This is a genomic window from Enterococcus malodoratus ATCC 43197 (assembly GCF_000407185.1).
GTDB lineage: Bacteria > Bacillota > Bacilli > Lactobacillales > Enterococcaceae > Enterococcus_A > Enterococcus_A malodoratus.
In genome coordinates this window covers 1,739,507-1,854,849 of sequence record NZ_KE136481.1, presented here as the reverse complement: position 1 = coordinate 1,854,849, position 115,343 = coordinate 1,739,507, and the positions used below count along the sequence as shown (strand labels likewise).

General features: G+C 41.4%; 123 protein-coding genes, 1 tRNA gene, 1 pseudogene, 1 riboswitch and 1 other annotated feature (2 of these 127 running past the window's edge). Of the genes and pseudogenes, 105 read left to right on the top strand and 20 right to left on the bottom strand.

Going from position 1 to position 115,343, the window contains the following annotated elements; translation table 11 throughout:
• Window positions 1–146, top strand: the final stretch of a protein-coding gene (locus tag I585_RS09075; RefSeq protein ID WP_010742671.1) for an MmcQ/YjbR family DNA-binding protein. 238 nt of this gene lie to the left of the window's left edge; only the last 146 of its 384 coding nucleotides appear in the window; its start codon lies off the left edge, out of view; its stop codon occupies window positions 144–146.
• A gap of 16 nt (window positions 147–162) precedes the next feature.
• Here the strand turns inward: I585_RS09075 and I585_RS09070 are convergent, their stop codons facing one another.
• On the bottom strand, window positions 163–456 hold the full coding sequence (locus I585_RS09070; protein ID WP_010742672.1) for a hypothetical protein: 294 nt from the start codon (window positions 454–456) through the stop codon (window positions 163–165).
• Between the two features lie 192 nt (window positions 457–648).
• Between I585_RS09070 and I585_RS09065 the strand changes: the two genes are divergently transcribed.
• Together I585_RS09065 and I585_RS09060 are read left to right on the top strand one after the other, a co-directional pair.
• Entirely contained in the window at window positions 649–1,488 is an 840-nt protein-coding gene (locus I585_RS09065) for an aldo/keto reductase (protein WP_010742673.1), read from the top strand.
• Between the two features lie 145 nt (window positions 1,489–1,633).
• Complete coding sequence (locus I585_RS09060) at window positions 1,634–1,951, top strand: hypothetical protein (protein WP_010742674.1); 318 nt, start codon at window positions 1,634–1,636, stop codon at window positions 1,949–1,951.
• A 43-nt stretch (window positions 1,952–1,994) separates the two neighbouring features.
• Here the strand turns inward: I585_RS09060 and I585_RS09055 are convergent, their stop codons facing one another.
• From I585_RS09055 to I585_RS09045, 3 genes are read right to left on the bottom strand one after another with little or no spacing between them, the layout of a single operon-like run.
• Entirely contained in the window at window positions 1,995–2,639 is a 645-nt protein-coding gene (locus tag I585_RS09055) for an ABC-2 transporter permease (RefSeq protein ID WP_010742675.1), read from the bottom strand.
• Window positions 2,629–3,375: an ABC transporter ATP-binding protein gene (locus I585_RS09050; RefSeq protein ID WP_010742676.1), complete on the bottom strand. Its 747-nt coding sequence runs from the start codon at window positions 3,373–3,375 to the stop codon at window positions 2,629–2,631. Before I585_RS09050 ends, I585_RS09055 begins: the two co-directional genes overlap by 11 nt.
• Complete coding sequence (locus I585_RS09045) at window positions 3,372–3,839, bottom strand: helix-turn-helix domain-containing protein (protein ID WP_010742677.1); 468 nt, start codon at window positions 3,837–3,839, stop codon at window positions 3,372–3,374. The genes I585_RS09050 and I585_RS09045 overlap by 4 nt, the downstream gene beginning before the upstream one ends.
• Before the next feature lie 185 nt (window positions 3,840–4,024).
• On the opposite strand from I585_RS09045, the gene I585_RS09040 reads away from it, so the two are divergent.
• The 3 genes from I585_RS09040 to I585_RS09030 all read left to right on the top strand — a co-directional run bounded on the left by I585_RS09040 (window position 4,025) and on the right by I585_RS09030 (window position 7,339).
• Window positions 4,025–4,537 (top strand): hypothetical protein, encoded by a 513-nt coding sequence (locus I585_RS09040; protein WP_010742678.1) that lies wholly within the window; start codon window positions 4,025–4,027, stop codon window positions 4,535–4,537.
• Window positions 4,527–5,831, top strand: coding sequence for a glycosyltransferase family 2 protein (locus tag I585_RS09035; protein WP_010742679.1), 1,305 nt, complete (start codon window positions 4,527–4,529; stop codon window positions 5,829–5,831). The genes I585_RS09040 and I585_RS09035 overlap by 11 nt, the downstream gene beginning before the upstream one ends.
• Window positions 5,832–6,010: 179 nt before the next feature.
• Window positions 6,011–7,339, top strand: coding sequence for a C39 family peptidase (locus tag I585_RS09030; protein ID WP_010742680.1), 1,329 nt, complete (start codon window positions 6,011–6,013; stop codon window positions 7,337–7,339).
• A 42-nt stretch (window positions 7,340–7,381) separates the two neighbouring features.
• Here I585_RS09030 and I585_RS09025 read toward each other — a convergent pair whose 3' ends face one another.
• A complete protein-coding gene (locus I585_RS09025; protein WP_010742681.1) occupies window positions 7,382–7,597 on the bottom strand; it encodes a zinc ribbon domain-containing protein in 216 nt (71 codons plus the stop codon).
• Window positions 7,598–7,747: 150 nt separating this feature from the next.
• Between I585_RS09025 and I585_RS09020 the strand changes: the two genes are divergently transcribed.
• Both I585_RS09020 and I585_RS09015 read left to right on the top strand, forming a co-directional pair.
• Entirely contained in the window at window positions 7,748–9,043 is a 1,296-nt protein-coding gene (locus I585_RS09020; RefSeq protein ID WP_010742682.1) for a putative DNA modification/repair radical SAM protein, read from the top strand.
• A 5-nt stretch (window positions 9,044–9,048) separates the two neighbouring features.
• Complete coding sequence (locus tag I585_RS09015) at window positions 9,049–9,795, top strand: TIGR03915 family putative DNA repair protein (protein ID WP_034708729.1); 747 nt, start codon at window positions 9,049–9,051, stop codon at window positions 9,793–9,795.
• On the opposite strand, the gene I585_RS09010 is transcribed toward I585_RS09015, so the two are convergent.
• Window positions 9,785–10,156, bottom strand: coding sequence for a TIGR02328 family protein (locus tag I585_RS09010; RefSeq protein ID WP_010742684.1), 372 nt, complete (start codon window positions 10,154–10,156; stop codon window positions 9,785–9,787). The genes I585_RS09015 and I585_RS09010 overlap by 11 nt on opposite strands.
• Before the next feature lie 139 nt (window positions 10,157–10,295).
• Here I585_RS09010 and I585_RS09005 point away from each other — a divergent pair, with 139 nt between their 5' ends.
• From I585_RS09005 to I585_RS08945, 13 genes are all read left to right on the top strand, one after another.
• Window positions 10,296–11,252 carry a cation diffusion facilitator family transporter gene (locus tag I585_RS09005; RefSeq protein ID WP_010742685.1) on the top strand — a complete coding sequence of 319 codons (957 nt, stop codon included), beginning with the start codon at window positions 10,296–10,298 and terminating at the stop codon, window positions 11,250–11,252.
• A 292-nt stretch (window positions 11,253–11,544) separates the two neighbouring features.
• A complete protein-coding gene (locus I585_RS09000) occupies window positions 11,545–13,344 on the top strand; it encodes a glycerophosphoryl diester phosphodiesterase membrane domain-containing protein (protein ID WP_010742686.1) in 1,800 nt (599 codons plus the stop codon).
• 176 nt (window positions 13,345–13,520) lie between these two features.
• Window positions 13,521–14,027 carry a dCTP deaminase/dUTPase family protein gene (locus I585_RS08995; protein ID WP_010742687.1) on the top strand — a complete coding sequence of 169 codons (507 nt, stop codon included), beginning with the start codon at window positions 13,521–13,523 and terminating at the stop codon, window positions 14,025–14,027.
• Between the two features lie 30 nt (window positions 14,028–14,057).
• Window positions 14,058–15,431 (top strand): DNA repair protein RadA, encoded by a 1,374-nt coding sequence (gene radA / locus I585_RS08990; protein ID WP_010742688.1) that lies wholly within the window; start codon window positions 14,058–14,060, stop codon window positions 15,429–15,431.
• Window positions 15,432–15,516: 85 nt separating this feature from the next.
• Window positions 15,517–16,671 carry a PIN/TRAM domain-containing protein gene (locus tag I585_RS08985; protein ID WP_010742689.1) on the top strand — a complete coding sequence of 385 codons (1,155 nt, stop codon included), beginning with the start codon at window positions 15,517–15,519 and terminating at the stop codon, window positions 16,669–16,671.
• Between the two features lie 96 nt (window positions 16,672–16,767).
• A complete protein-coding gene (gene gltX / locus I585_RS08980; RefSeq protein WP_010742690.1) occupies window positions 16,768–18,225 on the top strand; it encodes a glutamate--tRNA ligase in 1,458 nt (485 codons plus the stop codon).
• Window positions 18,222–18,419: a binding site (T-box leader), on the top strand. Its footprint overlaps the gene before it by 4 nt.
• A 604-nt stretch (window positions 18,420–19,023) precedes the next feature.
• A complete protein-coding gene (gene epsC, locus I585_RS08975; RefSeq protein WP_010742691.1) occupies window positions 19,024–19,557 on the top strand; it encodes a serine O-acetyltransferase EpsC in 534 nt (177 codons plus the stop codon).
• Entirely contained in the window at window positions 19,550–20,959 is a 1,410-nt protein-coding gene (gene cysS, locus I585_RS08970) for a cysteine--tRNA ligase (protein ID WP_010742692.1), read from the top strand. Before epsC ends, cysS begins: the two co-directional genes overlap by 8 nt.
• Window positions 20,959–21,357, top strand: coding sequence for a Mini-ribonuclease 3 (locus tag I585_RS08965; RefSeq protein WP_010742693.1), 399 nt, complete (start codon window positions 20,959–20,961; stop codon window positions 21,355–21,357). The genes cysS and I585_RS08965 overlap by 1 nt, the downstream gene beginning before the upstream one ends.
• Complete coding sequence (gene rlmB, locus I585_RS08960) at window positions 21,347–22,180, top strand: 23S rRNA (guanosine(2251)-2'-O)-methyltransferase RlmB (protein ID WP_010742694.1); 834 nt, start codon at window positions 21,347–21,349, stop codon at window positions 22,178–22,180. The genes I585_RS08965 and rlmB overlap by 11 nt, the downstream gene beginning before the upstream one ends.
• On the top strand, window positions 22,180–22,707 hold the full coding sequence (locus I585_RS08955) for an NYN domain-containing protein (protein WP_010742695.1): 528 nt from the start codon (window positions 22,180–22,182) through the stop codon (window positions 22,705–22,707). The genes rlmB and I585_RS08955 overlap by 1 nt, the downstream gene beginning before the upstream one ends.
• A 70-nt stretch (window positions 22,708–22,777) precedes the next feature.
• Window positions 22,778–23,335, top strand: coding sequence for a sigma-70 family RNA polymerase sigma factor (locus I585_RS08950; RefSeq protein ID WP_010742696.1), 558 nt, complete (start codon window positions 22,778–22,780; stop codon window positions 23,333–23,335).
• Window positions 23,336–23,448: 113 nt separating this feature from the next.
• Window positions 23,449–23,694: a Veg family protein gene (locus I585_RS08945; protein ID WP_010742697.1), complete on the top strand. Its 246-nt coding sequence runs from the start codon at window positions 23,449–23,451 to the stop codon at window positions 23,692–23,694.
• 28 nt (window positions 23,695–23,722) lie between these two features.
• On the opposite strand, the gene mscL is transcribed toward I585_RS08945, so the two are convergent.
• Entirely contained in the window at window positions 23,723–24,163 is a 441-nt protein-coding gene (gene mscL / locus I585_RS08940; RefSeq protein WP_010742698.1) for a large conductance mechanosensitive channel protein MscL, read from the bottom strand.
• A 337-nt stretch (window positions 24,164–24,500) separates the two neighbouring features.
• On the opposite strand from mscL, the gene yfmF reads away from it, so the two are divergent.
• The 10 genes from yfmF (at window position 24,501) to I585_RS08890 (ending at window position 37,696) form a co-directional block, all read left to right on the top strand.
• A complete protein-coding gene (yfmF, locus tag I585_RS08935; protein WP_010742699.1) occupies window positions 24,501–25,763 on the top strand; it encodes an EF-P 5-aminopentanol modification-associated protein YfmF in 1,263 nt (420 codons plus the stop codon).
• A complete protein-coding gene (gene yfmH, locus I585_RS08930; RefSeq protein WP_010742700.1) occupies window positions 25,756–27,066 on the top strand; it encodes an EF-P 5-aminopentanol modification-associated protein YfmH in 1,311 nt (436 codons plus the stop codon). Before yfmF ends, yfmH begins: the two co-directional genes overlap by 8 nt.
• Window positions 27,067–27,110: 44 nt before the next feature.
• The gene (gene ymfI, locus I585_RS08925) at window positions 27,111–27,836 is read left to right on the top strand and encodes an elongation factor P 5-aminopentanone reductase (protein ID WP_010742701.1); all 726 of its coding nucleotides are present in this window, start codon (window positions 27,111–27,113) and stop codon (window positions 27,834–27,836) included.
• Between the two features lie 153 nt (window positions 27,837–27,989).
• Window positions 27,990–28,928, top strand: coding sequence for a RodZ domain-containing protein (locus tag I585_RS08920; RefSeq protein WP_010742702.1), 939 nt, complete (start codon window positions 27,990–27,992; stop codon window positions 28,926–28,928).
• A gap of 33 nt (window positions 28,929–28,961) precedes the next feature.
• On the top strand, window positions 28,962–29,543 hold the full coding sequence (pgsA, locus tag I585_RS08915) for a CDP-diacylglycerol--glycerol-3-phosphate 3-phosphatidyltransferase (protein WP_010742703.1): 582 nt from the start codon (window positions 28,962–28,964) through the stop codon (window positions 29,541–29,543).
• 94 nt (window positions 29,544–29,637) lie between these two features.
• A complete protein-coding gene (locus I585_RS08910) occupies window positions 29,638–30,885 on the top strand; it encodes a competence/damage-inducible protein A (RefSeq protein WP_010742704.1) in 1,248 nt (415 codons plus the stop codon).
• 122 nt (window positions 30,886–31,007) lie between these two features.
• Window positions 31,008–32,057, top strand: a complete 1,050-nt coding sequence (gene recA / locus I585_RS08905) for a recombinase RecA (RefSeq protein WP_010742705.1) — start codon at window positions 31,008–31,010, stop codon at window positions 32,055–32,057.
• A 251-nt stretch (window positions 32,058–32,308) separates the two neighbouring features.
• Window positions 32,309–33,865 (top strand): ribonuclease Y, encoded by a 1,557-nt coding sequence (gene rny / locus I585_RS08900; RefSeq protein WP_010742706.1) that lies wholly within the window; start codon window positions 32,309–32,311, stop codon window positions 33,863–33,865.
• 180 nt (window positions 33,866–34,045) lie between these two features.
• Complete coding sequence (gene mprF, locus I585_RS08895; protein WP_010742707.1) at window positions 34,046–36,607, top strand: bifunctional lysylphosphatidylglycerol flippase/synthetase MprF; 2,562 nt, start codon at window positions 34,046–34,048, stop codon at window positions 36,605–36,607.
• A 129-nt stretch (window positions 36,608–36,736) separates the two neighbouring features.
• A complete protein-coding gene (locus tag I585_RS08890; protein ID WP_002330482.1) occupies window positions 36,737–37,696 on the top strand; it encodes an IS30 family transposase in 960 nt (319 codons plus the stop codon).
• A 19-nt stretch (window positions 37,697–37,715) separates the two neighbouring features.
• On the opposite strand, the gene I585_RS08885 is transcribed toward I585_RS08890, so the two are convergent.
• A complete protein-coding gene (locus I585_RS08885; protein ID WP_010742708.1) occupies window positions 37,716–38,120 on the bottom strand; it encodes an Hsp20/alpha crystallin family protein in 405 nt (134 codons plus the stop codon).
• A gap of 252 nt (window positions 38,121–38,372) precedes the next feature.
• Here I585_RS08885 and ispE point away from each other — a divergent pair, with 252 nt between their 5' ends.
• From ispE to I585_RS08840, 9 genes are all read left to right on the top strand, one after another.
• On the top strand, window positions 38,373–39,224 hold the full coding sequence (gene ispE, locus I585_RS08880) for a 4-(cytidine 5'-diphospho)-2-C-methyl-D-erythritol kinase (protein WP_034708538.1): 852 nt from the start codon (window positions 38,373–38,375) through the stop codon (window positions 39,222–39,224).
• A gap of 265 nt (window positions 39,225–39,489) precedes the next feature.
• On the top strand, window positions 39,490–40,455 hold the full coding sequence (locus tag I585_RS08875) for a metal ABC transporter substrate-binding protein (protein WP_010742710.1): 966 nt from the start codon (window positions 39,490–39,492) through the stop codon (window positions 40,453–40,455).
• A 20-nt stretch (window positions 40,456–40,475) separates the two neighbouring features.
• Window positions 40,476–41,156 (top strand): metal ABC transporter ATP-binding protein, encoded by a 681-nt coding sequence (locus I585_RS08870; RefSeq protein ID WP_010742711.1) that lies wholly within the window; start codon window positions 40,476–40,478, stop codon window positions 41,154–41,156.
• On the top strand, window positions 41,129–41,959 hold the full coding sequence (locus tag I585_RS08865; RefSeq protein ID WP_010742712.1) for a metal ABC transporter permease: 831 nt from the start codon (window positions 41,129–41,131) through the stop codon (window positions 41,957–41,959). Before I585_RS08870 ends, I585_RS08865 begins: the two co-directional genes overlap by 28 nt.
• A gap of 342 nt (window positions 41,960–42,301) precedes the next feature.
• Complete coding sequence (gene purR, locus I585_RS08860) at window positions 42,302–43,120, top strand: pur operon repressor (RefSeq protein ID WP_010742713.1); 819 nt, start codon at window positions 42,302–42,304, stop codon at window positions 43,118–43,120.
• Window positions 43,121–43,382: 262 nt separating this feature from the next.
• The gene (gene glmU / locus I585_RS08855) at window positions 43,383–44,750 is read left to right on the top strand and encodes a bifunctional UDP-N-acetylglucosamine diphosphorylase/glucosamine-1-phosphate N-acetyltransferase GlmU (RefSeq protein WP_010742714.1); all 1,368 of its coding nucleotides are present in this window, start codon (window positions 43,383–43,385) and stop codon (window positions 44,748–44,750) included.
• 97 nt (window positions 44,751–44,847) lie between these two features.
• Window positions 44,848–45,819: a ribose-phosphate diphosphokinase gene (locus I585_RS08850; RefSeq protein WP_010742715.1), complete on the top strand. Its 972-nt coding sequence runs from the start codon at window positions 44,848–44,850 to the stop codon at window positions 45,817–45,819.
• A gap of 185 nt (window positions 45,820–46,004) precedes the next feature.
• Window positions 46,005–48,431 carry a hypothetical protein gene (locus I585_RS08845; RefSeq protein WP_010742716.1) on the top strand — a complete coding sequence of 809 codons (2,427 nt, stop codon included), beginning with the start codon at window positions 46,005–46,007 and terminating at the stop codon, window positions 48,429–48,431.
• Window positions 48,432–48,435: 4 nt separating this feature from the next.
• Window positions 48,436–49,155: an ABC transporter ATP-binding protein gene (locus I585_RS08840; RefSeq protein WP_010742717.1), complete on the top strand. Its 720-nt coding sequence runs from the start codon at window positions 48,436–48,438 to the stop codon at window positions 49,153–49,155.
• 845 nt (window positions 49,156–50,000) lie between these two features.
• On the opposite strand, the gene I585_RS08835 is transcribed toward I585_RS08840, so the two are convergent.
• Complete coding sequence (locus tag I585_RS08835) at window positions 50,001–51,503, bottom strand: helix-turn-helix domain-containing protein (protein ID WP_010742718.1); 1,503 nt, start codon at window positions 51,501–51,503, stop codon at window positions 50,001–50,003.
• 170 nt (window positions 51,504–51,673) lie between these two features.
• Here I585_RS08835 and I585_RS08830 point away from each other — a divergent pair, with 170 nt between their 5' ends.
• Window positions 51,674–52,279 carry a TMEM175 family protein gene (locus I585_RS08830; protein ID WP_010742719.1) on the top strand — a complete coding sequence of 202 codons (606 nt, stop codon included), beginning with the start codon at window positions 51,674–51,676 and terminating at the stop codon, window positions 52,277–52,279.
• 38 nt (window positions 52,280–52,317) lie between these two features.
• On the opposite strand, the gene I585_RS08825 is transcribed toward I585_RS08830, so the two are convergent.
• Together I585_RS08825 and I585_RS08820 are read right to left on the bottom strand one after the other, a co-directional pair.
• Window positions 52,318–53,061, bottom strand: coding sequence for an amino acid ABC transporter ATP-binding protein (locus I585_RS08825; protein WP_010742720.1), 744 nt, complete (start codon window positions 53,059–53,061; stop codon window positions 52,318–52,320).
• A 38-nt stretch (window positions 53,062–53,099) separates the two neighbouring features.
• Entirely contained in the window at window positions 53,100–54,698 is a 1,599-nt protein-coding gene (locus tag I585_RS08820; protein ID WP_010742721.1) for an ABC transporter permease subunit, read from the bottom strand.
• 126 nt (window positions 54,699–54,824) lie between these two features.
• Window positions 54,825–54,998: riboswitch (Lysine riboswitch) on the bottom strand.
• A gap of 369 nt (window positions 54,999–55,367) precedes the next feature.
• On the opposite strand from I585_RS08820, the gene I585_RS08815 reads away from it, so the two are divergent.
• From I585_RS08815 to I585_RS08780, 8 genes and pseudogenes are all read left to right on the top strand, one after another.
• Window positions 55,368–57,398 carry a BglG family transcription antiterminator gene (locus I585_RS08815; protein WP_010742722.1) on the top strand — a complete coding sequence of 677 codons (2,031 nt, stop codon included), beginning with the start codon at window positions 55,368–55,370 and terminating at the stop codon, window positions 57,396–57,398.
• On the top strand, window positions 57,398–57,679 hold the full coding sequence (locus I585_RS08810; protein ID WP_010742723.1) for a PTS sugar transporter subunit IIB: 282 nt from the start codon (window positions 57,398–57,400) through the stop codon (window positions 57,677–57,679). The genes I585_RS08815 and I585_RS08810 overlap by 1 nt, the downstream gene beginning before the upstream one ends.
• A gap of 90 nt (window positions 57,680–57,769) precedes the next feature.
• Window positions 57,770–59,134 (top strand): PTS ascorbate transporter subunit IIC, encoded by a 1,365-nt coding sequence (locus I585_RS08805; protein WP_010742724.1) that lies wholly within the window; start codon window positions 57,770–57,772, stop codon window positions 59,132–59,134.
• Window positions 59,135–59,149: 15 nt separating this feature from the next.
• Window positions 59,150–59,992 (top strand): annotated as a pseudogene (locus I585_RS08800) (transketolase).
• A 1-nt stretch (window position 59,993) separates the two neighbouring features.
• Window positions 59,994–60,944 (top strand): transketolase family protein, encoded by a 951-nt coding sequence (locus tag I585_RS08795; RefSeq protein ID WP_010742727.1) that lies wholly within the window; start codon window positions 59,994–59,996, stop codon window positions 60,942–60,944.
• An 84-nt stretch (window positions 60,945–61,028) separates the two neighbouring features.
• Entirely contained in the window at window positions 61,029–61,727 is a 699-nt protein-coding gene (locus I585_RS08790; RefSeq protein WP_010742728.1) for an NAD-dependent protein deacylase, read from the top strand.
• 112 nt (window positions 61,728–61,839) lie between these two features.
• Window positions 61,840–62,673, top strand: coding sequence for a chorismate mutase (locus I585_RS08785; RefSeq protein WP_010742729.1), 834 nt, complete (start codon window positions 61,840–61,842; stop codon window positions 62,671–62,673).
• Window position 62,674: 1 nt separating this feature from the next.
• Window positions 62,675–63,205: a transcription repressor NadR gene (locus I585_RS08780; protein WP_010742730.1), complete on the top strand. Its 531-nt coding sequence runs from the start codon at window positions 62,675–62,677 to the stop codon at window positions 63,203–63,205.
• 13 nt (window positions 63,206–63,218) lie between these two features.
• Here I585_RS08780 and def read toward each other — a convergent pair whose 3' ends face one another.
• On the bottom strand, window positions 63,219–63,782 hold the full coding sequence (gene def / locus I585_RS08775; RefSeq protein WP_010742731.1) for a peptide deformylase: 564 nt from the start codon (window positions 63,780–63,782) through the stop codon (window positions 63,219–63,221).
• A 266-nt stretch (window positions 63,783–64,048) separates the two neighbouring features.
• Here def and rpsO point away from each other — a divergent pair, with 266 nt between their 5' ends.
• The 4 genes from rpsO to I585_RS08755 all read left to right on the top strand — a co-directional run bounded on the left by rpsO (window position 64,049) and on the right by I585_RS08755 (window position 69,717).
• Window positions 64,049–64,318, top strand: a complete 270-nt coding sequence (rpsO, locus tag I585_RS08770) for a 30S ribosomal protein S15 (RefSeq protein WP_010742732.1) — start codon at window positions 64,049–64,051, stop codon at window positions 64,316–64,318.
• 274 nt (window positions 64,319–64,592) lie between these two features.
• On the top strand, window positions 64,593–66,722 hold the full coding sequence (gene pnp / locus I585_RS08765; protein ID WP_010742733.1) for a polyribonucleotide nucleotidyltransferase: 2,130 nt from the start codon (window positions 64,593–64,595) through the stop codon (window positions 66,720–66,722).
• Between the two features lie 290 nt (window positions 66,723–67,012).
• Complete coding sequence (locus I585_RS08760) at window positions 67,013–69,010, top strand: KUP/HAK/KT family potassium transporter (protein ID WP_010742734.1); 1,998 nt, start codon at window positions 67,013–67,015, stop codon at window positions 69,008–69,010.
• A gap of 173 nt (window positions 69,011–69,183) precedes the next feature.
• Window positions 69,184–69,717: a hypothetical protein gene (locus I585_RS08755; protein WP_010742735.1), complete on the top strand. Its 534-nt coding sequence runs from the start codon at window positions 69,184–69,186 to the stop codon at window positions 69,715–69,717.
• Between the two features lie 3 nt (window positions 69,718–69,720).
• On the opposite strand, the gene I585_RS08750 is transcribed toward I585_RS08755, so the two are convergent.
• From I585_RS08750 to I585_RS08740, 3 genes are all read right to left on the bottom strand, one after another.
• Complete coding sequence (locus tag I585_RS08750; RefSeq protein ID WP_010742736.1) at window positions 69,721–71,091, bottom strand: MATE family efflux transporter; 1,371 nt, start codon at window positions 71,089–71,091, stop codon at window positions 69,721–69,723.
• A gap of 122 nt (window positions 71,092–71,213) precedes the next feature.
• On the bottom strand, window positions 71,214–71,537 hold the full coding sequence (locus I585_RS08745; RefSeq protein WP_010742737.1) for a DUF960 domain-containing protein: 324 nt from the start codon (window positions 71,535–71,537) through the stop codon (window positions 71,214–71,216).
• Between the two features lie 211 nt (window positions 71,538–71,748).
• On the bottom strand, window positions 71,749–72,366 hold the full coding sequence (locus tag I585_RS08740; protein WP_010742738.1) for a 50S ribosomal protein L25/general stress protein Ctc: 618 nt from the start codon (window positions 72,364–72,366) through the stop codon (window positions 71,749–71,751).
• 559 nt (window positions 72,367–72,925) lie between these two features.
• Between I585_RS08740 and I585_RS08735 the strand changes: the two genes are divergently transcribed.
• From I585_RS08735 to I585_RS08720, 4 genes are all read left to right on the top strand, one after another.
• Window positions 72,926–73,642, top strand: coding sequence for a 16S rRNA pseudouridine(516) synthase (locus tag I585_RS08735; RefSeq protein ID WP_010742739.1), 717 nt, complete (start codon window positions 72,926–72,928; stop codon window positions 73,640–73,642).
• 11 nt (window positions 73,643–73,653) lie between these two features.
• On the top strand, window positions 73,654–74,340 hold the full coding sequence (locus I585_RS08730) for a YjjG family noncanonical pyrimidine nucleotidase (RefSeq protein ID WP_010742740.1): 687 nt from the start codon (window positions 73,654–73,656) through the stop codon (window positions 74,338–74,340).
• A 71-nt stretch (window positions 74,341–74,411) separates the two neighbouring features.
• Window positions 74,412–75,038, top strand: a complete 627-nt coding sequence (udk, locus tag I585_RS08725) for a uridine kinase (protein ID WP_010742741.1) — start codon at window positions 74,412–74,414, stop codon at window positions 75,036–75,038.
• Window positions 75,039–75,112: 74 nt separating this feature from the next.
• Window positions 75,113–75,196 (top strand) — tRNA-Leu (locus tag I585_RS08720).
• A gap of 85 nt (window positions 75,197–75,281) precedes the next feature.
• On the opposite strand, the gene gpmA is transcribed toward I585_RS08720, so the two are convergent.
• Both gpmA and rpiA read right to left on the bottom strand, forming a co-directional pair.
• Entirely contained in the window at window positions 75,282–75,968 is a 687-nt protein-coding gene (gpmA, locus tag I585_RS08715; protein ID WP_010742742.1) for a 2,3-diphosphoglycerate-dependent phosphoglycerate mutase, read from the bottom strand.
• 131 nt (window positions 75,969–76,099) lie between these two features.
• Window positions 76,100–76,780, bottom strand: coding sequence for a ribose-5-phosphate isomerase RpiA (rpiA, locus tag I585_RS08710; RefSeq protein WP_010742743.1), 681 nt, complete (start codon window positions 76,778–76,780; stop codon window positions 76,100–76,102).
• Between the two features lie 408 nt (window positions 76,781–77,188).
• Here rpiA and rpsL point away from each other — a divergent pair, with 408 nt between their 5' ends.
• The 39 genes from rpsL (at window position 77,189) to truA (ending at window position 101,156) form a co-directional block, all read left to right on the top strand.
• Window positions 77,189–77,602 (top strand): 30S ribosomal protein S12, encoded by a 414-nt coding sequence (rpsL, locus tag I585_RS08705; RefSeq protein WP_010742744.1) that lies wholly within the window; start codon window positions 77,189–77,191, stop codon window positions 77,600–77,602.
• 44 nt (window positions 77,603–77,646) lie between these two features.
• On the top strand, window positions 77,647–78,117 hold the full coding sequence (gene rpsG, locus I585_RS08700) for a 30S ribosomal protein S7 (protein ID WP_010742745.1): 471 nt from the start codon (window positions 77,647–77,649) through the stop codon (window positions 78,115–78,117).
• A gap of 80 nt (window positions 78,118–78,197) precedes the next feature.
• Window positions 78,198–80,282, top strand: a complete 2,085-nt coding sequence (gene fusA, locus I585_RS08695) for an elongation factor G (protein WP_010742746.1) — start codon at window positions 78,198–78,200, stop codon at window positions 80,280–80,282.
• A gap of 161 nt (window positions 80,283–80,443) precedes the next feature.
• The gene (gene tuf / locus I585_RS08690) at window positions 80,444–81,631 is read left to right on the top strand and encodes an elongation factor Tu (RefSeq protein ID WP_010742747.1); all 1,188 of its coding nucleotides are present in this window, start codon (window positions 80,444–80,446) and stop codon (window positions 81,629–81,631) included.
• A gap of 185 nt (window positions 81,632–81,816) precedes the next feature.
• Complete coding sequence (locus I585_RS08685; RefSeq protein ID WP_010742748.1) at window positions 81,817–82,569, top strand: type 1 glutamine amidotransferase domain-containing protein; 753 nt, start codon at window positions 81,817–81,819, stop codon at window positions 82,567–82,569.
• A gap of 294 nt (window positions 82,570–82,863) precedes the next feature.
• A complete protein-coding gene (gene rpsJ, locus I585_RS08680) occupies window positions 82,864–83,172 on the top strand; it encodes a 30S ribosomal protein S10 (protein WP_010742749.1) in 309 nt (102 codons plus the stop codon).
• Between the two features lie 21 nt (window positions 83,173–83,193).
• On the top strand, window positions 83,194–83,823 hold the full coding sequence (gene rplC / locus I585_RS08675; RefSeq protein WP_010742750.1) for a 50S ribosomal protein L3: 630 nt from the start codon (window positions 83,194–83,196) through the stop codon (window positions 83,821–83,823).
• 27 nt (window positions 83,824–83,850) lie between these two features.
• Window positions 83,851–84,474, top strand: a complete 624-nt coding sequence (rplD, locus tag I585_RS08670; RefSeq protein ID WP_010742751.1) for a 50S ribosomal protein L4 — start codon at window positions 83,851–83,853, stop codon at window positions 84,472–84,474.
• On the top strand, window positions 84,474–84,764 hold the full coding sequence (locus I585_RS08665; RefSeq protein WP_010742752.1) for a 50S ribosomal protein L23: 291 nt from the start codon (window positions 84,474–84,476) through the stop codon (window positions 84,762–84,764). The genes rplD and I585_RS08665 overlap by 1 nt, the downstream gene beginning before the upstream one ends.
• 44 nt (window positions 84,765–84,808) lie before the next feature.
• Window positions 84,809–85,642 (top strand): 50S ribosomal protein L2, encoded by an 834-nt coding sequence (gene rplB, locus I585_RS08660; protein ID WP_010742753.1) that lies wholly within the window; start codon window positions 84,809–84,811, stop codon window positions 85,640–85,642.
• A gap of 42 nt (window positions 85,643–85,684) precedes the next feature.
• Complete coding sequence (rpsS, locus tag I585_RS08655) at window positions 85,685–85,963, top strand: 30S ribosomal protein S19 (protein WP_010742754.1); 279 nt, start codon at window positions 85,685–85,687, stop codon at window positions 85,961–85,963.
• Window positions 85,964–85,984: 21 nt separating this feature from the next.
• Window positions 85,985–86,332, top strand: a complete 348-nt coding sequence (gene rplV, locus I585_RS08650) for a 50S ribosomal protein L22 (protein WP_010742755.1) — start codon at window positions 85,985–85,987, stop codon at window positions 86,330–86,332.
• Window positions 86,333–86,345: 13 nt separating this feature from the next.
• The gene (gene rpsC, locus I585_RS08645) at window positions 86,346–87,002 is read left to right on the top strand and encodes a 30S ribosomal protein S3 (protein ID WP_010742756.1); all 657 of its coding nucleotides are present in this window, start codon (window positions 86,346–86,348) and stop codon (window positions 87,000–87,002) included.
• Window positions 87,003–87,004: 2 nt separating this feature from the next.
• A complete protein-coding gene (gene rplP, locus I585_RS08640; protein ID WP_010742757.1) occupies window positions 87,005–87,439 on the top strand; it encodes a 50S ribosomal protein L16 in 435 nt (144 codons plus the stop codon).
• A complete protein-coding gene (rpmC, locus tag I585_RS08635; protein ID WP_010742758.1) occupies window positions 87,429–87,620 on the top strand; it encodes a 50S ribosomal protein L29 in 192 nt (63 codons plus the stop codon). The genes rplP and rpmC overlap by 11 nt, the downstream gene beginning before the upstream one ends.
• A gap of 21 nt (window positions 87,621–87,641) precedes the next feature.
• Complete coding sequence (gene rpsQ, locus I585_RS08630) at window positions 87,642–87,908, top strand: 30S ribosomal protein S17 (RefSeq protein WP_010742759.1); 267 nt, start codon at window positions 87,642–87,644, stop codon at window positions 87,906–87,908.
• A 55-nt stretch (window positions 87,909–87,963) separates the two neighbouring features.
• Window positions 87,964–88,332 (top strand): 50S ribosomal protein L14, encoded by a 369-nt coding sequence (gene rplN, locus I585_RS08625; RefSeq protein WP_010742760.1) that lies wholly within the window; start codon window positions 87,964–87,966, stop codon window positions 88,330–88,332.
• 35 nt (window positions 88,333–88,367) lie between these two features.
• A complete protein-coding gene (gene rplX, locus I585_RS08620; RefSeq protein WP_010742761.1) occupies window positions 88,368–88,679 on the top strand; it encodes a 50S ribosomal protein L24 in 312 nt (103 codons plus the stop codon).
• 26 nt (window positions 88,680–88,705) lie between these two features.
• The gene (gene rplE, locus I585_RS08615) at window positions 88,706–89,245 is read left to right on the top strand and encodes a 50S ribosomal protein L5 (RefSeq protein ID WP_010742762.1); all 540 of its coding nucleotides are present in this window, start codon (window positions 88,706–88,708) and stop codon (window positions 89,243–89,245) included.
• A 17-nt stretch (window positions 89,246–89,262) separates the two neighbouring features.
• Window positions 89,263–89,448: a type Z 30S ribosomal protein S14 gene (locus I585_RS08610; RefSeq protein WP_028020384.1), complete on the top strand. Its 186-nt coding sequence runs from the start codon at window positions 89,263–89,265 to the stop codon at window positions 89,446–89,448.
• A gap of 32 nt (window positions 89,449–89,480) precedes the next feature.
• Complete coding sequence (gene rpsH / locus I585_RS08605; RefSeq protein WP_010742763.1) at window positions 89,481–89,879, top strand: 30S ribosomal protein S8; 399 nt, start codon at window positions 89,481–89,483, stop codon at window positions 89,877–89,879.
• Between the two features lie 31 nt (window positions 89,880–89,910).
• Entirely contained in the window at window positions 89,911–90,447 is a 537-nt protein-coding gene (gene rplF, locus I585_RS08600) for a 50S ribosomal protein L6 (protein WP_010742764.1), read from the top strand.
• A gap of 52 nt (window positions 90,448–90,499) precedes the next feature.
• A complete protein-coding gene (rplR, locus tag I585_RS08595; RefSeq protein WP_010742765.1) occupies window positions 90,500–90,856 on the top strand; it encodes a 50S ribosomal protein L18 in 357 nt (118 codons plus the stop codon).
• A gap of 20 nt (window positions 90,857–90,876) precedes the next feature.
• Window positions 90,877–91,377, top strand: coding sequence for a 30S ribosomal protein S5 (gene rpsE, locus I585_RS08590; protein WP_010742766.1), 501 nt, complete (start codon window positions 90,877–90,879; stop codon window positions 91,375–91,377).
• Window positions 91,378–91,391: 14 nt separating this feature from the next.
• Window positions 91,392–91,571 (top strand): 50S ribosomal protein L30, encoded by a 180-nt coding sequence (gene rpmD / locus I585_RS08585; RefSeq protein WP_010742767.1) that lies wholly within the window; start codon window positions 91,392–91,394, stop codon window positions 91,569–91,571.
• Between the two features lie 40 nt (window positions 91,572–91,611).
• A complete protein-coding gene (gene rplO, locus I585_RS08580) occupies window positions 91,612–92,052 on the top strand; it encodes a 50S ribosomal protein L15 (protein WP_010742768.1) in 441 nt (146 codons plus the stop codon).
• A complete protein-coding gene (gene secY, locus I585_RS08575; RefSeq protein WP_010742769.1) occupies window positions 92,052–93,353 on the top strand; it encodes a preprotein translocase subunit SecY in 1,302 nt (433 codons plus the stop codon). The genes rplO and secY overlap by 1 nt, the downstream gene beginning before the upstream one ends.
• A 62-nt stretch (window positions 93,354–93,415) precedes the next feature.
• Window positions 93,416–94,063, top strand: coding sequence for an adenylate kinase (locus I585_RS08570; RefSeq protein ID WP_010742770.1), 648 nt, complete (start codon window positions 93,416–93,418; stop codon window positions 94,061–94,063).
• Between the two features lie 173 nt (window positions 94,064–94,236).
• A complete protein-coding gene (gene infA, locus I585_RS08565; protein ID WP_010742771.1) occupies window positions 94,237–94,455 on the top strand; it encodes a translation initiation factor IF-1 in 219 nt (72 codons plus the stop codon).
• Window positions 94,456–94,488: 33 nt separating this feature from the next.
• Window positions 94,489–94,605 carry a 50S ribosomal protein L36 gene (gene rpmJ / locus I585_RS08560; protein WP_010742772.1) on the top strand — a complete coding sequence of 39 codons (117 nt, stop codon included), beginning with the start codon at window positions 94,489–94,491 and terminating at the stop codon, window positions 94,603–94,605.
• 18 nt (window positions 94,606–94,623) lie between these two features.
• Window positions 94,624–94,989 carry a 30S ribosomal protein S13 gene (rpsM, locus tag I585_RS08555; protein WP_010742773.1) on the top strand — a complete coding sequence of 122 codons (366 nt, stop codon included), beginning with the start codon at window positions 94,624–94,626 and terminating at the stop codon, window positions 94,987–94,989.
• Window positions 94,990–95,013: 24 nt separating this feature from the next.
• Window positions 95,014–95,403, top strand: coding sequence for a 30S ribosomal protein S11 (gene rpsK / locus I585_RS08550; protein WP_010742774.1), 390 nt, complete (start codon window positions 95,014–95,016; stop codon window positions 95,401–95,403).
• A gap of 79 nt (window positions 95,404–95,482) precedes the next feature.
• Complete coding sequence (locus tag I585_RS08545) at window positions 95,483–96,421, top strand: DNA-directed RNA polymerase subunit alpha (protein ID WP_010742775.1); 939 nt, start codon at window positions 95,483–95,485, stop codon at window positions 96,419–96,421.
• Window positions 96,422–96,448: 27 nt separating this feature from the next.
• Complete coding sequence (gene rplQ, locus I585_RS08540) at window positions 96,449–96,829, top strand: 50S ribosomal protein L17 (protein WP_010742776.1); 381 nt, start codon at window positions 96,449–96,451, stop codon at window positions 96,827–96,829.
• 253 nt (window positions 96,830–97,082) lie between these two features.
• Window positions 97,083–97,919 carry an energy-coupling factor ABC transporter ATP-binding protein gene (locus I585_RS08535; RefSeq protein ID WP_010742777.1) on the top strand — a complete coding sequence of 279 codons (837 nt, stop codon included), beginning with the start codon at window positions 97,083–97,085 and terminating at the stop codon, window positions 97,917–97,919.
• Window positions 97,895–98,764, top strand: coding sequence for an energy-coupling factor ABC transporter ATP-binding protein (locus tag I585_RS08530; RefSeq protein WP_010742778.1), 870 nt, complete (start codon window positions 97,895–97,897; stop codon window positions 98,762–98,764). Before I585_RS08535 ends, I585_RS08530 begins: the two co-directional genes overlap by 25 nt.
• Complete coding sequence (locus I585_RS08525) at window positions 98,754–99,551, top strand: energy-coupling factor transporter transmembrane component T family protein (RefSeq protein WP_010742779.1); 798 nt, start codon at window positions 98,754–98,756, stop codon at window positions 99,549–99,551. The genes I585_RS08530 and I585_RS08525 overlap by 11 nt, the downstream gene beginning before the upstream one ends.
• 129 nt (window positions 99,552–99,680) lie before the next feature.
• Window positions 99,681–100,253: a DUF6434 domain-containing protein gene (locus I585_RS08520; protein WP_010742780.1), complete on the top strand. Its 573-nt coding sequence runs from the start codon at window positions 99,681–99,683 to the stop codon at window positions 100,251–100,253.
• Window positions 100,254–100,409: 156 nt separating this feature from the next.
• Window positions 100,410–101,156 carry a tRNA pseudouridine(38-40) synthase TruA gene (gene truA / locus I585_RS08515; RefSeq protein ID WP_010742781.1) on the top strand — a complete coding sequence of 249 codons (747 nt, stop codon included), beginning with the start codon at window positions 100,410–100,412 and terminating at the stop codon, window positions 101,154–101,156.
• 48 nt (window positions 101,157–101,204) lie between these two features.
• On the opposite strand, the gene yeiL is transcribed toward truA, so the two are convergent.
• The gene (yeiL, locus tag I585_RS08510; RefSeq protein ID WP_010742782.1) at window positions 101,205–101,876 is read right to left on the bottom strand and encodes a transcriptional regulator YeiL; all 672 of its coding nucleotides are present in this window, start codon (window positions 101,874–101,876) and stop codon (window positions 101,205–101,207) included.
• 102 nt (window positions 101,877–101,978) lie between these two features.
• Here yeiL and rihB point away from each other — a divergent pair, with 102 nt between their 5' ends.
• The 6 genes from rihB to I585_RS08480 all read left to right on the top strand — a co-directional run bounded on the left by rihB (window position 101,979) and on the right by I585_RS08480 (window position 108,776).
• Window positions 101,979–102,932 (top strand): ribosylpyrimidine nucleosidase, encoded by a 954-nt coding sequence (rihB, locus tag I585_RS08505; protein WP_010742783.1) that lies wholly within the window; start codon window positions 101,979–101,981, stop codon window positions 102,930–102,932.
• 154 nt (window positions 102,933–103,086) lie between these two features.
• Window positions 103,087–103,953 (top strand): ribokinase, encoded by an 867-nt coding sequence (gene rbsK / locus I585_RS08500; RefSeq protein ID WP_010742784.1) that lies wholly within the window; start codon window positions 103,087–103,089, stop codon window positions 103,951–103,953.
• Window positions 103,954–104,000: 47 nt separating this feature from the next.
• The gene (locus I585_RS08495; RefSeq protein WP_010742785.1) at window positions 104,001–105,080 is read left to right on the top strand and encodes a BMP family lipoprotein; all 1,080 of its coding nucleotides are present in this window, start codon (window positions 104,001–104,003) and stop codon (window positions 105,078–105,080) included.
• 90 nt (window positions 105,081–105,170) lie between these two features.
• On the top strand, window positions 105,171–106,706 hold the full coding sequence (locus I585_RS08490) for an ABC transporter ATP-binding protein (RefSeq protein WP_371198921.1): 1,536 nt from the start codon (window positions 105,171–105,173) through the stop codon (window positions 106,704–106,706).
• Entirely contained in the window at window positions 106,699–107,826 is a 1,128-nt protein-coding gene (locus I585_RS08485) for an ABC transporter permease (protein WP_010742787.1), read from the top strand. The genes I585_RS08490 and I585_RS08485 overlap by 8 nt, the downstream gene beginning before the upstream one ends.
• On the top strand, window positions 107,823–108,776 hold the full coding sequence (locus I585_RS08480; RefSeq protein WP_010742788.1) for an ABC transporter permease: 954 nt from the start codon (window positions 107,823–107,825) through the stop codon (window positions 108,774–108,776). Before I585_RS08485 ends, I585_RS08480 begins: the two co-directional genes overlap by 4 nt.
• A 47-nt stretch (window positions 108,777–108,823) precedes the next feature.
• Here I585_RS08480 and I585_RS08475 read toward each other — a convergent pair whose 3' ends face one another.
• Both I585_RS08475 and rpmB read right to left on the bottom strand, forming a co-directional pair.
• On the bottom strand, window positions 108,824–111,421 hold the full coding sequence (locus tag I585_RS08475) for a YfhO family protein (RefSeq protein WP_010742789.1): 2,598 nt from the start codon (window positions 111,419–111,421) through the stop codon (window positions 108,824–108,826).
• 317 nt (window positions 111,422–111,738) lie between these two features.
• Window positions 111,739–111,927 (bottom strand): 50S ribosomal protein L28, encoded by a 189-nt coding sequence (rpmB, locus tag I585_RS08470; protein WP_010742790.1) that lies wholly within the window; start codon window positions 111,925–111,927, stop codon window positions 111,739–111,741.
• A gap of 319 nt (window positions 111,928–112,246) precedes the next feature.
• On the opposite strand from rpmB, the gene I585_RS08465 reads away from it, so the two are divergent.
• From I585_RS08465 to recG, 3 genes are all read left to right on the top strand, one after another.
• Window positions 112,247–112,609: an Asp23/Gls24 family envelope stress response protein gene (locus I585_RS08465; protein ID WP_010742791.1), complete on the top strand. Its 363-nt coding sequence runs from the start codon at window positions 112,247–112,249 to the stop codon at window positions 112,607–112,609.
• Window positions 112,610–112,638: 29 nt separating this feature from the next.
• On the top strand, window positions 112,639–114,321 hold the full coding sequence (locus I585_RS08460) for a DAK2 domain-containing protein (RefSeq protein ID WP_010742792.1): 1,683 nt from the start codon (window positions 112,639–112,641) through the stop codon (window positions 114,319–114,321).
• A gap of 178 nt (window positions 114,322–114,499) precedes the next feature.
• Window positions 114,500–115,343, top strand: the beginning of a protein-coding gene (gene recG / locus I585_RS08455) for an ATP-dependent DNA helicase RecG (RefSeq protein WP_010742793.1). It continues 1,190 nt past the right edge of the window; 844 of the gene's 2,034 nt are visible here — the first part of the coding sequence; it begins with the start codon at window positions 114,500–114,502; the stop codon falls past the right edge of the window.

The window sequence follows — 115,343 nt, the reverse complement described above, 5'->3', positions numbered from 1 at the left end:
ACTATACGAATAAAAATCATTGGAATTCGATCAAGCTGGCCAGTGAGGAACTGTCGGATGAGGCCATCAAGCAATTGATCGAAACCTCCTACCAATTGGTGTATCAGAAGTTAACAAAGAAACTAAAAGCTGCAATTGAAGAATAAAAAAATGACGCTGCGATTATGCAGCGTCATTTTCATTTTTTTTCTCCGACCAATGCAGGGCGAGGTAGTAGCCAGTAATGCCCATACCAATTATAAAGCAGGCGGCATCGAAACTATTAATGTCTGGTTTGAAGAGCGCGTAAATGATCACAACGATCAGCCAATTCGCTATCCCCCATAAAACATTCGTGGAGGCGGAAGCCGGCTTTTTCCAAGGAACATCCCATCTTTCGGCGGTGATTCCCTTAACAAAATGGGGGACCCCATTCGCAAATAGCATGCCCAGAACTATACAAATAATCGAATCCATTGTAATCTTCTCCTTCTCACGTGTTCAATCTGTAGTATACCTCTTTCCTTGTCTTTTTTCTGCCTATTCTCAAATTTTTTTCTGTTGAACTGAGCAGAGGATTTAACAGCCGAGAGTTTTTGATGTTAAGCTGAAAAGTAATAGCTGTTCTTGCGACTTAGCGAGAGGCTCAAAATAAGGAGGAATTTGAAGATGAAAGCACCATTGATTACATTGAATGACGGTCATCATTTGCCGGCAGTAGGCCTAGGTACGTATCAGATTCGCGGAGGAGAAGGACTTGATCAGGTTTTGACGGCGATCCAAGATGGCTACCGTCTGTTAGATACCTCTACCAATTATGATAGTGAAGGGATCGTCGGTGAAGCGATTCGCCGTTCAGGAATTCCTCGTTCGGAATTTTTTGTGACGACGAAGCTACCGGGCAAATACCATCATTATGAGGATGCGTTGATGATGATTCAGGAATCGTTATTCCGCATGGGCTTGGAGTACTTTGATTTGTATTTGATTCATTGGCCGCTGCCGAAACGTAAACTATACGTTGAAGCATGGCAAGCGCTAGTCACAGCTAAAAAATTAGGATTGATCCGTTCCATCGGTGTTTCTAACTTTGAACCGGAACATTTAGATAAAATCATTGAAGCGACTGGAGTGACACCAGCCGTCAATCAAATTGAACTGCATCCTTATTGGGTTCAAGAGCGGATGGTCAAAGCCAATCAAGAACGCGGAATCATTTCTGAGGCGTGGAGTCCTTTAGGGCGTGGCAGCGATGCACTGAAGGAATCAGTGATTACTGAATTAGCCGAAAAATACGGCAAAAATCCTGCTCAAATCATTTTGCGCTGGCATGTACAGCGTGGAGTTGTGCCGATTCCTAAGTCACGCAATTTGCAGCATCAGCGGGAAAACTTAGCGATCTTTGATTTTGAATTGTCCCAAACAGAAATTGAACGAATTAATCTGCTGGAAAAAGCGGATGGCCGGATTGAGGGGCAAGATCCAAACGAGTATGAAGAATTCGATTAAGACTACTATCAACTTTGTCCTTATCATTAACTAGAAAATAACCGAAATGCATACAATTATTTTATAAACCATTAAGTTTTTCATTCAAAAACGTTTTCAACTGTGGCATACTGAAAAGTAAGAGGATGTTTCAGGGGAGGATGCAATGAAAAAAGTAGTGGCACTGGTGGCGGTATTGGGAGCGGCGTTTCTATTTTTTTGGTTCAATCAAAAAGATGACGTGGCAGTCGAGGATAAGGCGACACCTGATTTTTCACAAACAGAGCAGGTCGAACATCGTGAAGATTTTTTTACGAATCGCGATCTGAACGAGCTAGAGCAGGTGACATATTCGCGCCACAAAGAACTGACAGATGATCTGACTGGTGAGGGTAAATTGGTTAGAAAATCTACTCAGAAAGAATTTGTTGGGGCAAAGGCAAATGAGGATGGTCTGACTTGGACCGGTTATTTCGAGAAGTAAAAACGTTTTGATCGCGAAGATCAAAACGTTTTTTTTGATGCAATTATAGATTGACCTGACTAAAATTACGGGCAGAGATCTTATACGTAGCCCACATTGCAATAATATAGATCAGCAGCCCCGCTCCTAAAATAGGAAGTTGCTGCATCTGCTGATCAAAGACAACACTGTCTAACCAGGCTAGTGTCGGAAAATGCACGAGGACTTCGACTAACATCGCTACAATAGTTGCCGGAACGAGCGCCTTTAAAAAAGAGCTCCCGACCTTATAAGCAGTCTGAAAATAAGTCGTTAGAAAGATAAAATTAAAGCAGGCAAAGATGATCAAGCCAAAGCCGTAAAAGGCAACGTTGGCTTCGATGCCAACGGGATTAGGTCGAGAAGAAAGGTGCAGCCGCAGAAAAGCAAAAGGAATCGAAATCAAGATCGTCATCATTTGGGAGACAAGCAAGACCAGCCATTTACTTAAAACGACTTCGGATCTTTTTAACGGCAGCAGGGTCGAATAATAAATGTCGTTCGTTTCCCGGGTGTACATCAGATTAATAAAGTTTCCGATCAGTCCAAAGATAAAGACCATCGTATAAGGGTAGCCGGGAATCAAAACTAGTGGCCCCATCAAAGTAAAAACAAACAGATTGGGATGTGCGGCTAAGCGAAGCTCTTTGTAAAGTAAATTAGAAATCATACTGTTTCCCCTCCATTCGGACCATGATGTCTTCTAAACTAAGTGATCCCGTTTCATCCGGTCGTTTCAATCTTTGAAAATCTTCAATAAAAACGTCCTTGGGAGCATCTTTGATCAGTTCCCCCTCTTTGATATAAATGATCGAATCTGCACACTTTTCTAAATCAGAGGTAATGTGCGTCGAGAATAAAATACTTTTGTCGCCATTTTTAACGATCTGCAAGAAAATCTCGATCAGTTCATCGCGGGAAACCGGATCAAGCCCGCTGGTTGGTTCATCAAAAATGAATAATTTGGCCTGATGGGAAAGTGCTAAAGCAATCAAATATTTCACTCGCATCCCAGCCGAAAGTTCCTTGATTTTTTTATTAGGGTCTAGCGAGAACAGCTTCAAAAAATTTTGATAAGCTGCTTCATCCCAATCCGCATAGAATTGTTTGGTGACCTTGGTGATATCTTTGACTATCTTTTCTTTATAGAAATCGATCCCGCCTAAAACGACACCCGTCTTTTGTTTGCAAGACAGTTCATTTTCCAAAAATATTTTTTCAAACATAAGCACACTGCCCTGATCAATCGGAATTAAGTTTAACAGCGCTTTCAATATAGTAGTCTTACCGGCGCCGTTAACGCCGATCAAACCGATAATTTTCCCTTCAGGTACTTGAAAGCTGACATTTTTCAAAGTAAATGTCGGGTAGTTTTTTGAGAGTTCTTTTACCTCCAGCAGATTCATTCGGATTCCTCCTTTGGTTCAAAAATTTGATCCATCATATGTCCGGTGATCCGCATGAAATTTTCACTATCCACCAAAGCCAGACCGGCTGTGGCTGGATTCGTATCGCCTAAGACGACCAATGTATCTCCAGGTTGGATATTGAGCGTATCCCGGGCTTTTTTTGGTAAAACAATTTGCCCGCGGGCTCCGACTGGAACGGTCCCAAAGATATGTTTGCCGGCCGGTCCAATGGGCAGGCCGTTGTCTTCTTGATTGTGATGGATCAAATCGGTCAAAGTAACATCGTAGAGACTAGCTAAAGCGTCACATTTTAAGACATCCGGCAGAGAATCCCCATTCTCCCATTTAGCGACTGCTTGACGTGATACCTCCAACCGTTCTGCCACATACTCTAGCGACCAATTATTTCGATTTCTTAATGACCGCAAATTGTTCGCGATCGGATTATTCTGATTATTCATACTTTTCATCCTCCTTGATTACACTTTAGCGTACTTAAATAAAAATGAGAACCAACTATTTGCGACGGAAATGGTTACCTTTGGTTACGCATCCGTAAAAAATAAAGGACACTTAATTTATGAAAGCAAAAATGTTGTGTTTTCAGAAAACGGAGTCATAATGGTGGAGGAAAGAAGGGGTACCTGTGAAAGACCAAGAGAATCGCCATGAAGAGGAGAAGCGTTTTGTTAGTGATCATTTTTTTGAAAAGGGTCATTGGTGGAACAAGTTTTATATTGGTTTATTGACGATCGTAGGCTGGATTGCCGTATTTATCCCGATCTATTGGACAGTTTCTTCCACGCTGTTAAAAAATGATTCAAAGTTTTACCACGTTTGGAACGATCGCACGGGCGAGGCGATCTATTATCACACCGGTTTTTTGTTTCTTGTCTCTTTGGCGGTTATTTCAGTTGGTATCCTTTTTTTGACGCTGCATAACAACTATCGGATCAATCATCACGAAAAGGTAAAGCAACTTTATGATGACGAAGAGCTGCAAGTGAGAAAAACAGCGTTGAACGAATTTTATACAGAACGTTTTGGACCAAAAGAAACGCGCCATGCCACACGCTATTACTCTGTGCCGGAAAATAAAAATTTTGATGATGCCACGATTCGCGAACTTTACAAGGAGACAGAACAACATGACGATTGATACAGGCTATCCCATTTTAAGTGCGGTAGTGAATGTTTTGCTATTTATATTGGTTAGCTACCCCATTTTGGGTGCTTTTGTTTGGTTGATTGAAGTGCTGTTTTACCGCTTCTTGTTTAATAATAAGAAGCTCAGCTTCGAGAAGATTTCCGAGGCTGAGGAGCCTTTTGTAACGATCATGGTGCCTGCTCATAATGAAGAAGTCGTGATCGAAGACACCTTAGAGTATCTGCTTAATGAATTGAACTATCATAATTACGAGGTGCTAGTTACAGACGACGGCTCAACGGATCAAACACCAGAAATTTTGACCCGCCTGCAAGAAAAATATCCGCGCTTACGTGTTTTGCGGATTGAAAAAAATAAAGGCAAGGCTCACGCGTTTAATATCGGTATTGGGTTTGCTAAAGGTGAATACATATTAAGCAACGATGCAGATACGATTCCAGAAGCAGATGCTCTTTGGAAATATATGAACTATTTTATGACCGAGGCCGATCAGAATACAGCGGCGGTCACTGGCAATATGGACGTTCAAAATCGTTCGAAAATCATTGAGAAGGCGCAAACTGTGGAGTTTTCCAGTATCGTCGGTGTGATCAAACGGGGCCAATTGGGGACGTTAGGTACGATGTACGCCTACAGCGGTGCGAATACGATGTATCGAAAAGATGCGTTGATCGATGTCGGCTTGTTCCGGCAAGACCGTGCGACTGAAGACATCAGTATCGCATGGGATCAGCAATTAAACGGCTGGATTCCGACGTTTGCACCGGACATCATGTTCTTTATGGCAGTTCCTAATACGTTAAAGATGCTGTATCTCCAACGAAAACGCTGGGCCAAAGGCGGCACTGAAGTTTGGTTGACGAACATGAAAAATGTACTGGTTCATCCAATCAAGTATTTTGAACAATTGCTGCTGTTTGCTGATCAGACCTTCAGTATTTTGTGGAGTTTGTACTATTGGGTGTTCTTAGCCTTTTTTGTGGGAACGCTGCTCCAATCGGTTTTCATTGGGGACTACCAACGCATTTTTCACATGCTGGCGCTCTCCTTCATCTTCATAAACTTTGAGATGCTGGCCGGCTTTCTGCAGGTGGCGGCGGCTTTGATCATTGACGATGACGGTCGAAAATTCAAATACCTGATTTTTGCGCCGTTTTACATGCTGATCTATTGGATGATGAATGCTCTGACGATCGCCACGACATTTGTTCCAGCAGTCAAAACGATTTTAGGCTTCGGCACAGGAACATGGGTCAGCCCGACACGGGTATCGATCAGTAAATAATTGAAGAAGCATTGCTCGTTAAGTGTTCGTGAACTTCTGCGAATACTTAACGAGTTTTTTTATAGATCGCTGAACAAGCTAAATTGAAGACTTAACTAGAGCCAGCACGTACAATATAAGAATCGGTACAATGAAAAAACGTTATCTTATTTTAAGGAAATTCAGAAAGGAATGTTTGGATGAAAAAAAGTGTCTTGTTGGTTTGTTTTGTAACTCTTTCAGCGTTTGTGGCCCCAGCGGCGGTTCAGGCGGAGGAGGAGCTGCAAAGCTCCGCTGTAACGTCGAATAGTTCTACTATGGATAGTGGTTCTTCAGAAAGTGATTCTTCAAAAACTGGTATCGCTCTAGCTGAAGCGCCGCAATCGGAGGCCGTTCCAACTGCAGAGGCGGATACCCAGCCGCAAACAGCAGTTGTAAATGGCGAGGTTGTCACATTAGAACCGCCAGTCAAGGAAGGACAGGCAGAAGCGGATGCGACTCAAGCACCGAAGGAAGAGCTGAGACAAGGAAATGCTCGCGCTTCAAGAGCGGCCGTTGCGTCAATTCCAATGTATCGTCTATACAATCCGAATAGCGGGGAGCATTTTTACACCAAGACGACTGGCGAACGGGATCATCTGCGTTCTGTCGGTTGGCGCTATGAGGGAATTGGCTGGCAGGCTCCTACTGGTGGAAGTCCTGTTTACCGTTTGTACAACCCGAATGCGGGTGACCATCACTATACATTGAATGCTGGTGAACGGGACCAGCTGAAAAAAGTTGGTTGGCGGGATGAAGGGATATCTTGGTATTCCCCAAGCTCAGGTACGCCGTTGTATCGGTTATATAATCCGAATGCTAAGGCCGGGTCGCATCACTACACGCCGATTACCGCTGAACGCGATCAGTTGAAGAAAGCCGGCTGGCGGTATGAAGGAATTGCTTGGTATGCGGTTGGCAGCGGGGAACAAAGCTATGAGGATTATCGTTTATTAGGTGTGCGCAATTATAATCAATATGCGCTTGGCGCACCAAGCGGCTGCGAAGGGGCTTCGTTGCTGCAAGCCCTGCAATACAAAGGCAAGCTGACGAATTGGAGTCTGCGCTCCTTCCTAAACACTATTCCGAAATCAACGAACGGCAATCCGAATAGCGGTTTTGTCGGTTCGCCGTTTGTGGAAAATTCTTATACTTATTCGGCCATCTATCCAGCTCCCTTGACCAGTTGGGGACAAAAATACGGCAATGTGCAAAATATTTCCGGCAGCTCAATGAACACCTTGATCAATGAAGTGAAAAACGGCAATCCAGTCGTTGCATGGGTAACGATCAATTTCCAACCGATTCGTTGGGGAAATTGGAACTTTGGTGTTGCTGCGAACAACAATCATGCGGTTACTTTAGATGGTTTCAACAAGGCTGGAAATCAAGTCCACGTCTCTGACCCGATCAGCGGTTCTTATTGGTTGAGTCGTACGACTTTTGAAAATATCTATAACGCAAGAAAATATGCGGTGGTCGTTCGATAAGCGAGCGCAAAATAAAAAAGCGGCGACTGCCGCTTTTTTTATTTATCCTCCACCCATGAGGAAGTCAAGAATATTCCAACCATCAGAGGTTTCGCTGCGATAAAGTTCTGTATACCCGCACTGCTTACAGCTGATCGTGGTAAATTTTTTGTTTTGAATGTCGAAAATCTTTGAAAAATTTCCACCCGTTGCTTGAAACTGATCGGACGTATAATGCTGCGACCCGCATTTATCACAAACATATTGTTTCCTTTCCATCTTTTTCACACTCCTTTGATGTCTTAAATTATAGCAAATCCAGCGCGGCCTTCATCCGTCTTTAGGAGTATCTATCAAATTCTTTTTTGACAAGTCTGCTTTTTTTTGGTTAAATAAGAACATACGTTCGTATAAGGAGGATGTTTTTCGATGGAACTGGAGAGAAAAATAGAGATTTTAGCTGAATCTGCGAAATATGATGTTTCCTGTTCCAGCAGCGGTGTCGAAAATAATACGCGGCCAGGAACAGTCGGCAGTACCCAGCTTTCAGGAATTTGTCATTCGTTCACACCGGATGGCCGCTGTGTATCGTTATTGAAGCTGCTGTTTACCAATGCCTGCATTTTTGATTGTCATTACTGCATCAATCGAAAATCAAATGCCATTCCACGAGCGACCTTCACGCCGCAGGAAGTGGCGGATTTAACGATGGATTTTTACATGCGTAATTACATCGAAGGTTTATTCTTGAGTTCTGCGATTATCAAAAACTCGGACTACACTTGCGAACTCTTGATTAAAACTTTGAAAATTTTACGCGAAGAAAAAGGTTTTCGCGGGTATATCCACGTCAAGGCGATTCCCGGCGCGGATGAAAAGCTGATCGAACAATTAGGCTTTCTGGCAGATCGGATGAGCGTCAATGTCGAACTGCCTTCCCGCGAAAGTTTGAAATTGCTGGCTCCGGATAAAGATCCGTTTGACTTATATAAACCCATGAAGCAGATCACGACGGTAAAAAAAGAACAGGAATTTTTACCAGCGGTTCGGCGCGGACCAAGTTTTGTGCCAGCTGGGCAGTCAACACAGATGATTATCGGGGCCAGTCCTGAGAGTGATCGCTCGATCGTGAAGATTTCGGAGAATTTGTATCAAAAATATCAGTTGAAGCGGGTGTACTATTCGGCCTATATCCCCGTCAATCAAGACAATTTATTGCCAGCGGTCACGACTGAACCGCCATTGCTGCGGGAACACCGTTTGTATCAGGCGGATTGGCTGCTGCGCTATTACAAGTTCAGTGCCGATGAAATTTTGTCTGAGGATAAGCCGAATTTCAATCTCTATCTTGATCCCAAAGCCAATTGGGCGGTGCAAAACTATCAACGCTTCCCCGTAGATGTGCAGACCGCGCCTTATGATCAATTACTGCGAGTACCGGGGATTGGCCCAAAGAGTGCACAAAATATCGTAAAAGCCCGCAAGTATTATCGACTGCATCTGACCGATCTGAAAAAATTAGGAATCGTCATCAAACGGGCGCAATATTTTATTGCGTGTAATCATGAGACACCCGCGGGTTTGATCAAAGATCCTGAATGGATCATTACGTCATTGATCTCTTCAAAGCAATATGAAGTATTGAAAAAGCACAACACGCAATCAACGAGTGAGCAATTGTCATTATTTGATGTGGAACGGTTTGAACATGCGAAGAGTAGGTGAGGATGATGCAAGAATCAGCAGAGCATTGGGAATATGATGGCAGCTTTTTAGGATTTATGACGATCGTGGATCGCAGCTTCCGCGAAAAAAAGTTTCCGGCATTGATCCTATCACCAGAAACAGCAGTGGAAAGTTTATTTTTGTCCGAATGGGTCACGACCGATCCGAGGCGGGGTGAGAAAATTTATCATCGCTTGCGCCAACGGCTGCGGCCGGAAAACTTTTTGTTCATCCAAAATGGTTTCTACGCGACCCTTGAAGGTAAAGAACGCTATTTGCTGGATGCTATCGAGATCGCTTTGCAGACAAAGGATTTGCTGGAAAATCATTTAGGGCATCCATCGATTTTAGCCCTGCGGAAAAGTATTCGAACAATGTTGGGAGAGAATCATGCATTGACGGGGTTTGTCCGCTTTGAGTATGTCGGAGATGTCTTGTTCAGCAAGATTAACCCGAAGCATTATGTAATGCCGTATCTTTGTCCACATTTTGCGGAACGTTACCCGCAGGAAAAAATCATGATTTATGACGAGACCCATGAGCTGCTGGGGATCATTGATCATGGCGACATTCATTTAATGGAAAATACCAGCTGTCCAGAGTTTGCGGAGGCGAGTGATGAACAGGAGATTCGCCAGCAATGGAAAACCTTCTTACGGGCAGTAACGATTGATGAGCGGGCGAATTATAAAGCGCAGCGGAATCATCTGCCCTTGCGTTTTCGTGGAAATATGACGGAATTCAAGGCTTAGGCAGCAGGATGCCTTTTTGCGCGAGATTAAGCAGACACGCTTCTAAGTAGGCATCGTCATGTTCCGGATATAATGGATGGGTCGCAGGCAGCGGTTTGATTGTTTCTAATAATGGCAGATTTTTTCCGCGATACAGCGGATCATGCCACAAAGGGTCGGGAACATAGCCGCGTCTTTCCATTTCTGCTAAAACCAATAAATGAAATTGAAACAGCTTATAATAAGGGTGAGTGAAGACATAGTCGACGGTTGCGTGTTTCTTTCCCCATCCCTTGCCTCTGAGCGCTGCCGCCTCACGATGTTGTCCTAATAATTGCGGACGAGGGAGCAGCGGGATCAATGCTTCGTGCCAAAGCCGCATGTTTTCTCCTCCAATCTTTCATTAAACTGATTTTTTCATAAATAGCGGAGCCTGACGAATGTTTTGCTTGGAGGGCTTTGCTTTTATGATTTTTCCTTTCTGATTTATAATAGGCATAATCAGGAAGCGAGTGAATCAAATGGAAGAGAAAAAAGCGCAAGGGTCGATGGCTGTATTAGCGGCGCTGTTTGCCAATGTGTTAGTGGCGATCAGCAAGTTTGTTGGTTACATGCTTAGCGGCAGTGCCGCGATGATGAATGAAAGTATCCATAGTGTTGTGGATTGCAGCAATCAGATATTGCTTTTATTTGGCGATCGCCGAGCGGCGCGAGGTCAAAGCGATTTGCATCAATTTGGTGAAGGACGGGCAAAATATTTTTTCAGTACAATTGTCGCAACGATGCTGTTTTTCGGTGGGGGCGCGTTGGGTATTTGGGAAGCGGTGGAAAAATTATTTCACCCCAGTCATGAAGTCTCGAATCCTTTGATCGTATTAGGGATCTTGGTTTTCGGTATTTTAGTTGAAGGCAGTTCGTTACGCGTGGCCATCAAAGAAATTCATGAGCTGAATACAGACAAATTGCCATTATTTCGATTTTTACACGAGAGCCGCCACAGTGAGATCTTGATTATTTTCACGGAGGATTTTTGTGCGGTGATCGGGTTAGTATTAGCGATCATCGGGACCTTATTGACCATGTTTACTGGAAATCCAATGTTTGATGCATTGAGCGGATTATTGATCGGGATGATGCTGTTATTCGCCTCAATCTTTTTAGCACGAGAATTTTACAGTTTGATCATCGGAGAAAGTGTCTCTAAAAATGATCTGGAAAAAATCCAAAATGCTTTCAAACGTGACGAGGTCAAAAAAGTAATCGACATCAAAACCGTTCATTTAGGTCCAACAGAAGTAATGATTGCGGCGAAAATCGATATCGCGGATTCTTATGAAGGGGTCAGTTACGATGTAGTGAATAAAATTGAGCAAATGATCCGTAAAGCCTTACCCGATAAAAAAGCCTATATTTATATTGAGACTGACGAGTTTGATCCGAATTACGATCAAAAACGTCAAATCCAATCGGACACATGATCTTTGTGCCCGATTTTTTGCCAGTTCTACTTCCTGCTTTAGCAGGTTAGTTAGAATGGTATGCGTACGTAAACAAATTCATTTTTCTGTTTTTTAGAAAAATGATTACATCAAAGCATGCAGCTAGCTGCCAGTTCTACTTCCTGCTTTAGCGGGTTAGTTAGAATGGTATGCGTACGTAAATAAACTCATTTTTCTGTTTTTTGGAAAAATGATTACAATAAGCCCTGCAGTTAGCTGCCAGTTCTAAATTTAGTAAGATTCATCATTATCCGCAGAGAGGAGTGGACAAATGTCTTCACTACGATTCTTTTTCACTTATTCAAAAGAATTTTTACGCCATTGGGGCAGTTACATTCTTTTGATCGTAGGAACGAATATTGTTTTGGAAATGCTGGTGATTCCCTGCGTCCAGTTTCTGGTCGCGTTCATTTTGAAACAAGGAAATATCCCGTATGTTTCTAATACGAATATTTTAACGATTTTAACGAAACATCCCGCTGTCTTGGGAGCCTTATTGCTGCTATTGGCACTGGTACTGACCCTGGTTTTTTTACAGTTCACTTTTCAGCTATTTGGAATCAAAAGTATTCAAACAAAAGAGGACCGTTCGTTATGGGAGCTATTTAAGCAATCCATCTATCACATGCGGCATTTACGACCGGCGACGTTCTTTTTCTTTCTATTTTATTTTGTTCTGATTTTACCTTTTGCGAATGCCATTTTTCGTACTCCTTTATTAAGCAAGGTGACGATTCCCGTATTTATTTTGGACTATTTAAGTGAGAACTTACTGTTTCTTCTATTATTGTCGATTGCTTCACTGGTCATTTCGTATATCGGGATTCGCTTGCTGTTCGTTCTGCCGCTGATGATATTTTCTGACGAAACGCCCAAACAAGCGGTGTCAAAAAGTTTGGCATTGACCCACCATCGTTTTTGGCATTATGCTTGGCGGATTTTCATTTTGACGGTTTTCTTAACGATCGTTTCTTATGTTGGGTATGGAATAAGCTATGGTTTGCAGGTTGGATTAGATTTGCTGCCGAAACCATTTCCAGCGATCGGTGCAATGCTTACCTTGACGAGTATCCAATTCTTCAGTCAATTAATGTTGGCTTGGGCAACTGTTTTGTATTTCAGTGTACTCGTACAAAAATTTCATCCGCTAGTGATCAGCGGTGAACGCCCGCTGCGTATGATTCGTCCAAGTTTGTGGACACGAATCGCCGCGATCCTGCTATGTATCTTTTTTGGCGGATCGATTCTGATCAATAATGTGCTGTACTTAACTGGCTTGGCAGATTCTACACCGTTAACAATCTCTCATCGAGGAGTCGATAATGGCAACGGGGTGCAAAATACGATCCCGGCGATGGCGGCCACGATCAAAGAAAAGCCGGATTATATTGAGATGGATATCCAAGAAACCAAGGACAATCAATTTGTCGTGTTCCATGATAAGAATTTAAAAAATCTTACCGGTGAGAACAAAACAATCCGTGAACTAACACTGGCTGAGCTGCAAGATTTACATGCAACAGAGAATGGACATGTAGCTCCGATCGCAAGTTTTGATGATTATTTGGCTTTTGCCAATGAACATGGGCAAAAATTGCTGATTGAAATCAAAACGTACTCTGGGTATTCTAAATCAATGCTGGAAAATTTCATCAAGAAATACCAGCAGAATATTTTAACTCATCATCATCGAATCCACTCCTTGGATTATGATGTGGTGATCGGACTGAAAGAGAAAGCGCCAAAGTTGTATGTGAGTTATGTCTTACCTTATAATTTAGTTTTCCCGCAAACCCCGGCGAATGCTTATACAATGGAAGAAACAACGTTAACGAGTGATTTTGTTCAACGGGCCCATCAGGAAGAAAAAGATGTTTATGCTTGGACAGTCAATGACGCCGATTCAATGGATCGGATGATTTCTCTGAATGTTAACGGCATCGTGACGGATGATCTTAAAACATTGCAAAAAGAGATCAGAATTTATGAGGAAAATCCTTCCTATGCAAAACGGATCGAGATGTACATCAACCGTCTTCCAGCGCTGGATGAACGAATTGGTGAAAATTGATCAAAAGGCGCAAAAAATTCATTAAATTTCCATAGAGTTTTCGCAAAAGATTTTCGAACAGATGCCCGCTCTATGGTAGAATAGCAATATATTTCACAAAGGATGTCAGTTTCTTACCTCCCAGTTTTTTTATTGGGAGAATGCGAATTAGGCAATCAGTTAAAAGGGAGTTTACAATGAAAAAAAGAGGTTTTGAAGTTACCGCAGCGTATCAAGATAAGGCAATCAATTTACCAAAACGAGCAACTAAAAATGCGGCGGGCTATGATTTTGAAGCGGCAGAAGATATCGTGATCCCAGCGGTTTGGAAACAAATCATTCAACATTTTACCAAAGGGACAGAGGCAGCTGAAAAAATCGTTAAACCAGTCTTAGTTCCCACAGGTATCAAGTCTTATATGGGGCAAGATGAATATTTACAACTAGCGAATCGGTCCAGCAACCCGTTGAAGCGTTTCATGACGCTGAGCAATGGTATTGGAGTGATCGATAGCGATTATTATAATAACCCTGACAACGAAGGGCATATTATGTTCCAATTTTCGAATTTCGGTTTGACGGATATTCACATCAAAAAAGGTGAACGAATCGGACAAGGGATTTTCTTACCGTTTCTTAAGGCCGACAATGATGAAGCCGCTACAGAACGAACTGGCGGATTTGGTTCATCTGACAAAAAATAAACTATTAATCAAATGAGTGAGGCGAACGTTTTGGCAAAAAAATCCAAGACACAATTTATCTGCCAAGAATGCGGTTATGTCTCGCCTAAGTATTTAGGGCGATGTCCTAACTGCGGTAGCTGGAACACGATGGTGGAAGAAATTGAACAAAACCATCCGGAAGATCGTCGCAATCGGGTCAGTATAACCGGTGAACGCGCGACACCCACTAAATTAAAAGATGTCGTCTTCAAAAAAGAAACGCGGATTCAAACGCAGTTAGCCGAGCTGAATCGGGTATTAGGCGGCGGTGTGGTGCCGGGCTCATTGGTATTGATCGGCGGGGACCCCGGTATTGGTAAATCCACCTTGCTATTGCAAGTGTCGCATCAATTAGCAGCGACGGGTGGAAATGTTTTATACGTTTCAGGAGAAGAAAGTGCTCAGCAGATTAAATTGCGGGCGGAACGATTAGGCTCCAGCGATACAGATTTTTATTTGTACGCAGAAACAGATATGGGGGAAATCAGCCGGACGATCGAAAATCTGAAACCCGATTATGTGATCATCGACTCGATTCAAACCATGACCCAGCCGGATATTACGAGTGTGGCAGGGTCTGTCAGTCAGGTTCGTGAAACCACAGCGGAGTTATTGAAGCTGGCTAAAACGAATGGGATTGCGATCTTCATCGTGGGTCACGTTACTAAAGAAGGGAATATTGCCGGTCCTCGTATGCTGGAACATATGGTGGATACCGTCTTGTATTTTGAGGGAGAAAAGCACCATAGTTTTAGAATATTGCGGGCGGTAAAAAACCGTTTTGGTTCCACCAATGAAATCGGTATTTTCGAGATGCGTGAACAAGGGTTAGTCGAAGTCGCCAATCCTTCTCAGGTTTTCTTAGAAGAACGACTGGAAGGTGCGACTGGATCGGCAATCGTTGTAGCGATGGAAGGCAGCCGGCCAATATTAGTTGAGGTGCAGGCGTTAGTAACGCCGACGGTTTTCGGGAACGCCAAGCGGACAACGACCGGACTAGATTTTAACCGAGTATCTTTGATCATGGCGGTCTTAGAAAAACGCGCCGGTCTACTGCTGCAAAATCAAGATGCCTATTTAAAGGCAGCCGGCGGTGTAAAATTAAATGAGCCGGCTATCGATTTGGCTGTTGCTGTAGCGATCGCTTCCAGCTATAAAGAAAATGGCACAGCGGCGACCGAATGTTTTATCGGTGAAATTGGTTTGACCGGCGAAATTCGCCGCGTCAGCAGCATTGAACAGCGGGTCAAAGAAGCCAGCAAATTAGGGTTCAAAAAGATTTATCTGCCCAAGAACAATATGGGCGATTGGACGCCGCCAAAAGGGATCGAGCTGGTCCCGGTAGCGACTTTAGGAGAAACATTAAGAAAAGTATTTCGTTAATAAGTGGTGGTGCCGGAAAGTATTTCTGGCACGCCCTTTATTCAAAGGTTTCGGCCTTTGAGCTATTATTTTGAGGAGGGATGGCATGCAGAAACGTGTGTTGACAGTAATTGTTCTGCTTGTTGGGATCAGTTTAGGAATCACTTTCCTACCAACAGCTTGGACAGCGATTAATTATGCAGACAACATGTGGTTGAATAATTCACTTACGAACGGCCTAATTGGTGCAATTATTTTTTATATTATTTCTTTGGCGATCGTAGACCCAATCACAGTTGGAGTAAAAAGAATTGAGAAACAATTAAATGAACTTAGCTTGACGTATATCTTATTTGGAGTAGTAGGTGCGATCCTAGGTTTGACCTTAGGATTGATTGGGACGACACCTTTGTATCAAATTCCAATCCCATTCATTAACAGCGCGTTACCAATTTTGATCATGCTGTTATTAGGGTATCTAGGCTTTCGGATGGGGACGACGCGGATTGATGAATTGAAAAAATTCTTCAGCGGTCGAAACAAAAAAGCAGAAACAAATGATGGCGAAGTCCTTGAGCGTAAAGCGGATGATCATTTCCATAAGTATAAAATCTTAGATACCAGCGTGATCATTGATGGCCGAATCTATGATATTGCGATGACCGGATTTTTAGAAGGAGTCTTGATGATTCCGAATTTCGTGTTGTATGAATTGCAATACATCGCCGATTCTGGGGACAGCTTGAAGCGTGTCCGGGGACGACGCGGGTTAGACATCTTAAACGCCTTGCAGAAAGAAGAAGGGATCGCCGTTGAAATGTACGACGGGGATTTCGAAGACATCAGCGAAGTTGACAGCAAGTTGATCAAGTTAGCTAAATTGCTAGATGGTGTAATCGTGACGAATGATTACAATTTAAATAAAGTATCCGAGTTCCAAAATGTGGCCGTATTGAACATCAACGCGTTGGCAAACGCTGTGAAACCGGTCGTAATCCCGGGAGAAAACATGAATGTTTTAGTCGTGAAGGCTGGGACAGAACGACAACAAGGGGTTGCTTATCTGGATGACGGTACGATGGTGGTCGTGGAAGACGGACAGCATTACATGAACGAACACATTGAAGTAGTCGTAACCAGTGCCCTGCAAACAGCGGCTGGCCGAATGATTTTCGCCAAACCTGCACATTCAAGCCGCAATATCAAAGATGATACACCTGATAAGAAATTAGATTATACGAATGATAAAGCAGCAAAATAACAGTGCAGCTTTACTAAACAGTGGATTGATTGTACAATTTATGTTGAGTAGTAAATGATTTTATTTACTAAATAAGCGGGAAAGAGGAACTAATATATGTCGAAAATTCGTGTGCGCTACGCACCAAGTCCTACTGGACACTTACACATCGGAAATGCCCGAACAGCGTTGTTCAATTATCTTTTTGCTCGTCACAATGACGGGGAGTTTATCATTCGGATCGAGGATACTGATTTAAAGAGAAATATTGAAGGCGGCGAAAAAAGCCAGTTAGAGAATTTAGCGTGGCTAGGAATCGATTGGGACGAATCACCAGAAAATCCTGGCGAATACGGACCTTACCGTCAATCTGAACGTCGTGAAGTTTATCAACCGCTGATTGACCAATTATTGATGAGCAATTTAGCGTATAAATGCTACTGTACCTCTGAAGAGTTGGAAGCTGAACGGGAAGAGCAGCGTGCCCGCGGTGAAATGCCTCACTACGCAGGCAAATGTGCCAACTTAACTCCAGAAGAACAAGCGGAAAAAGAAGCGGCTGGATTAGAACCCGTGATTCGTTTCCGTGTTCCTCGCAATACCAGTTTTGCTTTTGATGATATGGTCAAAGGTGAAATCAGTTTTGAATCAGATAATGTGGGCGGCGACTTTATCATCCAAAAACGCGATGGAATGCCTACCTATAACTTCGCAGTAGCAGTGGATGATCATTTGATGAAGATCACGCACGTGTTGCGCGGGGATGATCATATCGCAAACACACCGAAACAATTGATGATCTATGACGCATTTGATTGGCCGCGTCCAACATTTGGCCATATGACCTTGATCATCAATAGTGAGACAGGGAAAAAATTAAGCAAACGCGATGAAAGCATTCTGCAATTCATTGAACAATATCGTGAATTAGGCTATCTGCCAGAAGCAATGTTCAACTTTGTAGCACTGCTTGGCTGGTCACCAGTTGGCGAAGACGAAATCTTCCCGCAGGATGAACTAATCAAAATTTTCGATACTAAACGTTTGAGTAAATCTCCAGCAGCCTTCGATCAGAAGAAATTGGAATGGGTCAATAACCATTACATCAAAGCAATGGATTTAGATAAATTAACTGAATTATGCTTGCCTTATTTAATCAAGGCTGGTAAAGTCGAAGAAAATCCAGCTCCGGAGCATAAGGAATGGGTCAAACGCGTAGTCAGCTTGTACCAACCGCAAATGAGTTATGCGGCAGAGATTACGGAAATTTCTAATCTATTTTTCCAAGATCAGCTTGAGCTAGACGATGCGGCCAAAGAAGTTTTAGCAGGTGAAGATGTTTCAACCGTGTTAAATGCTTTTAAAGCCCAACTTGAAGCGATGGATACTGTCGATGCAGCGAGTGTATTAGCAGCGATCAAAGCCGTTCAAAAAGAAACCGGTGTAAAAGGGAAAAACCTTTGGATGCCGATTCGTGTAGCGGTCAGCGGCATGGTGCATGGACCAGAATTACCAGAAACAGTCGAAATATTAGGCAAAGAAAAAGCCTTAGCACATTTAAATCAAGTAATGTAAACACAAAGAAGAGAAGAAGTAGTAAGTGATGGTTATTCAGAGAGATTGCGGGTGGTGAAAGCAGTCAGATCAACACTTGCGAAATGCATCTCAGAGTGGTCTTGGCGATACGTAGCCAAGAACGGTTCACAGACGTTACCTGTTTCAAGGCATAACTGCAAACAAAAGTGGGACCACGTAAAAGCGTCTTTTGAGGAAACTCAAAAGACGCTTTTTTTGTCACTCCAACTTTAGCAGTAGTTTTAATAAAGCATTAAAGTATTGGTTTGAAGCAAATTATAGATTAAGAAGTTTAGTTGGATGATATGCGTAGTGAAAATAGGACTCATTTTTCGTGTTTTAAGAAAAATGAATTCCTTAAAACGAGATAGCTGCGATTTTTGCAGTTTTATACTGTTGAACAGTTTATACAACAAAAGCTTGCTTATTTAGCAATAAAAATGTTTAGCAAAATCGTATGCGTGACGAAAACCTTACGAATTTTTACGTTAGTAAAATTCGTACAGTACTTGTGAGTTAGCGGTCACTCCAACTTTAGCAGCTTATCTAATATAAGCATTGAAAACTAAGCTAGAGGAATCTTTTGTTTAAGAAGTTTAGTTGGATGATATGCGATTTGAGAATCAAACGAACTTTTTTGTATTTGGAAAAAGTTCATTCTTTAATACGAGATAGCTGCGAGTTTCGTTTTTCGCAGTTTCATATGACACAAGAATCAAATAATGGATAGAAGTAAAATGTTGGTTGGCAAATGGAATGGAAAATAGTTACATTTAAACGAAAAAGGAGTTGGTGTAAATGGGATGGTGGCAAGATGCAATCACAGCAGCGAAACGAAATGATCCGGCAGTCAGGTCAAACGTAGAAGTCGTACTTACATATCCAGGAATTCATGCATTGTTTTTTCATAAGTTTTCACATTTTCTTTATCGACATCGCTGGTTTTTATTGGCGCGGATTCACTCGCAATTTTGGCGCTTTTTGACAGGCATCGAGATTCATCCAGGGGCAAAAATCGCCCCCGGCGTTTTTATCGATCACGGAATGGGTGTAGTGATTGGTGAGACCGCAGAAGTTGAGCGCGATGTTGTATTATTCCACGGGGTAACCTTAGGCGGAACCGGAAAAGATACTGGTAAACGGCATCCAACGGTGCGTCAGGGAGCATTTGTTTCGGCTAATGCTCAAATATTGGGCCCAATTGAGATTGGTGAAAGAGTTAAGATCGGCGCTGGCGCCGTAGTCTTAAAAGATATACCTGCTGATACAACCGCTGTAGGAGTACCGGCTAAGGTAGTAAGAATAAAAGGGGAGAAGGTTCAACATGATTAGAATACACAATACATTGACACGAGAGAAAGAGCTTTTTAAACCAATTGAAGAGAATAAAGTTCGAATGTATGTCTGCGGACCAACTGTTTATAACTATATCCATATTGGAAATGCTCGGAGTTCGATTGCCTTTGACGTAATCCGCCGATACTTTGAATACCGCGGTTATGAAGTGAATTATGTATCGAATTTTACCGATGTAGATGACAAAATAATCAAGGCGGCGAAGGAGTTATCAATCACCGCTCCAGAAGTTGCGGATCGTTTTATTGAGGCTTTTGAGGAGGATACAGCTGCGCTGAATGTGAAGCCCGCGACGCTGCATCCACGTGTAATCAATCATATTCCAGATATATTAGCATTTATCGACGTTCTAATTGAAAAAGGCTACGCGTACGAAGCGCAAGGCGATGTGTATTACCGTACGCGTAAATTCGAGCACTACGGTGAGCTAAGTGACCAATCAATCGATGAATTAGAAATTGGTGCGAGTCAACGGACCGGTGCGGAACAGGCAATCAAAGAAGATCCGTTAGACTTTGCTTTATGGAAAAGCGCGAAGCCAGATGAAATTTCATGGGAATCTCCTTGGGGCGCAGGTCGTCCAGGCTGGCATATCGAATGCTCGGTAATGGCGACGAAGCATCTAGGGGATACAATCGATATTCATGGCGGCGGACAAGACTTGGAGTTTCCGCATCACGAAAACGAGATCGCTCAAAGTGAAGCTAAGACAGGCAAGCATTTTGCTAACTATTGGATGCATAACGGCTACGTGACGATTGGTGAAGACGATACGAAAATGAGTAAATCGTTGGGGAATTTCGTAACGGTCCATGATTTAGTTAAGGAAATTGATCCGCAAATCTTGCGTTTCTTCATGGCGACGACACAATATCGCCGTCCGATCCGTTACAGCGAAGCGACCATGAAAGATGCTCAAGCAAATCTGCAAAAATTACGGACCGCTTTTGAAAATGCGACCTTCCGTCAAGCGACAGCTGAAGCCGAATTAGCTGATGATCAGGAAAAACTGGTTGAGCTGCAGGCGTTGGAGGCTCGTTTTATCGAAGAGATGGATGATGATTTCAATGCGGCGAACGGCATCACGGTCGTTTATGAATTGGCTAAATGGATGAACAACTATAATGAACAAGAAAAAGTTTCGGCAGCAATCTTGTCTGCGGCATTGAAAATATTTACGGAGACGATGACCGTTTTTGGCATTGAGTTTCAAACGGCTGGTCTATTGGATGAAGAGATTGATCAATTGATCGAAGAGCGCAACCAAGCCCGCAAACATAAAAACTTTGCTCGCAGTGACGAGATTCGTGACCAATTAAAGGAACAAGGAATTATTTTGGAAGACACCCCGCAAGGCGTCCGTTGGAGACGAGCATAATGACAGATTATAAACAATTAAACGCGTTAGCATTGGCCTATGTCGGCGATGCGATCTATGAAACTTACGTGCGGGACTATCTCGTTCGCAAGGGGCAAACCCGCCCGAATAAACTACATCACATGGCAACCCACTATGTATCGGCTAAAGCTCAAGCAACATTGATCCAAAAGATGTTAGATGATGGTATGCTGACGGAAGAAGAGCAGGGAATCTATCGGCGAGGACGGAATGCCAAAAGTTATACCTCCGCAAAAAATACCAGTATCATGACGTATCGTATGTCTACTGGATTTGAAGCATTAATGGGGTATTTGCATTTATTGGAACAAAAAGAGCGATTGGAAGAATTAATCGGATGGTGTTTAGAGAAAGCGGGCGAAGCAAATGAAGGATAAAAAACAATGGCGAGGAAACGATCGACGCAATCAGCGAAAAAATGATCGACCGAAGGATCGCCGAAAAGAACAAGAAGAAATAGCTGAGGTAGAAGAAAATAATTTTGTCTTCGGTCATCATGCCAGCGTTGAGGCGCTGCAGGCGGGACGAGGAAATAAATTATTCATACAAGAAGATGCTCATGGCGATAAAATCGATCAGTTGAAGAGTTTAGCAAAGGAACAAGCAGTTCCAGTGAAATGGGTACCTAAACAAAAATTAGATACATTAAGTGATGGCGGTGTCCATCAAGGGATTGTTTTAGGAATCACTCCTTATGAATATCTGACATTAGATGATTTACTGACAAAGACATCTTCAGAAGAAGCACCTTTCTTGCTGATTTTAGACAGCTTGGAAGATCCACATAATTTTGGTTCGATCTTACGAACAGCGGACGCTAGCGGTGTGACAGGAGTGATTATTCCGAAACACCGTTCAGTGGGGATCACACCTGTTGTGACGAAGGCTTCGACCGGCGCGGTAGAATATGTACCGATTGCACGGGTAACGAATTTAGCCCAAAGCATCAAGCAATTAAAGGATGCTGGCTATTGGATTTTCGGAACGGATATGGAAGGAACCGATTATCGTCAATGGAAGGTTTCCGGTCCGATTGCTTTGATTATCGGAAATGAAGGCAAGGGCATGAGTGCCGGCTTGAAAAAGGAAGTTGATGAAATGTTGACGATTCCTATGACCGGACATGTTCAAAGCCTGAATGCCGGAGTTGCCGCCGGTCTATTGATGTATGAAGTCTTCCGAAAGCGAAGTGAACCGTAATGAAAAAACAATTGTTGATCGTTGACGGTTACAATATGATCGGCGCATGGCCCGAATTAACGGCGTTAAAAAACCAAGATCGTTTGGAAGAAGCCCGCGAGGCGTTACTGTTTCGACTTTCTAATTTTGCGAAGTATCAAGGGCTGGAAACAATCGTTGTGTTTGATGCTCAATTCGTTCCGGGGATCACGCAAAGCTATAAAAAATATCAATTGACAGTGGTTTTCACGAAAGAAGATGAAACTGCTGACAGCTATATTGAGCGGATCGCGGGTGAACTGAATGATCGCCTGACTCAGGTGACAGTAGCCACGAGTGATTTAGCTGAACAATGGACGATTTTTTCTCAAGGTGCTTTGCGAACATCTGCACGGGAACTATATAAAACCCTCCAACAAACGGAAGATTTAATTACTGGGGATACAGAAGATACGCATTTTAAAAATTTTCGCCGAAATTCTCCATGGAATAATGAACAATTGCAAAAATTGTCACATAAATTGGACGAATTGAGCCGAAAAAAATAAATCGACTGTCGACACGCCTCAACTCCACTCAGAAAGTGTATGCTTTTAATTGTTGAGAGGGGTGTATAAAATGGAAGATTTAATGCGTTTGGAAGAAATTGATGATGATGCTTTTGAGAAACTGTTTATGCAATACTTGCCGATTATTTACAGTATGCAGGCTCGCTACTTGATTCGTGATTTTGAGTATGATGATTGGCTGCAGGAAGGGCGGATCGCGCTGAATGATGCGTTGCATAGTTATCGCCGAGGTCGTGGGACGACGTTCGGTCTATACTATAAAATGATTTTTGAAAATCGCATTCGTTCCCTTTTACGCCGCCAGCAAGCAAAGAAGCGTTTGGCTCAACAGCAAGCTGTATCGATTGAAAAGGTGGGGGCAGAGGCCTTCAGTGAGCATTTTCAATATCATGAGTTCACGGAGGAGAATATTTACATCAGCGAGCTGCTGCTGGCGGGTGAAATTCCACTCTCGACCTTAGAAAATCGAACGTTGTATTATTACTTAAAGGGCGAGGAGCTAGTAACGATCGCCAATCGGTTAAACGAAACAGAGAAGGCGATTCATAACGCACTGAACCGTGCAAAAAATAAAATTAAGAAAAAAATATATAGTTTGAAATCATGATTTTTAAAGGAAAAACTTCACATTTATCGGATAGAAATTTGCAAATTTATTTATCTTATGATAACATTGAAAAGTTTTATATTTGTGCTATAATATAAGTTGAGGTGAACTGTATGCCAACAACTTTAGCGACTATCAAGAAAAACTTGGAAGATCGTATTGGAGCTCCGATAATGCTTGTAGCTCAGACGGGACGCAAGCGTCAGACACAACGTAAAGGGATCTTGACTGAGACTTACCCTTCAGTATTTGTGGTTGATTTGGATCCAGAAGAAAATTCTTTCGAACGTGTTTCATACAGCTATTCCGATGTATTGACTCGCACAGTAGAAATCGAATTTCTAACAGAAGCAATTTAAAAACCATGGAGCGGATGCTCCATGGTTTTTATTTTTCTTCGCCATTGTCTTGCGCAGCTTTATTTTGTTCAACTAAAAGATCGCGAATATCGGCCAAATAATCTTCGGCTGTGGGTACTTTGACTTCGGGTACGACAGCTTCTTCTTTGGTAGCAGTATCCTTTGCTTTGTTCGCTGCTTTAACGATCAAGAATAAAACAAAACCAGTAATTACGAAGGTAATCAGTGCGCTGACAACATCGCCAAAGGCAAATGTCACACCCTTAACTGGTGTCCAGTCTAAGACCGACATGGCCTCGTTCAAATCTTTTCCTTTAGTAAATAATGAAACGATTAATCCAACTAGTGGTGTAATCAATCCGTTAACGACATTCGTAACGATTGCAGTAAAGGCAGTACCAATAACAACACCAACGGCAAGATCGATGACATTGCCTCGCATTAGAAACTCTTTAAACTCTTTAAACATTATGTCACTCCTCTCTCCTTGTTCTTAATTTTAGTATAGCGAAAGAAGAAAAAAATTGAAATAAATGAGCCTGTCAGCCAGTGCTGATTCCAGTTCTTAGACCGTGCCTGTGCTATAATTGTCCTTAATGATTGACAGATATTGCCAGCTGCCAGGTCTATTTTCTGCTTTAGCAGGAAATAAATCGGAAATTGTCTAAATGGTTGCGTTAGAAGTATTTAAGCTGCTAATGTGCCAATTGATTTTTAGCATCACCATTATGGTATGCGGCAGAGTGTCAGCCTTATTTTTTCTGCGGAAAAAAATAAATACATTAGTTAGAATAAGGAGCTTTGTGATGATTGAACTTAAAAAGGGCGTGCGTTTGCACGTGATTGCGACCAAAAAATATAAAACGATTCAAATCTACGGGCGCTTTACTACCCGTTTAACCAAAGAAATTATGACTAAGCGAGCGCTTTTAGCAAATATGTTGGAGACGAATTCATTGCGTTATCCTGACCAAACCAAATTAAGCGGGCAATTGGCTGAACTTTATGGCGCTAGCTTTGGTCTCAATGTTGGCCGGAAAGGAAACCTGCATTGGCTGGATGTTGGTTTAGGAGTCGTGAATGGAAAATATGTGAATGATCCACAGCTTTTTCCGGCTGTTATGGATTTCTTGCAGGAAGTTCTATTTTATCCCAATATCCATGATGGAAAATTTGATGAACAAACTTTCCAGCTGGAAAAAGAAAATCTGCAAAGTTATATCGAGACATTGCACGAAGACAAACAAACGATGGCTTCTTTAAAAATCAAAGAGACTTATTTTACGGACGAAGCTCAAAAATTACCAAGTTTCGGTACGGTCGACGATCTGGCTGATGAAACCAGTGAAGCTTTGGCAGCATATTATCAAGAAATGATCACTCAAGATCAAGTAGATCTGTTCGTGATTGGTGATGTGGACGAAGCTGAGATGGCTGAAGTATTCAAACAACTGCCATTTGCGGATCGAGAAGAAAGTGTTCCTGCAATCTATTACTATCAAACAAATGACAATGTCATTCGTGAGCAGCAAGTTCAAGAAGCGGTCACACAAGGAAAATTAAATCTTGCATACGCGACGGATGTTTACTATGAAGATGTCGATCGGTTTGCATTGTTGGTTTTTAATGGGTTATTTGGCGGTTTTCCGCATTCGAAGCTATTCATGAACGTGCGGGAAAAAGCGAGTCTAGCCTATTATGCTTCTAGTTCCTTTGATACTTTCCGAGGCTATTTACAGGTGCAAACGGGAATCAACAGCAACAATCGTGAGAAGGTTCTACACCTAATCAATGAACAATTACTTGAACTGCAAGCCGGCAATTTTACCGAGCTGGCTTTTCAACAAACCAAGGCAATGCTGAAAAATCACTATTTGCTGGGCTTAGACAGCATGCAAAATACGATCGAGACTACTTACTTGGCACAATGGTTGCCGAAAAGTAAACTAACAGACGAAGAATGGTTGAGACGCTTGGAGGCAGTGACAACGAAAGATGTCCAAAAAGTCGCAAAAAAAATTCGTCTGCAAGCGATCTTCTTTCTAGATGGAGGACAGCAGAATGGATAAAGTAGCGTATCAAAAAATCAATGAAACTTTATATAAAGAAATTTTACCGAATGGGTTGACAGTCTATTTGCTGCCGAAAGCTGGATATCATAAAACGTATGGTTTGTTTAGCACTAACTATGGTTCGATTGATAATGAATTTATTCCGCGCGGCGGAAAAGAATACGTGAAAGTACCAGATGGTATCGCCCACTTTTTAGAACATAAAATGTTTGAAAAAGAAGACGGGGATGTTTTCCAAAAATTTGGCGAACAAGGAGCATCCGCAAATGCATTTACCAGCTTTACCCGTACGAGCTATCTATTCTCTACCACGGATCACTTGGAATTGAATTTGGCGACGTTGCTGGATTTCGTCCAAGCGCCGTATTTCACTGAAGAGTCCGTACAAAAAGAGCAGGGAATCATTGGTCAAGAAATCCAAATGTATCAAGATGATCCAAGCTGGCAGCAGTTTTTTGCTATCTTGAAGAATATGTATCCAAAACATCCTTTGCATATTGATATTGCGGGGACGATTGATTCGATCGCAGAGATTACGGCAGAAGACTTGTACACTTGCTACAACACCTTCTATCATCCTAGCAACATGACATTATTCGTAGTAGGGAATTTAGATGCAGAGGCCTTGATGGACTTCATTCGTAAAAATCAAGCTGAAAAAACGTTTGAAGCGCCAGAACCAATTCAACGCCGTTTCCCACAAGAAACGACGGACGAGATCATCAAACTTAGTGAAGAAAAAATGCCGATAACGATGCCGAAAGCAATCGTAGGGGTCAAAGGCTTGGCAGAGCTGCCGGCTGATGACAAGGAACGCTTGATCTTTAAAGTGTCGATGGATCTATTATTCCAAATGCTAGTGGGATCAACTTCACAGAACTATTTACGGATGTACAATGAAGGGTTGCTAGATGACAGTTTTGGGTATGAATTCTCATTAGACCGCAGTTTCTATTTTGCAGATTTCGGCGGCGATAGCGAAGAACCACAGAAATTAGCCGATCGTTTAACTGAGATATTGTTGCACTTTGCGACTGACCCAGAGATCAATGAAAAAAATCTGACTTTACTGAAGAAGAAAATGTTAGGCAAGTATTTCCAATCACTGAACTCGTTAGAATATGTTGCCAATCAGTTTACGCAGTCATTGTTCGGGGAATGGACGTTGTTTGATATGCCGGAAATTATCCAAGAAATCGAACTGGCGGATGTTTTGGCAGCAGGCGAACTATTTATCAACGAAGATGCATTCACACGTTTTTACATGGAAAAGGAGACCAGCTCCGCTTTTCCAAGTTAAATCTGCTGAAGAGCGTCAACAATCATTAATAAAGGAGGCATAATATGCCTTATGCGGTAGTAATGGGGGCCAGTGGCGATATTGGTCAAGCTGTTTGCGAAAAATTAGCGGGGCAAGGCTGGTCCCTCTACTGTCACTACAATCAGCAAAAAGAAAAAGTCTTAAATTTCGTTTCAGACTTACAGAAACGTTATCCTCAGCAAGATTTTTTTATGGTATCCTTAGACATGTTGAGGGAAGCGGAGATCCCTAAATTTCTAGCCCAATTGTTCCAAGTAGATGGCGTTGTTTTTGCCTCAGGCTTTACATTTTATGAGTTATTGCCAGAAACAAAAGCAGATCAAATGGATGCTCTATGGCAGGTCCATTTGAAAACACCGTTGCTCTTATTGCAGGGGTTGCAGGAAAAACTAGCTAAAAATGGAAATGGACGGGTCGTTTTTATCGGCTCAGTTTATGGTCATCGCGGCAGCAGCATGGAGACCGTTTATAGTGCTGTAAAAGGCGCGCAGGAAGCTTTTGCGAAAGCTTATGCAAAAGAGGTCGCTACTTTAGGAATTACGGTGAATGTCGTAGCTCCAGGTGCTGTACAGACGAAAATGAATGACAATTGGGACTCGCAAGAATTGTCAGATTTAAAGGCAGACATCCCTTTAGGACGCTTGGCTGACCCAAAGGAAATCGCGGCTGCCTGCCAGTATTTATTTTCAAAAGAAGCCAGCTACACGACCGGCATTGTTTTGCCTGTCGCCGGTGGTTGGATGGAATAGTTTAAGTCCCATTACATATTTTTAGCAGAATCAAAAAAGTGGGATACGTGTTGTGCATCGGAAATAATTTTTCTTCAAAAAAATTATTCCATTATTATGAAATAGGATGTCAGTTCCACTTTGTACTTTAGTGCAATTAGTGGAATGATATACGTGTTGAAAATCGGAGATAATTTTTCTTCAAAAAAATTATTCCATTATTATGAAATAGGAGTAGAGAATCAAGTGGCTAGTATTAATATTGGAGAAACGTTACGTAAAGCCCGTATCGATAAAAAAATCAGTTTAGATGAGCTGCAGCAGCGCACGAAGATCCAAAAGCGGTATTTGCTGGCGATTGAAGAAAACGATTTTCAAGAATTGCCTAGTGATTATTATTTGCGGACGTTTATTCGTCAATATGCTGATGAAGTGAAACTTGACGGCAATCATCTGATCGATGTGCTGGATGGCAAGGATCGACCATTGCCGAATTATCCAGAACTGGAGACCGTGGATGAACTGAGAAAAAACAAACATGCTGAAAATCCTACACGGGCTCGTTTCAGAGCGACATTACCGATGATTATTTTAGGGCTGGTGGCACTAGCCATTATCTCGGTAGTAGGATATATGACTTGGTTGGACCATCAAGAAACCGCAATTATTCCAGAAAATAGTTCCGTTCAAGTCGAGCGTTCAGATGTGTCATCATCGGCGGCAGAAAAGGTTTCAACATCACAACCTAAACCAACGACAGAATCATCGAAGAAACCAGAAAAACCAAAGATGGCTTTTGCGATGGAAAACAATACAACGAACGCGGCAACGATGAAGATCGAACATGCGGAGAAACCATTGAAAATTACCTTTACCGGTAAAGAGCGTGTATGGGTAGGGGTGCAGATCAACGGCGCTTTGACTTATCAGTACACATTGCAGCCAGGAGAATCACAGACTACAGAACTTCCGGCAGATGCGGCCCAAGCGATTATTACGGTTGGCATGGCAAAATATGCAGAAGTCAAAGTGAATGATCAAGCACTCGATTTTCAACCCGGTGATTCATTGCTGCAAAAGAATGTGACACTGAACATCGCTTACGCGTCATAATGTCAGGCTTAATAGAATTAGGAGGAAACACTAATGAATTTACCAAATAAATTGACCGTCATTCGAATCTTTATGATTCCCTTGTTTATGATCGTCGTTTTAGTCCCATGGGATTGGGGAACACTACAGGTTGGAAATACTAGCTTAGCCGTCACTCAGCTAGTCGGGGCAATCATTTTTGCAATCGCCAGCTACACCGATCATTTAGACGGGAAAATCGCCCGTGCTCGCGGCTTAGTTACCAATTTCGGAAAATTTGCTGATCCATTAGCAGACAAAATGCTTGTGATGACAGCATTCATTGTTTTAGTCGAGCAAGGTAAAGCTCCTTCTTGGGTAATTGCCATCATTGTATGTCGAGAGCTAGCGGTGACCGGCTTGCGTCTGTTGATCGTGGAACAAGGCGGCGGCGTTATGGCGGCAGCCATGCCAGGGAAAATCAAAACCGCAACTCAAATGGTTGGGATTGTACTGTTGTACTTAAACAATGTGCCATTCAATTTTATCGGTATTCCAATGGATCAAATTATGTTGTACGTCTGTCTATTCTTTACAATCTATTCAGGGTACGATTACTTTGCTAAAAACACAGCTATCTTTAAGGGTTCAATGTAAAAAAACGATCAGCGCGGTAGGAAATCTATCGTTCTGATCGTTTTTTCTGTTATAGTTGAGGAAAAATGGCGTATCTTAGAAAGAAGAGGAACAAATGAGAGCAGAAATTATTGCCGTGGGCACAGAACTTTTATTAGGACAAGTCGTGAATACGAACGCGACGTTTTTATCAGAAAAATTAGCAGATATGGGGATCGAAGTATATTTTCATACGGTTGTAGGAGATAATCCGCAACGCTTGGAAGAACTGCTTCAATTAGCGGATACTCGCAGCGACCTGATTATCTTAGGCGGCGGCTTAGGGCCTACCGATGATGACTTAACGAAAAATGTTTTGGCTGATCACGTAGGTGTCCCGCTGGTACAAAATCAAGCAGGATTAGAAGCATTGAATGCCTTCTTCGCACAGCGTCAAAGCGTCATGACGCCAAACAATTTAAGACAAATCGAGACACTGAAGGATGGAATCCCGTTGCCGAATCGTACAGGGTTGGCGATTGGCTGTTTATATAAAGGCGAGAAGAACAATTATATTCTATTACCAGGGCCACCGAGTGAATTAAAGCCGATGTTCTTGGAACAGGCTCGTCCGTTGCTGGAAAAGGAATTTCCAACAACGGAAAAACTTACTTCTCGCGTCTTGCGTTTCTTCGGTATCGGAGAATCAAAATTAGTGACAGATCTAGCGGAAATGATCGAACATCAATCGAATCCGACAATCGCGCCATATGCTAAACCAAACGAAGTAACATTGCGGATCACTGCGAAGACCGAAGATGAAATTTCTGCCAATGCTCTATTGGATCAAACAGAAGCGGAGATATTGGCAAAAGTCGGCGAGTTCTTCTATGGTTATGGAGAAGAGAATAGCTTGGTCGAGGTCGTAGTAGATTTATTGAAAGACAGAGGTTTGAGTATCACTGCAGCGGAAAGTTTGACGGCTGGAGAATTTCAAGCAACGTTAGGCACGATTCCAGGCGTTTCAGAGGTCTTTCCGGGAGGTTTCGTAACTTATTCCGAAACAACGAAGGCAAGCTTTCTAGGGATTGATCCAGCGTTATTAGAACACGTCGGTGTGGTCAGTGAAGAGTGTGCAAAAGAAATGGCAGAAGCAGCATTGCGTTTAGCGGATACTGATTTTGCCGTATCCTTCACGGGAGTAGCTGGTCCAGATGAGTTGGAAGGAAAACCTAAAGGGACTGTTTATATTGCATTGGCGCAAAAAGATGGCGAGACACTCGTAAGTGAAAATCATTTCTCTCGCGATCGTTCGTATGTTCGTCATAGTTCTGTAATGAAGGGCTTGGATATGGTTCGGCGGGCAATTCTAAACAAAAATTAAAAATGCGAATGTTTGTTCGTTTTTTGCTTGCTTTTTTGATTTCAAACCGATAAACTAGGGATATTGAAAAAGCAGTAATGATGTGGAAGCATATTTATTATACGAAATAGGAGGATCAGCTATTGGCTAATGATCGTAAGGCAGCTTTAGATGCTGCAATGAAGAAGATTGAAAAGAACTACGGAAAAGGTTCGATCATGAAATTAGGGGAAAAGGTCGATCAACAAATTTCAACGATCCCAAGTGGTTCTTTGGCATTGGATGTGGCGCTAGGTGTAGGCGGCTACCCTCGTGGGCGAATTATTGAAGTCTACGGTCCAGAAAGTTCTGGTAAAACGACGGTGGCATTGCATGCAATCGCAGAAGTGCAAAAACATGGCGGCACGGCAGCCTTTATCGATGCCGAGCACGCGTTAGATCCTCAATACGCACAGCGCTTAGGTGTAAACATTGATGAGCTGTTACTTTCACAACCAGATACTGGTGAACAGGGATTAGAGATCGCTGATGCTTTAGTTTCTAGTGGTGCTGTTGATATTATCGTTATCGACTCAGTGGCGGCGTTAGTACCGCGTGCCGAAATCGATGGCGAAATGGGTGACGCTCACGTTGGTTTACAAGCTCGTTTGATGTCTCAAGCGTTGCGTAAATTATCTGGTTCGATCAATAAAACGAAGACAATCGCAGTCTTTATCAACCAAATTCGGGAAAAAGTCGGCGTTATGTTCGGAAATCCTGAAGTAACACCAGGGGGACGTGCACTGAAATTCTACGCGACTGTTCGTTTAGAAGTGCGTCGTGCAGAACAATTGAAAAACGGAACAGATATCGTCGGTAACCGTACGAAGATCAAAGTCGTAAAAAACAAGGTAGCACCGCCATTTAAAGTGGCTGAAGTTGATATCATGTACGGATTCGGAATTTCGCAAGAAGGCGAATTGCTGGATATGGCTGTTGAAAAAGACATCGTTGATAAGAGCGGTGCGTGGTATGGCTATAAAGAAGATCGTATTGGTCAAGGTCGTGAGAATGCGAAGAAATACCTTGCTGATCATCCAGAAATGATGGCAGAAGTTGCCACACGTGTGCGTGCAGCTTATGGTATCGGTGAAGAAGGCGAAGCGATTGAAGCTGAGGAAGCCGGTCAAGAAGAATTGCCTTTAGATGAATAAAAAACAAATCAACACTAATGACAGCGCGCATTTGCTTAGTCATTAGTGTTTTTTTTCGTGACTTTTTAAAACAAAGCAAAGCGCTTTACTGCTTAGCCCGACAAAAGGGAAATAAAGTTGACACGCTATCATACAAACATTAGAATAAAGTTGTGTGACAAACACATATGCAAGTAGGCATATTGATAATTTGACATTCGTTTATCAAAAAACTACAGATAAGTAAATAAGATAGTACGGAGGTGGATTTAATGTTAGTTCCTATTCTCCTCGCTATCATCGGTTTAATTGTCGGTCTTGGTTTGGGTTTCGTGGTGGCAAAATCACGCCATGAAAAAGAAATTGATGGGGCACAAAACACAGCTAGAGGGATCATTACGCATGCAAATAAAGAAGCGGAGACCTTGAAGAAAGAAGCTTTGTTGGAAGCCAAGGAAGAAAACCAGCAGTATCGCGCACAAGTTGAAAGTGAGTTGAAAGAAAGCAGACAAGAACTAAAATCGCAAGAAAATCGCTTGCTTCAAAGAGAACAGACTTTAGATCGTAAAGACGACTCTCTCGAGAAGCGTGAGCACTCACTGGAAGAAAAAGAAACAAAAATCAGTGCTAGACAGCAATTAATTGACGAGCGAGAAAAAGATGTAGAACAACTAATCAATGAACAACAAACAAAATTGGAACAAGTTGCTTCTTTAACAAGAGATGAAGCGAAAGAAATAATCATGAAGACGACTGAAGAGGAATTGAACCATGAGTTAACAGTGATGGTCAAGGAATCTGAACAACGTGCCAAAGAAGAAGCGGATCGCAAAGCGAAAAATCTTCTAGCGATGGCGATTCAACGTTGTGGCGCCGATGCTGTTTCTGAAACGACTGTTTCGGTAGTAACGTTGCCAAATGATGAGATGAAAGGTCGCATCATTGGACGAGAAGGCCGGAATATTCGGACGCTTGAGACCTTGACGGGAATTGATTTAATTATCGATGACACGCCAGAAGCAGTCGTTCTATCCGGTTTTGATCCAATCAGACGGGAAATTGCCCGTATGACGTTAGAGAAATTGATTCAAGACGGTCGGATTCATCCGGCACGGATCGAAGAAATGGTTGAAAAATCTCGCAAGGAAATGGATGAACGCATTCGCGAATATGGTGAACAAGCAGCCTTTGAAGTTGGCGCTCATACCTTACATCCAGATTTGATCAAGATTTTAGGTCGTTTACATTTCCGAACCAGTTATGGTCAAAATGTGTTGAATCACTCAGTGGAAGTTGCTAAATTGACTGGTGTCTTAGCCGCAGAATTAGGTGAAGATGTTCAATTAGCGCAACGAGCTGGATTGCTTCATGATATCGGTAAGGCGTTAGACCATGAGATCGAAGGATCGCATGTGGAAATCGGCGCAGAACTTGCTGCCAAGTATCGTGAAAATTCAGTTGTTATCAACGCAATTGCTTCTCACCATGGAGATACAGAAGCAACTTCAGTTATCTCTGTTTTAGTAGCCGCTGCCGATGCAGTTTCAGCTGCTAGACCAGGTGCACGAAGCGAATCATTAGAAAACTATATCCGTCGTTTAGAAAACTTAGAAAATATTTCGAATAGTTTTGACGGAGTTGATTCAAGCTTTGCTGTTCAAGCAGGACGTGAAGTACGTGTCATGGTCAAACCAGAAGAAATTTCTGATTTAGATGCCACTCGTTTAGTTCGCGATATTCGTCGCAGAATCGAAGATGAGCTGGATTACCCAGGACACATCAAAGTAGTCGTTATTCGTGAAACACGTGCGACTGATTATGCAAAATAGTAAAAAGCCTCAATTTGAGGCTTTTTCTTTTTGTTCATTTTCGAGTACGTAGATATTCAAGCAATCACTGTAAAGAATAACAAATCAATTTTTAAGGGAATCCTAAATTTAAAAGGATAGCTTCAAAACAAGAATTCATTTAAAATAGAGTACAAGAAAAGAAAGAATGGGAGTAGTAGGATGACGACTATCAGTCGCTGGTTCAAACGGTACGCCACTTTGCTCAAAATTATCTTCTTCGGGGTCGTTTTATTTTTCGTCGCGAATCAAGTGAAAAATATCGCCCATGGTATGAGCTGGCAAACGGTTTGGCAAACGATCAAACAACAAGACCAAATTGCATTATTAAGTATGTTGGGAATCGGTCTATGCGGCGTTCTACCCATGCTTTTATATGATCATGTGGCGATTACAACGCTGGAAGAAGGCGGACGCCCACGGATGAATCGCAAAGAATGGCTGGTCTCTGCTTGGACCACTAACACGATCAATAACTTGGCCGGCTTTGGCGGAGTTGTCGGTGTAAGTCTGCGATCAAGTTTTTACGGCAAAGGAATGGAAAAGAAAAAAGTATTGGCTGTGATTTCTAAGATCGCTCTATTCATGTTGGCGGGTCTTTCGATTATGGCATTGATCACGGCTTTGGATTTATTTTTCTTCCGTACACAAAATCCATTTGTCCGATATCGAATCTGGTTATTGGCTGGCGGAGCTTTTGCGCCGATTCTTTTCGGCTTTGTCTATAGCCGGCGCCGCACGATTTTTAAAGAGTTTCGACTGAAACAAATTTTTGAATTATATTTGGCCTCAATGGGGCAGTGGTTAGGTGCTTTAACGGTCTTTTTAGTAGTCGGCTATTTGATGGGCGTGAAATTGAATATCGGTGAAGTATATCCGATGTTTGTGATCGCGACTGGTTTAGGGATGCTGACGATGGTACCGGGAGGCGCGGGTACATTTGATGTCATGATGATTTTAGGGTTAGGCCATCTTGGGTTGAATCAAAGCACCGCAGTAGTCTGGATCTTGTTTTATCGGATCTTTTATTATTTGGTTCCATTTCTGACTGGTATCGTGATCTTTTTGACCAATACCAGTGTCAAAATGAATCGCTACTTTGATAATTTACCGCGGTTGCTTTCACAAAAGGTTGCTCACGTGTTTATGGTCAGTGCCGTTTATTTTGCCGGAATTATGATGATTCTATTATCTACGCTGACGAACTTATCTAATATCAGCCGCCTGTTTCAGGTGCTGCTGCCGTTTTCTTTTGATTTCTTAGATCAGACGTTGAATCTATTGATCGGCTTTTTGCTGCTGGGCTTTGCTCGCGGCATCTCGCAAAAGGTCAAACGGGCTTTTTGGCCGACGATTTTATTGTTGATCTTTGGGATCGTCAATACAGTGGCGCGGACAGCATCCATTCGCTTGATTGTCGTTTACTTGGTGATTTTATTGTTTGTCTGGATGTCACGGAAAGAATTTTATCGCGAACGCTTTGTTTATTCTTGGGGCGCCTTGACTTTCGATGGAATTTTGTTTGGGCTATTGTTCATTTTCTATGCGGTAGCAGGCTATCATAGTGGTCAGATTTGGAGTACCGAACGATTATCAACGAAATATTTTGCTTTTCCATCTGAAGAGATTTGGTTTTCTGGACTAGTTGGCTTGATTCTCTCGATTTTATGTCTGGCGATTTTGTATCAGTATCTGACACAGAGTGAAACAAAATTGGGCGTTGCTTGGGATGAAAAACGGTTCAACTATTTGATTAACCGCTATGGCGGTACGCCGGCCAGTCATTATCTGCGCGTATCGGGTTACCAGTATTTTTATTATCAGGAAAACGGCAATGATCAAATTGTTTTCGGATTCCAAACGCGTGCTAATAAATGTTTTGTTTTGGGTGATCCTGTAGGAAATCCTGAAAAATGGCAGGCGGCGACTTTGGCGTTTATGGAGCATGCGGATCAGCTTGGCTATCAGCTGGCGTTTTATAAAATATCGGAAGACTATGTGCTGCTGTTACACGATGTTGGTTTTCATTTTGACAAGATCGGTGAAACTGGCGTGACAGATTTCACGCGGCATAAGCACGATGTTTTCTCTGATCGTTTCGAATTTAAGCGATTGACCAACGAAGGCTATCAATTTATCTATTTTGAAAAGCTGCCGGAAGAAGTTTTTGAAGAGCTGGAAGAAATCTCGGATGAATGGTTAAATGGGGAAAAAGAGAAATGTTTCTCAGTTGGCCAATTTGATCGAGCATATATTGAAACCAGCAATTTAGGGATTGCTCGCGACCCGCAAAACCGGATCGTCGGTTTTATTACCGAGCAGCCGGTCAATCGGGAAAGAGCTTCTTTTGATCTTTTGCGTTTTCGCAATGATGTTCCTAATGAGCTGCCAACTTTTCTGAAGCTGCATTTGATGGATGAATTGAAGGAACAAGGCTATGTGGAAGTCTATCAAGGGATGGCGCCACTGGCAAAAGTTGGCGAGACTTCTTTTGCTTTCTTAGGAGAGCGGATCATGAATTTGATCTATAAATACGGTCATTCAATTTATGAGTTTCAACAAGTTGCTGAAGAAAAAACCGTTTATGTTGATCAATGGCGGCCAAGATACTTTGCCTATATGAAAGACAGCAGTTTCTTGTTCTCAGCGTTGCAATTATTACTGCTGATCGGTCGTGGAAAGAATAAAGGAGCGACCATCTCGGAAGAAATGATCGAAGTATAAAAAATACGAGCCCAAGCGGCTCGTATTTTTTATTATCGCCGATTGTAAAATTAAGCTAGACAACTAAAAAAGCCATTTGTGCTACACTCAAAATAGTTCTGACCAAAGAATTATAAGGAGTGAGTACAAATGACCTATACCCATCTTACAACGGATGAACTTGTAATGATAGAGTCTTATTTCAAAATAAATCAATCTGTTGCGAAAACTGCGCATTGCTTGAATCGTTCAAGACAAACGATCCATAAAGTATACCTATTCTTCAAGCAAGGAAAATCAGCCTTAGAATACTATCAACAGTATAAGAAAAACAAATCAAACTGTGGTAGACGCCCGCTTGTTTTACCCGAGGAACAATCAGAATATATTCAAAGAAAGGTTGTTCAAGGATGGACACCCGATGTGATTGTTGGTCGTGCAGCGTTTCCTATTCGTTGTTCTGCTCGTACCATTTATCGTATGTTCAAAAAGGGGCTATTTAATCCTTCTGACTTACCGATGAAAGGCAAGCGTAAACCGAATGGACATCAAGAAAGGCGTGGAAAACAAGCTTTCCGCCGCTCTATTCATGAACGTGAAAAAGATTATAGCCAATTCTCAAATGAGTTTGGTCACCTTGAAGGTGACACTATCGTAGGTCTGAAACATAAAAGTGCTGTAATTACCTTAGTTGAACGATTATCAAAAGTTATCATCACATTGAAACCGTGTGGTAGACAAGCGATTGATATTGAAAAAAAATTAAATCATTGGTTTGAATCTGTACCGAAAAATCTATTCAAATCCATCACTTTTGATTGTGGAAAGGAATTTTCAAATTGGAAACAAATCAGTAATGCCAATGATATTGCCATTTATTTCGCTGATCCAGGAACGCCGTCTCAAAGAGGCCTAAACGAGAATTCTAACGGATTGTTACGTAGAGATGGTTTATTGAAATCTATGGATTTCAATTCAGTAGATGAATCTTTTATTCAATCTGTCACATCTAAACGAAATAATATTCCTAGAAAATCACTGGATTATCGAACACCTTTGGAAGTATTTTTGAGTTACGTAAGTATTGATGATTTGTCTAACTTAATTTGACAATTAAGATATTCAAAGGTTAATCAATCGTAATTGCTTTCCCTTTCTTTTCTTCATAATCAGCTTTTGGCAATTTCAAAGTAAGGACACCATTTTCAAAGGCGGCAGTGATTTTTTCCTCGTCGATACTTTTTACAACAAATTGACGGTGATAGGCACTGTTGGAACGCTCTCTGCGAACAAAATGCCCATCATCTTTGACTTCATTTTCGCTGGTATGTTCAGCATCGATCGAAAGGATATCATTGTTGTAGCGAACAGAAATTTCCGGTTTTTCAAATCCTGGCAGGTCCGCCTTTATTTCATAATGATCCTCTAAATCCCGGATATCGACACTCATTTTTCGATCATCCCAAAATGTATTCATCAGGCGTCCAACTAAATCTTCCCCATCCAACCACTCGTTTTTTGGTAATAGACTCATACAGCATTCCTCCTAATTCTTCATAATTTGACCTTCCATTGTCTAAAGCGGACAAATAAAAAGTCGAAATTATGCACGACAGGTGCATCCAACAACCAATCTTTGACTTCGTGACTTTCTCTTTCTTTAATGGTAAAGCCTCCGGTAGAAATATTCAACTAATTTGAGGCGCCTATGCTAGAATGAATTATCTATACATTTACTATGGGCTGTGATAGAATCGTCTAGTGAAAAATTTGAACGGGTGAGAAAATGGAAATTATGGAGAAAGCCCCAGCGAAAATCAACTTGGGCCTCGATATTTTAGGCAAACGACCAGATGGCTTACATGAATTGGCGATGGTCATGGCAAGCATCGATCTAGCAGATCGTTTGTATCTGGAAGAGATTCCTGAAGATCGCATTATCATTGAAACCAACAAGGCTTTTTTACCCACGGATAAAAAGAACCATGTTTACGAAGCATTGGACTTAGTAAAAGAGCGCTTTGATATAAAAAAAGGCCTGCGGGTCAAAATTCATAAAGAAATTCCAGTAGCGGCTGGCTTAGGCGGCGGATCGACAGACTCGGCTGCGGCCTTGCGAGCAGTCAATCGTTTATGGAATTTGGGATTATCGATCGAGGAAGTAGCTGAACTAGGAGCAGAAGTCGGCTCAGATGTTCCCTATTGTGTTTATGGACAGACTTCTCTAGTAGAAGGTTTTGGCGAAAAGGTGACACCGATCGCACCGATGCCCCAATGTTGGGTCGTTGTCGTCAAACCGCGTATGAGTGTTTCGACACGCACGATTTTTGCCAAAATTGTGATGGAGGATTTGTATCATCCGGATATTGCGTCCCTTGTTTCGGCGATCGAAGAGAATGATTATCAAAAGATGACTGAAAACTTGGGGAATTCAATGGAAGTTGTCACGATTAAAAAGCATCCGGTTATTCAGCAGTTGAAAGACCGAATGATGAAATATGGTGCGGATGCGGCAATGATGAGCGGCAGCGGACCTACCGTTTATGCACTGTGTCGTAAGTATTCACGAGCAAAGCATGTCTTTAACGCGCTAAAAGGTTTTTGCGATGAAGTCTATCTTGTACGTACGTTAAAGTAGATCCAATGAGGGTCTATTTTTTTTGAGCTCGTATATGAGGTGAAATTCTCATTCATTTTAAGTAGAGATCGTAATTAAATAACGTGAAAACAGTAATGAACCGGATACAGGTTTCGTTTTTCATATGAGCGTAACGTCATTTGTTTTACGGTTTATGGGTATTATTCTATTGTAAATCGTAAATTTTACGCTTTGAGTTGACGGATAGAAAAACATTTGTTAAATTAATTCATGTCTTAAAAGAGAAGAGAAGGTGTTTAGATAGATGAAGATGCAAAAAGGACTACTTTTATTAGGAGCTGTGCTATTATCAGTCGTGCTGACTGCCTGCGGGGGCCAAGAGAAAAAAGAAACGACATCTGAGGATAAAATCCATGTGATGACGACTTTTTATCCGATGTATGAATTTACCAAACAAGTGGTAGGTAACAAAGGAAACGTGGAATTGTTGATTCCAGCGGGAACTGAGCCTCACGATTTTGAGCCCTCGGCCAAGGATTTAGCGAAAATTTCAGATTCTGATGTGTTTGTCTACAATAGTCCGGAACTGGAAACATGGACGGATAATCTGACGGATACGATCAATACGAAGAAAACCGAAGTTATTCAAGCCTCTAAAGATATTAAATTGATGGAAGGTGCGGAACATGATCACGAAGAAGCGCATGATCATGACTCAGATGAGCATGAAGAACATGGACACGATCATGATTTGGACCCTCATGTGTGGTTAGATCCAGTCTTAGCGATCAAAGAAGTGGAAACGATTCGCGATCAGTTGAGTAAAAAATACCCAGAGGACAAAGCGGCCTTTGAAAAAAATGCAGCAAGTTATATCGACGAATTAAAAGCGGTGGATCAAGAATACCAAACGACATTCAAAGATGCGAAGAACAAAACATTTGTCACACAGCATGCGGCCTTTGGTTATTTAGCCAAACAATACGGTTTGACCCAAGAAGCGATTGCCGGAATTTCCCCCGATCAAGAGCCGTCACCAAGCCGTTTAAGCGAATTGAAGCACTATGTTGATGACAATCAAGTCAAAGTTATCTACTTTGAAGAAAATGCCTCATCGAAAGTCGCCGAAACCTTGTCTAAAGAAACCGGTGTGAAATTAAAAGTCTTAAATCCGTTAGAAAGTTTGACGGATAAACAAATCAAAGATGGTGAAAGCTATCTTTCTGTTATGCGTGAAAATTTGAGCGCGTTGAAGGAAAGTATTCAGTAATAGGAAAAAGGTGAGAAAAAATGTCGTATATCGAAGTGGAAGATCTCTCGTTCTATTATGACAATGAACCAGTCTTGGAGAATGTGTCTTATCATGTGGATCCAGGCGAGTTTGTCATTTTGACAGGAGAAAATGGTGCCGCAAAATCGACATTGATCAAAGCGACATTAGGGTTATTAAAACCCAGCAGCGGAAAAGTGACGATCGCGAAAAAAAATGCTCAGGGTCAAAAATTGAGCATTGGCTATATTCCGCAACAGGTCTCGTCATTTAACGCGGGATTTCCCAGCACAGTCTTGGAATTGGTGGAATCTGGTCGTTATCCGCAAGGAAAATGGTTCAAAAAACTATCCGAACGTGATCATGAACATGTGAAAAAAGCGTTGGAATCAGTAGATATGTGGAATATGCGCCATAAAAAAGTGGGCGAATTATCCGGTGGACAAAAACAACGGATCAGCTTGGCTCGTTTATTTGCTAAGGATCCGGATCTGTTGATTCTAGATGAACCAACAACCGGGATGGACGAAAAATCCCGCAACGATTTTTATGAGTTGTTACGACATAGTGCTCATGCCCATGGAAAAAGTATTTTAATGATTACACACGATCACGAGGATACGCAAAAATACATTGATCGCCATATTCGATTGGTGCGAAAGGAGAATTCAAAATGGCGTTGCTTTCATATGAGTTCATGAGACGGGCCTTCCTAGCTGCGATCTTTATTGCCGGAATTGCGCCGATGCTGGGTGTTTTTCTAGTCATTCGTCGGCAGTCTTTGATGGCGGACACCTTGTCTCATGTTTCGCTGGCCGGTGTAGCGTTAGGATTCTTCTTAAACTTAAATCCCACAGCCACGACACTGCTAGTAGTGGTCATTGCTGCGATCATCATGGAATACCTGCAAAACATGTACAGCTCCTATTCAGAAATATCGATCGCGATCTTAATGGCGGCAGGTTTAGCAATTGCTTTGGTATTAATGAGTTTGGCACCAGGAAGCTCAGCGGTCAGTATCCAATCCTATTTATTTGGTTCGATCGTGACGATTACGTGGCAGCAGGTTGTCTTCCTAGGCGTTCTCTTTGTACTAGTCGGTATCTTATTCTTGCTATTTAAACGTCCGATGTATGTGCTGACCTTTGATGAAGATATTGCGGCGGTAGATAATCTGCCTGTCCGTATGATGTCAATGATCTTTAATATCGTTACAGGTGTAGCGATTGCAATAATGATCCCGATCGCGGGGGCTTTGTTGATTTCAGCGATTATGGTATTGCCGGCTGCAATCGGCATGCGTGTAGGAAAAAGCTTTAACTTGGTCATCTTGATCAGTGTCCTTGTTGGATTTGTCGGGATGATCGGCGGATTAACAGGATCCTATTATTTAGACACGCCGCCAGGAGCCACGATTACTCTAGGATTCATTTTATTGTTCCTAGTAATCAACGGCATTCGTCAATTGCGGTTCTTGGTTCAGCGAAAACAGTTGCAAAAATAGAGGAAAGCGAAAGCTTTTCCTCTTTTTTTGTGGAATAATTAATAAATTCCGAACTTTTCGACTTTAAAACGAGAAAATGCTCGAATTTTATTGGCTAAACCCTTATAATGGGAAACGATAAATCAGAATAGGCTTATCATGCGCTTTTTCTTTCTGAAACAGCGGGATGATACGCGTTGAGAATCAGAATTATTTTTCTCGGAGAAAAACAGTTTGACTAAAATGAACTAGGCGGCCAGTTTTATGTTGGGCTTTGGTCCATTATCGGAAGCTCTACGGATTTGACATCAAATTTTTTTCAGCGAGGAAAAAATACATTAAATTGAAATAGGAGTGAATTACGTGAAAGTGCGTCGAAGTGAACGATTAATCGACATGACACAATACTTGTTGGATCATCCACATGATCTGATCCCATTGACTTTTTTTGCGGCTCGATACGGTTCGGCAAAATCTTCGATCAGTGAAGATTTAGCAATTGTTAAAAAGACCTTCAAAGAACGAGGAACAGGGTTCTTAGAAACAATACCAGGTGCTGCCGGAGGAGTTGTTTTTACACCGAGCATTACGGATGAAGAGGCGCAAGAATATATCGGATCTTTGGCTGAACGTTTGTCGGAAGAAGATCGTTTATTGCCAGGTGGGTATGTATACTTATCTGATATGTTGGGACAGCCTGACTTATTACGTAGAGTGGGTCGGATTATTGCGGCTCAGTATTTGGATAAAAAAGTAGATGCAGTCATGACGGTCGCAACGAAAGGCGTGCCGATTGCTCAAGCAGTTTCTTATTATTTGAATGCGCCGTTCGTTATCGTTCGCCGGGATTCAAAAATCACGGAGGGCTCTACAGTCAGCGTGAATTATGTTTCCGGTTCTTCTGAACGCATCGAAAAAATGGAGCTGTCAAAACGCAGCTTGAAGCGTGGTTCGAGAGTTTTGATCGTGGATGACTTCATGAAAGGCGGCGGAACCGTCAACGGCATGAAGAGCTTGATCGAGGAGTTCGAGGCTGAACTTGTCGGAATCACTGTCTTTGCGGAATCTAAGTTCAAAGGTGAACGCGCGATCGATGATTACAATTCATTACTATTTGTTCAAGACGTAGATACTAGTACGAAAACCATCTCGGTCGTACCAGGTAATTGCTTCGATAAATAGAAAACAAAATGCTAGACTGTTAAAACGCTCTCCTTTTTTGGAGAGCGTCTAACGAGCTAGTATTTTTTGCGTCAGGCTAGTAAAATAGTATAGTGGCAGAAATTAAAAAAACGATATCCTCACTATTGAAGGATATACACGTTGAGTATTAGTTTCATTTTTTTTAAAATTGAATACATTAGTAGAATGATATACGGAATGAAAATCAAAGATAATTTTTTAAAAAAATTATTTCATTAATATGAATGAGGAGTGACTTCTTTTGGAAAATCGTTATGCGATTATTTTAGCAGCGGGTAAGGGAACTCGCATGAAATCAAAATTATACAAAGTTCTGCATCCAGTGGCGGGAAAGCCGATGGTGGAGCACATTATCGAACGCGTGGTTGAAACGCAGCCAGCGGATATCGTAACGATTGTGGGACATGGCGCAGAAATGGTTAAGGAGCAATTAGGCGATCGCAGCCAATATGTCTTGCAGGCCGAACAATTGGGAACTGGCCACGCGGTTATGCAGGCAGCGGATTTTTTAAAGGGAAAAAAGGGAACAACACTTGTCATTAGTGGGGATACACCGTTACTTACGACCCAAACGTTGAACAATTTATTCGATTACCATCAAGGGAAAAAAGCGAGTGCGACGATTCTGACTGCTCATGCTGACGATCCAACAGGCTATGGCCGTATTTTACGTGACCACGTAGGCATTGTTGAAAAAATCGTGGAGCAAAAAGATGCGACGCTGGAAGAAGCCCGGACGCAAGAGATTAATACAGGAACCTATTGCTTCGATAATGAACAATTATTTGCGGCATTAGAAAAAATCGGTACGAACAATGCTCAGGGTGAGTATTATTTGACCGACATCGTTGAGATTTTGAAAAATGACGGACAAACAGTTGCCGCATACCAAACGGATGATTTTGAAGAATCATTGGGTGTGAATGATCGGATCGCTTTGGCTCATGCCAATGAAATCATGCGTCACCGTATCAACAAACAGCATATGGTTAACGGCGTTACCTTTATTGACCCAGCAACGACGTATATTGACGCAGGTATTGAGATCGGTTCAGACACGATCATTGAACCTGGCGTGCAGATCCAAGGCAAGACTGTGATCGGTTCTGATTGTATTATCGGAGCGCACTCAAAAATCGTTGACAGCATTGTTGAGGACAAGGTAGAAATCAAAGCGTCTGTCTTAGAGCAATGTATCGTGCGCAAAAATGCGGATGTTGGTCCGAATGCACACTTGCGTCCGCAAGCGGATATCGGTGAAAATGCGCATATCGGAAATTATGTAGAGGTCAAAAAAGCAACGATTGGTGAAAACACCAAGGTTGGTCATTTAACGTATGTTGGCGATGCGACACTTGGAAAAGACATCAACGTCGGCTGCGGCGTTGTCTTTGTCAATTATGACGGCAAGAACAAGCACCATACGAATGTTGGTGATCATGTCTTCATCGGGTCGGGTACAAATATCATTGCCCCTGTTAATATCGCTGACAATACGGTAACAGCAGCTGGTTCGACGATCACAGATGATATCGCGGAAGGTGATATGGCGATTGCTCGTGCGCGTCAAGTGAACAAAACAGGTTATGCGAATCGTTTGCCATTTTAAGGAAAATCTCTTGATTTCTTAAAAGGAAATGACTAGTATTTTATTTGAAATGGTATATAATCGGTAACGTATGTTTAAAAAGAAAGTGGAGGTCCCCATGTCGAAACATTATTTTGATCCAAGATTGAAAATTTTTGCTTTGAATTCAAATCGTCCCCTAGCTGAAAAAATCGCTGAAGAAGTCGGTGTTGAACTAGGAAAAAGTTCAGTGACCCAATTTAGTGATGGTGAAATTCAAGTAAACATTGAAGAAAGTATTCGTGGCTGTCATGTCTATGTCGTTCAGTCTACAAGTAGTCCGGTAAATGATAATCTGATGGAATTGTTGATTATGATCGATGCCTTGAAACGTGCGAGTGCAAAAACAATCAACGTCGTAATGCCTTATTATGGTTATGCTCGTCAAGACCGTAAAGCACGTGCACGGGAACCAATTACTGCTAAACTTGTTGCTAACATGATCGAAAAAGCTGGCGCAACACGTCTATTGACTTTAGATCTACATGCTTCTCAAATCCAAGGATTCTTTGATATCCCTGTGGATCATTTAATGGGTGCACCATTAATTGCTGATTACTTCCTAGAAAAAGAAATCTGCGGCGACGACGTTGTAGTTGTCTCACCTGACCATGGTGGTGTAACACGCGCCCGTAAATTAGCCGAGTTCTTGAAAGCACCAATCGCGATCATCGACAAACGTCGTCCAAAAGCGAATGTTGCCGAAGTAATGAACATCATCGGAAAAGTTGATGGAAAAACGTGTGTCATTATCGATGATATGATCGACACAGCGGGTACGATCACTTTAGCTGCGAATGCATTAAAAGAAGCTGGTGCAGAAAAAGTTTATGCTTCATGTACTCATCCTGTATTATCAGGTCCAGCGATGCAACGGATCCAAGATTCAGCGATTGAACATTTAGTCGTAACAGATTCAATCTACTTATCTGATGAACGTAAAATCGATAAGATCGACGAAATCAGTGTTGGTGAATTAATGGGTGATGCGATCAAACGTATCCACGAAAATAAACCAGTCAGCCCATTGTTCGAAACGCATAAAAAATAAACTATCTATACAACTAGGTACTCGCTGAGAGTGCCTAGTTTTTTTTCATCTATAAATAATTTTCGGATGGATGACCAATCATTTTGGAAGATATTTTAGCTTATCAAAGAATTTTGAACAAACGCTTTCACGCGGGACAGCTTCTGATATGATACTAATTAGAAGATAGTAATGGGGAGGGCGTCATGCAGAAACGAATGGATCGAATTTCCATGGTAGCCGGCTATGGAATTTTATTAATTGCTTTATTTTTAAAAATAGTTGGTGGGGAAAATCGACGCTTCAGTTTGATTGAAGTCTGGGTTCGCAGCCTGATCAGTGGAGATTTCCTGCATTTTTGGCGTACAGAATTTTCTTCTGGGATCGGTGTTTTAGTCGGAACGGGAATATTTCTGTTGTTAGTACTGATCTATGTGCTCGATGCACTGCTGATAACCCGGCATCGACAGGTGAGTTTTCTGCAATCGGCTAAGTCAGCATGGCTGTACTTCACGATGTTTTTTTACTTTATTTTTATTCAGTTTTATTCCAGCAGTATGTGGTTGGTTTTAATTCTTATCATAGGTGCTCTGGAATTTCTGTTGAATCGATATTTGGAAGACAAAATTGAGCGTGATCGAAAATATGCGGAGTCGCAAAAAATTGAAAAAACTTATAATGAAGATCGGAAAAGACGGCTGGCCTTTCCAGGGAAATACCCACCTGCGTTTCACCAGGTGATTCGTAAAAACTTTCGTTTCTATCGGAAAAATTATTTTTTATTGATTTTTGCTAATGCACTGGCATTCTTCGTTTTAAGTATTCTGATTTTTACCTATCATACGTTTAGCGGGACGCATACGCAGGATGCGATTTTTGACAAGACCGGACTTTTGCGGATTTTTATCGAATCAGGTGGCGTTCTTTTGCTACTGCTATTATTATTTCTATCATTTATGGATGGTCTATATGTCGATTTTAAAGCGAAACATATGGAGCTGTTTATTCAATTAGGTATTCGAAAAAATACGTTTCTAACGATGTTGTTGGAGGAATTTAGTTTTTGCGCGTTAGCGGGGATTCTGCTTGGAGGACTAGCGGGTCTAATAATCGTCAGAGAACCATCCAGTTTTAGTTGGGCATTGTTGTTGTACGCAGGGCTGGTCATTCTTGCGATGGCCTTTCATCAAGAAAAAATCTTGCGTTTGATCCAATTCCAGCCGCGGAAGCAAGCCAAGGCGGATCGGCCAAGACAGCGTTGGACGCCCATCTTCTTATTAGTAGGGGGACTTGCACTAGCAATCACTTTTTGGTGGTTCTATCGCCGGAAATCAGCGGAGACATTATTAGTAGTTGGGGTATTAGTCGCTGCTTTGTGGGGCTTGTTTTTAGGAGGCGGTGGTCTTTATGTGAAGCGCAACCGGGGAAAGCTTGGCATCTTACTTTCTCGCAATGACTTATTCTATCGTTTCCATAAAAGTATTAACGTATTGTTATTAGCAACACTTTTGCAGGTTTTAGTAGTGGGCTTCTTTTTACCGCGATTCGTGACTTTTCAACTGACTTCAGTCGATGATCAATTTCCTTATGGAGTCGTTGCGAAAGTGAAGCAGCCAGAAGTTTCTCAAACTGAAACGATTTTGAATAAGGAAAAGGCTTCGTGGAAAAAATACCCATTCGTCCCTGTAACGTCAGTCGATGGTGATCCTGAATGGGAAGTTTACGGAACCGCTCGACCAGTCATGTTTATTCAAGGACAGCATATCGGGATTTCTGAAACGACGTATCAACAATTACGCCAGGCGAATAAACTAGAGCCTCATCCACTGAATTTGAAAAAGGGACAATGGCATGTGGTCTATCAACAGGCAATCAGTATCCGGGGACAACCGATCGATTGGGACCCGCAAAGTTCACGACCGCGATTAAGAATCGGGACACCATTAGAGAGCTACAATACGGCGAATGTCGATATGATCTATCCAATGCGTCATATTAAGAGTCAAGAACGCTTGATATTGACCGGGATGTTTCAGCGGGGGCTGCAAGAAAATATTTTGGTCTTTACGGATCAGGAATTTGCGGAGCAGACGAAAAAAGAACATCCCAATCAATTGTTTTTGATAAACAGCGATAAAAAAATCGTCCCTTCACTGAATTTTTTGAAGCAAAAATATGCGGCGGATAAACGATGGGATTCGACGATTGAACCAGTGTATGAAAAGACGCAGCGTAAAAATAATGTCATCACCGAAAATCATCTGCAGGTCCTGCTGCTAATATTCACCTTAATTATCTGTATTTTTATGAGTGTCGGCTTATTAGTAGCGAAGTTTGAGAGCGAACAGACCAGTTTGATTGCACGCCGAAAACTACTGGATCAATTAGGCATGCGGCAAAAAGAACAGCGCGGTGTGCTGAAACAACAAGTCGGATTCTTTACCGTTTTGCCAATCGTCGCAGGTTTGATACTAAGCTGCGGGTTTATTGGAATCATGGGTGCGCTGCGCTTTTTCTCAATACAGGAATGGCTGCAATTTGGACGCGTCTTCTTGTTGGATTACAGTGTGTACTTATTAGGTTGGGGAATCATTGCCAGCTTGATATATCGTAGAATCGAAAAATGGAGGTAAACAAATGGAGCCAGTCATCAAAGCCACGGCAATTACAAAAAAATATGCGCAGCAAGAAGTCTTAAAAGGAATTGATATTGCGATTGCTCCAGGAGATTTCACTTGTATCATGGGGCGCTCTGGTTGCGGCAAAACGACGTTGCTGAAGATTCTGGGACTGATGCATCCGCCAACTGCGGGAGAGATTTTTTTCGAAGATAAACTGACCTACGAGCTTTTTCCAGATGAAATCTCGGATATTCGAAGACGAAAAATCGGATTTGTTTTTCAGGATTTTAATTTGATGGAGAGTATTACCGTGGGGGAGAATATTCTTTTGCCGGCAATTTTAGACAAGCAGGATCCCGTCGAGGCTGAGGAAAAGATGAAGCCATTTTTTCAAGTGCTGCGGATTGAACATCTTTTGGACAAGCTGCCTCATGAATTATCTGTAGGTGAAAAGCAACGTGCCGCGATTTGCCGTGCATTGATAAATGCGCCAGAGATTATTTTAGCCGATGAACCAACTGGGAATTTAGATAGCAACGCAGGTGCGGAAGTGATTAAAATTTTCCAGCGGATCAATCAAGAGCTGGGAATTACCATCGTAATGATTACCCATGACAGCAAAGTGGCCCAGGCCGCCAAAGAGGTCATCTTCTTAAAGGATGGACAAATCTATGACCGTTTAGTAAATGTCATTGGTTCTGAGGTCCAAATCGCAGAAAAAATGCTGGAAGTCTAATTGATAGATGAGAAAAAGGAACGCATCGGAAAATCGGTGCGTTCCTTTTTATAGCTAAGAGGATTGCAGTATCTGCTATGCCGAAGTTCGAACAGATAAATTTTTCCAAAAAAAGAGCTCATCGGTGGGTGGCCGATGAGCAAAGGAGTTAAAAAATGAAAAAGTGTTAGGGTTGTTTGTTGGTATGCTTATATAATAGCAAGTAGTTGTGAAAAAAGTGTGAATGAAGATTGTTCGAAAATTAAAAATTCTATAAAGAAACTGAAACTAAATTAAGTTGAGATATAAATTATTTTATTTATAAAAAAAGGAGCTCATCGGTGGGTGGCCGATGAGCAAAGGAGTTAAAAAATGAAAAAGTGTTAGGGTTGTTTGTTGGTATATATATATAATAGCAAGTAGTTGTGAAAAAAGTGTGAACGATGATTGTTCGAACATTAAAATATTTGTAAAGAAATTGGGATTTAATTATTTGGACAAATATATTATTTTTATTTTCTATAAAAAAAGAGCTCACCGGTGGGTAGCCGATGAGCAAAGGAGTTAAAAAATGAAAAAGTGTTAGGGTTGTTTGTTGGTATGTATGTATAATAGCAACGAGTTATGAATAAAATGTGATGAAAGGTTAGAGAAACCATTAATTTAAAAAAAATAAATCTCACTAACATATATTTACGAAAAGAATATTTAATTTCGTTCGAAAGAAACTGAAAAATTACATCCGTTCTTTATTAGATAGGTCAAATATGATACTCGAAAACTAAAAATGGGTTTTCTTTGTCGATTTCTATAAGGAACCGTTCAAAAATAAAAAATGACCGAAGCATTGCGCTTCGGTCATCGTTTTATTCATAAACACGATTTTTCTTGTCGTAAATATTACGTAATTCCAAGTACAGTGGAACAAGTTCGTTTTTCGTGTATGGAAAGTCCAATTGATACAAAGGAATATTTGGTTTCTCTTTTTTCAACAATGAAGAAGAACTGATGATCAAGTCATAATCATCCTTCAATGAGATGTCGTAAGGTTCCGCGTCAATGAAGCGCAGATCTTCCAAGAAACGATACAAGTCACGGACAAAGATAGCGTTGTGTTCCAACGCGATTCCGACCTTCAAATTATGCGCATATGGGAACTGGTTGAAGTAAGGCAGCAGCAACCGTTTGAACGCCCGTGTGATCATTGGGTGGACAGAGCCGACGAAGCTGTATGACGGATTGTCTTTAGCCATTTGCATAAAGTTTTGAATGTTTTGGAATAAAATATATTCGCCGCGTGTTTGTTTTTCATTTGGATCCATCACCAATTCGATGATGCTTGGAAATGGCTGACGGAAAATAAAGTAGCCAAAGGTAATGTTTAACATATTGGCAACGACTAATGGATCATCCATTATATCCGGGCGATCAGGGAACAACGCTTTTTTCGCGAAATTTCTGAACTCTGTGACAAAATCGTTGACTGGGTTTGGTCGAGCATCAAAGTCATGAATTGTTTGTTTCATACTTTGATCGTCACGAATGGTATAGAACGGTGAATAGTGAGCTAAGAAATAGATAAAGCTTGATTCACCTTTTAATTGACGTGTTGTCATTGGGACATCCACTAATTCGCGTAACGAAGTAAAATCGTAATACGGATTGTCCTTCATCAAGAAATTATAACGCGGATCGTATTTGACAAACTTTTTGTTATTAACACGAATTAAATTGATACAGGTAAATAATTTGATCTCTTGTGAACCAAAGTAGGTCCGTGACAAAGGGAAATAGTCTTTGTACGTGTCAATAAGTTGATTCAATTGATGCTGATCAACATCCAAAGGGCATTCGATTCCGCGAGTTCCCAGCCATAAAAGATCAAATAGTGCCAATCGGATCAAGCGTTCATCCCCAGACATCCCAGCTTCGGTATATGTAAAGCGGATATTGAAGCGTTTTAAATGTCTCTTCAATTTATCGATTTTACGTGAAACGGTGGAACGACTCACAAAATATTTTTCACAAAAATGCTCAATAGTTGGATTTTCTTCATTTAAGAAGTATAACATGAATTGGAAAGGTACCGCCTGCTGCAATAAGTGGTAACGATACTCATCAACAGTAGCGTTAAGATTTTCCAGATTCACCTTGCCGGCACGCATCATGAGTGTTTCGTGATTCGGTCGAATTTCTGCCAATTCTTGATCTATTTCATTTAGTTCAATGACACTTTGTTGGTAGTTTAAATCTAAATCTTCTGACAATTGGTTGATTGCTAGAACTTGTTTAGTCGATTGGTTTAAATATTTAAAAATATTAAAACGTAAGAGGAGTGACGCGTCAAACATAAGTTCCTCATATAACATCTGTATTCCTCCTTTATTAAATTAGGTCATTAATCTGAATTTTTTTAAGTATATTTCTTCTATATTGTACTTTATTTACATAAAACTGTCAGTTATTAACCAATAAAAAGTGAGTAAAATTATATAGGGAAAAGCAATTATCATGCTATTCTAAGAAAGAAGGTGAGAAAATGACAAAGTCACGTTTAGAGGCATTTACCGATGGTGTTGTTGCGATCGTTTTAACAGTTCTCATATTGGATATTCAGATACCAGACGCGCCAACACTGGCTTCATTATTAAGTATAACGAATACGCTCTTCGCGTATATCGTTAGTTTCATTTTTGTCGCGGTGATTTGGGTAAACCACCATCGAATGATGCAGATGGCAGAAAAAATAAATTATCGTGTGATTTGGGCAAATATTTTTTGGTTATTTTGGCTAACTCTATGTCCCGCTGTAACGAGTTGGGTGGGGCGGAATCCTAACCAGTTTTGGCCTGAATTTTCTTATGTACTGATTTATACAATGTGGAGTTTTTCATATGGTATTTTATCGAAGCAATTAAGCAAAGCGAATGACCCAGACAGCCATGTAGTAAAAGTTTTAGATCGGGATCAACGAAGCAGATTATCAATGGTGATCAATCTGGTCGTTCTGGCCGGTGTATTTATTTTTCCACCGATTGGAATTTTAGGCCGGTTCTTAGTTTCTGGAATCTGGGTCGTTTCCTATCGCAAAGCGGATCAATACTATCAAAAAATAATTGGCAAAAAAAACCGCGGCAGAAGCTGAAATCTTCTGCCGCGATTTTTTGTTTTTCAAGTTCTGTTTTAAGGTTCTGGATGCAGTACTCGGTGTAGAAATTCTTTGGTTCGAGCTTCTTTTGGATTTCCAAAAATATCTTCGGGTGATCCTTCTTCAGCAATGACGCCCTGATCCATGAAGATCACGCGATCGGAGACTTCTTTGGCGAAGGCCATTTCGTGAGTTACGATGACCATCGTCAAACCGCTCTCGGCTAATTTTTTCATGATCCGCAGTACGTCTCCGACCATTTCAGGATCGAGAGCAGAGGTCGGTTCATCGAACAACATGACTTCCGGGTCCATCGACAATGCGCGAGCGATTGCTACCCGTTGTTTTTGTCCACCGGAAAGCTGTGCTGGTTTCGCATCGATAAAACGATCCATGCCGACCTTTTCCAAATTTTCAATCGCGATTTTTTTCGCTTCTTCTTCTTTACGACCTAGGACGGTCACTTGTCCGCTCATACAGTTTTGCAAGACGTTCATATTATTAAATAAGTTGAAGGATTGAAACACCATTCCTAAGTGGGTGCGGTATTTTGGCAAATTATAACCTGGAGCTAAAACATTCTCTCCTTGATACATGATTTTTCCATCTGTTGGAGTCTCTAATAAATTGATGCAGCGCAGAAAAGTTGATTTCCCCGAGCCAGATGCACCGATGATGGTTACAACTTCTCCTTTGTTGACGTTCATACTGATATCTTTTAAGACGAGATTGTCGCCGAAACTTTTTTTCAAACGTTCAATTTCAATGATACTGTTCATAATAATCCTCCCTATTTCATTCGAATACTGCTAACTGACTATTTGTCTTCTCCAACCGCTACTTCTACATCGTCTAAACGAACATAGGCAGAAGGACCGTCCATTTTCTTCTCAACGACTCGCAAGATACGTGTCGCGGTAAAGGTCAAGACGAAGTAAATGACACAAATAATGAAGTACGTCTGGAAGAACATGTAGTTCGTTCCGGCTGCTGATTTCCCTTGGAAGAACAATTCAGAAACAGAGATGATACTCAATACGGAAGTATCTTTAATATTGATGACTAATTCATTCCCGGTGGCCGGCAAGATGTTACGCAAAACTTGCGGCAGGACTACTTTGCGCATCGTTTGTCCATGTGTCATCCCAATCGCATGAGCGGCTTCAAACTGTCCTTGGTCGACAGCGAAAATCCCGCCGCGGACGATTTCGGACATATAAGCACCGGTATTAATAGAAACGATGAACAAGGCAGCTGCGGTTCGGTTCAAATCGATTCCGAAGGCCATTGCGATACCGTAATAAATTACGGCAGATTGAACGATCATCGGTGTGCCGCGGAAAACTTCAATGTAGATATTCAGCAACCAACCGAAAACTTTTTGCAGCCCGCGTTTAGCACTATTGTCTGATTCAGGCAAGGTGCGGAAAACACCGACTAGTAAACCAATCAAGGTACCGACAGTCGTGCCGACAATTGCAAGCAGCAAGGTCACACCAGTCCCGCGTAGGAACATCGAACCGTTTTGTTTCAAGATACGAACAAAGACATTTTCTTTTTTACCAGAAGCGCTTTGTGTCTCATCTGTCGCCGGTTGATCCTTGATCGCTTTGTCCATGATTTTGACGCGTTCATCTTGTGAGATGCCTGCTAAAGTTTGATTGACTTGGGCCATATCAGAATCGCCTTTGCGCATCCCAACTGAGACTTGAACATCTTCAGGGTTAGTTTGAAACCCATTTGCTTTATCAAATTCGACCATTTTCAGATCAGAGTTAACACTTTCAGCTGTTACCCCTTCAGGTCGTTCGCTGACGTAACCATCGATTGTACCGGATTCCAAAGCAACTCGCATTGCCGGAAAATTATCCATGGCTTCCTGTTTATTTACGTCAGGGATCTGAGGGATAACATCATAATGGAAAGTACTCAATTGCGCGGTAATCTTCGCGCCAGCAAAATCTTTAATCGAAGTAGCTTTTGCATATTTTGTATCCTTACGAGTAACGATAACAAGTTGTGATTCATAATACGGATCAGAGAAATCGACTTCTTTGCGACGTTCGGCTGTTGGGGACATCCCCGCAATAATGGCATCGATTTTGCCAGATTGAAGAGCGGGCAATAAGCCGTCCCATTCGGTTTTGACAACCACTAATTTACGGTTCATTTTATCAGCGATTTTTTTCGCCATCTGAACATCGTAACCACCAGCATATGCTTTGTCGCCTTGAATTCGAACGGCGCCGTTACGGTCATCTTTTTGGGTCCAGTTGAAAGGGGCGTAGCCTGCTTCCATGCCGACCCGCAGTTCTCCCTCCGGTGTTTTTTCGTCTGCCCGCGTGATTAACGGGGCTCCTAAAAATGAAATAAATAATGCGATGAGTGCGATAACTGAAAATCTTCTTCTATTCATAATTTCTCCCTTTCTTGAAATGACGAGATTGGGTAAGGGGTGTTTTTGAAAAATCTGCAACAAAAAAAGCCGCCGATTTGTGTATAAGGCCGCTTGCAGATAATAAGAAGATGGTGTTCCCTCTCACAAAAACATAGCGCAACTTAGCATCACTGCTAAGACAGTCCGCAAGTTATTTGCTTGCGTCCCAACATACAAAATAAAGAGAATTCTGTACATTTCGGCGAAACTTCCTAGACCTATTTCATCGTGTCTCTGCACTCCATAGGGTTAATAAGGTTCGCGACCTCTACCTCATTGATTTGAGGCATCTCGTATTCAGTTATTATGTTTCACAGTCTAAAGCCTACAAATGAAAAAGTCAATGGAAATCATTTGGAACGAACAAAAATAATGGGTGAAATTTTTAATCTGCATAGATTTGATTGTTCAAAAAGACAAAAAAATGAAAAAAAAGCTCTTTCTTTGAGAAAAACCACTTTCTTTTCATTTTGACTAAAAGAATTCAACTGAAAAATTGAAGGCTCAATGATACGATTAAGTATTACATAAATAAACAAAAAAGTGCTTCGGTACAATCAAAAGAATTTTTCAAACGTAAATTGTACTGAAGAATGATCGATAATAAAACGGTTACACCCTATACTTTAGTCAGGAGGTGAGGAGAAAGTGAATTACAAGATGAGCTATCTCCTATCCAACAATTTTAATTGTTACGTAACATTAAAAGAAGCAATTCAACAAACGGGTTTGTCTGCCAATGAGCTCGCGACTCAATTAGCAGAGTTAGATTTGACCGTTGAGACAATTGCTGGCACAGAAGAGCAGCGCGTGTTCATCGCACCGATAGCGACTGAACAATGGACGCGAAAGCTCGTAAATGAAACACGAGATTACTTTGTTTACTCCGAGGAGCAGCGGCAAGCGTTGATTTACTTGTTGAGCTATTCCACTTTCGAAGAATTGTCACTGTTTCATTTTCAAGATTTTTTGGAAATCTCAAAAGGGACAGCGATCGCCGACGTGAAAAAACTGCGCAGCTATCTGGCTACGCAACAGATTGAACTGGTTTATTCCAGAAAGCAAGGCTTTTTCCTGAATGGAGCGGAGTTGGAGATTCGGCGCGTTGCTCAAAATTTTGTCGCACAGCTTTTACAAGACACGACTGGAAAGTTTAGTTTGTTTAATTGGTTGAATCACTATGATCTGACTTTATACGCGCGGGTTCGTGATGGCATCCAAGAACAAACCAGTGTCTTGGGACTAACAATCGTACCGAGCCGAATCGATGAGGTCAGCTTATTGATTGGTTTATCTTACAAGCGGATCAAAGAAACCCAGTTGAAAAATTTGTCTGAAATGACCGTTTTGGAATCACTGACAGCCTACCAGGCCAGCGAGCTGTTCCTTCAAGAGGTTTTCAATGAAAGGAATCCGTATGAAGTGGGTTACATGACGATCGCATTGATGACGATCGTGCAAGGCGAGATTCGGGATCTGCAATTAGATTTTCTGCTGAGCTGTTCCGCTGAAATCATTCATCGAATGGAAAATTACTCCGCGATTCAATTCTCCAATTTTCGCGAATTGCTGATGAACTTGTTTTATCATCTTGTCCCGGCCTATTTTCGAATTCGTTTTGGCTTTTACCTGCCGAATGTTTTGATCGAAAATATTCAAATGGATTATCCGGAAATTTTCGATTTCACTAAAGAAGCACTGTATCCATTGGAAAAAGTTGTCGGGCGGAAGATTCCTATCGAAGAAGTCGGCTTCTTTTCGATCCTCTTTGGCGGAGCGATCACGAATCAAAAGGCGGAAGCCGCAGATAAAGATGTACGAGCGTTGATCGTCTGTCCCAGCGGAATCAGCTCATCGTTGATTTTACAGACTGAACTGAAAAAAATGTTCTCGACGATTCGTTTTCAAGAAGCCAGTTCCGTGGATCAATTGCAAAATGTTTCGGAAGAAAATTACGATGTTGTTTTTTCGACTATCCCTTTGGAGAGTAAAAAACGAGTCTATCTCGTCAAACCGTTGATGTCGCAATTAGAAAAAAATCAATTGATCAATCAAGTCCAGGAAGAATTGCTTGTCCCCGGTTTTTCCATGCCCAGTGCCGAAGAAATTCTCAAAGCATTGAGCCCTCATATCGAGTTGAAAAGTGGAGTAACCAAGGAAAAACTATATAAAGTGTTGAACAAGAAAATGAATCGACTAATTGAGCAGAAGGAGGACAATCGTCCAATGCTAACAGAACTTATTACCCCGGAAATGATCCAAATCTGCGATGAGGTCGCTGATTGGGAAACGGCGATTCGTACGGCTGCCAAGCCACTAGTGGCCAGCCGAAAAATCGAAGATCGATATGCAGATGCTATGATCGAAAAAGTAAAACAATATGGGCCTTTTATCCATATCGGTAAAGGCATCGCTTTGCCGCATGCCCGGCCAGAAGATGGGGTAAAGGCATTAGGAATGTCGCTATTAAAAGTAGAAAACCCAGTCTTATTACTGGATGATGAAAAGCATGCGGTTCAATTATTCGTTTGCTTAGCTGCGGTTGATAACGAGGCGCATTTACGAGCGCTATCCAGCCTGACAAAATTATTATCCAATAAAGAAAATTTGGATGATCTATTAGCGGCAACAACTAAAGAAGAAATCACAACTATTTTAACTAGAGGAGAGAATAAATGATGAAATTTGCAGCAGTGTGCGGATCAGGATTAGGATCAAGTTTTATGGTAGAAATGAACATCAATAGCGTTTTACAAGAGTTGGGTGTCACTGATGTCGAAGTTGCTCATTACGATATGGGAAGCGCGACGCCAGACCTTGCAGATGTCTTTTTTGTAGGGACCGATCTAGCAGACAGTGCGCAGCATTTAGGAGAAGTTGTCGTGTTAGACAGCATCATTGATCTGGATGAATTAAAAACCAAGGTACAGGCCGTTTGCGAAGAAAAAGGCTTGCTCTAATTAAACGGAATGATACTACAGGTGATGTGACGAGCAGTCAATTTTCTTTTTTGAAAATGAGTACTTTAAAAGGAAACAGGAGGAATACAAATGAATGGGATTTTAGACATATTAATCGATATCGCAAGTACACCAGCACTATTAGTAGCACTGATTGCTATTTTAGGAAATCTTTTGCAGAAGAAGGATACCGCGTCAATCGTTAAGGGCGGAATTAAAACGTTTGTCGGTTTCTTAGTTGTGACCGCTGGGGCTGGTGTAGTCGAAGGGGCATTGGCACCCTTTGGCGAGATGTTCCAAGCAGCCTTCAATATGCAAGGTGTCGTACCGAATAACGAAGCGATCGTTGCACTAGCGTTAACGAAATATGGTACCTATACAGCACTTATTATGTTAGTCGGAATGGCTTTTAATATTTTGATCGCTCGCTTCACACGCTTTAAATATATCTATTTAACAGGACACGCAACGTTGTATATGTCTTGTATGATCGGTGTAATTTTGAGCGTAACAAAAATGGGATCCGTTCCTTTGGTCCTTTTCGGCGGATTGGCATTAGGAATCGCCAATACGATCTTCCCGGCAGTTGCTCAGCCCTTTACGAAGCAGATTACTAAAAATGATACCGTCGCTTTGGGTCATACGGGGAACTTTGGTTATGCCTTGAGTGGGCTGATCGGAAAATATGTTGGTAATAAAGAAAAATCGACCGAAGATATTAATTTCCCGAAAGGCTTGTCATTTTTACGTGACTCAACTGTAAGTATCACGATTACGATGGCGATCGTTTATGTAGTCGTTGCTCTATTTGCAGGGAATTCTTATGTTTCAACCAATTTGAGTGACGGAACAAACTATATTATTTACTCCTTGCAGCAGGCTGGATCATTTGCGGCCGGAGTATTCGTTATCCTAGCTGGGGTTCGTTTGATCTTGGCGGAAATCGTCCCAGCCTTCAAAGGGATTTCAGAGAAGCTGGTCCCGAATTCAGTTCCTGCCTTGGACTGCCCAATCGTGTTTCCATATGCGCCGAATGCGGTATTGATTGGTTTCCTTACAAGCTTTGTCGGCGGGATTGTAAGTCTGGTGATTATGGTGCTTACGGGTACGACAGTTATCATCCCTGGCGTGGTCCCTCATTTCTTCTGCGGCGCAACCGCCGGAGTTTATGGAAATGCGACTGGTGGATTACGCGGTGCGGTGGTTGGTTCCTTTGTTCATGGGGTAATTATCAGCTTTATGCCGATTCTTTTAATGCCTGTCATGGGTGATTTAGGGTTCCAAGGATCGACCTTCTCGGATACTGACTATGGGGTTGTCGGCATCTTCTTAGGAAACTTAGCGAATGCTGGCGGACAGATCGCAGTTATTTCAGGGATCGTTGCTGTGTTAGCAGTACTGGTTGGCTTGACCGTATTAGGAAAAAACAAAAAATCAAAGGCTGTCTCAGAATAAGAGGAGAAAAACAAAATGGATAGAGAGTTAATAGCAGAGTTAGAAAATCTAGCGGCAAAAATTCGTATCAACAGTATTGAAGCAATTCGCAAAGTTGGTTCGGGACATATTGGCGGCTCGCTTTCTATCGCGGATTTGCTGGCGGTGCTGTATGGCAAACAAATGATTTATGATCCAAAGAATCCGCAATGGTAAAAGCGAGATCGCTTAGTATTATCAAAAGGGCATGCAGGCCCCGCGTTATACAGCGCATTGTCAGCGGTAGGCTTCTTTGATGAAGAATGGTTGTGGACTTTGAATGAAGGCGGCACAAACTTGCCTTCACATCCGGATCGCATAAAAACGCCGGGTGTTGACGCCACCACGGGTTCTTTAGGACAAGGAACATCGTTGGCAGCCGGTATCGCAACCGGTTTGAACATGCAGGGCAGTGAGAATTACGTTTATTTGATCGTCGGCGATGGGGAATTGAATGAAGGACAGTGCTGGGAAGCTTTTCAGTATCTCGCCCACTTTAAGTTGAACCGCTGTATCGTGATTATTGACGAAAATAAAAAACAATTAGATGGAACGACACAAGATATTTTAAATCCTTTTGATATTGAAGAGAAAATGCGGGCTTTCGGGTTTGTCACACATAAAGTTAAGGGTGACGATCTTATCGCCATCGATCAAGCCATCGAAGATTGCAAAAAAATTGAAGATCAGGCTGTTTGCATTGTTTTAGATACCATCAAAGGACAGGGTGTAAAATTCTTTGAGGAGATGGACGCCAATCATTCAGTGAAGTTTGCTAGTGAAGCTGTTCAAATCGCTACAAACCAAGCCCTAGAGGAACTAAGAAAGGGGCGTGCGTAACATGTTTACCTTGGCAGATAATCATGAAATCGGAAAAGAATTACGAGCGACCGTGGTTGATGCACTGAAAGATGTGATGGCAAATGATCCAAAAGTTGTCGCTCTAGATGCAGATCTTGGCGGTGCAAGTAAATGGACAGATATTGCGGAAAATACACCAGACCGTTTTATCAATGTAGGGATTGCGGAAGCGAACATGGTTGGTGTAGCCGCTGGCCTGAGCTTGACTGGTTACACACCTTTCATTCATACTTTTGGTCCATTTGCGACACGGCGGGTGTTAGATCAGATTTATCTTTCCGGAGCTTACGGGGAGAATACCCTCAATATCTTTGGTTCTGATCCCGGTTTTGCGGCTGGGCATAACGGCGGGACGCATACTACTTGGGAAGATATCGCGTTGCTGCGTTCGATTCCAGAGGTAGTAATCTGTGATGCGGCAGACGAGATACAGATGGATTGGATTATCAAAGAATTTGCGAAATTAAAAGGGGTACACTATGTTCGCGGTAATCGAAAGGGTGTAAAAAATGTTTATGCACCGGGCTCAGCTTTTGAAATTGGTAAAGGAAATCTGCTGTGTGAAGGGCAAGATTACTTGATAGTGGCTGCCGGACAGCTTGTCTCCGAGGCATTAGAGGTTGCGGAAAAGCTAGAGGCTGAAGGCAATTCAATGGATGTGATCGATATGTTTACTATTAAACCTCTGGACAAAGAGTTGCTGCTGGAACGTTTTATTGGAAAGAAAGCCGTTATTACGATTGAAAATCATTCGATTACGGGCGGTTTAGGCAGCGCTGTAGCCGAGGTTCTAGCGGATAATGGATTGGCGATACCGTTGACACGAATCGGTGTCAACGAACGCTTCGGTCAAGTTGGGACACCTGATTTTCTACAAACGGCGTTTGGCCTAACCACCGAAAAAATTTTAGAACAGTTAAAAAGTAGATAAAAATAGTTCCCTAAGTCGTTTGACTGGGGAACTATTTTTATTTTACCGCGCATTTATACTATACTAATCCTTGAGGTGACAGAAATGGAAATCACAATCGATCAAGCGGTAAAAATGATTCAGCAAAGTAAAAAAATCACATTTTTGACGGGAGCAGGTGTCTCGACGCCTTCTGGAGTGCCGGATTATCGTTCGTTACAAGGTGTTTATCATGGGCTGGAAGCGCCCGAGTATTTGTTGAGTAATGAATGCTTGATTCACGAACCAGAGAAATTTTACCAATTTGTCAAACACTTATATCACGAGAAAGCTCGACCAAATATTATTCATCAGGCAATGGCTCAGATGGAAAAAACAAAAGATGTCTGGGTAGTTTCGCAAAATATTGATGGACTGCACGCGGCGGCTGGAAGTCAGCACTTAGTGAATTTCCATGGCTCGCTTTATGATTGCTATTGTCGCAAGTGCCATCAATCAGTGGATTGGTCGGAGTATTTACAAAGTGATCAGCATGAAGATTGCGGGGGACAAATCCGACCAAACATTGTTTTGTATGGTGAGGGATTTGAAGAGGCTGTGATTCAACAGGCGATTGCGGCTGTTAGAAACGCGGAACTTGTAGTGATCGTGGGCACAAGCTTCCAAGTTCACCCATTTTGTGATTTAATTTATGAAAAAAGCAGAGACACGAATGTATTAGTGATCAATCAAACACCGATCCAACTAACCGGGGAGTATAGTTTTGTCCAAACGAATGGAACAACGGTCTTTGAAAAAGTGTAAACTGTTCGTTGGCTGGCAGAGTTAGGTGGGAAATTGGTTATTCTAGTTTGTTGAATAGGATGCAACTCAAAAAAAGAATGAATGTTTTTAATAGATATTAGGAGGAAAATGTGTGGAATTAACGGAGAAGGAAAAAATGATCGCCGGAAAATTATATTTCTCCGGCGACCCTGAATTAGTGGCAGATCGAAAAGACGCTCGTATTAAATTGCGCGGGATTAACCAAGAGACTGATAAGAAAAAACGGGAAGAGCTTGTAAAGCAAACGTTTGGCAGGACTAAAAATCGGGTATATGTAGAGCCGACGATCTCTTTTGATTATGGCTATAATATTTTTGTAGGAGAAAATTTCTATTGTAATTTCCACAATGTCTTTTTGGACATTTGTCCAATTACCATTGGAGATAATTGTTTGTTTGGGCCGAATGTCCAACTATATACAGCAAGCCATCCATTAGAGCCAGGAAAGCGGAACAGCGGACAAGAGTTGGGCAAACCGATCACGATCGGCAACAATGTCTGGATTGGCGGGTCTTCGGTAGTGATTCCCGGTGTAACACTAGGTGATAATGTGGTCGTTGCTGCTGGTGCAGTGGTGACGAAATCTTTTCCAGCGAATGTCGTAGTAGGTGGAAATCCCGCTCAGATCATCAAAACGATTGAAGAGGAATCGGACAAAGATGCACTGACTCAAGCGCGGGAAAAAATCGATCACATCGATCGTGAAATAATTGCATTGTTAGAAAAACGAATGTCGGCGGTTAGTGAAGTCACAGCTTATAAAGCGCAAACGAAAAAAGCTGTTTTGGATACCTCTCGTGAGGAGACAGTCTTGGCAAACGTTGCCGATTTAGTGAAAGATGAGAATTATCGTGAAACGATTGTTGAGACATTTAAGGATATTATGAAACAGTCAAGAAAATATCAAGAAGGGCGGTTAGAATAGTATGGTTGATGGCGACAGACGCAAGGCACAGATTTTAGAAGCGTTGCAGCAAGCAGAAAAACCCATCAGTGCCACGAGCTTTGCTAAAGAATTTAGTGTAAGCCGTCAGATTGTGGTCGGGGATGTGGCCCTTTTGAGAGCCGCAGGAGAAAATATTATTGCGACTGCTCGCGGCTATTTATTGGAACGCGAGTCGGAAAAATTGATCAGTAAGCTCGCGGTACAGCATAGTCCCGAACAGACCGAAGATGAATTGCGTACAATCGTTGAACATGGCGGTGAAGTTATCGATGTAGTGGTAGAACATCCTTTATATGGTGAATTAGTCGGCGGATTGCATTTGGCATCACAACAAGACGTTTCGGACTTCATTGAAGAGGCCGATAGATTGCAGGTGACACTTTTGTCCGAATTAACTGCGGGGATTCATCTGCACACGATTGCCTACGAAACACTGGAGGATCTAACAGAGATCAAAGCGGCGCTTTCGGAAAAAGGAATTTTATATGAAGAAAAACACCATTCAGCCTGAATGGTGTTTTCGTTTATTCAATGACTAAGACACCGTCTTTCAATTGCAACGGATTCTTTTCGTCAATATGATCATAGAACATGATACCGTTAATGTGGTCGATCTCATGCTGTACTACGATGGCGTTATAATTTTTCAAACGAATCTTATGCTTTTCGCCTTCTGCGTCAAAATAAGAAACGGTAATTCTTGCAGCGCGAACGACGTAACCAGGTACTTCGCGATCAACTGAAAGGCAGCCTTCACCTTCGCCTAGACAAGCTTCTTGGACCGAGTGGCTCAAGACTTTAGGATTGTACATTACGGTGCTGATACCGCTCTCCGGTTTTTCTGGATCGACGCTTGGAACATGGACCGCGATGATCCGTTTTGAGACATCTAATTGGGGAGCCGCCAAGCCGACACCGCCGCGTAACTGTAATTCTTCTGCTTTTTCAGGGTCTTGACTATTTTTAAGAAATTGCAACATTTCTTTTCCAAGTTCCACGTCTTCAGCAGTTGGAGGAATCGGGACTTCTTTGGCAACAGCCCGTAATGTCGGATGGCCTTCCCGAATTATATCATCCATAGTGATCATTAAAAAATCTCCTCTCAATACTGTATTTCATCACGTTAGTTTAACACAAAAAGTAAGTAAGGTAAAAAAACTGTCTTCAATAATAGTGTTCCTTAAAAAGATTGTAATGATTCTAAAAGATTGGCTTAAATTGTTGTACAGCTTGATTTTTTAGAACAAATAAAGTAAAGTGTTAGAGTGTGCATAGCGCACCACCTATCACTTGGTTAGGCGATTCACCAACGCTTTACTCAGTCATAGGAAGAAAAAAGGAAGAGGTGAAAACCATGGCATTATCAAAAGAACGTAAAAACGAAATCATCAATGACTTTGCTCGCCATGAAGGAGATACTGGTTCTCCAGAAGTACAGATCGCTGTATTAACGGAAGAAATCAATCAACTAAATGAGCATGCACGTGTCCACAAAAAAGACCACCATTCATACCGCGGTCTAATGAAAAAAGTTGGTCATCGTCGTAACTTGTTAGCTTACTTACGTAAGAACGAAGTACAACGTTACCGTGAATTAATCCAACGTCTAGGACTACGTCGTTAATTCGTACTACTATTAAAAGTGAGGTTCCTAGGAATCTCACTTTTTTTGCTAGTTATACTTTTTGTTTTGAATTTTTACGATAGAAAATTCATATAGTATAAATGAATCAGCCTGATGATTTTAATTCAGTAATCATCTGAGCCAAGCTCAGATAAAATAAAAAAACCTTTGATTGGCGTGTTGTCACTCTACTAACCAAATGCAAGAAGCGAATGATTTCGCTGTTTTCATTTGTTTAGTAGCGTCGCACTGGTCAAAGGGAAAAGGAGAAATTATGTCAGAAAAACAAGTTTTCAAAACCACTTGGGGCGGACGCCCTCTGCAAGTTGAAATCGGTCAGCTTGCCAAACAAGCCAATGGCGCAGTCTTAGTTCGCTATGGCGATACAGTCGTATTAAGTGCGGCGGTTGCCTCAAAAGAAGCGAAGGATACGAACTTTTTCCCATTAACAATTAATTACGAAGAAAAAATGTATGCAGTGGGTAAAATCCCTGGCGGCTTTATCAAACGTGAAGGTCGTCCAAGTACAGATGCGACATTAACTGCACGTTTAATTGACCGTCCAATTCGTCCAATGTTTGCGGATGGTTTCCGTAACGAAGTTCAAGTAACAAACGTTGTAATGAGTGTAGAACAAGATTGTTCACCAGCGATGGCAGCGATGTTTGGTTCTTCATTAGCGTTAGCTATCTCGGATGTTCCATTTGACGGGCCTATCGCAGGTGTTGACGTAGGTCGTGTGAATGGCGAATACGTGTTGAATCCTACTGTGGAACAACATGCAGAATCAGATATCGACTTAACGGTTGCCGGAACTAAGCAAGCTATCAACATGGTAGAATCTGGTGCAAAAGAAGTTTCTGAAGAAGATATGCTAGGCGCATTGCTGTTTGGTTTCGAAGCAATCAAAGAAATGGTCGCTTTCCAATCTGAAATCGTTGCGGCAGTCGGTAAAGAAAAAATGGAAATTTCTTTATTACAAGTGGACGCTGAATTGAAAAAAGAAATCTTCGACAGCTATTATTCAACAATGAAAACAGCTGTAATGACGATGGATAAATTAGATCGCGAAGATGAAATCGAAAAGGTTAAAGAAACCGTTAAAGAAGTTTACGCTGAAAAATTTGCAAATGTTGAAACAGAAGATTTAGTTCAAATTACTAAAGAAGTAAAACAAATTGCAGAAGATCTTGAAAAAGATGTGGTTCGTGAGTTGATCACGATCGACAAAATTCGTCCTGATGGCCGTCAATTAGACGAAATTCGTCCATTGGCTGCTGAAACAGGTCTATTGCCGCGGGTTCACGGTTCTGGTCTATTCACTCGGGGACAAACGCAAGCATTGTCTGCTTGTACATTGGCTCCTTTAGGCGAACATCAAATTATTGATGGTTTGGGATCAGTTGAAAGCAAACGATTCATCCATCATTACAATTTCCCGCAATTCTCAGTTGGTTCAACAGGTCGTGCGGGCTCACCAGGTCGTCGTGAAATCGGTCATGGTGCATTAGGGGAACGTGCTTTAGCTCAAATTATCCCAAGTGAAGAAGATTTCCCTTACACAATTCGTCTAGTAGCGGAAGTGTTGGAATCAAATGGTTCTTCTTCCCAAGCAAGTATTTGTGCTGGAACATTGGCTTTGATGGATGCTGGGGTACCAATTAAAGCACCAGTTGCCGGGATCGCAATGGGACTTGTTTCTGATGGTGAAAACTACACGATCTTAACCGATATCCAAGGGTTAGAAGATCACCTTGGCGACATGGACTTTAAAGTTGCTGGAACAAAAGATGGGATCACTGCACTTCAAATGGATATCAAGATCCAAGGGATCACTGAACAAATCCTTTCTGAAGCATTGGTTCAAGCGAAAAAAGCCCGGATGGAAATCCTTGAAGTCTTAACAGATACAATTGCTGCACCACGTGAAGAATTAAGCCCATACGCACCGAAGATTGAAATGATCCAAATCGATCCAGATAAGATCAAGACAGTTATCGGTAAAGGCGGCGACACAATCAATGGAATCATTGATGAAACTGGCGTGAAGATCGATATCGATCAAGACGGCAATGTCAGCATCGCTTCATCTGACGCAGACATGATCAAGAAAGCCATCAAGATCATTGAAGAATTGACCAAAGAAGTCAAAGTCGGCGAAGTTTACTTAGGTAAAGTCGTTCGTGTTGAAAAATTTGGTGCTTTTGTAAACTTGATCAAGGGCAAAGACGCATTGGTTCATATTTCACAACTTGCCAACGAACGTGTCAATAAAGTTGAAGACGTTGTAAAAATGGGTGATGAAGTCCTAGTTAAGGTTACAGAAATCGATCGTCAAGGTCGTGTGAACGCTTCTCGTAAAGCTATGCTGAAAGAAGAAGAAAGCAAAAAAGAAGAAAAATAGTTTCTATTTTGAGGGTATTCTTTGACAATTCTCTTTGAAAACTGGATAATACGGTTAAGTTTTAGGGGAGTAGCGACATAGAGTAAACTCTATGCTTTTAGATCAACAACTAGTGCTCAGCGCTGGTCTAAGAGATAATTTGCAAGACCTAAACAATAGTGGAAGCTGTTGTTTAGGTCTTTTTTGCGAGTTTCACTTCCTGCTTTAGCGGATTCGCGCAGCAAACTTGAAACTTTTATATAGAAAAATGAATACCGATTCAGCATTTGGCTGTAACAGGAGTGTGCGAAATGGAAAAAAAGAAAGAACATATCAAAAAGCTTTCAGCGGCAGGGCTGTTGATTGCGATGGGTGTCGTTTATGGCGATATTGGAACAAGCCCATTATATGTAATGAAAGCTATTTTGGAAGAAAATGGCGGATTAAGTACTGTAACTCAAGATTTTGTTCTGGGTGCGGTCTCGTTAGTTTTTTGGACGGTGATGCTGTTAACTACCGTTAAATATGTATTGATCGCTTTAAGAGCCGATAATCATGGTGAGGGAGGAATTTTCTCATTGTATACGTTGGTGCGCAAAGGCGGTAAATATTTGATCGTGCCGGCGATGATTGGTGGGGCGGCATTACTGGCAGATGGTGTGTTGACGCCAGCCGTGACAGTAACAACAGCGATCGAAGGTTTGCGGGGAATTCCTGATTTTTATCAAGAATTTGGGAATAATCAAAATGTCATTGTAATCATTACGTTAGTGATTTTGCTCTTTTTATTTTTGATTCAGCGATTTGGGACGGACTTCGTTGGGAAGGCCTTTGGACCGATCATGTTTTTATGGTTTACATTTTTGGGGTTGATGGGGCTGTTAAATATTCCGTATGACTTCAGTGTAATCAAGGCTTTGAATCCCTATTATGCAATCCATTTATTGTTCAACCCCGATAATAAAATGGGTATCTTTATTTTGGGAAGTATTTTCTTGGCAACGACGGGTGCCGAGGCATTGTATTCTGACTTGGGACATGTAGGTAAAAAGAATATTCGTTTCAGCTGGCCCTATGTTTTGCTTTGTTTAATGTTAAACTATGCGGGACAAGCGGCATGGATTTTACATGCGAAGGGCAATGCTTCAATTGAAGGAATCGAAAATTTAAATCCTTTCTTCCAAATTTTACCGGATGGCTGGATGATTTTCGGGGTAGTCTTTGCGACGATCGCTGCGGTTATCGCTTCCCAGGCTTTGATCTCTGGCTCGTTCACATTAGTATCTGAAGCGATTAAACTGAAATTATTGCCAAGAATGCGGATCATGTATCCTGGGAAAAGCATTGGGCAGATGTACATTCCCGCGATCAATATGATTTTGTGGGGGGCCTGTTCGTTAATCGTCTTGACGTTCCGTACATCGAGTCATATGGAAGCAGCCTATGGCCTATCCATTACAGTAACCATGTTGATGACAACTTTCTTGTTGTATCATTATTTACTGCAAAATGGAACATCACGGATTTTAGCTGGTTTGATGCTGCTCTTTTTCGGTACGTTAGAAGGATTTTTCTTCCTCTCGAGTGTTACCAAATTTTTCCACGGTGGGTTTGTAGCAGTGGGAATGGCACTCTTGATATTGAGTGTCATGTATATTTGGTATCGCAGCAATCGCGTACAAGAAAATGCCAGCCAAGATGTGAATTTTAAGGATTATCTCCCGCAATTACAAGAATTGCATAGTGATGAAAAAATTCCTTATTATCAAACCAACGTGGTCTTTTTAGTTCCGCGTTTGGATGGTGATAAAATTCCTCAACAGTTTATCTACTCGATTTTAGATAAACGCTTGAAACGGGCAAAAGTCTATTGGTTTGTAAATGTTGAAGTAACGGATGAACCGTACACGGAAGAGTACAGTATCGATATGATGGGAACGGATTTCATCGTTAAGGTCAAGCTGTTCTTAGGTTTTCGTGTCGCGCAGGACGTCAATGTTTACTTGCGCCAAATTATTCATGATTTGATGAAACAAGGAAGGCTGCCAAAACAACCGCAGCATTATTCTTTGACACCGGGACGTCAAGTTGGTGATTTTCGCTTTGTGATGATCCAAGAAGTCTTGTCTACGACGACGAAGTTAGATAAATGGGATCGTCAAGTTATGCAGGCACGACTGGCAATTAAGCACCATACGGTTACTCCAGAACGCTGGTTTGGGATAGAGTATAGTGAAGTAACCTATGAAACAGTGCCGTTGATCGTTGGTGAAACAAGAAAAACGTGGCTTAAGGAACGAAAAATATAGATTCTTAGAAATAGGGAGTTCAATCTCTAAGAAAAGACTGATCCAAACACTCTCATCCAAAAAATTTATTCTTAATAAGAGCTTTTGGCTTAAAGAAAAGTCAAAAGCTCTTTTCTTTTTATTGCTAATAAGTTAAATTAAGATTAGAAAATAGTGAAGAGGAGGGTTGCAAAATGGAAATGACAATATCGGGATTAAGAGAAAAACTTCGTGAAGCGGATGACGAACAGTTAAGAGAATTGATCTGTCAGCTATACAAACATTCTGAAATCTCTCAACAAATTGTCGATTCGCGCTTTTTGGGAGATGATTACGGATTACGTTTGGCCAAAGCGACCAAGCAAAAATTGGATCAGGCATTTTTCCCACGAGGAAAGATTGATTATTCCTTGGATCAGGCCAAGGAGTTATTGCGGCACTTCCGAAAAAGCTGCTTAAATCAACGAGCATTAATTGATGTAGAACTCTATTTTGTAGAGTGCGGATTGGATTTTGCGGGTATTTTTGGAGAGTCGGATGAATTAGTCAAAGATTTGTTGATTACGAATTATGCTTCGGCAGTGGCGCGAATTTTAGAGGATGATTCGCAAATTTATTTTCATCTCTATTTTTCTAGATGCAACCAGATTATTGATACAGCCAAAGAGTTTACTTCAGAATTTTCACAAAATATGCTGAATGTTTACTATCAGCTAGCAAAAGAGTGAGGCCTAGGCCTCACTCTTTATTTGCAGATGGACTTGCTGTTCATGATCCAATTTTTTCAAATGTCTCATCGCTTTGAAGTAGGAAGCCAACAAGACAGCTGTTGAACCAATCCAAGCCAAAGGAGAAGCAAAAGCAGCACCCGCAAAACCAAAGGCATGAGTCAAGATAATAGCAGCGAAGGAACGCATAACTAATTCCATGATCCCGGCAATTGTCGGGATTTTTGCTTGTCCTAATCCTTGTAAAGTGTATCGAAGAATAAATAAGATAGCCAAAACCCAATACAAGGAACCGTTGATATTGAAATAAGTCTGCGCTAATTCAAATACTTGTACTTCACTCCGACTTACAAATAGAGCGACGAAGAAGTGACCACAAGTTATTACCAGCACACCGGCAAGAATACTAAATGCAATACTCATCATCAAACATTGTTTGACGCCGCGTAAAATTCGTCCATATTCCTTCGCGCCTAAATTCTGTGCCGTGAAAGTCGCCATGGTAATACCAAAAGACATCATAGGCAAAATCGCAAATTGATCGATTCGGTTAGCCGTTGTTTGAGCAGCAACAACATCGGTTCCTAAAGTATTCAGGGCAGATTGTAAAATTACCGCCCCAATCGCAATAATGGATGACTGAAATCCCATTGGTAAAGCTGCGTTTAGATGTGCTCGGAAATCTTGTTTATCGAAAGTGAAATGTTTTCGACTGATTTGCAGCAGAGGGATTTTCCTGCGAATAAACCAGACACACATGAGGCTTGCTGATACTTGTGCAATGACTGTAGCGAATCCGGCTCCGGCAACCCCCATATGAAAATAAATAATAAAAACGAGATCTAAAACAACATTGATTACGACTGCAAATGCCAAGAAAAATAAAGGAGTCCGACTATCACCTAGGGCTCGAACCATATTAGATAAAAGGTTAAAGCTCATTGAGGCGAAAATTCCGGCTAGAATGACTGAAATAAATTCTTGCGCTTGATTTAAAAGTTCCGGCGGCGTTTGCATCAAAAGTAGTAAAGGACGCAAAAATAGCAAACTCAAAGTTGTTAAAACAACAGTTACTCCGAGGCTGATCATAATAGAGGTGGCGAAACTTTTTCGAACCCCTTGAGCATCCTTAGCACCAAACCGCTGCGCTGTAATGATCGAGAGACCCGCTGTCAATCCTTGCGCAAAACCAATAATCAAAAAACTGACACTGCTGGTGGCCCCAACTGCGGCAAGCGCATCTTTTCCTAAAGTCTGCCCAACCACGACCATGTCCACCATGCTATAAAATTGCTGAAAAACATTTCCTACAAATAAAGGCAAAGCGAATAGAATAATCAGCTTTGCTGGATTTCCATGAGTCAACTCTTTCATTTTTTTCCTGCTTTCTAAAAAAATTTTCTGATTGATAGTACCACATATTTTTCTGAAAGCAAGAGTCTCGCTTAAAATGTTAAGAAAAAAAGACAACCCTCAAAAAAGGATTGTCTTATCAGCTAACGTTGGCGAATCTCATTCGGCAACAAAATAGTTTGACGGCTGCCGTCATCATAAGCATAGACCTCTTGCGGAAACTCATTAGAGTAGCCAAAGGGTAAATCAATTCCCATCTCAACGCTGCTTCCTTCTTGAGAGAAGTGCATCGTGACATGGCCATCATTGTTGATTAAGTCAAAACTTAAGATATTTTCTAATGGGATCAAACCCTTCAAGTCTAAGTCAATGATATACCAGATACTATCAATCAGCTCGCCCGGCAAGCTGGACACCACACCGACAGAGGCATAACGACTTTTTTTCGAATCAAATGTTTCAAACATAGATTTTCCTCCTTTAGTTGGAATCACTTACTTAAAGTACAAGTAAGCTTTGTAGTGACTTATTGTAAATCTTTTTTTCCAAAAAGACCACTCATTGTGCTTGGTATATAAGAAAAAGTAAAAGAACGTACATTGCTGATCAGGTTAAGAGATAGTTAATACCATAAAAAGAGGCATGCCGAAATATCTTTCGGCATGCCCCGCTAAGTTTCTATTCTTCCGTTGATTCGCCGATGACTTCTGGTTCAGCGCCTTCAGCAGGAGCGTCTTCTTCAGGAAGTTCTTGAGCTTCTTGGATCGCTGCGATTTGTTCTTCAGCATCCGTTACGATCGTGTAATCAGCGTTTTTAGGTAGGTCGCCGATAGAGATCGATTCGCCAATTTCTAATCCAGAGATGTCTACTTCGATACCTTCTGGTAATTTTTCTGGTGTTGCGGAAACAGTTACTGTATAAAGTGTTTGAGTTAATACACCGCCAGCTTTCACGCCTGCAGATTCACCAACTAAGTTGATTTCTGTTTCTGCTTCTGTTTCTTCTGATAAGTTTACTGATAATAATTCAACGTGAGTTAAACGATGAGTAAAAGTATCCATTTGAGATCCGCGCAATAAAGTATTTACTTTTTTGCCGCCAATTTCAATTGTAAAAACAGTGTTTGCACCATTTTCACGCAATAATTTTGAGAAGTCACGTTCATCGATTGAGATAGGTGTGCTTTCTACTTTGTAACCATTAACGACTGCAGGGACTTTTCCTTCGTGACGCAATTGATTGCGAACGGAACGGGGACGAGTTGCTCTTTCTTCTACTTTCAATGATACTGCCATAACCAAATTCCTCCTTAAAATGTGACTGTCTGTGGTTTGTTCAGACAGATTTTATTTAAGTGACGGGTTATTCTCAGCACAATGGCTTCGCGAAAACGCAAAAAGACAGTCGAATACACAACTGTCCAAAAAAAGTCTAAGTTCAACTTTCTCTACCAGGTCGTAACGCTGTGTATGAGAAACCTTTGACACCGAAGTGTCGATTCACTTAATCATACGAATCTCTGACTCGTATAATTAAATTCTAGGACGTATCTCATGAAATTGCAAGGATAATCCCTTTTCTTTATTGAAAAGAGACAAAAGGAGTAAGCCAAAAAGTTTAAGAAAAGACTTTCATACGGGGGATTGTTTAAGAAGTTACCAAAGAGAATTTTGAAAGAAAAAAATTTTTCAACTAAAGGTTAGTCAGGACGAAAGCTTTACCTCAATGACAGATCTGGGTGATGTGACGTTTACCCTCAAAAATGAATAAAATGTAAAGACAAGACCTAAGTGGTTTTGTCTTTTTTTGAAATTTCGGTATAATGAGTCCGTCAGATTTGAAGGAGTTTCAAAAATGCGATTAGACAAAGTAATCGAACAAAATTTAGCGACAACTCGCAAAGAAATGAAGCGTTTGTTTCTTATGAAGAAAGTCTTTGTTGATGGTGTTGCTGAATTCAATCAGCAGCGCAACGTGGATAGCCAACTGCATGAAATCCAGGTTAATGGTCAGAATCTGCAGACGAACCATGTCTATTATTTACTGAATAAACCAGCAGGTGTTGTAACCGCGAAGAGCGACTCGAAATTTCAAACAGTAATAGAATTGATCGCGAAAGCTGAACGTCCGGCCGACTTGTATCCGGTCGGGCGTTTGGATCGTGACACAACAGGGTTATTACTTTTGACTGATAATGGCCAGTTAGGGTATGATCTTTTGCAACCAGGCTCCAAGGTAACGAAAACATATCGTGCGACGGTCAATGAAATGGTGACACACGAAGATATCTCGGCATTTGAAGAAGGCATCGTTTTTCACGGAGGGATTCGTTGTCAGCCAGCACAATTGGAAATTTTGAGTTCTGAGCCGAGCCATTCGGAAGTATTGCTGACAATTCGAGAAGGAAAATTTCATCAAGTCAAAAAAATGTTTTTGGCTTGTGGGAAAAAAGTAACAAGTTTGAAGCGACTTACGATGGGACCGCTACAGTTGCCGGAAGATTTGGCGCAAGGCGACTATCGTTCACTGGCACAAGAGGAGCTTCAACAATTAAAATCATATTTTAGATAGAAGGTTTGAAGATGCGATACGAGACAATTTTATTTGATATTGATGATACATTGCTAGATTTTAAAGCAGCGGAAGAACAAGCGCTTAGCTGGTTGTTCCAAGATATGGGGGTAGAACCCTCATTATCAGTAAAAAATAATTATAAAAAAATGAATCATGGTTTTTGGCGCGATCATGAAGCAGGTTTGCTGTCACGCCAAGAGCTGCTAGACAATCGCTTTCGTTTATTTTTCGAACAGTATGAACGAGAAGTGGATGGACCCAATACCGAAGCACGTTATCGCCAGTATTTGAATCAAGGGTATCAATTGATCGCAAATAGTCTAGAGGTCGTAGAAGCTCTAAGTCAGAAAGAGGACCTTTACATCGTGACGAATGGTGTCTCCGTAACACAGCATCAGCGGTTGAAAAAATCGGGTCTAGCACCGTACTTCAAGAAATTCTTTATCTCTGAAGAAATGGGTGTTCATAAACCGATGAAAGAATTTTTTGATATTGTTTTTTCTGAGATTCCACGTTTGAATAAGGAAAAGACGGTGATCATTGGTGATTCTTTAACCTCAGATATCAAAGGCGGACAAGTGGCTGGCATTGATACGATCTGGATGAATCCACAACAACAAGAACCAAATGAGATCAAACCGACATTTCAAATTAAAGAATTGACCGACCTCTATCAAATTTTAGAAGAATTTTGAGTTTTTAATAGCAATTTAACGGTGTTTCGCTATAATAGGACTAATGAAAAAACGAAAGAGGTTTTATTTGCATGAAAAACAAGCCGATCATTATTGGTGTAACAGGCGGTTCAGGCAGTGGGAAGACGAGTGTCAGTCGTGCGATCTACAATCGATTTCCAAATCATTCTATTATGATGTTGGAGCATGATTCTTATTATAAAGACCAAAGCGGTATCAGCTTTGATGAACGATTAAAAACAAATTACGACCATCCATTTGCCTTTGACACAGATTTATTGATCGAGCATCTAAAAGGATTAACGAGTTACCAAACGGTGGAAGTACCAATTTATGATTACGTAGCACATACACGCAGTGATCAAGTTTATGTACAGGAACCGAAGGAAGTTATTATAGTAGAAGGTATTCTAATTTTGGAAGACGAGCGCTTGCGAGACTTGATGGATATAAAAATCTACGTGGATACGGATGACGATACCCGAATCATTCGTCGAATTAAGCGTGACATGAATGAACGCGGTCGAACGTTAGATTCAGTGATTGATCAATATCTGACCGTAGTGAAGCCGATGTATCATCAATTTATTGAACCAACGAAACGTTATGCAGATATCATCGTGCCAGAAGGCGGAGAAAATCATGTAGCGATTGATTTGATTGCTACAAAGGTTGCAAGTTTTTTGAATCATGATTAAAGCGTTGGGTTTCCCAGCGTTTTTTTTTATTAAAATCTTTATTTTGTGCTAAAATAAAGAAGTGATTTATAATCGCGGTCGTGGCGGAATTGGCAGACGCGCTAGCTTCAGGCGCTAGTGGTAGTAATACCGTGGAAGTTCGAGTCTTCTCGGCCGCATAAAAAAAGACATGAAAAGAATTTTTTCTTTTCATGTCTTTTTTTATACAGAAAACCCGGCCCAATTATTGAGCCGGGGAGAATTTTATAAATAGTATTTTTTAGCTACTGTTAGGTCATCGTTTAATTCATAAACCAATGGTTGACCTGTTGGGATTTCTAAGTCCATGATATCTGCATCAGAAATGCCTTCGATATGTTTAGCTAATGCACGCAATGAATTACCATGCGCAGCAACTAAAACAGTTTTGTCATCTTTCAAAGCAGGAGCGATTTCATCTTGCCAGAAAGGCAGTGCACGTTCCAAAGTAACTTTTAGGTTTTCGCCGCCAGGAATATCGCGAGGGTCTAACATTGCATAACGACGTTCTTGTGCTGCTGAACCTTCGTCAGTAGCTTCCATCAATGGAGGTAATACGTCGTATGAACGGCGCCAGATATGAACTTGTTCGTCACCGTATTTTTCAGCGGTTTCTTTTTTGTTCAATCCTTGCAATTTACCATAGTGACGTTCGTTTAAGCGCCAAGATTTAATCGTTGGTACCCAAAGTTGATCAGAGTATTCTAAAATCAAGTCACAAGTTTTGATCGCACGAGTTAAAACAGATGTGTAAGCTACATCGAATTCAATTCCTGCTTCTTTAATTTTACGTCCGCCTTCTTTTGCTTCTTCGACACCTTCTGGAGCCAAATCAACGTCTGCCCAGCCTGTAAATTGGTTCAATTTGTTCCATTCACTTAAGCCGTGACGAGAAAAAACTAATTTTGGCATATCATTCTCTCCTTTTGAAATTTCTGAAATTTTCAATTCCTGATTCATTGTACAATGTTTCTGCCATGATTTCCATTAAATTGAGTGTGTTTTTTATCAAATCACGAGCTTTAAAGGGATTTTTATAAAAATTATTTTCCAGGTACTTCGAGGATTTTTGGCCCTTCTGGCGTGCCGACGATTACACGCGATATCATATCAATGAATAATCCGTGCTCAACAACACCCACACAAGCGTCCAATTCTTCAGCTAATGCATGAGGATCTTCAATCGTATCTAGGTGCAGATCAATAATGTAATGCCCGCCATCTGTTAACAAATATTCATTGGCGTCATTCATGCGCCAAGTCGGAGTATAGCCGCGCGATTCAAATAAACGAAAAACGTTATGACTACCAAATGGTACGACTTCAACTGGTAAAGGGAATTTACCCAGTTTATTGACCATCTTGCTTTCGTCTACGATCCACATGCAGTCTTTTGAATAAGTTGCTACCACTTTCTCGAAAAGCAGAGCTGCGCCGCCGCCTTTGATACCTTGGAAGTCATCGCTGATTTCATCTGCACCATCAATAGTAAGATCGACGGATTCCACATCATCGATAGCTTTCAGAGGAATGCCTAATTCTTTTGCTTGCTCCTCTGTTTTAGATGAAGTTACTACACCAGTAATCTTCAAGCCTTCTTCGTTTACTCGACGCCCTAATTCTTTTACTAAGTAATAAGCCGTAGATCCAGTTCCTAATCCGACAATCATCCCGTCTTTGACATATTTCGCTGCTTCGATCCCAACTAACTCTTTCAAATTCATTGAAAATCCCACCTTCTGCTAAGTTACGTCCATTGTAATCGCAAAAAAAGAAAAAAGATAGCCTTTTCAGTAAAAAAGACCAAAAAAGTGAATGCGTTTTACTTACTGTCTTTATGAGGAAAAAAGCCAATTGGAATAGAATGGAATTTTTCTTAGTCCAAATATTTTATGTAAAAAAACTACTTGAGAATAAAAGAAGAAAAAAGTCCAGAATGTTTGTTGACAGTAAAATCCAACCGTGGTATGCTATCAAAGGTGCTTTGTGAACAGGTCTCTCGAATGGGACGTGCTGACTGTGTCAAGGTACGCTTGATAGAGAATGCAGGGATGCATTATTTTTTATCGCCGAAAAAGAACCACCAGGATGTGTGGTACTAGAAAGCGAATCGAGGAAGGAGGAAACAAGGAATGCCTACAATTAACCAATTAGTACGTAAACCTCGTAAATCAAAGGTGGAAAAATCAAATTCACCAGCATTGAACAAAGGATATAATAGCTTTAAAAAAGCTCAAACAAACGTGAACTCACCACAAAAACGTGGAGTTTGTACACGTGTGGGGACTATGACACCTAAGAAACCTAACTCAGCGTTACGTAAGTATGCTCGTGTTCGTTTGTCAAACTTGATTGAAGTAACAGCTTATATTCCAGGTATCGGCCATAACCTACAAGAACATAGTGTTGTTCTATTACGTGGTGGACGTGTAAAAGATTTACCAGGGGTACGTTACCATATCGTTCGTGGCGCACTAGACACTGCCGGTGTAAACGATCGTAAACAAAGCCGTTCTAAATACGGTACTAAAAAACCTAAAGCTTAATCAAACGAATAGATAAGACATATTTTCGGAAGGAGGAGTTACGTATGACTCGTAAAGGAATGATTGCAAAACGTGATGTTTTGCCAGATCCTATGTATAACTCTAAGTTAGTAACTCGTTTAATCAACCGTGTAATGGTTGACGGCAAACGTGGTACTGCTTCAAATATCGTATACAATGCTTTTAGCACAATTAAAGAATCAACAGGAAATGATCCATTGGAAGTTTTCGAACAAGCAATGGAGAATATTATGCCTGTATTAGAAGTTAAAGCTCGCCGGGTTGGGGGTTCTAACTATCAAGTACCCGTTGAAGTACGTCCAGAACGTCGTACTACATTGGGATTGCGTTGGGTTGTTAACTTCGCTCGTTTACGCGGCGAACATACAATGGAAGAACGCTTAGCGAAAGAACTTATGGATGCTGCTAATAACACTGGTGCTTCTGTTAAAAAACGCGAAGATACACACAAAATGGCGGAAGCCAACCGTGCATTTGCTCATTATCGTTGGTAAGATTTTTTCTGCCGACGAAAGTTGGCAGAAAAACGACTCAACAATACTAATTTCAATTTAAGAGAGGAGCAAACAAAGAAATGGCAAGAGAATTTTCTCTAGACAATACTCGTAATATCGGGATCATGGCCCACGTTGATGCAGGTAAAACTACAGCAACTGAGCGTATCTTGTACTACACTGGTAAAATCCATAAAATTGGTGAAACCCACGAAGGCGCTTCTCAAATGGACTGGATGGAACAAGAACAAGAACGTGGTATCACGATCACTTCTGCTGCAACAACTGCACAATGGAAGGGTCACCGCGTAAATATTATTGATACCCCAGGACACGTGGACTTCACAATTGAAGTTCAACGTTCATTACGTGTTCTTGACGGTGCGGTAACTGTGTTGGACTCACAATCAGGTGTAGAACCACAAACAGAAACTGTTTGGCGTCAAGCAACAGAATACGCTGTACCACGTATTGTATTCTGTAACAAAATGGATAAAATCGGTGCGGACTTCCTTTATTCAGTGAGCACTTTACATGATCGTTTACAAGCGAATGCTCATCCAATCCAATTACCAATTGGTGCTGAAGATGACTTCACTGGTATTATCGACCTAGTTAAAATGAAAGCTGAAATCTACACAAATGATTTAGGGACTGAAATCCAAGAGACTGAAATCCCTGCAGATTATCAAGAGTTAGCTGAAGAATGGCGTGAAAAATTAGTTGAAGCAGTTGCTGATACTGATGAAGACCTAATGATGAAATTCTTAGAAGGTGAAGAAATCACTGATGAAGAATTAAAAGCGGGTATCCGTAAAGCTACACTAGCTGTTGATTTCTATCCAGTTTTATGTGGATCAGCATTCAAAAATAAAGGGGTTCAATTGATGTTGGATGCAGTCATTGACTATCTTCCAGCACCTACTGACGTACCTGCAATCAAAGGTTTTAACCCTAAAACTGACGAAGAAACTGAACGTCCGGCTGATGATTCAGCTCCATTCTCATCACTAGCGTTTAAAGTTATGACTGACCCATTCGTAGGTCGTTTAACATTCTTCCGTGTTTATTCAGGTGTTTTAAACTCTGGTTCATACGTTTTGAACGCATCTAAAGGCAAACGTGAACGTATTGGTCGTATCTTGCAAATGCATGCAAATACTCGTAAAGAAATCGATACAGTTTACTCAGGTGATATCGCTGCCGCTGTTGGATTGAAAGATACAACAACTGGGGATACACTTTGTGCTGAAGATGCACCAGTTATTTTAGAATCTATCGAATTCCCTGATCCAGTTATCGAAGTTGCTGTTGAACCAAAATCAAAAGCTGACCAAGATAAAATGGGTATTGCATTACAAAAACTTGCTGAAGAAGATCCATCATTCCGCGTTGAAACAAACGTTGAAACTGGCGAAACTGTTATCGCTGGTATGGGTGAACTTCACTTGGACGTTTTGGTCGACCGTATGCGTCGTGAATTTAAAGTAGAGGCAAACGTTGGTGCGCCTCAAGTATCTTATCGTGAAACATTCCGTGCTGCGACAAATGCAGAAGGTAAGTTTGTACGTCAGTCTGGTGGTAAAGGTCAATACGGTCACGTATGGATCGAATTTACGCCAAACGAAGAAGGTGCCGGCTTTGAATTTGAAAATGCAATTGTCGGTGGTGTGGTTCCTCGTGAATACATTCCAGCAGTTGAAAAGGGATTAGAAGATTCAATGGCAAACGGTGTACTAGCTGGTTATCCATTGGTTGATATTAAAGCGAAACTTTATGATGGTTCATACCATGATGTCGATTCGAATGAAACGGCCTTCCGTGTAGCTGCGTCTATGGCGCTCCGTGCTGCTGCGAAGAAAGCTAGCCCTGCGATTCTTGAACCAATGATGAAGGTTACGATTACTGTTCCAGAAGATTACTTAGGTGATGTTATGGGTCACGTAACTGCTCGTCGTGGTCGTGTTGAAGGTATGGAAGCTCATGGTAACGCACAAATCGTTAACGCTATTGTACCGTTAGCTGAAATGTTCGGTTACGCAACAACGCTTCGTTCTTCTACTCAAGGACGCGGAACATTCATGATGGTCTTTGACCACTATGAAGATGTACCAAAATCTGTTCAAGAAGAGATTATTAAGAAAAACGGCGGCAAAGCTGAATAATTCTTAAAAGTCAATTGATTTTGGCAGGTTTCTAGTAAAAGACCTATATTTTTAACAGTATTTCATGTAAAATAATTAACTGATGATATGGGCTCGTATCGCTTCTGCGGTACGGACCTATCAGAATAAAAAACAAAACTCATTTAGGAGGAACATTTTAAATGGCTAAAGAAAAATTTGACCGTTCAAAACCCCATGTTAACATTGGTACTATCGGACACGTTGACCATGGTAAAACTACTTTAACAGCAGCAATTACAACTGTACTTGCTAAAAAAGGCGGCGCGACTGCTATGGATTACGCACAAATTGATGGTGCTCCAGAAGAACGCGAACGCGGAATCACTATTAACACTGCTCACGTTGAGTATGAAACTGACAACCGTCACTATGCTCACGTTGACTGCCCAGGACACGCGGACTACGTTAAAAACATGATCACTGGTGCTGCACAAATGGACGGAGCTATCTTAGTAGTATCTGCTGCTGATGGTCCTATGCCTCAAACTCGTGAACACATCTTGTTATCTCGTAACGTTGGTGTTCCTTACATCGTTGTATTCTTAAACAAAATGGATATGGTTGATGATGAAGAATTACTAGAATTAGTTGAAATGGAAGTTCGTGACTTATTGTCAGAATACGACTTCCCAGGCGACGACACTCCAGTTATCGCTGGTTCAGCTTTGAAAGCTTTAGAAGGCGATGCTTCATACGAAGAAAAAATCTTAGAATTAATGGCTGCTGTTGATGAATATATCCCAACACCAGTTCGTGATACTGACAAACCATTCATGATGCCAGTCGAAGATGTATTCTCAATCACTGGTCGTGGAACTGTTGCAACTGGTCGTGTTGAACGTGGACAAGTTCGCGTTGGTGACGAAGTTGAAATCGTTGGTATTGCTGAAGCAACTGCTAAAACAACTGTTACAGGTGTTGAAATGTTCCGTAAATTGTTAGATTACGCTGAAGCAGGCGATAACATTGGTGCATTGTTACGTGGTGTTGCACGTGAAGACATCCAACGTGGACAAGTATTGGCTAAACCAGCTTCAATCACTCCACATACAAAATTCTCTGCAGAAGTTTACGTTTTAACTAAAGAAGAAGGCGGACGTCATACTCCATTCTTCACTAACTACCGTCCTCAGTTCTACTTCCGTACAACTGACGTAACTGGTGTAGTTGATCTACCAGAAGGTACTGAAATGGTAATGCCTGGTGATAACGTAACTATGGAAGTTGAATTAATCCACCCAATCGCGATCGAAGACGGAACTCGTTTCTCTATTCGTGAAGGCGGACGTACTGTTGGTTCAGGCGTTGTAACTACAATTAAAGCTTAATCAACCTACAACTTAAAATTTGCTCGGACGTAAAGAGTCACCGATTTATCGGTGACTCTTTTTTTGTTAGTTACACGTTCACATTTCGAATTGCTGGTTAAAACTGATTTAGATGCTATCGTTTCAAATTTATTAAAAATTCTAGTACGATACCAATGTAAATCTTTTGAAAGGAGAGGTGTAATATGATCCTTATTCCATTGCCTCATTACGGGTTCGATCCAACAGAATCAGCGGTGCCTTGGGAATACCTAACGAGCCGAGGGGTTGAAATCGTTTTTGCGACGCCCAACGGAAAGGCTGCTGCTGCGGATGAGCGCCTAATCACGGGTAGAGGTTTTGGCGTTTTCAAGACTTTTTTAATGGCAAATGATACAGCGATCGAGGCGTACCAACGAATGAGTGCGGATACCGCATTTAAGCATCCGATCAGTTATTCGGAGATCAAAGCAAGCGACTACGATGGACTTATATTGCCAGGAGGGCACGATAAAGGAATGAAGACTTATTTAGAGTCCACAGTCTTACAAGCAAAAGTTGCAAAATTCTTTGCTGAAAAGAAAATAATAGGTGCGATCTGTCATGGTACTGTTTTAGCAATTAGAACGATAAATCCGCAAAATCAACGATCCGTACTCTATGATTATCAAACAACTTCTCTGTTAAAAATGCAGGAAATGAGTGCGTACTATTTAACGGTGCTATGGCTGAGTGATTATTATCGAACCTATCCAATAACAGTGGAGGATGAAGTGAAATCTGGTCTGAAAAGTTCGAAACAATTTCAATCAGGTGTATTTTCACTACGTCGTGATTCTCTAAAGAATGAATCGCCAGCATTTGTCACGGAAGATCGTAATTATCTTTCAGCTCGCTGGCCTGGAGATGCGTATACCTTTTCAAAGAGATTTTATCATCTGTTAAAAAAGGTGAAATGAATACCTATATAATAGGAAAGAAAATTTTTTCTATCTATTAAATTTTACTGTTTTCTGAAAATAGGACGAAAAATCGAAAATCACTCAGAAAATCCTTGCAATCATAGGTCTCATATAATATAATCATAAAGGTGCTGTTTGCAGGAGTGCAACAAACACTGGGGGGTTCGAAAAGAATCCGTCGGCTTTGAAACGAGAGGTTGCGACACGCCCGGACGCTTTGCCACGAACGAGCGTGACGGAGATTTTCGTGGAGCTATGTCTACTTTTAAAATAGGCGAAGGAGGGAACAAGATGGCAAAACAAAAAATTCGTATCCGTTTAAAAGCGTATGAACATGGTATTTTAGATCAATCAGCGGATAAAATCGTGGAAACTGCAAAAAGAACTGGAGCTGGCGTTTCAGGTCCAATTCCATTACCAACTGAACGCAGTCTTTACACTGTAATCCGTGCGACTCATAAATACAAAGATTCACGCGAACAATTCGAAATGCGGACTCACAAACGTTTAATCGACATTGTGAACCCAACACCGAAGACAGTTGATGCTTTAATGAAGCTTGACTTACCATCAGGTGTGAATATTGAAATCAAACTATAATAAGAAGATGGAGGTGTAATCATGACCAAAGGAATCTTAGGGAAAAAAGTGGGAATGACTCAAATCTTCACAGAATCTGGTGAATTAATTCCAGTTACTGTTATCGAAGCTACTCCAAACGTTGTTTTACAAGTGAAAACAATGGAAAATGATGGTTACGAAGCAGTTCAATTAGGTTACCAAGATATGCGTGAAGTTTTGTCTAACAAACCTGCGAAAGGTCATGTTGCAAAAGCAAACACGGCTCCTAAGCGCTTCATTCGAGAATTCAAAGATGTTGAGCTAGGAGACTATGAAGTAGGTAAAGAAGTGAAAGTTGATACTTTCCAAGCTGGAGACATCATTGATGTTACCGGAACGACTAAAGGTAAAGGATTCCAAGGCGTTATCAAACGTCATGGACAAAGCCGCGGCCCAATGGCTCACGGTTCTCGTTACCACCGTCGTCCTGGATCTATGGGTCCTGTTGCACCAAACCGCGTATTTAAAAATAAAAAATTAGCTGGTCGTATGGGCGGCAATCGCGTGACAATTCAAAATCTTGAAGTTGCTCGTGTTGACGTTGAACGCAACGCTATCTTAGTTAAGGGTAATGTACCTGGAGCTAAAAAATCATTAATCACTATCAAAAAAGCTGTAAAAGCTAAATAATAGTTAGAGGAAAGGAGGAACTAAGGAATGCCAACTGTAGCATTATTCAAACAAGATGGAACTCAAAACGGTGACATCACTTTAAATGAAGAAATCTTCGGAATTGAACCAAATGAGAGTGTTGTTTACGATGCAATCGTTATGCAACGCGCGTCATTAAGACAAGGAACACACGCTGTGAAAAATCGTAGCGCAGTTCGTGGCGGTGGTCGCAAACCATGGCGTCAAAAAGGAACTGGACGTGCTCGTCAAGGTTCTATCCGTTCACCACAATGGCGTGGAGGTGGTATCGTCTTCGGACCTACACCACGTTCATACAGCTACAAACTTCCTAAAAAAGTTCGTCGCTTAGCAATTAAATCTGTTTTGTCAGAAAAAGTTGCTGAAAATAATTTAGTTGCTGTTGACGCTTTAAGCTTTGACGCACCTAAAACAAAAGAATTCAAGCAAGTATTAACTGGCTTGTCTATCGATTCTAAGGTATTAGTTGTTCTTGAAACAGAAAACGAAGTTGCTGGGTTAGCTGCTCGTAACTTATCAAACGTGACTGTAACTACTTCAAACAACGTTACTGTATTAGATGTAGTCGCTAATGAAAAAATCTTAGCAACGCAAACCGCTCTTACTCAAATTGAGGAGGTGCTTGCATAATGAACTTACTAGACGTAATTAAACGCCCGGTGATCACTGAAAAATCTATGTTAGACATGGATGAAAAGAAATATACTTTCGAAGTTGACACTCGTGCGAATAAAACTTTAGTTAAACAAGCGGTTGAAGCTGCTTTTGACGTTAAAGTTAAAAATGTAAACATTATGAATGCTAAACCAAAAGCAAAACGTATGGGTAAATATCAAGGCTTCACGAAAAAACGTCGCAAAGCTGTTGTGACTTTATCTGAAGACTCAAAAGAAATTCAACTTTTTGACGCTGCTGAATAAGCGTCAGAAAATCACTAGTAAAGTAAGTAGGAGGGAAACTAGACGTGGCGATTAAAAAGTACAAACCTACCACAAATGGTCGTCGTAATATGACAAGTTCTGATTTCGCTGAAATCACGACTTCAACGCCTGAAAAGACGTTATTAGAACCATTGAAAAACAACGCCGGTCGTAACAACAACGGTCGAATCACTGTACGTCATCAAGGTGGCGGACATAAACGTCAATACCGTGTTATCGATTTTAAACGTAACAAAGATAACGTGGTTGCTACAGTTCAAACGATCGAGTACGATCCAAACCGCTCAGCAAACATTGCATTAGTTCATTATACAGACGGAGTGAAAGCTTACATCTTGGCCCCTAAAGGCTTGGAAGTTGGCATGACAATCGTATCTGGAACAGATGCAGATATCAAAATCGGAAATACTTTACCACTTGAAAACATTCCAGTTGGTACTGTAATCCACAACATTGAAATGAAACCCGGCAAAGGCGGACAATTAATCCGTTCAGCTGGTACAAGTGCTCAAGTACTTGGTAAAGAAGGAAAATACGTATTAGTACGTTTAAACTCTGGCGAAGTTCGTATGATCTTAGCTACTTGCCGTGCAACCATTGGTTCTGTTGGTAACGAACAACACGAATTGATCAACATCGGTAAAGCTGGTCGTTCTCGTTGGATGCGTAAACGTCCAACAGTACGTGGTAGCGTAATGAACCCTAACGATCACCCACACGGTGGTGGTGAAGGTAAAGCTCCAGTCGGACGTAAAGCTCCAGTATCTCCTTGGGGACAACCTGCATTGGGTTATAAAACACGTAACAAGAAGGCTGCGTCTGATAAACTTATCGTACGTCGTCGTAAGACTAAATAGAACCATTGACTATGTGTCGCATATTTTGAGAGGAGGTACACCATGGGTCGTAGTTTGAAAAAAGGACCTTTCGTTGATGACCATTTGATGAAAAAGGTCGAAGCGCAACAAGGTGTTGAAAAGAAAAAAGTTATTAAAACTTGGTCTCGTCGTTCAACAATTTTCCCTAGTTTTGTAGGATTTACAATTGCTGTTTATGACGGACGCAAACATGTGCCAGTTTACATCCAGGAAGACATGGTAGGACATAAATTAGGTGAATTTGCACCATCAAGAACTTATCGTGGACATGCCGCCGACGATAAGAAAACAAGACGTTAATTTTGAGGGGAGGATATTAACATGGCAGAACAAATTACATCAGCTAAGGCAACTGCGAAAACAGTTCGCACTTCTCCTCGCAAGGCGCGTTTAGTTATCGATCTTATTAGAGGAAAAAGCGTAGCGGAAGCAATTTCGATTTTGAAATTTACACCAAATAAATCTGCTGGAATCATTGAAAAAGTTATGATGTCAGCTGTTGCTAACGCAGAAAACAACTTTGACTTAGATGTTGAAAATTTGGTAGTTTCTGAAGCATTTGTTAACGAAGGACCAACAATGAAACGTTTCCGTCCACGTGCAAAAGGTTCAGCTTCACCAATTAACAAACGTACAAGTCATATTACCGTTGTGGTATCAGAAAAATAGGGAGGGATAATCAGTGGGTCAAAAAGTAAATCCTATTGGAATGCGTGTAGGCATTATCCGTGAGTGGGATGCTAAATGGTATGCCGAAAAAGAGTATGCTGAATTTCTACACGAAGATTTGAGAATCCGTAAGTTCATCGCAACTAAACTTGCTGATGCCGCTGTGTCAACAGTTGAAATCGAACGCGCTGCAAATCGTGTAAACATTTCAATCCACACAGCTAAGCCTGGCATGGTTATCGGTAAAGGCGGATCTGAAGTTGAAAGCCTAAGAAAAGAATTAAATAAATTAACTGGTAAACGAGTTCACATCAACATTGTTGAAATCAAAAAACCAGATTTAGATGCAAAACTAGTCGGAGAAGGAATTGCACGTCAATTAGAAAACCGTGTTGCTTTCCGCCGTGCGCAAAAACAAGCGATCCAACGCACTATGCGTTCAGGCGCTAAAGGAATCAAAACTCAAGTATCTGGTCGTTTGAATGGTGCGGATATCGCTCGTTCAGAAGGATACTCAGAAGGTACTGTTCCTCTTCATACATTGCGTGCAGATATCGACTACGCTTGGGAAGAAGCGAATACAACATACGGAAAACTAGGAGTTAAAGTGTGGATTTATCGTGGAGAAATTCTTCCTACAAAGAAAAACACTGAGAAAGGAGGGAAATAATCATGTTAGTACCTAAACGTGTAAAACACCGTCGTGAATTCCGCGGTAAAATGCGTGGAGAAGCTAAAGGTGGTAAAGAAATCGCATTTGGTGAATTCGGCTTACAAGCTGTTGAATCACACTGGATCACTAACCGCCAAATCGAAGCATCACGTATCGCTATGACTCGTTACATGAAACGTGGTGGGAAAGTATGGATTAAGATTTTCCCTCATAAATCATATACATCAAAAGCCATCGGCGTACGTATGGGTAAAGGTAAAGGGGCTCCTGAAGGCTGGGTTTCACCAGTTAAACGCGGTAAGATTATGTTTGAAATCGCCGGCGTTCCTGAAGAAGTTGCGCGTGAAGCATTACGTCTTGCCTCTCACAAATTACCAATGAAGACTAAGATCGTAAAACGCGAGGAAATGGGTGGTGAATCGAATGAAGGTTAAAGATATCAGAGAATTAACCACTGCCGAAATGCTAGATCAAGAAAAACAATTAAAAGAAGAATTGTTCAATCTTAGATTTCAATTAGCAACAGGTCAATTAGAAAACACTGCACGTATTAAAGAAGTACGTAAATCGATTGCACGCATTAAAACTGTGTTGCACGAGCAAGCTGACAAATAGTGGAAGGAGGCCATTTCCAGTATGACTGAAGAAAGAAATCAACGTAAAGTTTATCAAGGACGCGTGGTATCTGACAAAATGGACAAAACGATCACTGTTGTCGTTGAGACCAAGAAGAACCATCCAATCTACGGTAAGCGTATGAAGTATTCTAAAAAATACAAAGCTCACGATGAAAACAATGAAGCAAAAATTGGCGATATCGTGAAAATCATGGAAACTCGTCCATTATCAGCTACCAAACGTTTCCGTCTGGTTGAAATTGTTGAAAAAGCAGTGATTATCTAATCACACGAGATTTTCCTATATAGATGTTTTTTAAATCTGAAAGGAGGATACACAAGTGATCCAAGCAGAAAGCCGTTTAAAAATCGCTGACAATTCAGGCGCTCGTGAAATTTTAACTATTAAAGTTCTTGGCGGATCTGGTCGCAAAACCGCAAATATCGGTGATGTGATTGTTGCTACGGTTAAACAAGCAACGCCAGGTGGTGTTGTCAAAAAAGGTGATGTCGTTAAAGCCGTTATCGTTCGAACTAAATCAGGCGCTCGCCGTACTGATGGTTCTTATATCAAATTTGATGAAAATGCAGCTGTTATCATTCGTGATGACAAGAGCCCAAGAGGAACACGTATCTTCGGACCTGTCGCTCGTGAATTACGCGAAGGCAACTTCATGAAGATCGTTTCATTGGCACCGGAAGTATTATAATCGAAAGATTCAACCAAAGGAGGTGCGCAACAGTAATGTTCGTTAAAAAAGGCGATAAAGTAAAAGTTATCTCTGGTAAAGACAGAAATAAAGAAGGCGTTGTATTAGAAGCCCTTCCTAAACAAGATAAAGTCGTTGTTGAAGGCATCAATGTCGTTAAAAAACATAAAAAGGCCTCTCAAGAAGCCCCTCAAGGCGGAATCGTTGAGGTAGAAGCACCAATTCATGCTTCTAATGTTATGGTGATCGACCCTTCAAACGGAGAAGCGACACGCGTTGGCTATAAAGTGGTTGACGGCAAAAAAGTCCGTGTTTCTAAGAAAACCGGCGAAACTTTAGATAAATAATTAAACAAGGAAGGAGGATCTTATAGATGAACCGCCTAAAAGAAAAATTTGTAAGTGAAATTACACCATCTTTGATGGAAAAATTCAATTATGATTCAGTTATGGAAGTTCCTAAAGTTGAAAAGATTGTCATCAACATGGGTGTTGGTGATGCGGTATCAAATGCAAAAAACTTAGATAAAGCTGTTGAAGAATTAGCGTTAATTTCTGGTCAAAAACCAATTATCACTAAAGCTAAAAAATCAATCGCTGGATTCCGTTTGCGTGAAGGAATGCCAATCGGTGCGAAAGTAACACTACGTGGAGAAAGAATGTATGAATTCTTAGACAAATTAGTGTCTGTATCACTTCCACGTGTACGTGACTTCCATGGAGTAAGCAAAAAATCCTTTGATGGCCGTGGTAACTTTACTTTAGGTGTTAAAGAACAATTGATCTTCCCTGAAGTAGATTATGATTTAGTTGATAAAGTCCGTGGTATGGATATCGTTGTTGTAACAACTGCTAAAACCGACGAAGAATCACGCGAATTATTAACACAACTTGGAATGCCATTCCAAAAATAATCAAGGAGGCGAAAAAATTGGCTAAAAAATCAATGATTGCTAAAAACAAACGCCCTGCAAAACATTCAACGCAAGAGTACACTCGCTGCGAACGTTGCGGACGTCCACATTCAGTTTATCGTAAATTTCATCTTTGCCGTATTTGCTTCCGCGAACTTGCCTACAAAGGTCAAATTCCCGGCGTGAAGAAAGCTAGCTGGTAAAACAAACTCGCATAAAGGAGGTAAACAGTTCAATGGTCATGACAGATCCAATTGCAGATTTTCTAACACGCATTCGTAATGCCAACATGGTAAAACACGATTCGTTAGAAGTACCTGCTTCAAAAATCAAACGTGATATCGCCGAAATCCTTAAACGTGAAGGTTTCGTACGTGATGTTGAATATATCGAAGATGACAAACAAGGCATGATCCGTGTTTTTCTTAAATACGGTAAAAATGACGAACGTGTTATCACAAACTTAAAACGTATTTCTAAACCAGGCTTGCGTGCTTATGTCAAAGCTGACGAAGTACCAAAAGTATTAAACGGTTTAGGTATCGCAATCATTTCTACTTCTGAAGGTTTAGTAACCGATAAAGAAGCAAGAGGTAAAAACGTCGGCGGCGAAGTGCTAGCTTACGTTTGGTAAGATCAAACAATCCATGAGGAGGTGTCTTTAAGTGAGCCGTATTGGTAATAAAGTAGTCGTTTTACCTGCAGGAGTTGAAGTAACTCAAAGCGGAAACGACGTTACTGTTAAAGGACCTAAAGGTGAATTAACTCGTACTTTCTCTTCTGATATCGCAATGAATATCGAAGGGAACGAAGTAACATTCACTCGTCCAAACGACAGCAAAGAGATGAAAACAATTCACGGAACAACTCGTGCAAACTTCAATAACATGGTTGTTGGTGTTTCTGAAGGGTTCCAAAAAGCATTAGAATTAATCGGGGTTGGGTACCGTGCTCAATTACAAGGTTCAAAACTTGTATTGAACGTTGGTTACTCACATCCAGTTGAGATCGTAGCTCCAGAAGGCGTTACAATCGAAGTTCCTGCAAACACTCAAGTAGTGGTTAAAGGATCAAACAAAGAAGTAGTTGGCGAATTAGCTGCGAAAATCCGCGGTACTCGTCCTCCAGAACCTTATAAAGGCAAAGGTATTCGTTATGTTGGCGAATATGTACGTCGTAAAGAAGGTAAAACTGGTAAATAGTAGGTCGAACCTACATGCGGCTTAGGCCAGCTTAAATATAGAGGTGACAATTGTGATTACAAAACCAGATAAAAACAAAACACGCCAAAAGCGCCATATGCGTGTACGTAACAAAATCTCTGGTACTGCTGAGTGCCCACGCTTGAACGTTTTCCGTTCTAACAAAAACATCTACGCGCAAGTAATTGATGACGTAGCGGGTGTGACGCTAGCAAGTGCCTCTGCCTTGGATAAAGAAATTTCAGGTGGAACAAAAACTGAACAAGCACAAGCTGTTGGGAAACTAATCGCAGAACGTGCATCAGAAAAAGGTATTAAGAAAGTAGTCTTTGACCGTGGTGGATACCTTTACCATGGCCGCGTAGCAACTTTAGCTGAAGCTGCACGCGAAAATGGACTAGAATTTTAGGAGAAGGAGGAACACCATTCATGGTTTATATCGATCCAAAACATTTGGAATTAGAAGACCGCGTTGTTGCGATCAACCGTGTTACTAAAGTTGTTAAAGGTGGACGTCGTCTACGTTTCGCAGCATTAGTCGTTGTCGGTGACAAGAACGGACACGTAGGCTTTGGTACTGGTAAAGCACAAGAAGTACCTGAAGCAATTCGTAAAGCAATCGAAGATGCTAAGAAAAATCTAGTCGAAGTACCAATGGTAGGAACTACGCTTCCTCACGAAGTTATTGGTGTATTCGGCGGCGGACGTATTTTAATGAAACCTGCCGTTGAAGGGGCTGGGGTTGCTGCTGGTGGACCAGTTCGTGCCGTCTTGGAATTAGCTGGCGTTGCTGATGTGACTTCTAAATCTTTAGGTTCAAATACACCAATCAACGTTGTTCGCGCAACTGTTGAAGGGTTAACTCAATTGAAAAAAGCAGAAGACGTGGCGCAATTACGCGGCATTTCTGTTGAAAACTTAGCTAATTAAGGAGGACGAATGAAATGGCTGAATTGAAAATTACTTTAACACGCAGTATTATCGGACGTCCTCAAAACCAACGCGATACTGTTAAAGCGTTGGGTCTAAAGAAAATGAACAGCACAGTTGTTAAACCTGCTAATGATGCAATCAAAGGTATGGTTAACACAGTGTCTCATTTAGTGGACGTAGAAGAAGTTTAAAAACCAATGATGATTAAAATCTAAGGAGGTGCCCAATATAATGAAACTTCATGAATTACAACCTGCCGAAGGTTCACGTAAAGTTCGCAACCGCGTTGGACGTGGTACTTCATCAGGTAACGGAAAAACATCTGGACGTGGTCAAAAAGGTCAAAAGGCTCGTTCAGGCGGCGGTGTACGTTTAGGTTTTGAAGGTGGTCAAACTCCTTTATTCCGTCGTTTACCAAAACGCGGATTTACTAACGTGAATCGTAAAGAATATGCTGTAATCAATTTAGATGTCTTAAATCGTTTTGAAGATGGAACTGAAGTAACACCTGTTGCTCTAGTTGAAGCTGGAATCGTGAAAAACGAAAAAGCTGGAATCAAAGTTTTAGGAAACGGATCATTAGACAAGAAACTAACCGTTAAAGCAGCAAAATTCTCTAAACATGCTCAAGAAACAATTGAAGCTGCTGGTGGTTCAATCGAGGTGATTTAATGTTCAAACTTTTAAAGGATTCATTCAAAGTTCAGAACATCCGATCACGGATTCTATTCACCGTTTTAATGCTATTGATTTTCCGGTTAGGTGCACAAATCACTGTACCGGGTGTTGATGCGCATGGGTTGCAAGGTCTGAGTGAAATGCCATTTTTCAGAATGCTGAATATGGTTAGTGGCTCGGCTATGCAAAACTTCTCAATTTTTTCTATGGGGGTTTCTCCATATATCACTGCTTCAATTGTTATTCAGTTGTTGCAAATGGATATTATTCCTAAATTTGTCGAATGGTCAAAACAAGGTGAGGTCGGTCGTAAGAAGCTGAATCAAGCAACTCGTTACTTGACTTTAATCTTGGCTTTTATTCAGTCTGTAAGTATTACAGCTGGGTTTGACTATTTTGCACAATTTGGTTTTGTACCAAATCGTAACGTTCAAACGTTCGTAACGATTGGTGTCATTCTTACAGCGGGTACCATGTTTGTTACTTGGCTGGGAGAACAGATCACCGAAAAAGGAATTGGAAATGGTGTATCAATGATTATCTTTGCGGGGATCATTTCTCGATTACCACAAAGCATCAAAGATATTTATGATGATTATTTCGTAAACATTGATTCTAGTGATCTTTGGAAATCGGTTATTTTCGTTGTAATTTTACTTGTCGCAATTTTGTTGATTGTCGTTTTTGTAACGTACTTCCAACAAGCGGAAAGAAAAATTCCAATTCAATATACAAAACAAGTCGTTGGCGCGCCAACAAGCAGTTATCTACCATTAAAAGTAAATGCTGCTGGGGTTATTCCAGTTATCTTTGCCAGCTCATTCATAGCAACACCGAATGCGGTATTGCAGGCATTAGCTAGCAAGTATAGCGCGGAAGGCTGGTATGATGTTTTAACGAAGTTGTTCAGTTATAACACGATTCCAGGTGCTGCGATTTATACTGTTCTGATTGTTGCCTTCACCTTCTTCTATGCGTTTGTTCAGGTCAATCCTGAAAAACTAGCAGAGAACTTACAAAAACAAGGAAGTTATATTCCTCGTGTAAGACCAGGGAAAGGTACGGAAGAATATGTTTCTGCAATTTTGATGCGTTTAAGTGTGGTCGGAGCTATTTTCTTAGGTTTGATCGCCTTGATTCCAATCATCGCGCAAATGATTTGGAACTTGCCGCAATCAATCGGACTGGGTGGTACTAGTCTATTGATCGTGGTCGGAGTTGCGCTAGAAACTGCAAAACAATTAGAAGGACTCAGGTTAAAACGACGTTATGTCGGATTCATGGATGAAGAATAGATTCGTGTGTTGAGGGTTTTCCTCAACGCCGTTCTGGCTTCAAATACTTAGGAGGGAAAGCAATGAACCTGATCTTAATGGGGCTGCCAGGGGCAGGAAAAGGAACACAAGCAGAAAGAATTGTTGCAACGTACAATATTCCACACATCAGCACGGGGGATATGTTCCGAGAAGCAATCAAAAACGAGACAACACTCGGATTGAAAGCAAAATCTTATATGGATGCAGGGGATTTGGTCCCAGACGAAGTTACTAACGGTATCGTGAAGGAACGTTTAGCTCAAAAGGACACTGATAAAGGGTTCTTGTTGGACGGATTCCCTCGTACTTTGGATCAAGCCAAAGCATTAGCTGAGATGTTAAAAGACTTGAATAAAAAGATTGATGCTGTGATTGAAATTCAAGTAGCAGAAGAAGTGTTAGTTGAACGTTTGGCAGGACGCTTCATGTGCCGCAATTGTGGCGCAACTTATCATAAAATCTTCAATCCTACGAAAGTAGAAGGAACTTGTGATCGCTGCGGTGGCCATGAATTCTATCAACGTGAAGATGATAAGCCAGAAACAGTTAAAAATCGTTTATCTGTGAATGTTAAAAACAGTGAACCAATTTTAGCTTACTATGATGAAGAAGCTCTGCTGTATCCAGTTGATGGAGATCGTGAAATTGATGCCGTATTTGCGGATGTAGAAAAGATTATCGAAAAATAATTTGCCTACCGACTTGAGATGCAGTTTATCTTGCCAAGTTCGATGTTTTATGATAGAATTTGTCAGTCTGACTTCTAGTTATTTAGAAGTTAACTTTAGAATTAGGGTGGGAACTGCAGTTTCCGCCATTTTATCGTGTGAAAATGCGAAACAACTACAAGGAGGTACTCTGCGTGGCAAAAGAAGATATGATTGAAATCGAAGGAACAGTCGTCGAAACTTTGCCGAATGCAATGTTTAAAGTCGAATTGGAAAACGGACACGAAGTTCTTGCACACGTATCTGGTAAAATCCGGATGTATTACATCAGAATTTTACCTGGAGATAAGGTTACTGTTGAACTTTCTCCATACGATTTGAGCCGTGGTCGCATTACCTATCGCTTTAAGTAAGTTGTACTCCGTAAAACTTCAGGAGGTATAATCATGAAAGTAAGACCATCAGTAAAACCAATGTGTGAACATTGTAAAGTAATTCGTCGTAATGGACGTGTTATGGTGATTTGCCCAGCAAACCCAAAACATAAACAACGTCAAGGATAATTGGAGGTGTAATTAAGTATGGCTCGTATTGCAGGAGTAGATATTCCTCGTGATAAACGCGTGGTAATTTCACTTACTTATATTTACGGTATTGGAAATACTACAGCGAAACAAGTTTTAGCCGATGCAGGTGTTTCAGAAGATGTTCGTGTACGTGATTTAACAAATGAACAAACTGACGCTATTCGTGCTGAAGTTGATAAATTAAAAGTTGAAGGCGATCTTCGTCGTGAAACTAACTTAAACATCAAACGTTTGATGGAAATCGGTTCTTACCGTGGAATCCGTCATCGTCGTGGCTTGCCTACACGTGGACAAAACACTAAGAACAATGCTCGTACTCGTAAAGGCCCAGCTCGCGCTATTGCCGGCAAGAAAAAATAATTAGTGAAGGAGGTATAAATCTTCATGGTAGCAAAGAAAGTTAATCGTAAACGTCGTGTGAAGAAGAATATTGAAACCGGTATTGCTCATATTCATTCGACTTTTAATAATACAATCATCATGATTACTGATGCAAGCGGTAATGCCGTTGCATGGTCATCTGCAGGTTCATTAGGCTTCAAGGGTAGTAAAAAATCTACACCTTTCGCTGCTCAAATGGCTGCTGAAACAGCAACAAAAGCTGCAATGGAACATGGATTGAAAAGTGTTGAAGTAACTGTTAAAGGACCTGGTTCTGGTCGTGAAGCAGCGATTCGTTCATTGCAAGCAACTGGTTTAGAAGTAACTGCAATTCGTGACGTGACTCCAGTACCTCATAATGGATGCCGCCCTCCAAAACGCCGTCGTGTTTAATGAGTGCCCAACTCTATGAGTTTTACAGGAACGTCATTGAACAAGACACTTTTCGTTTTGAAAGGGGTAAAAGACAAGAATGATTGAATTCGAAAAACCAAGAATCACAAAAATTGATGAAGACAGAGATTATGGCAAGTTCGTTGTTGAACCTTTGGAAAGAGGTTATGGAACTACTTTAGGTAATTCTCTACGTCGTATTCTACTTTCTTCTTTACCAGGCGCTGCCATTACTAATATTCAAATCGATGGGGTGTTACACGAATTTTCAACCATCAAAGGTGTAAGAGAAGACGTTGTACAAATCATCTTGAATATCAAAGGTTTGGCGTTGAAATTATTCGCCGAAGAAGAAAAAACCCTTGAGATCGATATTACTGGACCAGCTACGGTAACTGCCGGCGATATTATCGTTGACAGTGACGTTGAAATCTTGAATAAAGATATGTACATCTGTACTGTTTCTGAAGGCGCAACATTTCATGCTCGCTTAACAGTAAAACCTGGTCGAGGCTATGTTCAAGCAGACGAAAATAAAAAGGAAGATATGCCAATTGGTGTCCTTCCAGTCGATTCTATCTATACACCTGTACGTAAAGTAAACTATCAAGTTGAAAACACACGTGTTGGTCGTCGTGATGATTTCGATAAATTAACGATGGAAATTTGGACTGACGGATCGATCATTGCTCAAGAAGCATTGAGTCTTGCAGCGAAAATTTTAACTGAACATTTGGATATTTTTGTTAATCTTACTGATGAAGCGAAAAATGCTGAAATCATGGTAGAAAAAGAAGAAACGCAAAAAGAAAAAATGTTAGAAATGACCATCGAAGAACTAGACTTGTCTGTACGTTCGTACAATTGCTTGAAACGTGCTGGAATTAATACGGTTCAAGAACTAACGAATAAGTCTGAACCTGAAATGATCAAAGTACGTAATTTGGGTCGTAAATCACTTGAAGAAGTGAAGGCTAAATTACATGATCTAGGATTAGGACTACGTAAAGACGATTAATATTGTTGACAAAGGAGGGAAACCTACGTGAGTTATCGTAAATTAGGACGCACATCTAGCCAACGTAAAGCGATGTTGCGTGACTTAACAACTGACTTAATTATCAACGAACGCATCGTTACGACTGAAGCTCGTGCGAAAGAAGTTCGTTCAACTGCTGAAAAGATGATTACTTTAGGAAAACGCGGGGATCTTCATGCACGTCGCCAAGCTGCTAGCTTTGTGCGTAATGAAGTAGCTGAAGTTCGCGAAGAAAACGAAGAAATCGTTGTTGAATCTGCATTACAAAAATTATTCAATGACATTGCTCCTCGTTACGCTGAACGTCAAGGAGGATACACTCGTATCTTAAAAACTGAACCTCGTCGTGGCGACAACGCCCCTATGGTCGTTATAGAACTTGTATAATAATCACTCTTCACTTTATAGATGATTCTTTTAGAGTGTTATGATGTTGGAGATTTTCTCCGAGTCTAGCTCAGCGCCGCTTCCCAGAATGTCTGGGAAGCCGGCACTCATCATAAAGTGTTTTTTTATACCCAAAAATACTGTCAAGACAGATCGGTATACAAAAGCATTTTATCGAGTATCAAGGATTGATAAAACGAGGCTTTTTTGCTAGGCTTAGAACAGATTTGCAAAGAGGTGGAAGGGTGTAACCATGGAGCCAATTATTGAAATCAATCATATTGAATTTAGCTATCAAGAAGAAGCCGCACCGGCTTTGAAAGATGTCAATTTTTCGATCAACAAAGGTGAATGGATCGCTATTGTTGGGCATAACGGATCTGGAAAATCTACTTTAGCCAAAGCGATCAATGGACTTCATTTACCGCAAAAGGGAACCGTCAGCGTTGGTGGGATGGAATTATCAGAGGAATCTGTCTGGGACATTCGCCGAATGGTGGGGATGGTCTTTCAAAATCCAGATAATCAATTTGTCGGCGCAACAGTGGAAGACGATGTTGCCTTTGGTTTAGAAAATCAAGGAATCGAACGTAGTGAGATGCAACGTCGTGTTCAAGACGCATTGGAAAAAGTAAAAATGCAAGACTTTTCGACTCGTGAGCCAGCTCGCTTATCTGGTGGGCAAAAGCAGCGGGTGGCGATTGCGGGTGTAGTCGCTTTGCGTCCAGATATTATTATTTTGGATGAAGCAACCAGCATGTTAGATCCTGAGGGTCGTGATGATGTTATCGCGACGATTCACAAAATTAAAGAAGAAAGCGATCTGACTGTTATTTCGATCACTCATGATATCGATGAGGCCGCAAGTGCCAATCGAATATTGGTGATGAGAGACGGAGAATTATATCAAGAAGGAACGCCAGATGAAATTTTTTCTGCTGGACCTGAATTGGTTTCTTTAGGATTAGATTTACCATTTCCTGAGAAATTGAAATCAGCGTTGAAAGCTCGTGGGGTGACAGTACCAACGAATTATTTGGATGAAGAAGGGATGATGGACTGGTTATGGACATCCGTTTTGAAAAAGTAAGCTACGTTTATCAACCGAATACTCCCTTTGAACAACGTGCACTTTATGATATCGATTTGAACATTAAAGAAGGCTCTTATACCGCTTTGGTGGGGCATACTGGTAGTGGAAAATCGACTTTGCTGCAACACTTGAATGCTCTGTTGAAACCAACCGATGGAAAAGTCATAATTGGAGATCGAACAATTACTTCGACGACTGATAATAAAAATTTGAAACCGGTTCGCAAAAAGGTTGGGATCGTTTTTCAATTTCCTGAGGCTCAATTATTTGAGGAAACTGTGGCCAAAGATATTGCTTTCGGACCGAAGAATTTTGGTGTGAGTGATGAGGACGCACGTATTTTAGCAAAAGAAAACTTAAAATTAGTGGGAATGGACGAAGAGTATTTAGAACGTTCCCCATTCGAGCTCTCTGGAGGCCAAATGCGTCGTGTAGCAATCGCTGGTGTCTTGGCTATGGAGCCAGAGGTTTTGGTCTTAGATGAGCCGACGGCAGGGTTAGATCCGCTTGGACGTAAAGAAATGATGGAAATGTTTTTGCGCTTGCACAAAGAAAAAAATATGACGATCGTCTTAGTCACTCATTTAATGGATGATGTTGCAAATTTTGCGGACTATGTCTATGTCTTGGAAAATGGACTTGTCGTAAAACATGGGAATCCACAAACAGTTTTTGAAAACGTTGCGTGGTTGAAAGAAAAACAATTAGGCGTGCCTCAGGCGAGTGCTTTTGCCGAAAAAATGCAAGCACGAGGAGCAGAATTTAAAGAACTGCCGTTAACAGAAAACGAATTGGCGGACTGGATCGTCAAACACGCAGGAGGCCCTGCTCATGATGAATAAATTGATTTTCGGTCGTTATATCCCAGGGGATTCATTGATTCATCGCTTGGATCCGCGCGCCAAATTGGTTGCTAGTTTTTATTTTATTGGGATTATTTTTTTGGCGAATAACTGGCAGAGTTATTTGTTTTTAGCTGCTTTCACACTATTCGCAGTGTTTTTATCAAAGATAAATTTGAATTTCTTTTTAAGAGGGGTTCGGCCGCTGATCTGGTTGATCATCTTTACGGTAGCGTTGCAGATGTTGTTTACGCGTGGGGGAACTTTGTACTGGTCATGGGGCGTATTTAGCCTTTCTTCTTACGGAATTCAAAATGGTCTGTTTATTTTCTGTCGGTTTGTTTTAATCATCTTCATGTCGACATTATTAACTTTAACGACACCGCCATTATCGATGTCAGATGCGATCGAATCTTTATTGAATCCGTTAAAAAGATTCCATTTGCCTGTTCATGAGATTGCTTTGATGCTGTCTATTGCTTTACGATTTGTTCCAACATTGATGGATGAAACAGAAAAAATTATGAACGCACAACGGGCACGCGGAGTTGATTTTAATGATGGGAACTTGATTCAGAAGGTTAAGGCAATCGTTCCTTTGCTTATTCCGTTGTTTGTCAGCAGCTTTAATCGTGCTGAGGATCTAGCGACTGCAATGGAGGCCCGTGGTTACCGTGGTGGTGAGGGCCGCAGCAAATACCGCAAGCTGCAATGGGCGTTACGAGATACATTGGTTTTGGGCGTTTTTGTGATTGCAACAATTATACTAATCTTTTTACGCAGTTAAGCTTGGAGGAATCCAAGCTTTTTTTGTGTTTTATTACGTTAGAAACCTGCACACAAAATCCAAACATGTAGACTTGAAGTGTTTTTCTTATGGTAGGATGAAAGAAATAAATCAATGGAGAGACGAAAAATGACTGAAAATAGACCAAAGCTGCAAGCTGGCTTAGCACCAGAAGTATTTAGCGAGTATTATTATTTGAAAGTGGAGCTGCAGGATTTTTGTCAAGAACAAGGGTTGGCGAAACCAGGTAGTAAAGCGGATCTGAATCAGAGAATCACTCATTATTTGCGTACAGGGGAGCGGCTTGCTAGTAAGAGTAGTGAGAAAAAAGTTTTTCGGGAAGAATATCTAACACTTGATAGTTTGATTGAGCAAGGAATTGTTTTCTCTGAAAAACATCGTGCTTTTTTTAAATCAGAATTGGGTGACACGTTTGTATTCAAGGTAGCTTTTCAAAATTGGCTAAAGGAGAATGCCGGAAAAACGTATCGTGAAGCAATTGCGATTTATCCGGAGATCGCAGCGAGGAAACCTAAAAAAATTGATTCACAGTTTGAGTACAATACGTATATTCGTGATTTTTTTGCGGATAACCGAGGAAGATCATTGCAAGAGGCGATCGCTTGCTGGAAACACAAAAAAGCATTGCCGGGCAGTAATAAATATCATGTACAGGATTTAAGCGCGTTGGAATCCGACTAAAAAGCTGATATAATGACTCCGGCAGAATTCTATTTTGAGGATATTAATTCCACTTTCTCTAAGTTTTATTACGAGAAAAATCCGTAGTTAAGTTGACGAGTGGAATGGTGCAAGACTTGAATAATGAATTCCTCAATATGAAAAAGGAGATTGAGAATGGTTAGATATAAAGCAGTGATTGCTTATGATGGGACAAATTTCAATGGTTTTCAACGGCAGCCCAACGGCCGTACGGTGCAGGAGGAAGTTGAGAAGACCTTGCAAAAAATGAATAATGGAAATCCTATAACGATTTTTGGTTCGGGGCGGACGGATGCTGGTGTTCATGCGATCGGTCAAGTCATTCATTTTGATTATCCCCACGAACGTCCATTGGAGCGAATGCGATTTGGTTTAGATACTCAGACGCCTGAAGATATCGCCGTTTCGTCAGTCGAGATCGTGGATGACGAGTTCCATGCGCGCTATCATGTCGTGGAGAAGACCTATCACTTTAAAGTTCAGATAGCCAAGCCGCGAAGTCCGTTTCGCCGTTATTACGCCGCCTACTATCCCTATCCGCTGGATGTGGATTTGATTCGACGAGCGTTGCCGGATTTGTTAGGCACCCATGATTTTACTTCCTTTTGTGCAACTGGCGGGTCAATCGAGGACAAAGTTCGGACGATCTATCAGGCTGATTTAGAAGTCAATGAGGCCGGAACGGAATTAACGTTCATTTTTCGAGGAAATGGCTTCTTATATAAAATGATTCGAATTTTAGTGGGAACGTTGTTAAAAATTGGAAATGGCCGGATGCCGGCTGATTGCATTCCGGCGCTCCTTGAGGCGAAGGATCGCAACGCTGCCGGGCCGACTGCTCACCCAGAAGGATTGTATTTGGCAGAAGTAAAATACGAATAGAAAAGAAGCATCCAACAATAGTCATTTTGACTGTTGCTGGATGCTTTTTTAGGCTTTTACCTCTGCGGCAAGTTGGATCAATTTTTCAGTGTCCTGAATGAGGTAACTGTTTTTTTCTTTTTTAAGGTACCCATCATCGACAAATTGGGCGATGACATAGAGTAGATGCCGATAGGAAACGCCTAGATATTCGGAAACTTGTGTGTGCTTTTCTCGGTACCTTCCTTCATTTTGAGTCAATAGGATAAAGGATGCTAAGCGCTGAGAAAGCGGAAAGCCTTGATTTTGCGTAGAGGCTTTGATATTCCGATAGTTTTTGTGTGCGAAATACATACAAAGCTTTTGAAGAAAAAGAGCATCCTTCAATAATTTTTTTTGGCAGTCTTTCCTTGCTAGAGCCAAACACCAACAGTCCTCAATTGCCTGGACACTGAAGGCGGTCTGAGTTTCGTCAACGAGTTCCATCTCACCGATAAAACAAGGAGGAGAAAAGAAATCGATCAACGCGACTTTTCCATTAGCTAAAGTGTCATATAATTTTGCTTTGCCTTTGACCAGATAAAATAAATGAGAAGGCGGCTGGTTCTCTTTAACGAGATAACTATTGGCCGGAAAGAAAAATAACTGCGTGTCTAAACTGACATCGAAGGAAAATTGATCGAGGTAACCGGAAGTTTGAATGAATTGCTGTTTTAATTGTTCATTTTGCAACTTTTTCATTTTTCTGCCTCCCATATGTGAGAATTCTCATACTTATCATAAGCAGGAACTTTATATAATGCAAATAGATAAAGGAAATAAATCTTCTTAGGGGGCTTCAAAATGGAAAAACGGAAAATTATTTTGGATTGTGATCCGGGGCATGATGATGCCATTACAATGTTGATGGCGGCTATCCACCCGAAAATTGATTTGTTGGGAATCACTATTGTAGCAGGAAACCAAACGTTAGACAAGACAGTTGTGAATGGCTTGAACGTTTCCCAACTGCTGAATATTGATGCGAATGTCTATGCGGGAATGCCAAAGCCGTTGGTGCGTGAGCAGGTTGTTGCGGATAATGTTCACGGAGAATCTGGATTGGATGGTCCAGTTTTTGGTCCGCTAAATCGGCAGGTGGAAGGAACAAATGCGGTCAAATACATTATTGATACATTGTTAGCGAGTGATGGGGATATTACGCTGGTTCCTGTTGGTCCATTGACAAACATTGCTGTCGCGATGCGGATGGAACCGTTAATCATTCCTAAAATCAAAGAAATTGTTTTAATGGGCGGAGCTTACGGAACGGGTAATTTCACGCCTTCTGCTGAATTTAATATATTTGCTGATCCTGAAGCGGCGCATGTTGTCTTTAGCTCGGGAGCACCGCTCGTCATGATGGGGCTGGATTTGACTCATCAAACGATTTGTACAGAGGATATCATTGAACGTATGGAAGCAATCGGCAATGATGCGGCAAAATTATTTGGGGACATTATGCGTTTCACACTGAAGAGCCAATTCGAATGTTTTGGATTAGCCGCGGGGCCATTACATGATGCAACTTGTGTCGGCTATCTCATTTGTCCGGAAGCTTTTGAAACGCAAGAAATGTTTGTTGAGATTGATATTAATCGTGGTCCTAGCTATGGGCGAACGGTCTGCGATGAGTTAAATGTTCTAAATAAGAAGGCAAATGCAAAGGTTGGTAAAAAGATTGATGCGGAACGATTCTGGGATCTAGTGGAAGAATGTATCCGAATGTATTCAGACGTCTATGCTGTCGTAAAATAAACCGCTTCAAAGGAAGAGAGACAACTTGATTAACCGCGAACAAAGATTGTTTTTCTTCCATCTTTTGTAAGCGGTTCAAAAAAACGGGCGAAGTGATATAGTGAATTTTTTTTAGAACTAAGAGATAGTTTATGAATACGTAGGAGGAAAGCAAATGAAAGTCGTTGTTGTTGGAAGTATTAATTTAGATTTAGTCGTACAAGCAGAGCGTTTCCCAAGAGTCGGAGAGACGATGTTTGGAACGGATAGTAAAATGCTGCCTGGAGGAAAAGGTGCCAATCAAGCTGTTGCGGCAGCGAGGTTAGGAGCAGAGGTGACCGTGATTGGTTGTGTCGGGAAAGATGCTTATGGCGAAATCGTGTTGAAAAATTTTGAAGAGAATCGGGTGGATACATCATGCATCAGACAAGTTTCGGAACCGACGGGTGTCGCTTATATAACAATCGCGGAAAATGATAATTCAATTATTCTGGTGCAAGGTGCAAATGCATGTGTGAATCGTTCACTGATAGATGATTATAAAAAACAAATTTTGGCAGCGGATATCGTGATCGCACAATGTGAGATTCCGATTGCTACGATTGAGTATTTGATTGATTTTTGTGCTGAAAATAACGTCTGTTTGGTATTGAATCCTGCACCAACGCCGGAGATTGCACCAGAGTATTTGGCTAAGGTGACTTTTTTAACACCGAATGAAATTGAGATCAATCAATTATTTAAACAAGATGCCCAGTCTGTTTTGCAGGAACATCCCAATCAAATTATTATGACCTATGGAGCGAAAGGGGTGCGCTTTTACGACGGCAACAAGCTCGTTGAGGTACCGAGTTATAAAGTTCCCGTTGTCGATACAACTGGGGCAGGAGATACGTTCAACGCTGCTTTTGCAGTTTCCTATGCCAAAGATCATGTGCTTGAACAAGCGATCAACTTTGCTAATTTAGCAGCTAGTAAGACAGTCCAAGGCTTAGGAGCGCAAAGTGCCATGCCGAGGATCGAAGAATTGATTGAAGGATAAAGACGCGTAAATTAGTAAGCGCTGTCAAAAATAGGAGGAATTTAAAAATGAAAAATACAAAACTTCTTTCTTTGGGTGTCGTAGCAATGGCGGCTTTGCTGACCTTTAGCGGGTGCGGAGGGAATAAAAGCAGCGCGTCGGGAAATGAGGATGCGGATCACAGTGTCGTAATGGTGACCGATGTTAGTGGAGTAGATGACAAGTCTTTCAATCAGTCGGCTTGGGAAGGGCTGCAAAAATGGGGCAAGGAACAAAAATTGAAACGCGGCGTTGGTGGTTATGACTACATTCAATCGAACGAGATCGCGCAATTTGCTTCGAATATTGATACCGCTGCATCTAATGGCTTCAAGACCGTTTTCGGGATCGGTTACTTGTTGGCGGATTCAATCGAAGCAGCAGCCGGACAAAATCCAGAAACGAATTTCGTTATTATCGATACTGTAATCGAAGGAAAGAAAAATGTAGTGTCGGCAACCTTCCGCGATAATGAGGTTGGTTACATTGCCGGAGTCTCCGCTGCTTATACGACTAAAACAAACAAAGTTGGATTTATTGGTGGAGAAGAAGGAAAAGTCATCGATCGGTATGAAGCTGGTTTTACCAAAGGTGTAAAAGATACAGCGAAGAAAATGAATAAAGACATTTCTGTCGATGTAAAATATGCGGCGTCTTTCGGCGATCCAGCAAAAGGGAAAGCGTTAGCGGCGAACATTTATCAAAATGGGTCAGATATTATTTATCAAGCAGCCGGCGGTACCGGAGCGGGTGTTTTCTCAGAAGCGAAAGCCTTGAATCAGGAAAAAAGTGAAGCAGACAAAGTTTGGGTGCTTGGTGTGGACCGTGATCAGCAGGATGAGGGCAACTATAAATCAAAAGATGGGAAAGAGAGCAATTTCTGTTTGGCTTCAACCATCAAATCGGTTGGTGTCGTCGTGCAAGATATCTCAACCAGAGCCTTAAAGGATAAATTTCCTGGCGGCAAACACTTATCCTTTGGTTTAAAAGATGGCGGTGTTGCGATGACGGACGGCTACTTAAGCGATGAAGCGAAAACCGCAGTGAAAGAAGCGAAAGACCAAATTATTGCTGGTGATGTAAAAGTTCCGGAGACACCGGAAGACTAGTTGACTGATCGTGCCCACTGTAATTAGCGGGCACTCTTGGAACAAGAGAGGTGTGAAATAAAAGTGACGGAAGAACAGTATGTCATTGAGATGCGGAACATCACTAAACAGTTCGGCGACTTCAAAGCCAACGATGATATCAATCTAAAAATTCGCAAAGGCGAGATCCATGCCTTGTTAGGCGAGAACGGCGCAGGCAAATCAACTTTGATGAATGTTTTATCGGGATTACTGCAGCCAACTTCCGGAGAAATATATATGGATGGGCAAGCGGTTAAGATTACGAGTCCTACTAGAGCCAATCAATTAGGAATCGGGATGGTTCATCAGCATTTTATGCTGGTGGATGCTTTTACGGTAACGGAAAATATAATTTTAGGGAGCGAACTCAACAATAACGGTGTGCTGGACACGCAAAAAGCCAAAGAAGAAATCACGCGCTTATCAAATGATTATGGATTTCAGGTAGATACAGACGCGTATGTGCGCGATATTTCAGTTGGGATGCAGCAACGGGTGGAAATCTTGAAAACGCTATACCGTGGAGCAAACGTTTTGATTTTTGATGAACCGACTGCCGTTTTGACGCCGCAGGAAATTGATGAGCTGATCGAAATTATGGCGACGTTAGTTAAAGAGGGGAAGTCAATCATTTTAATAACTCATAAGCTTGATGAAATTAAAAAGGTCGCTGATCGTTGTTCAGTCATTCGCCGGGGACGTTATATCGGGACGGTCAATGTGAAGGATGTCAGTTCACAAGAGTTGGCCGATATGATGGTGGGGCGCTCGGTTTCTTTTAAAACAGATAAACAAGCGACGAGTATTGGCGAAGTCGTCCTTTCTATTAAGGATCTAGTGGTGAAGGAAAGCCGCGGGCTGGAAGCCGTGAAAAATTTGAGTTTAGATGTTCATCGCGGCGAGGTTTTAGGAATTGCCGGAATTGATGGAAATGGTCAATCGGAATTGGTTCAAGCATTAACAGGGTTACGCAAAATTGAAAGCGGCACGATCACTATTAATGGAAATGAAGCAACCAATAATAAACCGCGGGAGATCACAGAGATGGGTGTTGGTCATGTGCCGGAGGATCGGCATAAGTATGGGTTGATCCTGCCTTTGCCGTTATCTGAAAATATTGCATTGCAGTCCTATTATCATGCTCCGTTCAGCAAAAATGGGATTTTGAATTTTAATGAAATCCAGCAATATGCCAATCGATTGATTGAGGAATACGATGTACGGACAACAAGTGAGCAGGCGCCCGCTGCCTCTCTATCTGGCGGGAATCAGCAGAAAGCGATTATTGCCCGTGAGGTCGATCGTGACCCAGAACTGTTGATTGTGGCTCAACCAACTCGTGGTTTGGATGTCGGCGCAATCGAATATATCCATAAACGCTTGATCGAGCAGCGAGATAAAAATAAAGGCGTTTTGTTAGTAAGTTTTGAACTAGACGAGATCTTAAATGTTTCCGATCGAATTGCAGTTATTCATGCAGGCGAGATCGTTGGAATCGTTGATCCAAAAGAGACGTCGGAAAATGAGCTGGGGTTGCTGATGGCAGGGTATAGTTTGGCGGAAGCGCGAAAAGAGTTAGTAAAGGTTGGTGAAACAAATGAATGACCGTTCAGAACGGATCAGAAATACATTGGTACCATTTATCTCAGTGATTCTGGGTTTCCTGCTTGGCGGGCTGCTGATGCTGGTAACGGGTTATAACCCCATCGTGGGTTATCAAGCGATGTTTCGCTCGGCATTCCAAAACAGCATCTCAATTGGCGAGATTTTAGTTGGTGCAGGACCATTGATATTTACAGCTTTGGGATTTTCGGTTGCTAATTCTGCTGGGTTCTTTAACGTTGGGTTGTCCGGACAGGCCTTGTGCGGCTGGGTGGTAAGTATTTGGGTGGCGCTTAGTATGCCGACGACCCCGAAAGTTATTGTTGTTCCATTAGCAATTATTGCGGGAGCACTGGCTGGTGCTTTGGCGGCGGCGATTCCCGGGTTATTACGAGCTTATTTCGGTACGAGTGAAGTTATCGTTACGATCATGATGAATTATGTGCTGTTGTATATGGCCAATCATATAGTCAATAATGTGATGTCTCCGGAAATCATTTCTAATAAGGGCGTTACTAAAATTGTTGGAGCAAATGGCTTATTGCGAGAACCCTGGTTAACAAATCTTTTCGGTGGTTCACGCGTCAACATGGGGTTTGTTCTGGCGCTGGTTTTTTTAGGATTGGTTTGGTTTTTGATGAAGCGAACCACTTTAGGTTTTGAGATTCGCTCCGTAGGGATCAACCCGTTTGCCTCCGAATATGCGGGTATGAGCAGTAAACGGACGATCGTTATCTCAATGCTCATTTCAGGGCTGTTAGCAGGATTGGGCGGTGTAGTTCAAGGACTAGGAACTTTTGGCAATTATTTCGTTCAAGGCTCGTCTATTAGTATTGGTTTTGACGGCATGGCGGTCTCTCTACTGGGAAATGGCGGATCTGTTGGAATTCTTCTGTCGGCTTTATTATTCAGTGTCTTAAAGCTCGGGGGACAAGGTATGCAATTTGCAGGTGTTCCAAGTGAATTGGCGAATAGTGTCATTCCGTTGATCATTTTCTTCGTGGGGATCAATTATGTGGTTCGAGTTGCTTTGACAAAGATTTCCGTGAACAAAAAGATCGTAAAAAAAAGTGAGAAATTAGAAATAACGCCGTTAAAGCAAGAAGGAGCTGATTTGGAATGACTATTCAATTATTAAGTTCACTGATTTCTCAAACACTCGTTTATTCTGCACCGCTGATTTTAACGGCATTAGGCGGTGTTTTCTCAGAGCGCAGCGGAATCGTAAATGTTGGATTAGAAGGGATCATGGTAACTGGGGCATTCAGTTCGGTTATTTTCAATTTGAGTTTTGCTGATCAATTTGGTGCGCTGACCCCTTGGCTGGGTGTTTTGGTTGGTGGATTTGCTGGGTTATTATTCTCCTGTCTGCATGCAGCAGCGACGATCAATTTTAGAGCCGATCACGTAATTAGCGGAACGGTCATGAATTTATTGGCACCGCCGCTGACAATTTTTCTGATCAAAGTGATCTATGGTAAAGGTCAGACCGATACGATCCAAGAACAGTTTGGCTATTTTGATTTTCCAGGCTTGAGTAAGATTCCGATCATCGGAGATTTATTCTTTAATAAAACTAGTTTGCCTGCTTATTTTGCAATTGTAGTAGCACTGGCTGCTTGGTTTATTATTTATAAGACAAAATTTGGGCTGCGTTTGCGTTCAGTAGGAGAAAATCCACAGGCAGCAGATACTCTGGGAATTAACGTATACGCGATGCGATATGCGGGTGTACTGATCTCAGGATTTCTCGGTGGAATGGGCGGGGCGGTATTCGCGCAATCGATCGCTGGACGCTTTGCGATCACTACGATTGCGGGACAAGGGTTCATCTCTTTAGCTGCGATGATTTTTGGTAAATGGAACCCACTTGGAACGATGGGAGCAGCTATGTTCTTTGGTTTTGCTCAAAATCTCAGCATCGCCGGAGCGAATCTGCCAGTCATTTCGCAAATTCTAGATGTCTATCTGCAATCCGCCCCTTATGTATTGACGATTCTTGTTTTAGTAATCTTTTTAGGCAAAGCTACAGGACCAAAGGCAGGAGGTGTCAACTACATAAAATCGAAATAGATTAGCAAAAAAGGAAGCTCAACATTAATTGTTGGGCTTCCTTTTAGTTAGGAATGACGATGTGTTTCTCTTGGTTTTAACGTTCGAAGATAAAGGATAAACAGTCCAATGGCAACAATGAAAGAAACTGCACCAGCGATGAAGCCTTTAGGCAAGTAGCTAAAGGTTACTTTGTGTTTTCCTTTTGGTACATGAATGCTGACAAACGCATTTTGAAACGCTTTTGTGTCTACTTTTTTACCATCTACTTTGGCAGTCCAGCCTTCGTCGTAGGGGATTGTCGTAATCAACGTCTGAGCTTCTTTAGCATTTACTGTTCCTTCAGCACTGCGGTTGCCCACCTTCATATCTACACCGTTGTCTTTGATCTTGTCGACAGCTAGTTGATAGGCTACCGTGTCTAAAGCTAAAACCTGCGGATTTTGGAAACTGATTGTCTTTGTGCCATAAAAGCTGGCCGTGAAAGTGACGGTCGTGGCTTTTTGATAGTAGCCCAAATCGTAATACTGTCCGCTGATACCAATCTGAGCTTGCCGTGTCTGGCCGTTTGCTGTGACGGTGGCAGTCGAACTTTCTAATTCAGCGAAGTCGTAAGGATAGAGACTTAAGTAAGCCTGCGTATTTGCCGGAACCTGTACGCGCCAAGAAACATCTTTTGCGACATTGCCTTGTTTTTCCGTGATCGTCGTAATATTGCCAGCGTTGGTGACGATGGCGTTTTTTGTATCTACTTGTGTCATCGGCAAGAACTGGAAGTATTGGAACTGTTCTTGTGATAAAGCATTGAATAACTGTGTTTGTGTACCCAAATTGTCATTTGGAGAGGCCTGCAATTTATCAATACTCCGAGGAGCAGTAAAGGCCAACGGCAATTCGTAATTATTTTCAAAAAGATTGTATTCGCCAACAGTACTCGTTTTCTTGAAGCCGTATTTGTTCAAGTTTTTCGCCTTGGCGATATTGTATTTAATCCCAGTGAAAGCATCGGCTAATAAGGTATTATTTTGGTAACGAATATTCAGACTGGTTCCTCTTGAACGAAAACCTAATTGATCCATGTAGCCAGAGGAATGGCGGTTCCGAATGGATGAAAACATGCTAACTCCGCTGTAGCCATAATTAAAGGCATCGTTGGAAGAGACAGGATCAAGATTTTCCATGCGATAAAAAGTTTTATTTTCATCCTTTGTTTCATCAACTAAAGCTTTAATTGAAGGATATGGCTGAGTATAAAGACTGCGTGACGCATAATTCCAATCTTTTAGGACACCTCGGACCATAAAATCACTGTTAATAAAAGCCTCGGTACACATTAATAGCAGTAATAGAACGCTGAGTACTTTCAAAGGGATCTTATTGAAATAATGCCCGGTAAGGACCAGCGCATAGACGGCTAAGAAGCCGATCGTGATATAGAGTGAAATATTTTTAAGGTAATTATAGTCTTTCCCTTTCATGCCCCAGAAAATCGCAAAGAGTGCAATTAGCAAGAGACAAACGGCGACCAGTTGTAAAATATTCTCATGATCTAATTTTTCCCAGCCCCAAGCAGCTAACGTGATTACTAAAAATGAGAGCAAATACGCATAGCGGAATAAAAACATGTTCGGAGCATGCATACCGTGCCAGAATAAATTCAGGGGTTGGATATAGAAGCTAGCGATTAAAATTGCAGCAATTGCGCCGTAGGCAATTTTATTTTTCCAAGGAATCTTTTTGCAGATAAAGAAAAATAAACATAAAGCCAGCGGTAAGAGACCAATATAAATAAAGGGAATCGACCCATATTTCGTCGTATCATAGGATCCAATCAAATTTTTGGCGATAAAATCCCACCAGCCAGTCGCTTCCGTTTTAAAAGTGGAAATTTGCGACAGCTCTTCACCATTTGCTCGCAAATCAAGAATTGATGGCAAGATCATGATCATGGAAGCAAAACCGGCCAACAATGAGGTGACACCATAAGGAACGATACTTTTTTTGTATAGTTTCCAATTTGTAATCAAGCGAGCGATGAAGTACAGTACCGAGAAGACACCGATCATGAAGCCCATATAAAAGCTGGTTAAAAACAACATTAAATAGGAAACAAAAAGTACAGTCGGCTTTTTCAGATCCATCACACGATTGATTCCTAGGATGATTAAAGGCAGATAGACAAAGGCGTCTAGCCACATAATGATCTCAGAATGTGCGATAGCAAAAGACATCAAAGCATAGGTGACACTTAAAGCCACTCGTGACCAATCAGGTAATTTAAAACTGCCCTTGGCATAAAACCAGAATGCTAATCCGGCTGCGCCGATTTTCAGCAACGTCAAAAAGTACAGAGCATCAGGCATCAGCTGATTCGGGAAGAAAATCACTAATGGCGTAAAAAAGCCGCCGAGATAATAGGAAACTAGTGAGAGGTAATTCAATCCCATGGAGGCATTCCAATTATAAAAAAGGCCTTGTTTGCCTAAAAGCATATTCCGAAAACTTGCGTGGAAATTTGAAAATTGTGAGAAGGCATCACTGGCTAAGACGCTGCGGCTAGATCCAGGATAAATACCGATCGTCAAATAGACGATCACCATGAGCGCAAGTGGCAGGAAAAAACTGGCCAATATATACCAACGATTTTCTTTAAGATAGTTTTTCATATAAAAATCACCAAACTTCTTTCAACAGACTATCCAAATTTTACCATAGAAGGAATGAAATATTGTGAATGAGCTGTGAAAGAGCCGTAACCTTTTGGAAATTTTTTTCAAAAATTTAATAAATAAAAGAAAGTACGACGCTTATTCTGTATAAGCGTCGTACTCATTTTTTCTATTCTGTTTAGAATGACTAAAAAATATGTATAGGCTGAAATTAAAGAACGAAAAGTGAACAATTTCCTCTAAAATTACGTGAATGATAAAGTAGATGGACAAAATAAAAAACCGTTCTTCAAGAACGGTTTGATTGGATAATATTAAACACGCTCAACTTTTCCAGATTTCAAAGCACGAGTTGAGACCCAAACTTTTTTAGGTTTTCCGTCCACTAATACGCGAACTTTTTGTAAATTAGGTTTTACAGTACGTTTAGTAGCGTTCAGAGCGTGAGAACGGTTATTTCCACTTCTTGTTTTACGACCAGTAAAATAGCAAACTTTTGCCATGTGTTGTTTCCTCCTTTTGCCTTGATTGGAGCGCTTCTTTGGCTCATACTAAAATAATTTAGCATAGAATGACAAGATTAGCAAGTGGATTTTTCTAGAAAGATTGACATTCAAAGGATTTGCAGGTAAATTATACTCTGTTAGCGTAAAAATTTTAACAAAAGTTTTGATGCAAGAAAGTTAGCAGTAGATTGCGGCAAGCAGGGAGCGCCCTATCAGCAAATCGCAATGGAACTTTCTTTTATTTGTCATAGGGCTATGATAAACTGTTATAGTAGAAAAAATGGGCGATTAGGCCTATTTAAGGAGGCTAACAACTATGGCTGTGAAAATCAATACACAGACTGGTATGATCGAAATTTCAAACGACGTCATCGCGACGGTTGTCGGCGGTGCAGTTACTGACGTGTTTGGTATCGTCGGTATGGCTAGTAAAAATCAAATCAAAGACAATATCACAGAAATTTTAAGAAAAGAAAATTATTCACGCGGCGTCGTTGTACGTCAAGAAGAGAACGGTATCGCGGTCGACGTCTATACGATCGTCAGCTACGGCACGAAGATCTCAGAAGTATCGCGCAATGTCCAAGAAAAAGTGAAATATAATTTGGAAACGATGCTTGGGGTTACAGCAAACTCAGTGAATGTCTATGTTCAAGGTGTACGTGTTCTGCCTGACTAAGGGCAGTGTTCTTAAGGAGGACTAAGTAAGTGAAGGTAACAGAAATCAGCGCGAGTCAATTCCAAGAAATGGTAGAGGCTGGCGCTAAACGTCTGCAAGTCAATGCAGAATATGTCAATTCATTAAACGTTTTTCCCGTGCCTGATGGCGATACTGGGACCAATATGAATTTATCAATGACCAGTGGCGCAACTGCCGTGGTCAATTCTACTTCAGAAAAAGTCGGCGAATTGGCTAACGTGTTAGCAAAAGGCCTATTGATGGGAGCACGCGGAAATTCTGGCGTTATCTTGTCCCAACTATTCCGTGGTTTTTCTAAAGCAATCTTAGAGGTTGATACCTTAAATGCGGAGGATCTAGCCAAGGCATTGGTTCATGGAGTGGAAACAGCTTATAAAGCAGTGATGAAACCTGTTGAAGGAACGATTTTAACAGTGGCTCGCGAATCAGCAAAAGCTGGTGAACGTAAGGCTAAACAAACGGATGATGTGATCGAAGTGATGACAGCCGTTGTTAAGTATGGAAAAAAGGCATTAGATAAAACACCGGATATGCTGCCAGTCTTGAAAGAAGTTGGCGTAGTCGATAGTGGAGGCCAAGGTCTATTGTTCATTTACGAAGGATTTTTGAATGCTTTAAATGGTGAATTTCAAGCAGACGATACGTATGAACCAAGTCCAGCCGAAATGGACGAAATGGTCAATGCCGAACATCATCGCAGTATCCAAGGCCAATTAGCAACAGCGGATATCAAATTCGGTTATTGTACCGAAATTATGGTTCGCTTAGGTGAAGGCCCAACCGTGGACAGTAAATTTGATTACGATTCATTCAGAAACTATTTAGATGGTATCGGAGATTCGTTACTTGTTGTTAATGATGATGAAATCGTCAAAGTCCATGTCCATACAGAGCATCCAGGTGAAGTGATGAATTATGGTCAAAAATTCGGTGCCTTGATCAAAATCAAAGTCGATAATATGCGCTTGCAGCATGAAACGATTTTGGAACATGATGAAGAAGTAGCTGAGTTTCAAGCGAAACCTGTAGAACATCAGCCTTATGCAGTGATTGCAATTGCAGCTGGCGAAGGTGTTCAAGAATTATTCAAAAGTTTAGGCGTGGCTTACGTAATCAGCGGCGGCCAAACGATGAACCCAAGTACAGAAGATATTCTAAAAGCAATTAAAGAGGTCAATGCTGATCAAGTAATTGTTTTGCCGAATAATAAAAACATCTTTATGGCAGCCGATCAAGCAGCAGAAGTCGCAGATATTCCTGTAGCCGTTGTTCCAAGCAAAACTGTCTCTCAAGGAATGACAGCGATGCTGGCTTTCAATGGCGATCAAAGTCTAGAGGATAATAAGGCGGCAATGACTGAGATGCTTGAATCTGTAGTCAGCGGTCAAATCACCAATGCGATTCGTGATACGACGATCGACGGTGTGGAAATCCATGAAGGTGATTACTTAGGTATGATCGATGGAAAGATCGCTCTTTCCGAAGCCGATAGATACGAAGCAACTTTAGATACCTTGAACAAAATGATCAGCGATGAAATCGAAATTATCACGATTATTGTCGGTGAAGAAGGTACTAAGGCCGAAGCAGAAAAATTAAGTGAAGCAATTGAAGCAAGTCATCCAGACCTAGAAGTTGAGATCCACGAAGGAAAACAACCGGTCTATCCATACTTGCTTTCAGCAGAATAACAAGTAAAACAGTCGGAGGGAGTGGGCCAAGAGTATCTGGCACACTCCTTTTTGTGAATGGTCATCTAATTAGATATGAAGTAAAAAACGATCTGTATACGAAAATTCGTACTTTATTTTTGACGTAGGGTCATTCCTAGTTTGGTCAATAAAATAATTATAGAAGGGAGGATATCTTATGAGGATTCTAGAATCCGTATCGGTTTTACCTGGTGTAGGACCAAAGCGAGCACAAACGTTAGCCGAATTAGGGATTGTAACGATTGAGGATTTATTGAGCTACTATCCTTTTCGATATGAGGATATTCAAGAAAAAAATCTATTAGAGATCAATGATCAAGAGAAGGTTACACTAAAGGGTGTGATCGTTTCGGCACCCGTAGTTAGTCGTTTCGGATATAAAAAAAGCCGGCTGCAGTTTCGGATGATGCAAGATCATGCAGTCTTCATGGTCTCCTTTTTCAATCAGCCATATCTAAAGGATAAAGTCGAAGTTGGCGAAGAGTTGGCAGTCTATGGGAAGTGGGATGCCAAGCGTAAGTCTTTGACGGGAATGAAAATTTTAGGCGGCAAACAAACGGAAGAATATGCACCGATCTACCATGTGAGCAAGTCAATCCGTCAAAGTACGTTAGTGGACTTGATCAAGGTCGCGTTTGAAAAGTTCGGTGATCAGGTAACCGAGAACTTGCCGGATTATCTGCTGGAAAAATATCGGCTAATGCCGCGAAAGCAAGCCATGCGGGCGATGCATTTTCCAAAAAATCCGACAGAGAGCCATCAAGCTAAACGGCGAGTGGTCTTTGAAGAATTTTTCTTATTCCAAATGCGGATGCAGGGATTGAAGAAGAGCGAACGCAGCGAGAAAAATGGGATCGCGATTCGTTACGATGTGGAACGATTGAAACGATTTACACAGGAGCTGCCCTTTGAACTAACTGATGCACAGAAGAGAGTAACCAACGAAATTTGCTATGATCTGCGCAGCAAGAAGCATATGCAGCGTCTGCTGCAAGGAGATG

What these genes read in the sequence shown, in the direction of transcription:
- I585_RS08480 (WP_010742788.1), top strand. Translation starts at nt 107,823, where the DNA reads ATGACTATTCAATTATTAAGTTCACTGATTTCTCAAACACTCGTTTAT.
- I585_RS08845 (WP_010742716.1), top strand. Translation starts at nt 46,005, where the DNA reads ATGCAGAAACGAATGGATCGAATTTCCATGGTAGCCGGCTATGGAATT.
- I585_RS09050 (WP_010742676.1), bottom strand. Translation starts at nt 3,375, where the DNA reads ATGAATCTGCTGGAGGTAAAAGAACTCTCAAAAAACTACCCGACATTT.
- I585_RS08890 (WP_002330482.1), top strand. Translation starts at nt 36,737, where the DNA reads ATGACCTATACCCATCTTACAACGGATGAACTTGTAATGATAGAGTCT.
- I585_RS09065 (WP_010742673.1), top strand. Translation starts at nt 649, where the DNA reads ATGAAAGCACCATTGATTACATTGAATGACGGTCATCATTTGCCGGCA.
- rpsH (WP_010742763.1), top strand. Translation starts at nt 89,481, where the DNA reads ATGGTCATGACAGATCCAATTGCAGATTTTCTAACACGCATTCGTAAT.
- ispE (WP_034708538.1), top strand. Translation starts at nt 38,373, where the DNA reads ATGGAAATTATGGAGAAAGCCCCAGCGAAAATCAACTTGGGCCTCGAT.
- I585_RS08755 (WP_010742735.1), top strand. Translation starts at nt 69,184, where the DNA reads ATGGAAATGACAATATCGGGATTAAGAGAAAAACTTCGTGAAGCGGAT.
- yeiL (WP_010742782.1), bottom strand. Translation starts at nt 101,876, where the DNA reads ATGAAAAAGTTGCAAAATGAACAATTAAAACAGCAATTCATTCAAACT.
- rpmB (WP_010742790.1), bottom strand. Translation starts at nt 111,927, where the DNA reads ATGGCAAAAGTTTGCTATTTTACTGGTCGTAAAACAAGAAGTGGAAAT.
- I585_RS08535 (WP_010742777.1), top strand. Translation starts at nt 97,083, where the DNA reads ATGGAGCCAATTATTGAAATCAATCATATTGAATTTAGCTATCAAGAA.
- rpsG (WP_010742745.1), top strand. Translation starts at nt 77,647, where the DNA reads ATGACTCGTAAAGGAATGATTGCAAAACGTGATGTTTTGCCAGATCCT.
- I585_RS09045 (WP_010742677.1), bottom strand. Translation starts at nt 3,839, where the DNA reads ATGAATAATCAGAATAATCCGATCGCGAACAATTTGCGGTCATTAAGA.
- rpmD (WP_010742767.1), top strand. Translation starts at nt 91,392, where the DNA reads ATGGCTGAATTGAAAATTACTTTAACACGCAGTATTATCGGACGTCCT.
- I585_RS08490 (WP_371198921.1), top strand. Translation starts at nt 105,171, where the DNA reads ATGCGGAACATCACTAAACAGTTCGGCGACTTCAAAGCCAACGATGAT.
- I585_RS08570 (WP_010742770.1), top strand. Translation starts at nt 93,416, where the DNA reads ATGAACCTGATCTTAATGGGGCTGCCAGGGGCAGGAAAAGGAACACAA.
- rpsL (WP_010742744.1), top strand. Translation starts at nt 77,189, where the DNA reads ATGCCTACAATTAACCAATTAGTACGTAAACCTCGTAAATCAAAGGTG.
- mprF (WP_010742707.1), top strand. Translation starts at nt 34,046, where the DNA reads ATGACGACTATCAGTCGCTGGTTCAAACGGTACGCCACTTTGCTCAAA.
- I585_RS08840 (WP_010742717.1), top strand. Translation starts at nt 48,436, where the DNA reads ATGGAGCCAGTCATCAAAGCCACGGCAATTACAAAAAAATATGCGCAG.
- I585_RS08495 (WP_010742785.1), top strand. Translation starts at nt 104,001, where the DNA reads ATGAAAAATACAAAACTTCTTTCTTTGGGTGTCGTAGCAATGGCGGCT.
- I585_RS08780 (WP_010742730.1), top strand. Translation starts at nt 62,675, where the DNA reads ATGGTTGATGGCGACAGACGCAAGGCACAGATTTTAGAAGCGTTGCAG.
- I585_RS08545 (WP_010742775.1), top strand. Translation starts at nt 95,483, where the DNA reads ATGATTGAATTCGAAAAACCAAGAATCACAAAAATTGATGAAGACAGA.
- fusA (WP_010742746.1), top strand. Translation starts at nt 78,198, where the DNA reads ATGGCAAGAGAATTTTCTCTAGACAATACTCGTAATATCGGGATCATG.
- I585_RS08875 (WP_010742710.1), top strand. Translation starts at nt 39,490, where the DNA reads ATGAAGATGCAAAAAGGACTACTTTTATTAGGAGCTGTGCTATTATCA.
- I585_RS09015 (WP_034708729.1), top strand. Translation starts at nt 9,049, where the DNA reads ATGCAAGAATCAGCAGAGCATTGGGAATATGATGGCAGCTTTTTAGGA.
- truA (WP_010742781.1), top strand. Translation starts at nt 100,410, where the DNA reads ATGGTTAGATATAAAGCAGTGATTGCTTATGATGGGACAAATTTCAAT.
- I585_RS08730 (WP_010742740.1), top strand. Translation starts at nt 73,654, where the DNA reads ATGCGATACGAGACAATTTTATTTGATATTGATGATACATTGCTAGAT.
- I585_RS09025 (WP_010742681.1), bottom strand. Translation starts at nt 7,597, where the DNA reads ATGGAAAGGAAACAATATGTTTGTGATAAATGCGGGTCGCAGCATTAT.
- def (WP_010742731.1), bottom strand. Translation starts at nt 63,782, where the DNA reads ATGATCACTATGGATGATATAATTCGGGAAGGCCATCCGACATTACGG.
- rpsM (WP_010742773.1), top strand. Translation starts at nt 94,624, where the DNA reads ATGGCTCGTATTGCAGGAGTAGATATTCCTCGTGATAAACGCGTGGTA.
- I585_RS08825 (WP_010742720.1), bottom strand. Translation starts at nt 53,061, where the DNA reads ATGAACAGTATCATTGAAATTGAACGTTTGAAAAAAAGTTTCGGCGAC.
- gltX (WP_010742690.1), top strand. Translation starts at nt 16,768, where the DNA reads ATGTCGAAAATTCGTGTGCGCTACGCACCAAGTCCTACTGGACACTTA.
- yfmH (WP_010742700.1), top strand. Translation starts at nt 25,756, where the DNA reads ATGGATAAAGTAGCGTATCAAAAAATCAATGAAACTTTATATAAAGAA.
- I585_RS08810 (WP_010742723.1), top strand. Translation starts at nt 57,398, where the DNA reads ATGAAATTTGCAGCAGTGTGCGGATCAGGATTAGGATCAAGTTTTATG.
- I585_RS08745 (WP_010742737.1), bottom strand. Translation starts at nt 71,537, where the DNA reads ATGTTTGAAACATTTGATTCGAAAAAAAGTCGTTATGCCTCTGTCGGT.
- epsC (WP_010742691.1), top strand. Translation starts at nt 19,024, where the DNA reads ATGGGATGGTGGCAAGATGCAATCACAGCAGCGAAACGAAATGATCCG.
- rpiA (WP_010742743.1), bottom strand. Translation starts at nt 76,780, where the DNA reads ATGAATTTGAAAGAGTTAGTTGGGATCGAAGCAGCGAAATATGTCAAA.
- secY (WP_010742769.1), top strand. Translation starts at nt 92,052, where the DNA reads ATGTTCAAACTTTTAAAGGATTCATTCAAAGTTCAGAACATCCGATCA.
- rpsO (WP_010742732.1), top strand. Translation starts at nt 64,049, where the DNA reads ATGGCATTATCAAAAGAACGTAAAAACGAAATCATCAATGACTTTGCT.
- rpsQ (WP_010742759.1), top strand. Translation starts at nt 87,642, where the DNA reads ATGACTGAAGAAAGAAATCAACGTAAAGTTTATCAAGGACGCGTGGTA.
- I585_RS09030 (WP_010742680.1), top strand. Translation starts at nt 6,011, where the DNA reads ATGAAAAAAAGTGTCTTGTTGGTTTGTTTTGTAACTCTTTCAGCGTTT.
- gpmA (WP_010742742.1), bottom strand. Translation starts at nt 75,968, where the DNA reads ATGCCAAAATTAGTTTTTTCTCGTCACGGCTTAAGTGAATGGAACAAA.
- I585_RS08885 (WP_010742708.1), bottom strand. Translation starts at nt 38,120, where the DNA reads ATGAGTCTATTACCAAAAAACGAGTGGTTGGATGGGGAAGATTTAGTT.
- I585_RS08805 (WP_010742724.1), top strand. Translation starts at nt 57,770, where the DNA reads ATGAATGGGATTTTAGACATATTAATCGATATCGCAAGTACACCAGCA.
- I585_RS08520 (WP_010742780.1), top strand. Translation starts at nt 99,681, where the DNA reads ATGACTGAAAATAGACCAAAGCTGCAAGCTGGCTTAGCACCAGAAGTA.
- I585_RS08910 (WP_010742704.1), top strand. Translation starts at nt 29,638, where the DNA reads ATGAGAGCAGAAATTATTGCCGTGGGCACAGAACTTTTATTAGGACAA.
- I585_RS08850 (WP_010742715.1), top strand. Translation starts at nt 44,848, where the DNA reads ATGTCGAAACATTATTTTGATCCAAGATTGAAAATTTTTGCTTTGAAT.
- I585_RS08525 (WP_010742779.1), top strand. Translation starts at nt 98,754, where the DNA reads ATGATGAATAAATTGATTTTCGGTCGTTATATCCCAGGGGATTCATTG.
- I585_RS08665 (WP_010742752.1), top strand. Translation starts at nt 84,474, where the DNA reads ATGAACTTACTAGACGTAATTAAACGCCCGGTGATCACTGAAAAATCT.
- udk (WP_010742741.1), top strand. Translation starts at nt 74,412, where the DNA reads ATGAAAAACAAGCCGATCATTATTGGTGTAACAGGCGGTTCAGGCAGT.
- rplD (WP_010742751.1), top strand. Translation starts at nt 83,851, where the DNA reads ATGCCAACTGTAGCATTATTCAAACAAGATGGAACTCAAAACGGTGAC.
- I585_RS08485 (WP_010742787.1), top strand. Translation starts at nt 106,699, where the DNA reads ATGAATGACCGTTCAGAACGGATCAGAAATACATTGGTACCATTTATC.
- cysS (WP_010742692.1), top strand. Translation starts at nt 19,550, where the DNA reads ATGATTAGAATACACAATACATTGACACGAGAGAAAGAGCTTTTTAAA.
- rpsK (WP_010742774.1), top strand. Translation starts at nt 95,014, where the DNA reads ATGGTAGCAAAGAAAGTTAATCGTAAACGTCGTGTGAAGAAGAATATT.
- rplP (WP_010742757.1), top strand. Translation starts at nt 87,005, where the DNA reads ATGTTAGTACCTAAACGTGTAAAACACCGTCGTGAATTCCGCGGTAAA.
- yfmF (WP_010742699.1), top strand. Translation starts at nt 24,501, where the DNA reads ATGATTGAACTTAAAAAGGGCGTGCGTTTGCACGTGATTGCGACCAAA.
- I585_RS08790 (WP_010742728.1), top strand. Translation starts at nt 61,029, where the DNA reads ATGGAAATCACAATCGATCAAGCGGTAAAAATGATTCAGCAAAGTAAA.
- pnp (WP_010742733.1), top strand. Translation starts at nt 64,593, where the DNA reads ATGTCAGAAAAACAAGTTTTCAAAACCACTTGGGGCGGACGCCCTCTG.
- rpsE (WP_010742766.1), top strand. Translation starts at nt 90,877, where the DNA reads ATGGTTTATATCGATCCAAAACATTTGGAATTAGAAGACCGCGTTGTT.
- ymfI (WP_010742701.1), top strand. Translation starts at nt 27,111, where the DNA reads ATGCCTTATGCGGTAGTAATGGGGGCCAGTGGCGATATTGGTCAAGCT.
- I585_RS08950 (WP_010742696.1), top strand. Translation starts at nt 22,778, where the DNA reads ATGGAAGATTTAATGCGTTTGGAAGAAATTGATGATGATGCTTTTGAG.
- I585_RS08795 (WP_010742727.1), top strand. Translation starts at nt 59,994, where the DNA reads ATGTTTACCTTGGCAGATAATCATGAAATCGGAAAAGAATTACGAGCG.
- rplX (WP_010742761.1), top strand. Translation starts at nt 88,368, where the DNA reads ATGTTCGTTAAAAAAGGCGATAAAGTAAAAGTTATCTCTGGTAAAGAC.
- I585_RS08750 (WP_010742736.1), bottom strand. Translation starts at nt 71,091, where the DNA reads ATGAAAGAGTTGACTCATGGAAATCCAGCAAAGCTGATTATTCTATTC.
- I585_RS09055 (WP_010742675.1), bottom strand. Translation starts at nt 2,639, where the DNA reads ATGATTTCTAATTTACTTTACAAAGAGCTTCGCTTAGCCGCACATCCC.
- I585_RS08985 (WP_010742689.1), top strand. Translation starts at nt 15,517, where the DNA reads ATGCAGAAACGTGTGTTGACAGTAATTGTTCTGCTTGTTGGGATCAGT.
- I585_RS09070 (WP_010742672.1), bottom strand. Translation starts at nt 456, where the DNA reads ATGGATTCGATTATTTGTATAGTTCTGGGCATGCTATTTGCGAATGGG.
- rpsJ (WP_010742749.1), top strand. Translation starts at nt 82,864, where the DNA reads ATGGCAAAACAAAAAATTCGTATCCGTTTAAAAGCGTATGAACATGGT.
- I585_RS08965 (WP_010742693.1), top strand. Translation starts at nt 20,959, where the DNA reads ATGACAGATTATAAACAATTAAACGCGTTAGCATTGGCCTATGTCGGC.
- tuf (WP_010742747.1), top strand. Translation starts at nt 80,444, where the DNA reads ATGGCTAAAGAAAAATTTGACCGTTCAAAACCCCATGTTAACATTGGT.
- I585_RS09020 (WP_010742682.1), top strand. Translation starts at nt 7,748, where the DNA reads ATGGAACTGGAGAGAAAAATAGAGATTTTAGCTGAATCTGCGAAATAT.
- pgsA (WP_010742703.1), top strand. Translation starts at nt 28,962, where the DNA reads ATGAATTTACCAAATAAATTGACCGTCATTCGAATCTTTATGATTCCC.
- rplC (WP_010742750.1), top strand. Translation starts at nt 83,194, where the DNA reads ATGACCAAAGGAATCTTAGGGAAAAAAGTGGGAATGACTCAAATCTTC.
- rbsK (WP_010742784.1), top strand. Translation starts at nt 103,087, where the DNA reads ATGAAAGTCGTTGTTGTTGGAAGTATTAATTTAGATTTAGTCGTACAA.
- I585_RS08685 (WP_010742748.1), top strand. Translation starts at nt 81,817, where the DNA reads ATGATCCTTATTCCATTGCCTCATTACGGGTTCGATCCAACAGAATCA.
- I585_RS08760 (WP_010742734.1), top strand. Translation starts at nt 67,013, where the DNA reads ATGGAAAAAAAGAAAGAACATATCAAAAAGCTTTCAGCGGCAGGGCTG.
- I585_RS08820 (WP_010742721.1), bottom strand. Translation starts at nt 54,698, where the DNA reads ATGAATAGAAGAAGATTTTCAGTTATCGCACTCATCGCATTATTTATT.
- I585_RS08870 (WP_010742711.1), top strand. Translation starts at nt 40,476, where the DNA reads ATGTCGTATATCGAAGTGGAAGATCTCTCGTTCTATTATGACAATGAA.
- I585_RS08865 (WP_010742712.1), top strand. Translation starts at nt 41,129, where the DNA reads ATGGCGTTGCTTTCATATGAGTTCATGAGACGGGCCTTCCTAGCTGCG.
- I585_RS08530 (WP_010742778.1), top strand. Translation starts at nt 97,895, where the DNA reads ATGGACATCCGTTTTGAAAAAGTAAGCTACGTTTATCAACCGAATACT.
- rpsS (WP_010742754.1), top strand. Translation starts at nt 85,685, where the DNA reads ATGGGTCGTAGTTTGAAAAAAGGACCTTTCGTTGATGACCATTTGATG.
- mscL (WP_010742698.1), bottom strand. Translation starts at nt 24,163, where the DNA reads ATGTTTAAAGAGTTTAAAGAGTTTCTAATGCGAGGCAATGTCATCGAT.
- rihB (WP_010742783.1), top strand. Translation starts at nt 101,979, where the DNA reads ATGGAAAAACGGAAAATTATTTTGGATTGTGATCCGGGGCATGATGAT.
- rlmB (WP_010742694.1), top strand. Translation starts at nt 21,347, where the DNA reads ATGAAGGATAAAAAACAATGGCGAGGAAACGATCGACGCAATCAGCGA.
- I585_RS09005 (WP_010742685.1), top strand. Translation starts at nt 10,296, where the DNA reads ATGGAAGAGAAAAAAGCGCAAGGGTCGATGGCTGTATTAGCGGCGCTG.
- I585_RS08465 (WP_010742791.1), top strand. Translation starts at nt 112,247, where the DNA reads ATGGCTGTGAAAATCAATACACAGACTGGTATGATCGAAATTTCAAAC.
- I585_RS08740 (WP_010742738.1), bottom strand. Translation starts at nt 72,366, where the DNA reads ATGGCAGTATCATTGAAAGTAGAAGAAAGAGCAACTCGTCCCCGTTCC.
- I585_RS08955 (WP_010742695.1), top strand. Translation starts at nt 22,180, where the DNA reads ATGAAAAAACAATTGTTGATCGTTGACGGTTACAATATGATCGGCGCA.
- I585_RS09060 (WP_010742674.1), top strand. Translation starts at nt 1,634, where the DNA reads ATGAAAAAAGTAGTGGCACTGGTGGCGGTATTGGGAGCGGCGTTTCTA.
- I585_RS08830 (WP_010742719.1), top strand. Translation starts at nt 51,674, where the DNA reads ATGACAAAGTCACGTTTAGAGGCATTTACCGATGGTGTTGTTGCGATC.
- I585_RS08945 (WP_010742697.1), top strand. Translation starts at nt 23,449, where the DNA reads ATGCCAACAACTTTAGCGACTATCAAGAAAAACTTGGAAGATCGTATT.
- rny (WP_010742706.1), top strand. Translation starts at nt 32,309, where the DNA reads ATGTTAGTTCCTATTCTCCTCGCTATCATCGGTTTAATTGTCGGTCTT.
- rplO (WP_010742768.1), top strand. Translation starts at nt 91,612, where the DNA reads ATGAAACTTCATGAATTACAACCTGCCGAAGGTTCACGTAAAGTTCGC.
- rplV (WP_010742755.1), top strand. Translation starts at nt 85,985, where the DNA reads ATGGCAGAACAAATTACATCAGCTAAGGCAACTGCGAAAACAGTTCGC.
- I585_RS09000 (WP_010742686.1), top strand. Translation starts at nt 11,545, where the DNA reads ATGTCTTCACTACGATTCTTTTTCACTTATTCAAAAGAATTTTTACGC.
- I585_RS08835 (WP_010742718.1), bottom strand. Translation starts at nt 51,503, where the DNA reads ATGTTATATGAGGAACTTATGTTTGACGCGTCACTCCTCTTACGTTTT.
- I585_RS08735 (WP_010742739.1), top strand. Translation starts at nt 72,926, where the DNA reads ATGCGATTAGACAAAGTAATCGAACAAAATTTAGCGACAACTCGCAAA.
- rpmC (WP_010742758.1), top strand. Translation starts at nt 87,429, where the DNA reads ATGAAGGTTAAAGATATCAGAGAATTAACCACTGCCGAAATGCTAGAT.
- I585_RS08995 (WP_010742687.1), top strand. Translation starts at nt 13,521, where the DNA reads ATGAAAAAAAGAGGTTTTGAAGTTACCGCAGCGTATCAAGATAAGGCA.
- rplE (WP_010742762.1), top strand. Translation starts at nt 88,706, where the DNA reads ATGAACCGCCTAAAAGAAAAATTTGTAAGTGAAATTACACCATCTTTG.
- I585_RS09035 (WP_010742679.1), top strand. Translation starts at nt 4,527, where the DNA reads ATGACGATTGATACAGGCTATCCCATTTTAAGTGCGGTAGTGAATGTT.
- I585_RS09010 (WP_010742684.1), bottom strand. Translation starts at nt 10,156, where the DNA reads ATGCGGCTTTGGCACGAAGCATTGATCCCGCTGCTCCCTCGTCCGCAA.
- I585_RS08475 (WP_010742789.1), bottom strand. Translation starts at nt 111,421, where the DNA reads ATGAAAAACTATCTTAAAGAAAATCGTTGGTATATATTGGCCAGTTTT.
- rpmJ (WP_010742772.1), top strand. Translation starts at nt 94,489, where the DNA reads ATGAAAGTAAGACCATCAGTAAAACCAATGTGTGAACATTGTAAAGTA.